This is a genomic window from Reyranella sp. (genome assembly GCF_965279625.1).
Lineage (GTDB): Bacteria > Pseudomonadota > Alphaproteobacteria > Reyranellales > Reyranellaceae > Reyranella.
Map to the genome: position 1 here is coordinate 2,410,301 of NZ_OZ257251.1, position 109,572 is coordinate 2,519,872.

The 109,572-nt window shown below is 67.4% G+C and carries 112 protein-coding genes, 1 tRNA gene, 1 pseudogene and 2 riboswitches (2 of these 116 only partly in view); of the genes and pseudogenes, 50 read left to right on the forward strand and 64 right to left on the reverse strand.

The window, feature by feature from the left end; all coding sequences use genetic code 11:
• Both ACQY78_RS11755 and ACQY78_RS11760 read right to left on the reverse strand, forming a co-directional pair.
• A protein-coding gene (locus ACQY78_RS11755) for an HWE histidine kinase domain-containing protein (protein WP_428685803.1) crosses the window boundary here: on the reverse strand, positions 1-825 show its start. It extends 1,710 nt beyond the left edge of the window; 825 of the gene's 2,535 nt are visible here — the first part of the coding sequence; it begins with the start codon at positions 823-825; its stop codon lies off the left edge, out of view.
• Entirely contained in the window at positions 818-1,399 is a 582-nt protein-coding gene (locus ACQY78_RS11760; protein WP_428685805.1) for a biliverdin-producing heme oxygenase, read from the reverse strand. The genes ACQY78_RS11755 and ACQY78_RS11760 overlap by 8 nt, the downstream gene beginning before the upstream one ends.
• Positions 1,400-1,496: 97 nt before the next feature.
• On the opposite strand from ACQY78_RS11760, the gene ACQY78_RS11765 reads away from it, so the two are divergent.
• Entirely contained in the window at positions 1,497-1,838 is a 342-nt protein-coding gene (locus ACQY78_RS11765; RefSeq protein ID WP_428685807.1) for a response regulator, read from the forward strand.
• 38 nt (positions 1,839-1,876) lie between these two features.
• Positions 1,877-3,037: a mandelate racemase/muconate lactonizing enzyme family protein gene (locus ACQY78_RS11770; protein WP_428685809.1), complete on the forward strand. Its 1,161-nt coding sequence runs from the start codon at positions 1,877-1,879 to the stop codon at positions 3,035-3,037.
• A 19-nt stretch (positions 3,038-3,056) separates the two neighbouring features.
• Here ACQY78_RS11770 and ACQY78_RS11775 read toward each other — a convergent pair whose 3' ends face one another.
• Together ACQY78_RS11775 and ACQY78_RS11780 are read right to left on the reverse strand one after the other, a co-directional pair.
• On the reverse strand, positions 3,057-3,200 hold the full coding sequence (locus ACQY78_RS11775) for a hypothetical protein (RefSeq protein ID WP_428685811.1): 144 nt from the start codon (positions 3,198-3,200) through the stop codon (positions 3,057-3,059).
• Between the two features lie 20 nt (positions 3,201-3,220).
• The gene (locus ACQY78_RS11780; protein WP_428685813.1) at positions 3,221-4,198 is read right to left on the reverse strand and encodes a Bug family tripartite tricarboxylate transporter substrate binding protein; all 978 of its coding nucleotides are present in this window, start codon (positions 4,196-4,198) and stop codon (positions 3,221-3,223) included.
• A gap of 92 nt (positions 4,199-4,290) precedes the next feature.
• Between ACQY78_RS11780 and ybaL the strand changes: the two genes are divergently transcribed.
• Together ybaL and ACQY78_RS11790 are read left to right on the forward strand one after the other, a co-directional pair.
• Positions 4,291-5,958 carry a YbaL family putative K(+) efflux transporter gene (ybaL, locus tag ACQY78_RS11785; RefSeq protein WP_428685815.1) on the forward strand — a complete coding sequence of 556 codons (1,668 nt, stop codon included), beginning with the start codon at positions 4,291-4,293 and terminating at the stop codon, positions 5,956-5,958.
• A 99-nt stretch (positions 5,959-6,057) separates the two neighbouring features.
• Positions 6,058-6,528, forward strand: coding sequence for a YHS domain-containing (seleno)protein (locus ACQY78_RS11790; RefSeq protein ID WP_428685817.1), 471 nt, complete (start codon positions 6,058-6,060; stop codon positions 6,526-6,528).
• A 16-nt stretch (positions 6,529-6,544) separates the two neighbouring features.
• Here the strand turns inward: ACQY78_RS11790 and ACQY78_RS11795 are convergent, their stop codons facing one another.
• Positions 6,545-8,422: an adenylate/guanylate cyclase domain-containing protein gene (locus ACQY78_RS11795; RefSeq protein WP_428685819.1), complete on the reverse strand. Its 1,878-nt coding sequence runs from the start codon at positions 8,420-8,422 to the stop codon at positions 6,545-6,547.
• A gap of 122 nt (positions 8,423-8,544) precedes the next feature.
• On the opposite strand from ACQY78_RS11795, the gene ACQY78_RS11800 reads away from it, so the two are divergent.
• Positions 8,545-9,180, forward strand: coding sequence for a hypothetical protein (locus ACQY78_RS11800; protein ID WP_428685821.1), 636 nt, complete (start codon positions 8,545-8,547; stop codon positions 9,178-9,180).
• Between the two features lie 11 nt (positions 9,181-9,191).
• On the opposite strand, the gene pncA is transcribed toward ACQY78_RS11800, so the two are convergent.
• From pncA to ACQY78_RS11825, 5 genes are all read right to left on the reverse strand, one after another.
• The gene (pncA, locus tag ACQY78_RS11805; RefSeq protein ID WP_428685823.1) at positions 9,192-9,923 is read right to left on the reverse strand and encodes a bifunctional nicotinamidase/pyrazinamidase; all 732 of its coding nucleotides are present in this window, start codon (positions 9,921-9,923) and stop codon (positions 9,192-9,194) included.
• A 64-nt stretch (positions 9,924-9,987) separates the two neighbouring features.
• Positions 9,988-10,836 (reverse strand): enoyl-CoA hydratase/isomerase family protein, encoded by an 849-nt coding sequence (locus tag ACQY78_RS11810; protein ID WP_428685825.1) that lies wholly within the window; start codon positions 10,834-10,836, stop codon positions 9,988-9,990.
• Between the two features lie 121 nt (positions 10,837-10,957).
• On the reverse strand, positions 10,958-11,824 hold the full coding sequence (locus ACQY78_RS11815) for a TauD/TfdA dioxygenase family protein (protein ID WP_428685827.1): 867 nt from the start codon (positions 11,822-11,824) through the stop codon (positions 10,958-10,960).
• A 126-nt stretch (positions 11,825-11,950) separates the two neighbouring features.
• Entirely contained in the window at positions 11,951-12,967 is a 1,017-nt protein-coding gene (locus tag ACQY78_RS11820) for a hypothetical protein (protein WP_428685829.1), read from the reverse strand.
• A 66-nt stretch (positions 12,968-13,033) separates the two neighbouring features.
• The gene (locus ACQY78_RS11825; protein ID WP_428685831.1) at positions 13,034-13,606 is read right to left on the reverse strand and encodes an NUDIX domain-containing protein; all 573 of its coding nucleotides are present in this window, start codon (positions 13,604-13,606) and stop codon (positions 13,034-13,036) included.
• Between the two features lie 280 nt (positions 13,607-13,886).
• Between ACQY78_RS11825 and ACQY78_RS11830 the strand changes: the two genes are divergently transcribed.
• On the forward strand, positions 13,887-14,390 hold the full coding sequence (locus ACQY78_RS11830) for a DUF2059 domain-containing protein (protein WP_428685833.1): 504 nt from the start codon (positions 13,887-13,889) through the stop codon (positions 14,388-14,390).
• A 472-nt stretch (positions 14,391-14,862) separates the two neighbouring features.
• Positions 14,863-16,764, forward strand: a complete 1,902-nt coding sequence (locus tag ACQY78_RS11835; protein WP_428685835.1) for an ABC transporter substrate-binding protein — start codon at positions 14,863-14,865, stop codon at positions 16,762-16,764.
• A gap of 55 nt (positions 16,765-16,819) precedes the next feature.
• Here the strand turns inward: ACQY78_RS11835 and ACQY78_RS11840 are convergent, their stop codons facing one another.
• The 3 genes from ACQY78_RS11840 to ACQY78_RS11850 form a co-directional block, all read right to left on the reverse strand.
• Positions 16,820-17,185 (reverse strand): hypothetical protein, encoded by a 366-nt coding sequence (locus ACQY78_RS11840; protein WP_428685837.1) that lies wholly within the window; start codon positions 17,183-17,185, stop codon positions 16,820-16,822.
• Between the two features lie 113 nt (positions 17,186-17,298).
• The gene (locus ACQY78_RS11845) at positions 17,299-17,514 is read right to left on the reverse strand and encodes a hypothetical protein (protein WP_428685839.1); all 216 of its coding nucleotides are present in this window, start codon (positions 17,512-17,514) and stop codon (positions 17,299-17,301) included.
• Between the two features lie 24 nt (positions 17,515-17,538).
• Positions 17,539-17,817: a hypothetical protein gene (locus ACQY78_RS11850; RefSeq protein ID WP_428685841.1), complete on the reverse strand. Its 279-nt coding sequence runs from the start codon at positions 17,815-17,817 to the stop codon at positions 17,539-17,541.
• A gap of 187 nt (positions 17,818-18,004) precedes the next feature.
• Here ACQY78_RS11850 and ACQY78_RS11855 point away from each other — a divergent pair, with 187 nt between their 5' ends.
• The 7 genes from ACQY78_RS11855 (at position 18,005) to ACQY78_RS11885 (ending at position 23,219) form a co-directional block, all read left to right on the forward strand.
• Positions 18,005-19,426 carry a DUF2252 domain-containing protein gene (locus tag ACQY78_RS11855; RefSeq protein ID WP_428685843.1) on the forward strand — a complete coding sequence of 474 codons (1,422 nt, stop codon included), beginning with the start codon at positions 18,005-18,007 and terminating at the stop codon, positions 19,424-19,426.
• A gap of 14 nt (positions 19,427-19,440) precedes the next feature.
• On the forward strand, positions 19,441-20,229 hold the full coding sequence (locus tag ACQY78_RS11860; protein ID WP_428685845.1) for a hypothetical protein: 789 nt from the start codon (positions 19,441-19,443) through the stop codon (positions 20,227-20,229).
• On the forward strand, positions 20,226-20,912 hold the full coding sequence (locus tag ACQY78_RS11865) for a hypothetical protein (RefSeq protein WP_428685847.1): 687 nt from the start codon (positions 20,226-20,228) through the stop codon (positions 20,910-20,912). Before ACQY78_RS11860 ends, ACQY78_RS11865 begins: the two co-directional genes overlap by 4 nt.
• A gap of 95 nt (positions 20,913-21,007) precedes the next feature.
• Positions 21,008-21,712, forward strand: coding sequence for a formylglycine-generating enzyme family protein (locus tag ACQY78_RS11870; protein ID WP_428685849.1), 705 nt, complete (start codon positions 21,008-21,010; stop codon positions 21,710-21,712).
• 324 nt (positions 21,713-22,036) lie between these two features.
• Complete coding sequence (locus ACQY78_RS11875) at positions 22,037-22,414, forward strand: VOC family protein (protein WP_428685851.1); 378 nt, start codon at positions 22,037-22,039, stop codon at positions 22,412-22,414.
• Positions 22,415-22,653: 239 nt separating this feature from the next.
• Complete coding sequence (locus tag ACQY78_RS11880; protein WP_428685853.1) at positions 22,654-22,962, forward strand: hypothetical protein; 309 nt, start codon at positions 22,654-22,656, stop codon at positions 22,960-22,962.
• Positions 22,963-22,967: 5 nt separating this feature from the next.
• Positions 22,968-23,219 (forward strand): helix-turn-helix domain-containing protein, encoded by a 252-nt coding sequence (locus ACQY78_RS11885; protein ID WP_428685855.1) that lies wholly within the window; start codon positions 22,968-22,970, stop codon positions 23,217-23,219.
• Positions 23,220-23,230: 11 nt separating this feature from the next.
• On the opposite strand, the gene ACQY78_RS11890 is transcribed toward ACQY78_RS11885, so the two are convergent.
• Positions 23,231-23,320, reverse strand: a tRNA-Ser gene (locus ACQY78_RS11890).
• 320 nt (positions 23,321-23,640) lie between these two features.
• On the opposite strand from ACQY78_RS11890, the pseudogene rplU reads away from it, so the two are divergent.
• From rplU to ACQY78_RS11950, 12 genes and pseudogenes are all read left to right on the forward strand, one after another.
• Positions 23,641-23,934: pseudogene (gene rplU, locus ACQY78_RS11895) on the forward strand (50S ribosomal protein L21); the annotation flags it as partial.
• 28 nt (positions 23,935-23,962) lie between these two features.
• Positions 23,963-24,235 carry a 50S ribosomal protein L27 gene (gene rpmA, locus ACQY78_RS11900; protein ID WP_425067879.1) on the forward strand — a complete coding sequence of 91 codons (273 nt, stop codon included), beginning with the start codon at positions 23,963-23,965 and terminating at the stop codon, positions 24,233-24,235.
• A 76-nt stretch (positions 24,236-24,311) separates the two neighbouring features.
• Positions 24,312-25,337, forward strand: coding sequence for a GTPase ObgE (gene obgE / locus ACQY78_RS11905; RefSeq protein WP_428685857.1), 1,026 nt, complete (start codon positions 24,312-24,314; stop codon positions 25,335-25,337).
• On the forward strand, positions 25,334-26,449 hold the full coding sequence (gene proB / locus ACQY78_RS11910) for a glutamate 5-kinase (protein WP_428685859.1): 1,116 nt from the start codon (positions 25,334-25,336) through the stop codon (positions 26,447-26,449). Before obgE ends, proB begins: the two co-directional genes overlap by 4 nt.
• A gap of 16 nt (positions 26,450-26,465) precedes the next feature.
• Positions 26,466-27,746, forward strand: coding sequence for a glutamate-5-semialdehyde dehydrogenase (locus tag ACQY78_RS11915; protein WP_428685861.1), 1,281 nt, complete (start codon positions 26,466-26,468; stop codon positions 27,744-27,746).
• Between the two features lie 10 nt (positions 27,747-27,756).
• Positions 27,757-28,845: a nicotinate-nucleotide adenylyltransferase gene (locus tag ACQY78_RS11920; protein WP_428685863.1), complete on the forward strand. Its 1,089-nt coding sequence runs from the start codon at positions 27,757-27,759 to the stop codon at positions 28,843-28,845.
• Positions 28,846-29,065: 220 nt separating this feature from the next.
• Positions 29,066-29,524 (forward strand): 23S rRNA (pseudouridine(1915)-N(3))-methyltransferase RlmH, encoded by a 459-nt coding sequence (rlmH, locus tag ACQY78_RS11925; protein ID WP_428685865.1) that lies wholly within the window; start codon positions 29,066-29,068, stop codon positions 29,522-29,524.
• Positions 29,525-29,647: 123 nt separating this feature from the next.
• Entirely contained in the window at positions 29,648-30,175 is a 528-nt protein-coding gene (locus tag ACQY78_RS11930; RefSeq protein WP_428685867.1) for a hypothetical protein, read from the forward strand.
• A complete protein-coding gene (gene gpmI / locus ACQY78_RS11935; protein ID WP_428685869.1) occupies positions 30,175-31,767 on the forward strand; it encodes a 2,3-bisphosphoglycerate-independent phosphoglycerate mutase in 1,593 nt (530 codons plus the stop codon). The genes ACQY78_RS11930 and gpmI overlap by 1 nt, the downstream gene beginning before the upstream one ends.
• A 129-nt stretch (positions 31,768-31,896) precedes the next feature.
• Positions 31,897-33,294, forward strand: a complete 1,398-nt coding sequence (locus ACQY78_RS11940; RefSeq protein ID WP_428685871.1) for a S41 family peptidase — start codon at positions 31,897-31,899, stop codon at positions 33,292-33,294.
• 27 nt (positions 33,295-33,321) lie between these two features.
• Positions 33,322-34,449, forward strand: a complete 1,128-nt coding sequence (locus tag ACQY78_RS11945) for a divergent polysaccharide deacetylase family protein (protein WP_428686363.1) — start codon at positions 33,322-33,324, stop codon at positions 34,447-34,449.
• A gap of 10 nt (positions 34,450-34,459) precedes the next feature.
• On the forward strand, positions 34,460-34,939 hold the full coding sequence (locus tag ACQY78_RS11950) for an RNA pyrophosphohydrolase (protein ID WP_428685873.1): 480 nt from the start codon (positions 34,460-34,462) through the stop codon (positions 34,937-34,939).
• Between the two features lie 148 nt (positions 34,940-35,087).
• On the opposite strand, the gene ACQY78_RS11955 is transcribed toward ACQY78_RS11950, so the two are convergent.
• The 7 genes from ACQY78_RS11955 to ACQY78_RS11985 form a co-directional block, all read right to left on the reverse strand.
• On the reverse strand, positions 35,088-35,906 hold the full coding sequence (locus ACQY78_RS11955; protein ID WP_428685875.1) for a ferritin-like domain-containing protein: 819 nt from the start codon (positions 35,904-35,906) through the stop codon (positions 35,088-35,090).
• Positions 35,907-36,018: 112 nt separating this feature from the next.
• Positions 36,019-36,432: an ATP synthase F1 subunit epsilon gene (gene atpC, locus ACQY78_RS11960; protein WP_425067890.1), complete on the reverse strand. Its 414-nt coding sequence runs from the start codon at positions 36,430-36,432 to the stop codon at positions 36,019-36,021.
• 4 nt (positions 36,433-36,436) lie between these two features.
• Entirely contained in the window at positions 36,437-37,861 is a 1,425-nt protein-coding gene (gene atpD / locus ACQY78_RS11965) for a F0F1 ATP synthase subunit beta (protein ID WP_324504425.1), read from the reverse strand.
• 36 nt (positions 37,862-37,897) lie between these two features.
• Positions 37,898-38,782, reverse strand: a complete 885-nt coding sequence (locus tag ACQY78_RS11970; protein ID WP_428685878.1) for a F0F1 ATP synthase subunit gamma — start codon at positions 38,780-38,782, stop codon at positions 37,898-37,900.
• A 17-nt stretch (positions 38,783-38,799) separates the two neighbouring features.
• Positions 38,800-40,326, reverse strand: a complete 1,527-nt coding sequence (gene atpA, locus ACQY78_RS11975) for a F0F1 ATP synthase subunit alpha (protein ID WP_428685880.1) — start codon at positions 40,324-40,326, stop codon at positions 38,800-38,802.
• Positions 40,326-40,880 carry a F0F1 ATP synthase subunit delta gene (locus ACQY78_RS11980; RefSeq protein WP_428685882.1) on the reverse strand — a complete coding sequence of 185 codons (555 nt, stop codon included), beginning with the start codon at positions 40,878-40,880 and terminating at the stop codon, positions 40,326-40,328. The genes atpA and ACQY78_RS11980 overlap by 1 nt, the downstream gene beginning before the upstream one ends.
• 187 nt (positions 40,881-41,067) lie before the next feature.
• The gene (locus ACQY78_RS11985) at positions 41,068-43,239 is read right to left on the reverse strand and encodes a primosomal protein N' (RefSeq protein ID WP_428685884.1); all 2,172 of its coding nucleotides are present in this window, start codon (positions 43,237-43,239) and stop codon (positions 41,068-41,070) included.
• 109 nt (positions 43,240-43,348) lie between these two features.
• Between ACQY78_RS11985 and fsa the strand changes: the two genes are divergently transcribed.
• The 4 genes from fsa to ACQY78_RS12005 are packed head-to-tail and all read left to right on the forward strand — an operon-like array spanning position 43,349 to position 46,399.
• Positions 43,349-44,005: a fructose-6-phosphate aldolase gene (gene fsa / locus ACQY78_RS11990; RefSeq protein WP_428685886.1), complete on the forward strand. Its 657-nt coding sequence runs from the start codon at positions 43,349-43,351 to the stop codon at positions 44,003-44,005.
• Positions 44,006-44,020: 15 nt separating this feature from the next.
• The gene (locus tag ACQY78_RS11995; RefSeq protein ID WP_428685888.1) at positions 44,021-44,752 is read left to right on the forward strand and encodes a DUF484 family protein; all 732 of its coding nucleotides are present in this window, start codon (positions 44,021-44,023) and stop codon (positions 44,750-44,752) included.
• A gap of 7 nt (positions 44,753-44,759) precedes the next feature.
• A complete protein-coding gene (locus ACQY78_RS12000; protein ID WP_428685890.1) occupies positions 44,760-45,692 on the forward strand; it encodes a tyrosine recombinase XerC in 933 nt (310 codons plus the stop codon).
• 2 nt (positions 45,693-45,694) lie between these two features.
• Positions 45,695-46,399, forward strand: a complete 705-nt coding sequence (locus ACQY78_RS12005; RefSeq protein ID WP_428685892.1) for an aspartate/glutamate racemase family protein — start codon at positions 45,695-45,697, stop codon at positions 46,397-46,399.
• Here the strand turns inward: ACQY78_RS12005 and ACQY78_RS12010 are convergent.
• From ACQY78_RS12010 to ACQY78_RS12025, 4 genes are read right to left on the reverse strand one after another with little or no spacing between them, the layout of a single operon-like run.
• Complete coding sequence (locus tag ACQY78_RS12010; RefSeq protein WP_428685894.1) at positions 46,377-46,793, reverse strand: GNAT family N-acetyltransferase; 417 nt, start codon at positions 46,791-46,793, stop codon at positions 46,377-46,379. The genes ACQY78_RS12005 and ACQY78_RS12010 overlap by 23 nt on opposite strands.
• Positions 46,790-47,332 (reverse strand): dihydrofolate reductase family protein, encoded by a 543-nt coding sequence (locus ACQY78_RS12015; RefSeq protein ID WP_428685896.1) that lies wholly within the window; start codon positions 47,330-47,332, stop codon positions 46,790-46,792. Before ACQY78_RS12015 ends, ACQY78_RS12010 begins: the two co-directional genes overlap by 4 nt.
• A 16-nt stretch (positions 47,333-47,348) precedes the next feature.
• Positions 47,349-48,611 carry a carbohydrate porin gene (locus tag ACQY78_RS12020; RefSeq protein ID WP_428685898.1) on the reverse strand — a complete coding sequence of 421 codons (1,263 nt, stop codon included), beginning with the start codon at positions 48,609-48,611 and terminating at the stop codon, positions 47,349-47,351.
• A 21-nt stretch (positions 48,612-48,632) separates the two neighbouring features.
• On the reverse strand, positions 48,633-49,469 hold the full coding sequence (locus ACQY78_RS12025; protein ID WP_428685900.1) for a dienelactone hydrolase family protein: 837 nt from the start codon (positions 49,467-49,469) through the stop codon (positions 48,633-48,635).
• A gap of 49 nt (positions 49,470-49,518) precedes the next feature.
• On the opposite strand from ACQY78_RS12025, the gene ACQY78_RS12030 reads away from it, so the two are divergent.
• Complete coding sequence (locus tag ACQY78_RS12030) at positions 49,519-50,199, forward strand: site-2 protease family protein (protein WP_428685902.1); 681 nt, start codon at positions 49,519-49,521, stop codon at positions 50,197-50,199.
• Between the two features lie 10 nt (positions 50,200-50,209).
• On the opposite strand, the gene ACQY78_RS12035 is transcribed toward ACQY78_RS12030, so the two are convergent.
• Complete coding sequence (locus tag ACQY78_RS12035) at positions 50,210-51,967, reverse strand: cation:proton antiporter (RefSeq protein ID WP_428685904.1); 1,758 nt, start codon at positions 51,965-51,967, stop codon at positions 50,210-50,212.
• A 192-nt stretch (positions 51,968-52,159) separates the two neighbouring features.
• Here ACQY78_RS12035 and ACQY78_RS12040 point away from each other — a divergent pair, with 192 nt between their 5' ends.
• The 3 genes from ACQY78_RS12040 to ACQY78_RS12050 are packed head-to-tail and all read left to right on the forward strand — an operon-like array spanning position 52,160 to position 53,895.
• Positions 52,160-52,546: a COG4315 family predicted lipoprotein gene (locus ACQY78_RS12040; RefSeq protein WP_428685906.1), complete on the forward strand. Its 387-nt coding sequence runs from the start codon at positions 52,160-52,162 to the stop codon at positions 52,544-52,546.
• 60 nt (positions 52,547-52,606) lie between these two features.
• Complete coding sequence (locus ACQY78_RS12045; RefSeq protein ID WP_428685908.1) at positions 52,607-53,113, forward strand: sigma-70 family RNA polymerase sigma factor; 507 nt, start codon at positions 52,607-52,609, stop codon at positions 53,111-53,113.
• A complete protein-coding gene (locus tag ACQY78_RS12050; protein ID WP_428685910.1) occupies positions 53,110-53,895 on the forward strand; it encodes an anti-sigma factor family protein in 786 nt (261 codons plus the stop codon). Before ACQY78_RS12045 ends, ACQY78_RS12050 begins: the two co-directional genes overlap by 4 nt.
• A gap of 186 nt (positions 53,896-54,081) precedes the next feature.
• Here ACQY78_RS12050 and ACQY78_RS12055 read toward each other — a convergent pair whose 3' ends face one another.
• The 10 genes from ACQY78_RS12055 to zapE form a co-directional block, all read right to left on the reverse strand.
• Entirely contained in the window at positions 54,082-54,348 is a 267-nt protein-coding gene (locus tag ACQY78_RS12055) for a hypothetical protein (RefSeq protein ID WP_428685912.1), read from the reverse strand.
• A gap of 6 nt (positions 54,349-54,354) precedes the next feature.
• Positions 54,355-55,767 (reverse strand): dihydrolipoyl dehydrogenase, encoded by a 1,413-nt coding sequence (lpdA, locus tag ACQY78_RS12060; RefSeq protein WP_428685914.1) that lies wholly within the window; start codon positions 55,765-55,767, stop codon positions 54,355-54,357.
• Positions 55,768-55,859: 92 nt separating this feature from the next.
• Positions 55,860-57,101 carry a 2-oxoglutarate dehydrogenase complex dihydrolipoyllysine-residue succinyltransferase gene (gene odhB / locus ACQY78_RS12065; protein ID WP_428685916.1) on the reverse strand — a complete coding sequence of 414 codons (1,242 nt, stop codon included), beginning with the start codon at positions 57,099-57,101 and terminating at the stop codon, positions 55,860-55,862.
• A gap of 26 nt (positions 57,102-57,127) precedes the next feature.
• Positions 57,128-60,040 (reverse strand): 2-oxoglutarate dehydrogenase E1 component, encoded by a 2,913-nt coding sequence (locus tag ACQY78_RS12070; protein ID WP_428685918.1) that lies wholly within the window; start codon positions 60,038-60,040, stop codon positions 57,128-57,130.
• A gap of 65 nt (positions 60,041-60,105) precedes the next feature.
• Positions 60,106-60,981 (reverse strand): succinate--CoA ligase subunit alpha, encoded by an 876-nt coding sequence (gene sucD, locus ACQY78_RS12075; RefSeq protein ID WP_425067912.1) that lies wholly within the window; start codon positions 60,979-60,981, stop codon positions 60,106-60,108.
• Entirely contained in the window at positions 60,981-62,177 is a 1,197-nt protein-coding gene (gene sucC / locus ACQY78_RS12080; protein WP_428685920.1) for an ADP-forming succinate--CoA ligase subunit beta, read from the reverse strand. Before sucC ends, sucD begins: the two co-directional genes overlap by 1 nt.
• A 160-nt stretch (positions 62,178-62,337) precedes the next feature.
• On the reverse strand, positions 62,338-63,300 hold the full coding sequence (mdh, locus tag ACQY78_RS12085; RefSeq protein ID WP_428685922.1) for a malate dehydrogenase: 963 nt from the start codon (positions 63,298-63,300) through the stop codon (positions 62,338-62,340).
• Between the two features lie 70 nt (positions 63,301-63,370).
• Entirely contained in the window at positions 63,371-64,231 is an 861-nt protein-coding gene (locus ACQY78_RS12090; protein WP_428685924.1) for an alpha/beta fold hydrolase, read from the reverse strand.
• Between the two features lie 7 nt (positions 64,232-64,238).
• Positions 64,239-65,129 (reverse strand): dienelactone hydrolase family protein, encoded by an 891-nt coding sequence (locus ACQY78_RS12095; RefSeq protein ID WP_428685926.1) that lies wholly within the window; start codon positions 65,127-65,129, stop codon positions 64,239-64,241.
• Positions 65,130-65,202: 73 nt separating this feature from the next.
• Complete coding sequence (gene zapE, locus ACQY78_RS12100; protein WP_428685928.1) at positions 65,203-66,363, reverse strand: cell division protein ZapE; 1,161 nt, start codon at positions 66,361-66,363, stop codon at positions 65,203-65,205.
• 51 nt (positions 66,364-66,414) lie between these two features.
• On the opposite strand from zapE, the gene fmt reads away from it, so the two are divergent.
• Positions 66,415-67,383: a methionyl-tRNA formyltransferase gene (gene fmt, locus ACQY78_RS12105; RefSeq protein WP_428685930.1), complete on the forward strand. Its 969-nt coding sequence runs from the start codon at positions 66,415-66,417 to the stop codon at positions 67,381-67,383.
• Between the two features lie 4 nt (positions 67,384-67,387).
• On the forward strand, positions 67,388-68,176 hold the full coding sequence (gene truA / locus ACQY78_RS12110; protein WP_428685932.1) for a tRNA pseudouridine(38-40) synthase TruA: 789 nt from the start codon (positions 67,388-67,390) through the stop codon (positions 68,174-68,176).
• On the opposite strand, the gene ACQY78_RS12115 is transcribed toward truA, so the two are convergent.
• The 5 genes from ACQY78_RS12115 to ACQY78_RS12135 form a co-directional block, all read right to left on the reverse strand.
• On the reverse strand, positions 68,126-68,710 hold the full coding sequence (locus ACQY78_RS12115; RefSeq protein WP_428685934.1) for a hypothetical protein: 585 nt from the start codon (positions 68,708-68,710) through the stop codon (positions 68,126-68,128). The two genes, truA and ACQY78_RS12115, sit on opposite strands and share 51 nt — an antisense overlap.
• A 7-nt stretch (positions 68,711-68,717) precedes the next feature.
• On the reverse strand, positions 68,718-69,905 hold the full coding sequence (gene dapE / locus ACQY78_RS12120) for a succinyl-diaminopimelate desuccinylase (RefSeq protein WP_428685936.1): 1,188 nt from the start codon (positions 69,903-69,905) through the stop codon (positions 68,718-68,720).
• Between the two features lie 133 nt (positions 69,906-70,038).
• Positions 70,039-73,695 (reverse strand): chromosome segregation SMC family protein, encoded by a 3,657-nt coding sequence (locus ACQY78_RS12125; RefSeq protein WP_428685938.1) that lies wholly within the window; start codon positions 73,693-73,695, stop codon positions 70,039-70,041.
• 35 nt (positions 73,696-73,730) lie between these two features.
• Positions 73,731-74,390, reverse strand: coding sequence for a DsbA family protein (locus ACQY78_RS12130; RefSeq protein WP_428685940.1), 660 nt, complete (start codon positions 74,388-74,390; stop codon positions 73,731-73,733).
• A gap of 55 nt (positions 74,391-74,445) precedes the next feature.
• A complete protein-coding gene (locus ACQY78_RS12135; protein WP_428685941.1) occupies positions 74,446-75,507 on the reverse strand; it encodes a DciA family protein in 1,062 nt (353 codons plus the stop codon).
• 52 nt (positions 75,508-75,559) lie between these two features.
• Here ACQY78_RS12135 and mutY point away from each other — a divergent pair, with 52 nt between their 5' ends.
• Positions 75,560-76,609 (forward strand): A/G-specific adenine glycosylase, encoded by a 1,050-nt coding sequence (mutY, locus tag ACQY78_RS12140; protein WP_428685942.1) that lies wholly within the window; start codon positions 75,560-75,562, stop codon positions 76,607-76,609.
• A gap of 175 nt (positions 76,610-76,784) precedes the next feature.
• On the opposite strand, the gene ACQY78_RS12145 is transcribed toward mutY, so the two are convergent.
• Both ACQY78_RS12145 and ACQY78_RS12150 read right to left on the reverse strand, forming a co-directional pair.
• Positions 76,785-77,897, reverse strand: a complete 1,113-nt coding sequence (locus ACQY78_RS12145; protein WP_428685943.1) for a site-specific DNA-methyltransferase — start codon at positions 77,895-77,897, stop codon at positions 76,785-76,787.
• Positions 77,898-78,029: 132 nt separating this feature from the next.
• Entirely contained in the window at positions 78,030-78,911 is an 882-nt protein-coding gene (locus ACQY78_RS12150) for an aldo/keto reductase family oxidoreductase (RefSeq protein ID WP_428685944.1), read from the reverse strand.
• A 95-nt stretch (positions 78,912-79,006) separates the two neighbouring features.
• On the opposite strand from ACQY78_RS12150, the gene ACQY78_RS12155 reads away from it, so the two are divergent.
• Positions 79,007-79,900 carry a LysR family transcriptional regulator gene (locus ACQY78_RS12155; protein ID WP_428685945.1) on the forward strand — a complete coding sequence of 298 codons (894 nt, stop codon included), beginning with the start codon at positions 79,007-79,009 and terminating at the stop codon, positions 79,898-79,900.
• A gap of 43 nt (positions 79,901-79,943) precedes the next feature.
• A complete protein-coding gene (locus ACQY78_RS12160; protein ID WP_428685946.1) occupies positions 79,944-81,602 on the forward strand; it encodes a GMC family oxidoreductase in 1,659 nt (552 codons plus the stop codon).
• A 21-nt stretch (positions 81,603-81,623) separates the two neighbouring features.
• On the opposite strand, the gene ACQY78_RS12165 is transcribed toward ACQY78_RS12160, so the two are convergent.
• From ACQY78_RS12165 to ACQY78_RS12180, 4 genes are all read right to left on the reverse strand, one after another.
• Positions 81,624-82,028 (reverse strand): hypothetical protein, encoded by a 405-nt coding sequence (locus ACQY78_RS12165; RefSeq protein WP_428685947.1) that lies wholly within the window; start codon positions 82,026-82,028, stop codon positions 81,624-81,626.
• Positions 82,029-82,185: 157 nt separating this feature from the next.
• A complete protein-coding gene (locus ACQY78_RS12170; protein ID WP_428685948.1) occupies positions 82,186-82,812 on the reverse strand; it encodes a glutathione S-transferase family protein in 627 nt (208 codons plus the stop codon).
• 16 nt (positions 82,813-82,828) lie between these two features.
• Positions 82,829-83,224 (reverse strand): VOC family protein, encoded by a 396-nt coding sequence (locus ACQY78_RS12175; protein WP_428685949.1) that lies wholly within the window; start codon positions 83,222-83,224, stop codon positions 82,829-82,831.
• 3 nt (positions 83,225-83,227) lie between these two features.
• Entirely contained in the window at positions 83,228-83,797 is a 570-nt protein-coding gene (locus tag ACQY78_RS12180; protein ID WP_428685950.1) for a ribonuclease HII, read from the reverse strand.
• 69 nt (positions 83,798-83,866) lie between these two features.
• Here ACQY78_RS12180 and ACQY78_RS12185 point away from each other — a divergent pair, with 69 nt between their 5' ends.
• Positions 83,867-84,409: a nucleotidyltransferase family protein gene (locus ACQY78_RS12185; protein WP_428685951.1), complete on the forward strand. Its 543-nt coding sequence runs from the start codon at positions 83,867-83,869 to the stop codon at positions 84,407-84,409.
• Between the two features lie 12 nt (positions 84,410-84,421).
• Positions 84,422-85,339 (forward strand): AEC family transporter, encoded by a 918-nt coding sequence (locus tag ACQY78_RS12190; RefSeq protein WP_428685952.1) that lies wholly within the window; start codon positions 84,422-84,424, stop codon positions 85,337-85,339.
• A gap of 15 nt (positions 85,340-85,354) precedes the next feature.
• On the opposite strand, the gene ACQY78_RS12195 is transcribed toward ACQY78_RS12190, so the two are convergent.
• Together ACQY78_RS12195 and ACQY78_RS12200 are read right to left on the reverse strand one after the other, a co-directional pair.
• The gene (locus tag ACQY78_RS12195) at positions 85,355-85,987 is read right to left on the reverse strand and encodes a glutathione S-transferase family protein (RefSeq protein ID WP_428685953.1); all 633 of its coding nucleotides are present in this window, start codon (positions 85,985-85,987) and stop codon (positions 85,355-85,357) included.
• A 12-nt stretch (positions 85,988-85,999) separates the two neighbouring features.
• Positions 86,000-87,133, reverse strand: a complete 1,134-nt coding sequence (locus ACQY78_RS12200; protein ID WP_428685954.1) for a PA0069 family radical SAM protein — start codon at positions 87,131-87,133, stop codon at positions 86,000-86,002.
• Positions 87,134-87,224: 91 nt separating this feature from the next.
• On the opposite strand from ACQY78_RS12200, the gene ACQY78_RS12205 reads away from it, so the two are divergent.
• Positions 87,225-87,692 carry an N-acetyltransferase family protein gene (locus ACQY78_RS12205; protein ID WP_428685955.1) on the forward strand — a complete coding sequence of 156 codons (468 nt, stop codon included), beginning with the start codon at positions 87,225-87,227 and terminating at the stop codon, positions 87,690-87,692.
• Here ACQY78_RS12205 and ACQY78_RS12210 read toward each other — a convergent pair.
• On the reverse strand, positions 87,687-88,673 hold the full coding sequence (locus ACQY78_RS12210) for a phosphotransferase (RefSeq protein WP_428685956.1): 987 nt from the start codon (positions 88,671-88,673) through the stop codon (positions 87,687-87,689). The genes ACQY78_RS12205 and ACQY78_RS12210 overlap by 6 nt on opposite strands.
• A gap of 126 nt (positions 88,674-88,799) precedes the next feature.
• Entirely contained in the window at positions 88,800-89,348 is a 549-nt protein-coding gene (gene moaB, locus ACQY78_RS12215; protein ID WP_428685957.1) for a molybdenum cofactor biosynthesis protein B, read from the reverse strand.
• A gap of 228 nt (positions 89,349-89,576) precedes the next feature.
• Between moaB and ACQY78_RS12220 the strand changes: the two genes are divergently transcribed.
• The gene (locus ACQY78_RS12220) at positions 89,577-90,050 is read left to right on the forward strand and encodes a cupin domain-containing protein (protein WP_428685958.1); all 474 of its coding nucleotides are present in this window, start codon (positions 89,577-89,579) and stop codon (positions 90,048-90,050) included.
• Between the two features lie 89 nt (positions 90,051-90,139).
• On the opposite strand, the gene ACQY78_RS12225 is transcribed toward ACQY78_RS12220, so the two are convergent.
• The 6 genes from ACQY78_RS12225 to ACQY78_RS12250 form a co-directional block, all read right to left on the reverse strand.
• Positions 90,140-91,624, reverse strand: coding sequence for a tripartite tricarboxylate transporter permease (locus ACQY78_RS12225; protein WP_428685959.1), 1,485 nt, complete (start codon positions 91,622-91,624; stop codon positions 90,140-90,142).
• A gap of 10 nt (positions 91,625-91,634) precedes the next feature.
• Positions 91,635-92,126 (reverse strand): tripartite tricarboxylate transporter TctB family protein, encoded by a 492-nt coding sequence (locus ACQY78_RS12230; protein ID WP_428685960.1) that lies wholly within the window; start codon positions 92,124-92,126, stop codon positions 91,635-91,637.
• Complete coding sequence (locus ACQY78_RS12235) at positions 92,123-93,088, reverse strand: Bug family tripartite tricarboxylate transporter substrate binding protein (RefSeq protein WP_428685961.1); 966 nt, start codon at positions 93,086-93,088, stop codon at positions 92,123-92,125. Before ACQY78_RS12235 ends, ACQY78_RS12230 begins: the two co-directional genes overlap by 4 nt.
• An 86-nt stretch (positions 93,089-93,174) precedes the next feature.
• A complete protein-coding gene (locus ACQY78_RS12240) occupies positions 93,175-93,798 on the reverse strand; it encodes a cysteine dioxygenase (protein WP_428685962.1) in 624 nt (207 codons plus the stop codon).
• Positions 93,795-94,946 (reverse strand): CaiB/BaiF CoA transferase family protein, encoded by a 1,152-nt coding sequence (locus ACQY78_RS12245; protein ID WP_428685963.1) that lies wholly within the window; start codon positions 94,944-94,946, stop codon positions 93,795-93,797. Before ACQY78_RS12245 ends, ACQY78_RS12240 begins: the two co-directional genes overlap by 4 nt.
• A 2-nt stretch (positions 94,947-94,948) precedes the next feature.
• Positions 94,949-96,799 (reverse strand): transglycosylase SLT domain-containing protein, encoded by a 1,851-nt coding sequence (locus ACQY78_RS12250; protein ID WP_428685964.1) that lies wholly within the window; start codon positions 96,797-96,799, stop codon positions 94,949-94,951.
• A gap of 87 nt (positions 96,800-96,886) precedes the next feature.
• Here ACQY78_RS12250 and ACQY78_RS12255 point away from each other — a divergent pair, with 87 nt between their 5' ends.
• From ACQY78_RS12255 to ACQY78_RS12280, 6 genes are all read left to right on the forward strand, one after another.
• Positions 96,887-99,076 (forward strand): rhodanese-like domain-containing protein, encoded by a 2,190-nt coding sequence (locus ACQY78_RS12255; RefSeq protein ID WP_428685965.1) that lies wholly within the window; start codon positions 96,887-96,889, stop codon positions 99,074-99,076.
• Positions 99,077-99,228: 152 nt separating this feature from the next.
• Positions 99,229-99,573, forward strand: a complete 345-nt coding sequence (locus tag ACQY78_RS12260) for an AtpZ/AtpI family protein (RefSeq protein WP_298317112.1) — start codon at positions 99,229-99,231, stop codon at positions 99,571-99,573.
• A gap of 17 nt (positions 99,574-99,590) precedes the next feature.
• Positions 99,591-100,319 (forward strand): F0F1 ATP synthase subunit A, encoded by a 729-nt coding sequence (locus ACQY78_RS12265; RefSeq protein WP_428685966.1) that lies wholly within the window; start codon positions 99,591-99,593, stop codon positions 100,317-100,319.
• 60 nt (positions 100,320-100,379) lie between these two features.
• The gene (locus tag ACQY78_RS12270; protein WP_020698011.1) at positions 100,380-100,604 is read left to right on the forward strand and encodes a F0F1 ATP synthase subunit C; all 225 of its coding nucleotides are present in this window, start codon (positions 100,380-100,382) and stop codon (positions 100,602-100,604) included.
• A gap of 8 nt (positions 100,605-100,612) precedes the next feature.
• The gene (locus ACQY78_RS12275; RefSeq protein ID WP_428685967.1) at positions 100,613-101,182 is read left to right on the forward strand and encodes a hypothetical protein; all 570 of its coding nucleotides are present in this window, start codon (positions 100,613-100,615) and stop codon (positions 101,180-101,182) included.
• Positions 101,179-101,709: an ATP F0F1 synthase subunit B gene (locus tag ACQY78_RS12280; RefSeq protein WP_428685968.1), complete on the forward strand. Its 531-nt coding sequence runs from the start codon at positions 101,179-101,181 to the stop codon at positions 101,707-101,709. The genes ACQY78_RS12275 and ACQY78_RS12280 overlap by 4 nt, the downstream gene beginning before the upstream one ends.
• A gap of 266 nt (positions 101,710-101,975) precedes the next feature.
• On the opposite strand, the gene gcvPB is transcribed toward ACQY78_RS12280, so the two are convergent.
• The 4 genes from gcvPB to gcvT form a co-directional block, all read right to left on the reverse strand.
• Positions 101,976-103,574, reverse strand: coding sequence for an aminomethyl-transferring glycine dehydrogenase subunit GcvPB (gene gcvPB, locus ACQY78_RS12285; protein WP_428685969.1), 1,599 nt, complete (start codon positions 103,572-103,574; stop codon positions 101,976-101,978).
• Entirely contained in the window at positions 103,574-104,920 is a 1,347-nt protein-coding gene (gene gcvPA / locus ACQY78_RS12290; RefSeq protein WP_428685970.1) for an aminomethyl-transferring glycine dehydrogenase subunit GcvPA, read from the reverse strand. The genes gcvPB and gcvPA overlap by 1 nt, the downstream gene beginning before the upstream one ends.
• A gap of 144 nt (positions 104,921-105,064) precedes the next feature.
• Complete coding sequence (gcvH, locus tag ACQY78_RS12295) at positions 105,065-105,442, reverse strand: glycine cleavage system protein GcvH (RefSeq protein ID WP_425067958.1); 378 nt, start codon at positions 105,440-105,442, stop codon at positions 105,065-105,067.
• Between the two features lie 9 nt (positions 105,443-105,451).
• A complete protein-coding gene (gene gcvT, locus ACQY78_RS12300; protein ID WP_428685971.1) occupies positions 105,452-106,573 on the reverse strand; it encodes a glycine cleavage system aminomethyltransferase GcvT in 1,122 nt (373 codons plus the stop codon).
• A 79-nt stretch (positions 106,574-106,652) separates the two neighbouring features.
• A riboswitch (glycine riboswitch) is annotated at positions 106,653-106,756 on the reverse strand.
• Between the two features lie 3 nt (positions 106,757-106,759).
• A riboswitch (glycine riboswitch) is annotated at positions 106,760-106,850 on the reverse strand.
• A gap of 308 nt (positions 106,851-107,158) precedes the next feature.
• Between gcvT and ACQY78_RS12305 the strand changes: the two genes are divergently transcribed.
• Positions 107,159-107,734 carry a TetR/AcrR family transcriptional regulator gene (locus ACQY78_RS12305; protein WP_428685972.1) on the forward strand — a complete coding sequence of 192 codons (576 nt, stop codon included), beginning with the start codon at positions 107,159-107,161 and terminating at the stop codon, positions 107,732-107,734.
• Positions 107,735-107,744: 10 nt separating this feature from the next.
• Here the strand turns inward: ACQY78_RS12305 and ACQY78_RS12310 are convergent, their stop codons facing one another.
• The 3 genes from ACQY78_RS12310 to ACQY78_RS12320 form a co-directional block, all read right to left on the reverse strand.
• Complete coding sequence (locus ACQY78_RS12310) at positions 107,745-108,083, reverse strand: gamma-glutamylcyclotransferase family protein (protein ID WP_428685973.1); 339 nt, start codon at positions 108,081-108,083, stop codon at positions 107,745-107,747.
• Between the two features lie 122 nt (positions 108,084-108,205).
• Positions 108,206-109,552: a (Fe-S)-binding protein gene (locus ACQY78_RS12315; RefSeq protein ID WP_428685974.1), complete on the reverse strand. Its 1,347-nt coding sequence runs from the start codon at positions 109,550-109,552 to the stop codon at positions 108,206-108,208.
• Positions 109,552-109,572, reverse strand: partial view of a hypothetical protein gene (locus ACQY78_RS12320; RefSeq protein WP_428685975.1) — the final stretch only. It continues 513 nt past the right edge of the window; the window shows 21 of its 534 coding nt (coding positions 514-534); its start codon lies beyond the right edge, outside the window — the gene reads right to left on this strand; its stop codon occupies positions 109,552-109,554. Before ACQY78_RS12320 ends, ACQY78_RS12315 begins: the two co-directional genes overlap by 1 nt.

Genomic DNA, 109,572 nt, shown 5'->3' on the forward strand with positions numbered 1-109,572 from the left:
CCACAATTTGCCATCGCGCAGGATCGATACCGACATCGAAGCGCCGACGCCCATGTTCTGCAGATACTCGATATGAATCGGCGAGACGCTGCGCAGCACGCTCATCGACAGGTCGAGCGGCCGGCCGCCGATCAGTCCGGGCTGGATGGCGACGGGCGTCGCGGAAACATCGGGAATGATACGCAGCCAGTTGCGCTCGTAGAGGATGCGCGCCTGCCGCGGTATATCCGAAGCTGGATAGTGCAGGCCGAGATAGCTTTCGAGGCCGCCGCGCGCCGACTCCGCGATCACCTCGCCCGAGCCGTCATGGTCGAAGCGATAGATCATCACGCGATCGAAGCCGGTGAGGCCGCGCATTTCACGGGCCGCGACCCGGTAGAAGGTCCGGAGATCGGGGGTCTGCTGCAGGCGCGCGATCATGGCGCGCACCAGCGCTCCCGAGTTGACCCCCTGCTCGTCGATGCAGGGTTCGGCCTCGATGACGATCGTGTCGCCGTTCACATGGACGGCGAGGTCGAAGCGCGAGCCGTCGGTCAGCAGCGCCACGGAGAAGGCCCGCGCCACGGTGTTGGTGAACACCGCGGTCTGGAGCTGGCCCCGGATCAGATGGATCGACTCGTGGGTGAACACGTCCTCGATCGGCCGGCCCACCAGTTCGGCCGGACCGGCCCCCAGCCAGGCAACGGCGTTGCTCGACAGGCGCGTGATGATCCACTGCGTGCTGTCGAGCGCGATCAGGAAGCCGAAGGGCTGAACCGCCCCGAGGAGATGAATGGGCTCGCGGTCGCAGTTGGTGAGGTCGACGGGAAACACCGGGTCAGGCATGCGCCGGTTCCATCATGAACAAGCCGAAGGCCTCGCGTGCGCCCAGCATCGTCCGTTCGGGCGACGCGGCAACCGCCTCGGAGTTCTCCAGCCGTTGCAGGAAGCTGCGCCAGAAATCGGCGCCCGCCCCATGCGCCAGGTAGTTCGTCGCCGCCCGGACCTCCACCTCGGCATTCTCCCGGGCGCGCTTGACGAGGAGCTTGGCTCCGAGGCGCGAGCCCTCCAGCACATAGAGGCGACCGAACAGGCGCGCCTCATCGCGCGTCACGTCGACGGCAATCGCTGTCGGCTTGGAAACGCCGAGTATGTCGAGGTCGCGCTCAAGCGCGTCGGCACGACGCCGCAACGGCCAATCCGGAAGGAGCCGCTGCACACCGCCCTCCTCCAGCGCGCGCTCGAGCGGCGGGACTGCGCGGGCGAGCATCACCAGAAACGCCGAATAGGCATTCTTGTCCGTGTCGAAAGGACCGGAAAAGCGCCCGTCGACCTCCCCATGGAGCGCCGAAGTTGCTGAAAGCAACATCTGGCGGGCGGAGGACCGTGCGGGCGCAGCGATGGAAAACGCTCGCTGCATTCGACCTATACTACGCAACAGCCCGTCCAAGGTTCGACGAACTGATTTGTGTTTTTCGCGGCAACCCGCTCAACGAGACGGCGTTTCCCAAGTCGCCATGGGCAAGCACGTTCTCATTGTCGAAGACGACGAACTGGTGGCGGACCACTTGGCGGCCCTCGTTCGCGACCAGCTCGACTGCACGCCGTTCGTCGCCGGCAATACCGGGGACGCGATGGTGCTGGCATCCCAGCGGGTCGACTTCGGTTTTCTGGACATCAAGTTGTTGGACGGACTGACCTTCTCTCTCGCCAAGCACCTGCGCGAACGGGGCGTCCCTTTCGTCTTCGTTTCGGCGAGCGATCCGGGCAAGGTTCCGGCCGACCTTTCGGACGCGCTCTTCCTGCGCAAGCCGGTGCCGCCGCCGCGTCTACTGGCCGTCGCCCGCGCGCACCTGTAGAAGGTCCGGACCCGGCACTCCAAGACACGGACGCCCCCATGCGCATCGTCGCCATCCGCGACATCGTCTCGCCCATCCGCTCCAAGATCGCCAACGCCTATATCGACTTCAGCCAGATGACCGCTTCGGTCGTGGCGGTGGTCACCGACGTGATGGTCGACGGCAGGCCGGTGGTGGGGTTCGGCTTCAATTCGAACGGCCGTTACGCGCAGCACGGGCTGCTGGGCGAACGCTTCATTCCGCGGCTCAGCGAGGCCAAGCCCGAGTCGCTGCTCGATGCCGAGGGGCTGCTCGATCCCGCGAAATGCTGGGCCGTCATGATGGCGAACGAAAAGCCCGGCGGCCATGGCGAGCGCTCCGTCGCGGTCGGCGTGCTCGACATGGCGATCTGGGACGCCGTCGCCAAGGCCAAGAGGGTGCCGCTGTGGAAGCTGCTGGCCGATCGCTACAACGGCGGCCAGGCCGACGAGAAGGCGTGGGTCTATGCCGCCGGCGGCTACTACTATCCAGGCAAGGGGCTGGACGGGCTCAAGGACGAGATGAAGCACTATCTCGGCCTCGGCTATTCCTGCGTGAAGATGAAGGTGGGCGGCGTGCCGCTGGCCGAGGACCTGAAGCGCATCGAGGCGGTGCTGGACATCGTCGGCGCCGGCGAGCGTCTGGCAGTCGACGTCAACGGCAAATTCGACCTCACCACCGCGATCGAATTCGGCCGCGCCATCCAGGGCTTCGGCCTGCGCTGGTACGAGGAGCCGCTCGACCCGCTCGACTATCTGGCGCATGCCGCGCTCGCTACCGAGTACGCTCCGCCGCTCGCCACAGGCGAGAACCTCTTCTCGATGCAGGATGCGCGGAACCTGATCCGCCACGGCGGGCTACGGCCCGACCGCGACATCCTGCAATACGATCCCGCTCTGTCCTACGGCCTGGTCGAGTATCTGCGCACGCTCGAGATGCTCAAGGCACACGGATGGTCGCCGCGGCGCTGCGTGCCGCATGGCGGGCATCAGTTCGCGCTCAACATCGCCGTCGGCCTGCAATGCGGCGGCAACGAATCCTATCCTCAGGTTTTCGCGCCGTTCGGTGGCTTCGCCGACGACTGTGCGGTGGTTGACGGCCGTGTGTCGCTGCCCGACGCGCCGGGCATTGGCTTCGAACGCAAAGCCGACCTGTGGTCGGTGATGAAGGAGATCGCCTGAGGGCTTTCCTTCTCCCCGGTCAGCCGCGCCAGTTGTCCCAGCTGCCGTTGCGGTGGGTCTGATACCGGTCGTCCTGCGGGATGCCTGAGCCCGAGCAGCCCGCCAAGGCACCGGCTACGGCAAAGGCCAAGACCAGCGTGATCGTTCTGAAAAGAATTGTCATGCCGCCCACATGGCACCCGCTCATTCGGGTTTCAATAAACCTGACTTCACAAGTGCGCTAACGCCTGCTTCCTGGTCCTTCATATAAGCTGCGAACTCCGCCATCGTCGAAGGGCGTGGCACGGCGCCGAGTTCGGCGAGCTTCGCGGCGATTGCCGGGTCCTTCAGGGCCGTGACAACGGCGCCGTTCAGGGTTTCGAGGATGGGCCGGGGCGTCTCGACGCGCGCCAGCACGCCGGCCGTCGTGCCGCCGTCGAACGGCTTGCTGCCGATGTCGGTGAGCGACGGCATGTCGGGCAACTGCGCGATGCGATCGGGACTCATCGCCAGCAGGCCCTTCAGTTTGCCCGACTTGATGTGCGGCAGCGATGTCGTGAGCTGGTCCATGTAGAGATCGATCTGGCCGGCCATCAGGTCGGTCAGGCCGGGCCCCGATCCCTTGTAGGGGATGATGTTGAACTTCACGCCTTCGTTCACTTCGAGGCGCAGGATGGCGATGTGGTTGGTCGTGCCGTTGCCGGCATGACCGATCGTGACCGTGCCGGGCTTGGCCTTCGCTTCGGCAAGGGCGGCGCGCATGTCGGCGAAGCGACCGTCAGGCTTGCCGACGAGGATCATGGGCACGGTCGACAGCAGGCTGATCGGCGCGAACAGCGGCACCAGCGACGGCTTGCCCGCGAGATAGGGCGAAACGAACAGTACGCTGAAGCTGCCCATGACGACGGTGTAGCCGTCGGCCGGCGCATTGGCCGCCGCTTCCGCTCCCACCAGGCCGCCGGCGCCGGGCCGGTTGTCGACCAGCACGGTCTGGCCGAGGGCGCGCGACATGCCCTCGCCGACCAGCCGCGAGGTCAGGTCGTAGTTGCCGCCGGCGGCGAAGGGCGCGATCCAGCGGATCGGCTTGCTGGGATAGGCCTGCGCCCATGCCGGTGCGGCTGCGGCACCGGCCGTCGACAAGGCGAGGCCGCTGCCCAGCACTGTGCGTCGCGATATCTTCATTTCGAGCCTCCCCAATTCCGTTCAGACTGATTGCAATTTCCGATGAGGCGCGCCACACCGGAATGCGCCCACTCATCGCCGGGAGAAACCGGATGCCGGAGCATCAGACCCCGCTCATTGCGACGATCGCTGCGGGATTGATGCTCGCCTTCGTGCTCGGTCTGATCGCCCAGAGGCTGCGGGTGCAGCCGCTGGTCGGCTACCTGCTGGCCGGCGTCCTGGTCGGTCCCTATACGCCGGGCTTTACGGCCGATCCCGCGCTCGCCACCGAACTCGCCGAGATCGGCGTCATCCTGCTGATGTTCGGCGTGGGCCTCCACTTCTCTCTGAAGGACCTGCTCTCGGTCGCGCGCATCGCCATCCCCGGCGCCATCGGGCAGATCGCCGTCGCGACCCTGATGGGTGCCACCCTTTCCTGGGCGCTCGGCTGGCCGCCCCTTGCCGGCTTTGTTTTCGGCCTGGCGCTCTCCGTTGCCAGCACCGTCGTCCTGATCCGCGCCCTGCAGGAGCGGCATATCCTCGAGACGCATCGCGGCCGCATCGCCGTCGGCTGGCTGGTGGTCGAGGATCTCGCGATGGTGCTCGCGCTGGTCCTGCTGCCGGCGCTCGCGGTCGCGACGGCGGGCAACGGCGTGCCCGCCACCCGCATCCTGTTCACCCTTCTGATCACGCTGGCCAAGGTCTCGATCTTCGTGGCGATCATGCTGATCGTCGGCCGGCGCGTCATTCCCTGGCTGATGCACTTCACCGCGCATACCGGCTCTCGCGAACTGTTCCGACTCGCCGTCTATGCGATCGCCCTCGGGGTGGCCTATGGCGCGGCCCACCTTTTCGGCGTCTCCTTCGCCCTTGGTGCCTTCTTCGCCGGCATGGTGCTGGGCGAAAGCGACCTCAGCCAGCGCGCCGCCGAGGAAGCCATCCCGCTGCGCGACGCCTTCGCCGTGTTGTTCTTCGTCTCGGTCGGCATGCTGCTGGACCCGGCCGTATTCGTCGAGCACCCACTCGCGGTGATCGCCACCATCGCCATCATCATCGTCGGCAAGTCGGTGGCCGCCTACGTCATCGTACGGGCATTCGGGCACAGCCGGTCGACCGCCTTCACCGTCTCGGCGAGCCTGGCACAGATCGGCGAGTTCTCGTTCATCCTGATCGGGATCGGCATCGGCCTGGGCATGGTGCCCAGGGAGTCGCGCGACCTCATCCTGGCCGGGGCCATCGTGTCGATCATGCTCAATCCGCTGATCTTCACGTTGCTCGAGCGCCTGGGCCAGGAAAAGTCCGCCGAACCGGCCGCCCGGCACGACGAACCCGAGACCGCCCTCACGCCAACGACCCTGACCGGCCATGACATCGTCGTGGGCTACGGCCGCGTCGGTTCGCTGGTCGGCGCCGGCCTCCGGGGCGATGGCGCCAGGATGATCGTCGTCGAGGCGAGCGATGCCGGCGTCGCGCGCGCCCGCAGCGACGGTGCCGAGGTCTTCACCGGCAACGCCGCCGAACCGGCGATCATCGCGGCGCTCAACCTCGCCGGCGCGCGGCGCCTCTACGTCACCATCCCGGAGGCCTTCGAGGCCGGCCAGATCGTCCAGCAGGCCCGCGCCGCCAATCCCGGGCTCGATATCCTGGCCCGGGCCCATTCGAGCGCGACGGTGGAACATTTCGAGAAGCTCGGCGCCAATCTCATCGTCCTCGGCGAGACCGAGATTGCCCACCGCATGCTGGAGCGCGGCCGGGCCGACACGTCCACGACTCAGGTCTGACACGGGTTGAACGACCGTTCACAGGCCGCCCCCATCGCGCCCAAATTGAAGCCCATCTCGCAGGGTACGGCTCGTTTGCAATCATACCTGGAGACTGAAATGTCCACGCGCCGTGCATTCCTGTGGGGAATGGCCGCTGCGACCCTCGCAGTCGGCATGGCCGCAGCACCTCTGTCCTTCGCGCAACCGAGACCGGCTGTTGCCGAGCGTCTCGGTCTCAAGGGCTACGATCCGGTCGCCTATTTCACCCTGGGCGTGGCCACACTCGGCGTCGCCGATCACGAGCTGGTCTGGGACGGCGTGCGCTACCGCTTCGCGAATGCCTGGCACCGCGACCTGTTCAGGGCCGATCCCGACAAGTACGCGCCCCAGTTCGGCGGCCAGTGCGCCATGAACATGGCCAACGGCAACCTGCGCGAATCCGATCCGACAATCTGGACCATCTCCGACGGCCGTCTCTATGTCTTTGCCAGCGCCGCGGGTTCCGAGCGGTTTCGCCAGGACTCCGGGACGAACGCGACGAAGGCCAGCGGAAACTGGCAGAACCTGAAGAGGTCGCCCGGTCCGTGAGCCGGCCGCCGTTGCGTCAGTCCAGCCCGGCCTTGCGCAGGCTCGCCGCGAGCCGCTGCTGCAGGGCCGGATCCTGGAAGCGCGAACCGAAGCTCGCGGCGTCGAGATGCGGGTTCTTGCGCCGGCCCTCTGCCATAGCGTCCTTCGCTTCGGGCGTGCGGCCCATCTCGGCATAGGCGCCGGCCAGCGGCAGGTCGAGCAGCGGATAGGCCGGGAAGCGGGCGCGCACGGTCTCGAGCAGGCGCACCGCATCGGCATAGCGGCCGCTCAGAAGATAGGCGATGCCGAGATTGAGCGCGGCTTCGGGGCCGATATTGGGGTTGAGACGGTTGGCAATCTCCGCGGTCGCGATCGATTCCTCGATGCGGCCGGTCCACAGCAGCACCGCAGCGCGGGCCCGCAGCACCTCGGCGTCGCTGGGATTGATCTCGAGCGCGCGCTCCGATTCGGCCATGGCGAGGTCGTACTTGCGGGTCGCGGCATAGGCACGGGCGAGCAGGCCGTGCGCCAGCACGCTCTCCTCGTCGAGGTCGATCGCCTTCTGCGCGTAGCGGATCGCGGTGTCGATGTCTTGCTGGGGAAATTCCGACCAGCCGAAGGTGGCGCGCTCGAAATGGACGCCGGCCAGTTCGGCATAGGCATCGGCATAGTTCGGCGCCATCACCATCGCCTTCTCCAGCATCTCGCGCGCCGCCCGGTTGCCCGACGGTGTCGTCTCCGCCGCCCTCGTGCGGCCGCGCAGCAGCATGTCGTAGGCATCGAGATTGTCGGTGGGCTTGCGCAGGGATTGCTGCACGGCGAGCTGCTGCAGGTTGGTCGCCAGGGTGCCGGCGATCCGGCGGGCGATGCGGTCCTGCACGGCGAAGATGTCGCCCAGATCGTCGTCGTAGTGCTCCGACCAGAGCTGCGTGCCGGTCATCGCGTCGCTCAACTGTACGGTGACGCGCACCCGTGGCCCCATGCGACGCACCGTGCCACCCACGATGTAACGCGCCCGCAGCGCGCGGCCGATCTCCTGCGGCGGCAGGTTCTTCCCGCGGAACGGCAGCACCGCCCCGTAGGACAGGACCGTGAGCTGCTTGAAGCGGCCCAGCGCGCGCGTGATGTCCTCGGTCAGCCCGTCGGAGAAATAGTCCTGGCCGGGATCGCCGCTCTGGTTGGCGAACACCAGCACCGCCACCGACAGGCCGGTCTCGACCGGCACCGGCGCGGCCGCCACCGCCTCCTCCGCCGGCAGGAAGTGGCCGGAGAAATAGGCCAGGGTGCCGGCACCCGCGAGCAGGACCACCGCAACGGATGAAACGGCCGTGACGAGGCGCTTGCGCACCCGTGGAAGCGGCCGGGACGGTGCGCCCTCGGCGAGCGACGCGGAGTCCAGCGCATAGACGCGGACCGGCCGGTCGATGTTCTTCACCGAGCGGTTGCCGAGGTCACGGAACGGCAAAGCCAGCTTGTCGCGGACCTGCTCGTAGACGGCGGCCGACAGGACGACCGACCCCGGCTCGGCCACGCCCTGCAGGCGGGCGGCGACGTTCACCGTGTCGCCGAACACATCGTCCTCGGAGGCAATGACGTCGCCGAGGTGCATGCCGATGCGGAAGGTCTGCCGCCGTTCCATCGGCACGCCGTCGTTGCGCGCCGCCATGCCGCGCTGCAGGTCGACGGCGCACCGCACCGCTTCGACCGCGCTGCCGAACTCGACCATCACACCGTCACCCACCGTCTTCACGATGCGGCCGCCGAACCGTTCGATCACCAGCGCCACCAGCTCGGCCAGATGCGCACGCAGGTCGACGAGGGTGCGTTCCTCGTCTGCGCGCATCATGCGGCTGTAGCCGGAGACGTCGGCGAACAGGATCGTCGCCAGCCTGCGGGTGGTGATCGGGGACGTCATCGGTCTCGCGTCAGCGCCGGGTGTGATAAAAGACGAATTCCACGGTCATGCTGCTGCTCCCTTGCAGCGGCCACAATATGGCGCTCGGACGGCCTTTGCCGCCAGAGCGGTTCGAGAGCGAGATGTCACCGTCCCTGTTCCTGTCCGGGCGCCTTGCCTGTCTCCTTTGTGTCACCCTTGCGACACCGGCGCTCGCCCAGAGCGAGGCCCCGACCGTGCTCGACTGCACCGGTCCCTTCGCCCGCACCGCCGACGAGCGCACGCTGGCGCGCGTGTTCGGCGCCGCCAACGTCGAACGGGCCGCCATTCCCGTCGGCGAGGGCAATACGGAACCGGGAACCGTCGTCTTCGCCAGGGATCCCGCCAAGCGTATCGACATCCTGTGGCACGATTCCTATTCGCGCCCCAACGTCGTCATCATCCGAAACGGCTCGACCTGGCCGGTTGCCGTCACCGGCCTCGACAAGCCGGTGACGAACGGCGCCACCTTGGCGGAGATCGAGGCGATGAACGGCAAGCCCTTCACCCTGACCGGCTTCGGCTGGGACCTCGGCGGCTACACCAACGGCTGGGACGGCGGCCGCCTCGACAAACCGGTCGGCGGCTGCAACCTCTCGGTCCGCTTCGACCCGCCGACCGATGCGCCGGGCGATGCGCTCGACAAGGTGAACGGCGACGTCGAGTTTTCCTCGACCGATTCCGCGATGCGTCAGGTCAAGCCCGTCGTCATCGAGATCGAGCTGGGCTGGCCGCAGTAGCGGTGTGAACGCTAGGAAATGTCGCTCGCCTGGATGCGCTTGACGCCGGCCGCCGTCATTTCCTTCCAGGAAGCGGCCAGCGAGCCATTGAGGTCGATGGCGCGGGTGGCGTCCTCGATCACGTAGGTGGTGAAGCCGAGCTTGCGGGCGTCCAGCGCCGTCCAGGCGACGCAGAAATCGGTGGCGAGGCCGGTCAGGAAGACGGTGTCGATGCCGCGCGCCTTGAGATAGGCCGCGAGCCCCGTCGTGGTCTTGCGATCCGCCTCCTCGAACGCCGAGTAGCTGTCGACGCCCTTGTTGAAGCCCTTGCGGATGACGAGCTGCGCCGTCGGCAGCTTTAGGTCCTTGTGCAGCGCCGCGTCGTCGGAGCCCTGGACGCAATGGTCGGGCCACAGGACCTGCGTGCCGTAGGGGAGCCCGACCGTCTCGAATGGCTTCTTGGCCGTATGCGCACTGGCGAACGAGGCGTGGCCCGGCGTGTGCCAGTCCTGCGTCACGACGACGTTCTGGAACGCGCCGGCCAGCTTGTTGATGATCGGCACGACCTCGGCGCCGCCCTTCACCGGCAACGTGCCGCCGTCGATGAAGCAGTTCTGGACGTCGATGACGATGAGGGCGCTGTTGGCGCCGGGCTTGATCGGATCAGCGGCGAGGAGCGGCGAGATCGTTCCGCCGACCACGCCGAGAGCGACTGCCGACCGCACGAAGCCGCGGCGCGACAGGCGAGTCATGTTCGATGTCATGGCCATCCTCCGATGCTGGATGATGCAGCAGTCTAGCGCCTCCGAGCCGAAGAGGCGACCGGCATCACTGGCCCTTGAAGGCCGGCGGGCGCTTCTCGGCGAAGGCGCGGCGCGCTTCCTTGGCATCCTCGGAGCCGTTCAGGATGCCGCCGGCATTCGAGGTGAGGACCATGGTGGTCTCCATCGTGCTGTCGAGGGCCGCGCGCATGATGCGCTTGCCGACCCACTGCACCAGCGGCGGCACCTTGATGATGCGGTCGCACAACGCCCGCGTGGTCTCCTCAAGCTTGTCCGACGCCACGAGGTGATTGAGCATACCCCAGTTATAGGCGCGGTCCGCGTCGAGCTCGCCGGTGTAGGCGAATTCGAGCGCCCGGCCGAGGCCGACCATCTTCGGCAGATAGTAGGAGCCGCCATTCTCAATGATCTGGCCGGCATTCTGGTAGCCGATGAAGCGGGTCTTCTCGCAGCCGATGCGGATGTCGCAGTGAAGCGCCATGTCCATGCCCGAGCCGACCGCCGGGCCGTTGATCATCGCGATGGTCGGCTTGCGGATCAGCGAGATGTCGCGGTGGAGCTTGGTGAAGCCGTGAAAGAAGTGCTGACGCGCGGCATCGGGCCCCTCGTGCGAGCCGCGGTTGCCGGGGAACTCCTCGCCCGTCACCTCCACCGGCATCTTCGAGCGCAGGTCGGCGCCGGCACAGAATACGCGGCCGACGCCGGTGAGCACGATCACGCGGATCTTCGGATCGTCGTCGCCGGCACGCATGTACTCGCCGACCTTGGCGACGGTGCCGTTCTCCTCCGCCGTCCCGACGAGCGCGTTGAGCCGGTCCGGGCGGTTGAACCTGATCCAGAGGATTCCGTTCTCCTCGGGCTCATAGGACAGGTAGTCGACAAGCTTCGGCGCCATGCGTGTTTCCTCCACTGCTGATCGGGCGAACGCGGAGTATCGACCGGCGCAAGTCCACCGTCATGGGTGCAGTTTCGCAGCGTCTTTCAGATGACGCCTGCCCTTGCCCGGCGAGGCGCGTTCAGGCGGCCTCGTCCAGTGATGAGCAGGTGCCGCTGACGCGGGTCTGGCGCATGTAGCGGCGGTGGCGGTCGGCGTCGTAGCCGCTGCCGGCGTGCAGCAGGCAGCGATTGTCCCAGAACACGACATCGCCCGGCTGCCAGGCGTGATGGTAGACATGCTCGGGCCGGATCGCCTCGTCGGTCAGCGCATCGATCAGGGCACGGCCGGCGGCCGGGTCCATGCCCTCGATCTCGCGCACGTGGCTGCCGAGGAACAGGTTCTTCGCTCCCGTCGCCGGGTTGGTCCGGACCAGCCGTTGGCGCACCGGCGGCAGCGAGGCCGCCAGTTCGGGCGACACCGCATCGGGCGCAACCTTGGAACGCGAATGGACGTAGTCGTGGATCGCGATCAGCGGCTCGAGCTCCGCTTTGCGCTCGGGCGAGAGGCGGTCGTAAGCGGCGCGCAGGGAGACGAACATGGTGATGCCGCCCTCGGCCGGCGTCTCGTAAGCGCACATCACCGAGAGGAAAGCCGGCACCGGTTTGAACGAGGCATCGGAGTGCCACATGTTGTTGCCGGTCAGGAAGATCGTCTTCTTGTGAGAATTGCCCAGCACCGTGCCGTCCTTCTGCACGTTGCCGATGGTGCCGAAATACTCGACCTTGCCGACGCTGGTATGGCTGGGCTCCGGCTTGCCGAGTTGCCGCGTCAGCGCGAGCTGGCGTTCGTCGTCCATTGACTGACCGGGAAAGCAGACGAACGAGTAGCGATCGATCGCCGCGTTGATCTCCGCGACCAGATCAGTTGAAAGCGGCGTGCCGACATCGACGCCGCGCAAGCGGACGCCGAACTCGGGATGGAGCGCTTCGTAAGAGAGCTGGGACATGGCGCGCGAGCCTCCGGGGTTTCGCCCGACCATAGGATCACCGCGCCGAGCCCCGCAACGAGCGATGCGAGCAACGTTCGCACCTCGGCTCCAGGGGCGGTTAAGCGCGGGCGCGGCCCTCAGCGGTCAGCGGGCGGCGTTGTCGACGATGCAGGCCAGGGCCTGCTGGAGCTGGGGCAGGTTCTCTTCCAGCATGAGCGTGCCGCCGAAACGCGGGTTGATCTCGAACACCGCGATCGCGCCGTCGGGCCGGAGTGTGTAGTCGACACTGCAGGGGCCGTCATAGCCAAGGGGCAGGAGCAGGCGCTCGATCGCCGTCCCCGCGCCGGAGGGGCAAGCGACCGCGGTCATCGACCGGAAGTCGACGCCGCGCCGGATCTCCTGCCCGTCCTCGGTCTCGAAGGCGAAGGTCGCGGACCACAAGGGGCGGCCGGCCTTGCATACGCAGTGGGTCGAATATTCGAGCGGGCCCTCGACGACCTGCTGGACGACGAACCTGCCGCCGTCCCACGGTTCGCTGCGCAGGAAGTCGTCGAGCTCGCGGTCCGAGCGCAGGATCCGGCTGCCGAAGCCGAAGGCCGCCGTCACGTATTTCACGATGCAGGGAAAGGCGACCTGCCCGCGCGTCGCATAGGTGGCGGGGCAGAGGTCGCCCAGCCCCTCCGCCTCGACATAGGCGGCGAAGCACGCCTTGTTGCGCAAGGTGGCGACCGCGCGGTCGTCGGGCGCCAGTGCCGCGAGGCTGCGCGGACGGTTGACGATATTGTCCTCCGACAGGGGAATGACGAGGGTACGGATGTCGGCGGGCAGAGGCTCCGGACACGGCCGCGCCGGATCGTCGGGCCACAGCACGACCTCCCCCACCGCCGGACAGGCCCGCCAGGCCCGTGGCTCGGACAGGCGGTCCAGCCAGTTGTCGGCGAAGGCGCCGAAGACGACGACCCGCACCGGCGTCGCCCGCCCCTGCCCCGGCGGCAGCGGCAGGACGATGCGCAGCGGGATGCGGGCGACCGACTTGCGGGCACGGTGAAGGATCGTGCGCAGCGGGCGCGGCAGCAACGCCCGCACCCGTCGGGCGGTGTCGCCGGCGCCCCAGCGCCGCAGGGCGATGATCGGGCGGTTCAGAGGTCCCATAAGTGGCAAAGGATGTGAGAAATTCTCCCCATCCTGTCAACGTCGCCGGCCGCGGCGTCGTCACGCTTCGAGCGCTCACGCCGACAGGTCGAGCTTTCCTTCGATCTGCAGGATGCGGACGGCCTGCAGCGACAGCACGCTCAGCGCATCGCGGATCTCGCCGGCCTCGACCATGCGGAACGCCTCGGCGAGCGGCACGCGCTTCACCGCCAGCTCCTCGGTGGCTTCCGGCTCGGCCTCGCCCTGCACCAGGCCCCACGCGAGATAGGCCACGGCGCGCTCGTCGGAGACCGAGTTGGAGAGATCGGCCTCGAGCAGCTTGCGCCAGTGCCGCGCCGTGAGCCCGGTCTCCTCGCGCAGCTCGCGCGCCGCCGAGTCCAGCGGATCGACGCCGTGCGCTCCGCCGCCCTCGGGAATCTCCCAGCTGTAGGCATCGAGCGGAAAGCGATACTGGCCGACCAGATAGGTGTGGCCCTCGGCATCGACCGGCACGACCCCGATGGCGAGGTTCCTGTAGTGCAGCAGCCCGTAGATCCCGGGCGTCTGCGACGGCGTCAGCACCTCGTGATGGGTGACCCGGATCCACGGGTTCTCGTAGACGTCCTCGGCGGACAGGATGGTCCAGGGGCCTTTTTTGGTGGGCGTCATGGGTGGCCTCTACTCTCGGGAGACCCATCGTAGGCCCGTTCGAGCGGCGCGCAGCAACTATCCCGGACCCAATCTGGCCTCCCGTTCGGCGCGCTGGTTTCGCCACGTCCCGAGCCCCCTGCTCGACCCTGCCCCACTCCCATGCTGACGAGCCGAAGATGCTCGACCGTCATCCATTCTTCTCGGGAACCACGACGGTCCGGCGGGCATTGCCTTTGGCCTTCCCGCCTGTCGCGGCGGAGGCGGCTTCCAGATCGCTCACGAGAAATGAAGGAAAACCATGCGTCTTCCCACCCTGTTGTTTGCTCTAGCCCTCGCCGTCGCCACCCCCGCATTGGCCCAGGCGCCGAAGCCCGTCGATTCCGCCGCGCTCGCCCAGGCCAAGGTCTTCCTGGAGAAGTCCGGCTCGGCCGCGATCGGCCAGCAGATGGCGACCGCCATTCTGAATGCGCAGAGGGCCGGCCTCGAACAGGCCAATCCCGGCAAGACGGCGGAGATCAATGAAGTGATCGGTCTCATGCAAGCCGAGTTCACCAAGCAGCTCCCGCCCCTGATCGATGCCATGGCCGCCGTCTATGCGCAGCACTTCACCAAGGACGAGCTGACCGAGGTCACCGCCTTCTACGACTCGCCGGTGGGCCGCAAGATGGTCAAGGAGATGCCCCAGATCGTCTCCGAGAGCATGACGGTGGCCCAGACCTTCGGCCAGAAGATCGCGATGGAGGTCATGATCAAGCTCCAGCCCGAGCTGGAGAAGCGCAAGCTGAAGACGAACAAGAGCTAATCCTTGCCCAGGATCGACGTGAAGCCGTTCGAGGCCTACAGCCTCGAGCGGCGGTGCGAGCGATTACGTGGGGGAGAACAACGCCAGGAGATAGGGGGCGAGGCCTGTGCTCGCGACCAGGAATCCCAATCCGGCCAGCATGACGACGAGGTCGCCGCTCCAGAACCGGGGCTCGGCTCGGCCTTGGGGCGCTCGACCTTCGCCTCAGCCCGGCAGGACAAGGCAATCTCGGGGTTGCCGCCCCATGCACACGCTACCGCGTGTGCCTGCCCCTCGCGGAACCACAATTCCAGCGCTTTGGCTGGAAGCCATGCAGGAACCGCGGTGCGCAGGGCACAGAGGGCCGGGCGATGGCCGACGTGCGTCTATTCTTCCCGGCCCGATTCTTCAGAAAGTCGACGATTTCTGCCTTAGTTGTGCATCATACTGTGCGCGGGAGCATTGGGTGGATGGGCAAACAATGGGGCTGGCGATGAAGAGACGTGTTCTGACGCAGGCGCTGTTGATGGGGCTGGTGGCGCGCAGCGTCCCGGCCTTTGCCGCGAATCTGCCGCCCCTGCAGGAAACGCCGGGTCTGCGCGAGAAGGTCAAGTCGGGTGGCCTGCCGCCGGTGGCCGAGCGCCTGCCGAAGCAGCCACGCGTTCTCGAGAGCTTCTCGGGCGCCGACGGCATCGGCAAACACGGCGGCCAGCTCAACATGCTGGTCGCGGCCACGCGCGACACCCGTTTGATGACGATCTACAGCTACACACGGCTGATCGTGTACGACGACAAGTTCAAGCTGCATCCCGACATCCTCGAAAGCTACGAGGTCAAGGACGGCCGCGAGTTCACCCTGAAGCTGCGCGCCGGGCACAAATGGTCGGACGGCCATCCCTTCACTACCGAGGACTTCCGCTTCTTCTGGGAGGACATCGCCAACAACAAGGATCTGTCGCCCAACGGTCCCTCGGTCGAGCTGCTGGTCGAGGGCAAGCCGCCCAAGGTCGAGATCCTCGACGAGGTGACGATCCGCTACAGCTGGGACAAGCCCAACCCCGACTTCATCGAGAGCCAGGCGCGCGCCGCCCCGCTGTTCCTGTTCCGCCCGGCCCACTACCTGAAGAAGCTCCACGGCAAGTACACGGCCGAGGAGGACATCCTCAAGCTCTACAAGGGCAGCCGCTGGTCCAACGTGTTCAAGCGCCAGGACGCGATGTACGGCAACAGCAACGTCGACCTGCCGACGCTCAACCCATGGGTCCTCACCACGGTGCCGCCAGCCCAGCGCTTCGTGTTCGTGCGCAATCCCTACTTCCACCGCATCGACAGCAAGGGCCAGCAGCTGCCCTACATCGACGACGTGATCATGACCGTGGTGGCGGCCAACCTGATTCCGGCCAAGGCGGGACTCGGCGAATCCGACCTGCAACCGCGCTATCTCGGCCTGCGCGACTACACCTTCCTGCGCGACGCCGCCAAGACCTCCGGCATCAAGGCGCTGTTGTGGGAGAAGGGCTCGGGCTCGGAGGTCGCCTTCTATCCCAACATGAACGCCAACGACGAGACCTGGCGCAAGCTCAACCGCGACGTCCGCTTCCGCCGCGCGCTGTCACTGGCGATCGACCGGCACGAGCTGAGCGAGGTCGTCTATGGCGGCATGGCCAAGCCCTCGGCCAACACGATCATGCCGCGCTCGCCGCTGTTCAAGCCGGAGTACGCCACCAAGTGGGCGGGCCACGACGTCAAGGCGGCCAACAAGCTGCTCGACGAGATCGGGCTCGCCAAGAAGGGCGGCGACGGCATCCGCCTGCTGCCCAACGGCCAGCCGGCGATGTTCGTGATCGAGCATTCCAGCGAGAAATCCGACGAGGTCGACACGATGACCCTGGTCGTCGACCAATGGAAGAAGGTCGGGATCAAGGCGCTGCTGAAGCCGCAGACCACCGACAATTTCCGGCTGCGCACCACCTCCGGCGAGGCGATCATGACCGCCTATGCCGGCATGACCACGGCCGCGCCGACCGCCGACACCAGCCCGCGCGAGTTCACGCCGGTGATGCAGGGCGGGCTGCAATGGCCGAAATGGGGTCTCTACATCGAGTCGAAGGGCAAGCAGGGCGAGCCCTGCGACATGGAAGTCGGCAAGCACCTGCTCGAGCTGCTGCACAAGTGGGAGCAGTCGGTCGACGCCGCCGAACGGCGCAAGGCGTGGGAGGAGATCCTGGCGGTGAATGCCGAGGAGGTCTTCTCGATCGGGACGGTGAACGAAGTGCGCCAGCCGGTTACGGTGGCCAAGAAGGTGCGCAACGTGCCGGAGAAGGGCTACTGGGCCTGGGATCCGGGCGGCTATATCGGCCTCTATGAGCCCGACACGTTCTGGATCGCCAGCTAGCGATCCAGAGGCCGGTCGGAGAGAACGATCGCGGGGTCCATCACTTTGGGCTTGGTCACTGGGGCTTGAGCGGGCCCTCGAACAGGCAGTAGCCGTCGAGCATGATGGTCGAGGCGCCGGGCTTCAGAGAGCCCACCACGTCCATCTTGTTGCCGCCGCCGACGACGGCCGTCGACTTGAACTTCATGTCGGGCCCGAGCGTCGCCTTGAAGCCGCGCTCGGGGCGGCCTTCCTGCTGGAACCAGCCATCGATGTCGGTGCCGACGACCGTCACCTTGATCGTCATCTTGTAGGTCGGGCACTTGCCGCTGCCGGGCACGTTCAGCCCGTAGCCCGTCCAGGTGAAGATGGCCGGCTCCGCGAGAGCAGGCGCGGCGGGAAGAAGAGCGATCAGGGCGGCCACAGCAAATTTCTTCAGCATCGGACTTTCCCTCACCGGAAGGTGGCACAAACACGCGAACTTACGCTGAATTCTAACCATTTTCGGTGTCGAAATCGCGCCGTTTCGAAGGCAGATCCCCTTTCGACGGGCGTTCATCTGGCGCGCTTCTTCCGCGGCGTCCCCGCCTTGGCGGCCTTGCGCACCGGGCCGATCTTGGAGGCGAGCGCGGTCTGCAGCGCCTTCTCCGCCTCCCGGATCTTGGCGTCCCGGTTAGCGTCGCCGTCCGGCAGGTTGCGGGCGAAGGCCAGCCGCGCTTCGGCGCGCTGCAGGAAGATCGCCTTCTTGGCTTCGGAAATCGGCTTGCCCATGAACTCTCCTGCCGAAAAGCGGCATCATTTGCGGTCCGGCACCTTATCCACTTTCCGGTCCGCCGGGGGCACCTCCGTCTCGGAACTGCCCTCGTCGCGCTCCGGGCGTTCCACGGTGCGTTCCTGCCCGTAGCGGCCGCCTTTCTCCGCGTCCTCGCGTTTGTAGCCCGGCCCCTCGTCCGCCTCGGCGCCATAGACGCCCGTCTTCTGCTTCTCCTCGCGACGCGCGTACTTGGCTTGTTCGGTGCCGCTGTAACTGGCCGAGGCCTCGTTCGGGTCGGGCTTTTTGGGCGTCTGCGCCATGAAATCCTCCAGGGGGCTGATGGTTCGGCCCCGGTGAACGCGCCCGCCCCGACAACGGATGCACGACAAGGGAGGCAGCCGGCCGAACGGCACCGGCCAGCCCTTGACATGTGTCAAGAACGGCCGTGCGGGCCGGCCTTATTCTGCGGCGGCGGCGCGGACCCTCGCGTCTCGAAGGATGCCGTCCATGACCAACGTGACCAAGCTGCGCGCCCGGCCGACCGTTCCCGAACTCGAGCGTCCCGTGCACTCGGTGCCGGCCGACGACCTCGTTACCGCCGGAAAGCGGCTGCGCGACTCGGTTCCGCGCACCAGCCAGGGCGAATGGAAGCGTTCCCGGGACCGCCGCGACCCGCTGGAGATTCTCAGGGCCTCCGACGAGGGGCGCCAGACCGACCTGCTGCCGATCCGCTACGGCCGCATGCTGCAATCGCCGTTCACCTTCTATCGAGGGGCGGCCTCGGTGATGGCCGCCGACCTTGCGGCCACGCCCTCGACAGGCGTTCACGTGCAGGCCTGCGGCGACTGTCACCTGCTGAACTTCGGTGGCTTCGCCACGCCCGAGCGCAGCATCAACTTCGACATCAACGATTTCGACGAGACCCTGCCGGCGCCCTGGGAATGGGACCTCAAGCGGCTGGTCGCCTCGTTCGTGCTGGCGGCGCGGTCGAACGGCCTGTCGGAAGCGGCGGGGCGTGACGCGGCCAGGGCCGCCGCCCGCAGCTACCGCGAGCGCCTGCGCGACGTCGCCGAGATGAGTCCACTGGAGGCCTGGTACACAAGGATCGGACCGGAGGAGTTGTACGGCCTGACCGACGATCCGCAGTTCAGGAAGCGCGTGCAGCGCCGGGTCGAGGCGGCGCAGGAAGAGCGGGCCTCGGACATCGATTTCCCCAAGCTGGCGGAAATGGTCGGCGGCCAGATCCAGATCAAGGATCAGCCACCGCTGATCTTCCACCCGGAGTTCACGCGCGCCGAAGGTTTCCGGGAGGCGGTGGACAAGGCCTTTGCCAGCTACCGCGACACGCTGTCCGACGATCGCAAGGCGCTGCTCGACCGCTATCGCCTGGTCGACGTCGCCATGAAGGTGGTCGGCATCGGCAGCGTCGGCCGCTACTGCTCGATCGGCCTGCTGATGTCATCGTCGAACCAGCCGCTGTTCCTCCAGTTCAAGGAGGCCGTGCCCTCGGTGCTGGAGCCCTATGCCGGCAAGAGCGGCTACGGCCATGCCGGACAGCGCGTGGTCCAGGGCCAGCGCCTGATGCAGTCGTCGTCGGACATCTTCCTGGGCTGGGCGACCGGCCTGCGCGGCAACGACCTCTACGTCCGCCAGCTGCGCGACGCCAAGATCAAGCCCCTGGTCGAGACCTTCGACCGCAAGATGCTGCTGCTTTTCGGCAAGGCCTGCGGCTGGGCGCTGGCGCGGGCGCACGGGCGCGCCAGCCATCCCTGGCTGATCGCGGGCTACCTCGGCACGAGCGAGGCGTTCGACGAGGCCATGGTGAAGTTCGCGGTGGCCTATGCCGACCAGACCGAGCGCGACCATGCCCTGCTGAAAGCGGCGGTCGCCGCCGGCCGGATCAAGGTCCATCTCGAGGAAGACCGCTAGCGCGGGCGCCGACGATGCCGTTCGACATCGACGCCCACTCCCTGCTCGCGATCTTCGCCGTCAGCCTGGTGCTGATCGTAGGTGCAGGTGAAGCGGGGCACTGGCTCGGGGTGCGGGCTGCCCGGCAGGGCGCGTCGGCGGTGTCGACCCTGGAAGGCGCCATCCTGGGCCTGCTGGCGCTCATGATCGGGTTCACCTTCTCGATGGCCCTGGCGCGCTTCGAAGCCCGGCGCGACGGGGCCGTGACCGAGGCCGCCGCGATCGGCACGACGGCGCTGCGGGCCCGCCTGCTGCCGGCGCCGCATGACCGCGAGTCCGTGAAACTGCTGCGCGACTACGTCCAGATCCGCCTCGATCTCGCCCGCGGCCCGATCGGCCGCGCCGAGTTCGATGGGGCGATCGCGCCGTCCAACCTTCTGCAGGAGGCGCTCTGGCGGCAGGCCCAGGCGGTGGCGGCGAAAGACAATGCGATGGTGCCGACGGGGCTCTTCATCCAGTCGCTGAACGAGATGATCGACGACCAGGAGAAGCGCCTGTCGGCGATGACCAACCGCCTGCCCCTCATCGTCATCGCCGCCCTCTACGCCATGTGCGTCATGGGCATCGGCTTCGCCGGCTACGGCAGCGGCGTCGAATCGAAGCGAACGCGCGTGCCCGTCCACATCACCGGCCTGCTCGTGGCGACGATGGTGCTGCTGATCCAGGACATCGACCGGCCGGGCAGCGGCTTCATCCGGGTGAGTCAGCAGCCGCTCGTCAACGCGGCGGCCACGATCGACGCCTTCCCCGCCGGCCGGCCATGACACCGCCGGTGCCGTTGACGCGCGGCAGGCTGCGCACGCCGCGGGCCGCGGCGGTCGCCGGCATCCTGTTCTCCGGCCTGCTGACCCTCGCGTTCCTGCTGTTGCTGTCGGCGGTCCCGCGGGACTCAGCGGAGCACGGCACGTGGCTGGCCAACGGCCTCGATCGGGTCGTGCTCGCGATCAACCTGATCCCGTTCGCCGGTGTCGCCTTCCTGTGGTTCATCGGCGTGGTGCGCGACCGCCTGGCCGAGGCCGAGGACCGCCTGTTCGCCACGGTCTTCCTGGGCAGCGGGCTTCTCTTCCTCGTCCTGATGTTCGTGGCAAGCGCCGTGTTCGGGGCCATCGTCCTGGTCCATGTCGCCCATCCGGGAGCGCTCGGCGACTCGCCCGCCTTCGCCCTGGCGCGCGCCTTCGCCTACACGCTGGTCAACGTCTATGCGATCCGGATGGCGGGCATGTTCATGCTGATCACCTCGACGATCGCGCTCCGCACCGCCTTCATCGCACGCTGGCTGGCGGCGCCCGGCTTCGCGATGGGACTGTTCCTGCTGTTCGCCAGCCCGTGGATCGACTGGACCTTCATCGTCTTCCCGCTCTGGGCGCTGTTGATCAGCGTCTACCTGCTGGTCACGAGCCTGAAGAAGGAAGGCGACGGACGGCAGACGGAGAGAAGCGTGCCGTAGCCCGCGACCGCGCCATCTTGCGGCCGGCCGGCGGCACGACCTACGCTCCGGCGCGGCAGGTCCGCTGCCCTTCAAACGCACGAAACACGACGCCCATGATCCGTTCGCGCCTTACGATCGTTATCGCTTCCGTTGCGGCCGCGATCGCCACTGCCGTCCCCTGTCTCGCACAACGGCCGGAGCCCGTGCGCATCGGTGGAATGGGCATCGATGCGACCGAAGTGACGATCGGCCAGTTTCGGGCCTTCGCCCGCGCCACGTCGTTACGAACGGCGGCCGAGCGCGAGGGCGGTGGCTTCGAATACACCGGCGGATGGACGCGGCGGCAGGGCTGGACCTACGAGCATCCGCAGGGCCAGCCCGGCCAGGACTCCGAGCCCGCCGTGCACGTGACCTGGGCCGAGGCCGAGGCCTTCTGCCGGCATGTCGGCGGCCGTCTGCCGACCCTCGCGGAGTGGCGAAGCGCCGCCTACACCGAGCAACGCGAACGCCCGACCGACGGCTACGTGCGCGGGCAGACCTACCCGTATCCGGTGGGCGACGCCCCCGACGGCATGAACAACAACCGCCGGGCGCATGTTGCGGTCGCGACCACCAGACGCGGCGTCAACGGGCTCTACGACATGGGCGCCAACGTCTGGGAGTGGCTGGCGGACCGGCGCGGGGACGAGGCCCTCACCGCCGGCGGATCCTGGTGGTACGGTCCGGCACAGGCCCGCGCCGACGGCGCCCAGTGGAAGGCCGCCAGCTTCTACGCCCTCTATATAGGGTTTCGCTGCGCTTACGACCCCAAGGGTTGAGGCCAGTCCCCCGGAATCGCGACCGGGCAGAGTCGTTTCGACTGTTTCGTTTATTTCGTTCATTTCGTTTATACACGGCTTGACGATGTCGCCGGGCGACGAGCACACGCGTCTTGCGTCACCCCCCACATCAGCCTCGCCCTACGAGCGCCCGCCGTCCTCGTCTGCCTCCTTGGGCTTCTTCTATCGCTCAGCAGTTTGAATGGTCGTCCAGTCCTTGGTTTGGGCAACCCGGATATGCGAGTGATCGGTCGTGTGGAACGTTCGGCACCGAGGCCAGTCAGGTCCTCGGGAGTACCGATCGGATAAGGGAGAGGTTTGGAGATGTTCTCGCATATTTTCGTCGGCGCGGACGACGTTGCTGTTTCGAAAAAGTTCTATGATGCTGTGCTCGGAGCGATCGGCGTGCCGGAAGGCAAGATCGATCCCAAGGGCAGAGTCTTCTATCGCACCCCCACCGGCACCTTGGGACTCAGCAAGCCCATCGACGGCAACGCGGCCACCCATGCCAACGGCGGCACAATCGGTTTCACCTGCGACAGCCCCGAAAAAGTGAAAGCCTTCCACGATGCGGGCGTCGCGAACGGTGGCAAGACCATCGAGGACCCGCCCGGCTGGCGCGAGGGCGGAGCGACGAGACTCTATCTCTGCTATCTGCGCGATCCATACGGCAACAAGATTTGCGCTTTGCACCGCGGCTAACCCGCTCGACAAGGACGGCCCTCAGCCGCAGCAGCCTGGCCAGGATCATGCGGCTTTCGGCTGAGGGCCTCGCAACAGGATCGGTCGGCCTATTGAGCCGGCTGGTCACAAATTCGACGGCCTGCCCGCCGATAACGCGAGCCCCAATTCTTCTATCTCGGGCTTGGTTAGCGGCACGCGGCCGCCAGCTTCTACGCCCTCTATATTAGGTTTCGCTGCGCTTACGACGCTAAGGGTAGATGCCGCCCCCGGAAGCGCGTCCAGGGCATGTGCGTTTCAGTTGTTTCGTTTATTTCGGTTGCGGCTGCCCGAAGACGTCCGGGCTGCGCGATTTCGCTCTGGGCGCCGGGTTGAGCCCATTGACGAAGCCCTTGGCGGGCATGCTCTTCATGCTGGCGCTCAGCTGGAACGGCGATCCGAAGCAGATCGCGATCGAGATCAGCTCCGACGTGATGATCCTGGCGCTGTTTGCAGGCGTGGTGGCGGCGTTGGCCTGGGCCATGGGAAAGGCGGCCGCCCTCGCCGAAGAAAACAGCCAGTTCGTCTGATCGCCATGCCCATCAAGGTGAGCCTTGCGGTCATACTGGCGCGGCGCAATGTGAAGTCGAAGGAACTGGCCGAATATATCGGCATCACCGAGGCCAATCTCAGCCTGCTCAGGCAGGGCAAGGTCAAAGGCATACGCTTCAACACATTGGACGCGATCTGCCGCTACCTCGATTGTCAGCCGGGGGACATTCTGGCGTTCGAGCCAGACGACGAAACGACGCTGCCTCCGGGCGCGATAGCGGGAGATGGAGCGTAATCGGCGATATATGGCGGAGGGGGTGGGATTCGAACCCACGGTACGCTTGCACGCACAACAGTTTTCGAGACTGTCCTAATCGACCACTCTAGCACCCCTCCGGGCGCGCGGGTTTATAGGCGGGCGTCTTTGGAGGAGCAACAGCTTCCCGCGAGGAACAGCGGGGCTGCGGGAAAAAAGGCCCCCGAACGCGTCCCTGTTGGCGCCGCAGCAAGGCGATCCCGGCCGAGCGCCCTGAAAACATTGACTTTCCGGCCTCAGGGACGTTCCGTGAGCCCGGCATCGGCCCGCCCGTCTCCGACATTGACTCAAGGGCCGGCGTGCGTATATTCCGCGCTTCTTCGGCGGGCCCTGCGGGTCCGCCGCGTTCTTTCGTGTTTTTCGGCATTTTGCGCCGGGAAACCTCAAGCCGGGTGTCATCATGATCGCCGTTATCCGCACGGGTGGTAAGCAATACACGGTCGCCGCCGACGACCAGCTGACGGTCGAGAAGATCGACGGCGAGGCCGGCACCAAGGTCGAATTCACCGACGTGCTGATGGTCGGCGACAAGATCGGCGCGCCGGTCGTCGAGGGCGCCAAGGTCGTTGGCTCGATCGTCAAGCAGGCCCGCGGCGAGCACGTGATCATCTTCAAGAAGCGCCGTCGCCAGAACTCGCGGCGCAAGAACGGTCACCGTCAGGACCTGACGGTGGTCAAGATCGAACAGATCGTCGCCTGAGCAGAGCGACCGGAGTAGGACGATGGCACATAAGAAAGCAGGCGGCTCCTCGCGTAACGGCCGCGATTCCGACGGCAAGCGCCTGGGCGTGAAGCGTTTCGGCGGCGAGAAGGTCATCTCGGGCAACATCCTGGTCCGCCAGCGCGGCACCAAGATGAACCCGGGCGAGAATGTCGGCCTCGGCCGCGACCACACGCTGTTCGCCACCGCCGACGGCGTCGTGTCGTTCCGCACCCGCTCGGGCGGCAAGGTCGAAGTGAACGTTCTCCCGGCGCCGGCACTGGCCGCCGAATAACGCCGTTTCATCCCATTGGATTTTTGAAGGGGGAGCGGCTCGCCGTTCCCCCTTTTTCGTTTCTGGACCCCATCTCATGAAGTTCCTCGACCAGGCCAAGATCTACGTCCGCTCCGGCAACGGCGGTGCCGGCTGCGCGGGCTTCCGCCGCGAGAAGTTCATCGAGTTCGGCGGACCGGACGGCGGCGACGGCGGGCGCGGCGGCGACGTGATCGCCGAATGCGTCGACGGCCTCAACACGCTGATCGACTATCGCTACGCCCAGCACTTCAAGGCCGAGACCGGCCATCACGGCATGGGCAGCCAGCGCACCGGCGGCGCCGGCAAGGACATCGTGCTGCGCCTGCCCCGCGGCACGCAGATCTTCGCTGAGGACAACGAGACCCTTCTGGCCGACATGACCGAGATCGGCCAGCGCGTGACCATCGCCAAGGGCGGCGACGGCGGCTACGGCAACCTGCACTACAAGACTTCGACCAACCGTGCGCCGCGCCGCGCCGATGCCGGCTGGCCGGGCGTGGAGCTCGCGCTGTGGCTGCGCCTCAAGCTGATCGCCGACATCGGCCTGGTCGGGCTGCCCAACGCCGGCAAGTCGACGTTCCTCTCCACCAACACCAACGCGCGGCCCAAGATCGCCGACTATCCGTTCACGACGCTCCATCCCGGCCTCGGCGTGGTGAAAGTGGGCGACGGCTCCGACGCGCGCGAGTTCGTGATGGCCGACATTCCGGGCCTGATCGAGGGCGCCCATGAAGGCGCCGGCCTCGGCACGCGCTTCCTGGGCCATGTCGAGCGCTGCCGCGCGCTCCTGCATCTGGTCGACGGCACGCAGGACGACGTCGCCGGCGCCTATCGCACCGTGCGGACCGAGCTCAAGGCCTATGGCGGCAACCTGGCGCGCAAGAAGGAAATCCTGGCGCTGAACAAGACCGACGCCATGACGGCCGAAGACATCGAGGCCAAGCGCGCCCAGCTTGCCAAGGTCAGCCGCAAGACGGTGCACGTCATCTCCGCGGTCTCCCGCCAGGGTGTGACGCCGCTGCTGCACGAGCTGATGAAGCTGGTCGACAAGCAGCGCTCGCCCTCCCGGGACGCGGCATGACACCCCTTGCCGGCGCGCGGCGGCTGGTCGTCAAGATCGGCTCCTCGATCCTGGTCGACGAGACGAAGGGCGAGGTCCGGCGCGATTGGCTCGAGGCGCTGACCGGTGACGTCGCGCGCCTGCACAAAGGCGGCTGCGAGGTCGTACTGGTTTCGTCCGGCGCCATTCGGCTGGGCCGCACGCATCTCAAGCTCGCCGCCGGGCCGCTGCGTCTCGAGGAGAGCCAGGCCGCCGCCGCCACCGGACAGATCCGCCTCGCCCAGGCCTATCAGGAGGCGCTGGCGCGGCACGGCATCACGGTCGCGCAGATCCTGCTCACCCTGAACGATTCGGAAGAGCGCCGCCGCTACCTCAACGCGCGCCAGACCATGGCGACCTTGCTGGGGCTGGGCGCCATCCCGGTGATCAACGAGAACGACACGGTCGCCACCGACGAGATCCGCTTCGGCGACAACGATCGTCTGGGCGCGCGCGTCGCCGAGATGATCTCGGCCGACACGCTGGTGCTGCTGTCCGACATCGACGGTCTCTATACCGGCGACCCGCGCAGCGACGCCTCGGCGACCTTCATCCCCGAGATCCGCGAGATCACGCCCGAGATCGAGGCGATGGCGGGCGTCGCGGCATCCGAGATGTCCAACGGCGGCATGGTGACCAAGCTGATGGCGGGCCGCATCGCCATGGCCGCGGGCTGCCGCATGGCCATCGCCGACGGCCGCACCGTCGGCGCGCTGGGCGCGCTGATCGACGGCACCGCGCGCTGCAGCTGGTTCCTGCCCGAGGGCTCGCCTTTGTCCGCGCGCAAGAAGTGGATCAAGGGCTCGCTGAAGCCCGCCGGCACACTGGTCGTCGACGACGGCGCCGTGCGCGCACTGTCGACCGGCAAGAGCCTGCTGCCGGCCGGCGTCACCGCGGTGGCCGGCGAGTTCCGCCGCGGCGACGTGGTTGACGTGAAGGATCGCGGCGGCCGCGTGCTGGCGCGCGGCCTGGTCGCCTATGCCGCCGAGGATGCGCGCCGCATCGCCGGCCGCAAGAGCGTCGAGATCGAACATTTGCTGGGTTTCCGCGGCCGCGACGAGATCGTCCACCGCGACGACCTCGTGGTCGAGTGAAGCGACGGAGCCTCCCATGAACGTCCAGACCAAGCCGGCCGAAGACGTCGTCGCCCTCGTGGCCGACCTCGGCCGCCGCGCCAAGGCCGCCGCCGCCGCGCTGCGCAACGCCTCGACCACGGCCAAGAACGCGGCCCTGCTCGAAGCCGCGCGTCTCATCCGCGCCGAGAAGGACGCGATCCTGGCCGCCAATGCACGCGACATCGAGGCGGCAAAGGCCGCCGGCATGACCAGCGCGCTGCAGGACCGGCTGCTGCTGAACGAGGCGCGCATTGAAGCGATGGCCAAGGGCCTCGACGACATCGCCGCCCTGCCCGACCCGGTCGGCGCGGTCATCGAGGAATGGCGGCGGCCGAGCGGCCTCGCCTTCAGCCGCGTGCGCGTGCCGATCGGCATCATCGGCGTGATCTACGAGGCACGGCCCAACGTCACCGCCGATGCCGGCGCGCTGTGCATCAAGTCGGGCAACGTCGTGGTGCTGCGCGGCGGCTCCGACAGCTTCCATTCCTCGCGCACCATCGTCGAGCTGCTGCGCCGCGCGCTGGCCGGCGCCGGCCTGCCCGAGGATTGCGTGGCCCTGGTACCGACCACCGACCGCGCCGCCGTGGGCGAGATGCTGCGCGCCATGGACTGGCTCGACCTCATCGTGCCGCGCGGCGGACGCTCGCTGATCGACCGCGTGACGCAGGAGAGCCGCGTGCCGGTGCTGCGCCACTATGACGGGATCTGCCACGTCTATGTCGACCGCGATGCCGACGTCGCGATGGCGCGCGACCTCGTGGCCAACGCCAAGATGCGCCGGGTCAGCGTCTGCGGCGCCGCCGAGACCCTGCTGATCGACCGCGCCGCGCTCGACACGCATCTGAAGCCGGTACTCGACAGGCTGCACGAGCTGGGCTGCGAAGTACGCGGCGACGACGAGGTGCAGAAGCGCGATCCCAGGGCGCTGGCCGCCACCGAGAAGGACTGGCGCACGGAATATCTCGAACCGATCATCTCGGTCGCCACGGTCGACGGCGTCGCCGGCGCGATCGGCCACATCGCGCGCTACGGCAGCCAGCACACCGAATCGATCGTCACCGACAACGAGGCGACGGCGCAGCGCTTCCTGGGCGAGGTCGACAGCGCCATCGTGATGCACAATGCCAGCACCCAGTTCGCCGACGGCGGTGAGTTCGGCCTGGGCGCGGAGATCGGCATCTCGACCAACCGCATGCACGCGCGCGGCCCCGTCGGACTGGTCGAGCTGACGACCTACAAGAACATCGTGCGCGGCAAGGGCACGCTGCGCCCGTGAGCATCGTCCTATGAGCCTGCACCCGATGCCGGGCGTGTCGCGCGCCACGACGCGGCGCATCGGCCTTCTGGGCGGCTCGTTCAATCCGGCGCATGCCGGCCACCGGCATATCAGCCTGGAGGCCCTGAAGCGTCTCGGCCTCGACGAAGTCTGGTGGCTGGTCTCGCCGCAGAACCCGCTGAAGAGCGGCGACGGCATGGAGCCGCTGCCCACCCGCGTGGCCCGTGCCCGCCAGGTCGCCCGTCACCCCCGCATCCGCGTCGAGGCGCCCGAGCTGATGCTCGGCACGCGCTATACGCTCGACACGGTGCAGGCGCTGCAGCACGTCTATCCCCATGCGAAGTTCGTGTGGCTGATGGGTGCCGACATCCTGCCCCAGCTCGTCGACTGGGCGGGCTGGCGCACCCTGTTCGGCACGGTGCCGATCGCCGCCTTCGCGCGCCCCGGCTGGGGCTACACCGCGCTGGCCGCCCCGGCGCCGCGCACCTTCGAGCGTTTCCGGCTGCAAGCCACCGAGGCTCGCCGGCTCGCCACTTGCGAGCCGCCGGCCTGGTGCTTTATCCCGAGCAGGTTGGACAACCATTCCGCGACGGCCCTTCGCGCCGTGCGCCCCCAACGGACCAGAGCGAAAGGAAAGACCATCCCCGACCAGACCCGCACGCTTCCCGATCGAAGCAAAGATTCCGACGCGCTCCTCAAGCTGGTGCGCGAGTCCCTGGACGACAACAAGGCCGAGGGCGTCGTCGTCATCGACCTAAAGGGCAAGTCGGCCTTCGCCGATTACATGGTGATCGCCTCGGGCCGCTCGACCCGCCAGGTCGTGGCCATCGCCGAGAACCTCGCCGACAAGCTCAAACAGTCCGGACGCGGCTACATTCCCGTCGAAGGCAAGCAGACCGGCGACTGGGTGCTGGTCGATGCCGGCGACGTGATCGTCCACGTCTTCCGCCCCGAAGCGCGCTCCTTCTATGCGCTGGAAAAGATGTGGGCGCTCGAAGACGAGGCCGCCGCCAAGCCGGTCAAGAAAGCCGCCGTGAAGAAGGCCGCGGTCAAGAAAGCGGCCCCCAAGGCAGCCGCCCGGCGCAAGCGCGCGTCGTGAACGTTGAGTCTTTCCGACCAGGAAAGAACATCATCGGCCTTCCCGACAATGCCCTCACCCTGAGGAGCGGTCCGCCGGACCGCGTCTCGAAGGGTGGGCACGAGCACCATGCCTGTTACCCATACTTCGAGACGCGCCGTGGAGTTTACCCCGAGGTACTCGAGGGGCGGCCTCCTCAGGATGAGGAAGGTGGGTCAACTGGAAGCGGAAAGCCTCCGATTTGAAGATCACCATCGCCGCCATCGGCCGCGCCTCGCGCGGGCCGGAGCGGGATCTCTACGACCATTATGCCGGCCGCATCCGCTGGCCGCTGGTGCTGCGCGAGCTCGAGGAGAAGCGGAAGCTTCCGGCGCCGCAGCTCATGCAGCGCGAGGGCGAATTGCTGCTCGAAGCGGCCCCCGCCGGCGCGACGCTGGTCATGCTGGACCGCCGCGGCAAGGTCCTCGACAGCGAGGGCTTTGCGGCCCGCCTGGGGAGCTGGCGCGACACGTCGGTGTCGGACGTGGCCTTCCTGATCGGCGGCGCCGACGGCCACACCGAGGCGATGCTGAAAAAAGCCACGCTCATCCTGTCATTTGGCGCCATGACCTGGCCTCACCAGCTGGCGCGCGGGATGCTGGCCGAGCAGATCTACCGCGCCCAGCAACTTCTCGCCGGCCATCCGTATCATCGCGCCTGAAAAGGCGATTTTGCCTCTGTTCTGACGAAAAACCGGGGCTACATTGGCGCCATGCACCCATTCCCCCGGTGGCTCCTGGCCACTTCGTCCGCCCTCCTCCTGGCAGCCGCTTCGAGCGCCGCAATGGCGCAGTCGACGGCCCCGGCCACTCCGGTCGAGAAGCCGGGCGTGAAGTCCGTGCGCAGCATCCCGTACGTGTCGATCACGGGGGAAGACGGCAAGCAGCGCCACTACGAGACCAACGCCATCCCGCTGCTGTTCCACCGTGCCTGCTTCGGCTGGCGCATGTATCTCGGCGGCCCCAACCGGGTGGTGTCGCTGAAGGAGGTTCTGACGACCTCACAACCGGCCGAGCAGGTGATCGCCGGCCCCGAGACCGAAGTCAGCGCCGACAAGACCAAGGCCACGACGCGCATGCTCGAGACAGTGCAGGACGGCGTGCTGCAGCGCTCCTGGTGCATCATTCCGGGCGATCCGGCCGGCACCTACACCTACGACGTCAGCATCGACGGCGAGCCGCGCGGCGAGTTCGTGTTCTGCGCCATCGAGGTGCCGGACCAGAATCCCAACACCGATCCGCGCGAGTTGAGCTGCCCCAACAAATTCAACGCCGTCGAGCGCCCCCAGCCGCAGCCCCGGAAGGCCTCGTGATGACCGCCAAAGCACCGCGTCCCGCCCTGCTCTGCATCCTCGACGGCTGGGGCCATCGCACCGATCCGCTGAACAATGCGATCCTCGACGCCCGCACGCCCAACTACGACCGGTTGGTCGCGACCTGCCCGCAGGGCCTGGTCGATGCCTCCGAAAGCTTCGTGGGCCTGCCCAAGGGCCAGATGGGCAATTCCGAAGTCGGCCACATGAATCTCGGCGCCGGCCGTGTCGCCGTGCCCGACCTGCCGCGCATCGACAATGCCATCGAGGACGGCTCTCTTGCGCAGAACCCGATCCTTGGCGAGACGATCGCCCGGCTGAAGCAGAGCGGCGCGGCGCTGCATCTCATGGGCCTGGCCTCGCCGGGCGGCGTGCACGCCCACCAGGATCATCTGGTCTTCCTCGCCAACCTGGTCGCGGGCCACGGCGTGCCGGTCTGGATCCATGCTTTCCTCGACGGGCGGGACATGCCGCCGCGCAGCGCGCTGGAATGCCTCGACCATATCCAGGCGGGCCTGAAGACCGGCCTGCCGATCCGCTTCGCCACCGTGTCAGGCCGCTTCTATCCGATGGACCGCGACAAGCGCTGGGAGCGCGTGACGCTGGCCTATGACGCGATGGTCGACGCGAAGGGTGAGCGTGCGACGACGGCGAAGGAAGCCGTCGACAAGGCCTATGCCACCAAGCTCGACGACGAGTTCGTCCTGCCGACCGCGATCGACGGCTACACCGGCATGAAGGACGGCGACGGCCTCCTGATGTTCAATTACCGCTCCGACCGGGCGCGCGAGATCCTAACCGCGCTGCTCGATCCGCGGTTCGACGGCTTCAACCGCAACCGGGTCGTCGCCTTCGCCGAGACGGTCGGCATGGTCGAGTATTCGGCCGCGCTCAATCCGTTCCTCAAGACGCTGTTCCCGCCCGCGATCATCAGGATGGGTCTCGGCGAGACGGTGTCGCGCGCCGGCCTCAAGCAGCTGCGCATCGCCGAGACCGAGAAGTACGCGCACGTCACGTTCTTCTTCAACGGCGGCGAGGAGCGCGTGTTCGAGGGCGAGGAGCGCATTCTCGTGCCGTCGCCCAAGGTGGCGACCTACGACATGAAGCCGGAGATGAGCAGCGGCGAAGTGACCGATCGGCTCGTCGGGGCGATCGCATCGGGCACGTTCGACCTGATCGTGGTCAACTATGCCAACACCGACATGGTGGGCCATACCGGTGACCTCGGCGCCGCCATCAAGGCCGTGGAAGCCGTCGATGGCTGCCTCGGCCGCCTCATGCAGGCCATTCACGCTGCCGGCGGCGTCATGTTCGTCACCGCCGACCACGGCAATGCCGAGCAGATGTTCGACGAGCATTCGCACCAGAAGCACACCCAGCACACGCTCAATCGCGTCCCCGCGCTGCTGTTCAACGCGCCGGCCGCGGTCCATTCGCTGGCCGACGGCAAGCTGGCCGATGTCGCGCCGACGATGCTGGCGCTGATGGGCCTGCCGCAGCCCGCCGAAATGACCGGCCGATCGATGCTCTCGACGGCCTCCCGACCGGCGGTCCTGGCCGCGCCGCGCCCAGCGGCCGCAGCCTCTGCCTGATTTGTGAAGCGGCGCCGGACCCCGACGCCTTGATCCTGCCAAAGACGCCCCTGTATCCTCCCTCCCACGCTGAAACTCCGGATCGCCGGGCCTCAAAGCCCCTGGCGACTCCCTCCTGAAGGCACCCAAATGACCTTTCTGCGCTTCGCCTCTCTCGCCACGGCCGTGGCTTTCCTAGCTGCCCCTGCGCTTGCGCAGGACAAGGCCGATCCGAAGGCCGCCGGTGGCGACAAGAGCGAGCTCTACCAGCAGCTCAACCTGTTCGGCGACGTGCTGGAGCGCATCCGCCGCGACTATGTCGAGCCGGTCGAGGAAAAGCAGCTCATCGAGAACGCCATCAACGGCATGCTGAGCGCGCTCGACCCGCATTCCAGCTACATGAACCCCAAGTCGTACAAGGACATGCAGGTCCAGACGAAGGGTGAGTTCGGCGGCCTCGGCATCGAGGTCACGATGGACAACGGCGTCATCAAGGTCGTGTCGCCGATCGACGACACGCCGGCCTCCAAGGCCGGCATCCAGCCGGGCGACCTGATCTTTGCGCTGGACGGCGAGCCGGTGCAGGGCCTCACCCTGCAGGAAGCCGTCGAGAAGATGCGCGGCAAGGTCGGTGCGCCGATCAAGGTCTCGATCCGCCGCGGCGCCAAGGATCCGTTCGACGTCACCCTGACCCGCGAAACCATCAAGGTGAAGCCGGTCAAGTTCCGCCTCGAAGGCGGCGACATCGGCTACATCCGCGTCACATCCTTCACCGAGCAGACCACGCCGGGCGTCCTCGACGCCGTCGAGAAGCTCAAGAAGGAAGCGGGCAACAAGCTCAAGGGCTACATCATCGACCTGCGCAACAATCCGGGCGGCCTGCTCGACCAGGCCATCGCGATGTCGGATGCCTTCCTCGACAAGGGCGAGATCGTCTCGGTCAAGGCGCGCAAGAACGACGACGTCCAGCGCTGGAACGCCAAGCCCGGCGACGTCGCGGGCGGTCTGCCGATCGTCGTGCTGATGAACGGCGGCTCGGCCTCGGCCTCGGAAATCGTGGCCGGCGCGCTGCAGGATCATCGCCGGGCGATCATTCTCGGCACACGCTCCTTCGGCAAGGGTTCGGTCCAGACCATCATGCAGGTGACCGGCGGCGGCGCGATCCGCCTGACCACGGCGCTCTACTTCACGCCGTCGGGCCGCTCGATCCAGAAGGAAGGCATCAAGCCGGACATCGAGGTCGAGCCCGCGAAGATCGAGAACATCCAGCAGCGGTCGAGCTTCCGCGAGGAGAACCTGCGCCGCTCGATCACCAACCCGAACGACAAGCCGGTGGTCCCGCCGCCGCCGGCGAAGCCCGCCGACGGCAAGCCGGAAGCCGGCAAGCCCGGCGACAAGACCGACGACAAGGCTGCCGGCCAGACCACTCCGCCGGCAGCGCCCGTCGATCCGGACGAGCCGCCGAAGGAGCAGGCGGCCGACTATCAGCTGCTGCGCGCTGCCGACCTGATCCGCGGCATCTCGCTCTACAGCAGCAAGGCCAACTGACCGGCCTGCGAGGATGACGGCGTGGCCATGCCCGGCGAACAATCGAGCCGGCGCGTCGCTCTGGTCGCGAAGCCGCGGCCGGACCGGCGTGGCCTCGTCGCGGCCTATCTGCTGGTCGTCGGCCTGATCGCAGGCACCGCCGGCATCGCCTTCGGCGACTTCCCGGGAGCCACGCCTCAGATCGTCGACAGCGCCGTCGCCGCCTCGCCATCGGAATCGGCAGCGGCAGCGCCTGAAATTCAAGCGCTGCCGTTGCCCAGCCGCCCGGCGGCGTCATCGGCATTCCGCAAGCTGCCGGACGAAGAGCGGGCCGGCATGGTCGACATCACCGCCGACGGACTACGTCTGCCGCGCATCTCGCCGGCCGGCTGGATGCCGTGGATCATCAATTCGCGACGCTTCGATCCGGCCGGCGCTGCGGCGCGGCTCGGCCTGCTCGTCATCAATGTCGGGATCGACGAAGCCGCGATGCGCCGCGCGATCGAAGGCCTGCCGCCCGAGGTCAGCCTGGCCTTCCTGCCCGGCACGCCCGACCTGCCGCGCTGGCTCACCCAAGCGCGCGCCTTCGGCCATGAAAGCTACCTGATGGTGCCGACGGACGATCCGGTCGTCGCCGAGCGTGGCGTCCGCTCGATCGAAGCGGGCGTCGACGGAGCCGAGAACCTGCGTCGTCTGCGCGCTACCCTGGCGCGCGGCGAAGGCTATGCCGGCCTGGTGATCTCCGCGACCGACCGAGTGGCGCAATCGGAGGCCGTGATGAGGCCGCTGGTCGCCGAGCTCGCCGAGCGCGGCCTCGCGCTGATCGAGATCAATCCGGCCCAGGGAGCGACTCCGATCCAGCGCCTGACGGCGGAGCTGGGCGTGGGCTACGCCCGCAGCAGCGACGTGCTCGACTACAAGCTCGCGGGCGACGGGGTGGCCGGCAACATCGACCGGCTGAGCGCCTGGGTTGCCGAAACCGCCCCCGACCGGGCACCCCGCCACGCCTTCGGCGTCATGCAGCCCGACGACGAGGCAATCACCGCCATCGCCGCCTGGTTCAAGGGCCGGCAAGGCAAGACCGCGCTCTCCTTCGTGCCCATCATCGGACATTTCGAATGCCGCGCCGCCTGCATGGCCCGCCTGCGGGCCCACCCCGCGCAACTCCGCCCGTGAGGAGCCCCCGATGACCTCCACCATGACCGGCCGCCCCGAAGAGTATCGCCGCAACGTCGGGATGATGATGATCGGCCCGGACCGCCGCGTCTTCGTCGGCTGCCGCGCCAACCAGCCGGACTCCTGGCAGATGCCCCAGGGCGGCATCGACAAGGGCGAGACACCGGTCGAGGCCGCCTGTCGCGAACTTCACGAGGAGGTCGGCACGACCCGGGCGCTGCTGCTGCGCGAGAGCGCCGGCTGGATTTCGTACGAGGTGCCGGAGGACCGCCGGCCGGCCTACTGGAAGGGCCGCTGGCGCGGCCAGGCGCAGAAATGGTTCGCCCTGGCCTTCACCGGCACGGACGCCGATATCGACATCCATGCCCACGACCAGGAGTTCGTGGCCTGGCGCTGGATCGCACCCGGCGAACTCGCGTCGCTGATCGTGCCCTTCAAGCGGGCCGTCTACGACGCGGTGTTCGAGGAATTCGCCGACCTGATTTCCTGAGACTCACGAGAGCCTCAGGCTTGTCATCGCGGGCGGGGTAGCCCCCGTCCTGGAGCGCAGCGAAACATCTCGCATCCGCTACGGCGTGCTTCGGTCGATCCGTCAGGTCCTTCGCTTCGCTCAGGACGGCAAATCGTAGTCAGCCGCTCTACGCCCCCTGCGCGGCCAGCTTGGCGGCGTTTCGGCGGAGGAACCAGAGGCCCGCGCGGGTCATCAGGTTGTTGAGCCGGCCCTGCGGTTCGAGCCCGACCGCCTTCAGCACCATCGCCATGGCACGCTGCACATGGGTCTGCCGGTAGAGCGGATAGGCGCGCCGGGCATAGGCCTGCATGTTGCGCTTGCGATCGTAGACCGCGTCCGCCGGCTCGTTGGCGGCGAAGTAGGCGTAGGCGAGCTCGTCGTCCTCGCTCTCGGCGAGACGTCCCCAGCCGATGCGCAGGCGCGACCAGCGGTTCAGCCGGTCGCGCTTCAGGCAGCGATTGAGATGTTCGTAGAACAGCTTGTAGTGCCGGAACTCGTCGGCCGCGATCTTCTGGCAGACCTGCTTGAGCACAGGCTCCTCGGTCGCATCCTTGAGAGCGCTGTAATAGGAGCTGGTGCCGGTCTCCACGATGCAGCGGGCGATCATCTCGCCGGCCTGGCTGCCGCGCACAGATTCGCTGACGTGAAGCGGCAGCTTGTAGCCGGTGCGGAAGCGCTCGAAGGCGGCGTCGAAATCCCAGGACGGGTCGGCAAGCTTTGCCCAGCGGCCCAGCGCCATGCCGTGCTGGACTTCCTCGACCACCCAGTTCTGCACGGCGTCCATGAACACGGCATCGCCGGCGAAGACCCGGCCGAGATAGATGCCGTAGTCGCCACCGTTCCGCTCCACCAGGGCCGCGGCCTTGATGTTGCGAAGGATCTCCGGATCCACCTTCGACGCGTCGAAGCGATCCCATGCGATCGACTCGAGTGTCCAGTTACCCATGAACGAGCACCCTCGGGGTGTTGTCTTACCAGCGTAATAAAGCCAGCTCCGGCCCGCCTTTCAATGGCAGACCGGAGCACTTTTCGACTGAAATTGTGCAGTAGCGCTGAAATCAGCGGCTGGCGTAGAAAGCCTGTGCGCGCTTCAGATCCTGGGTAATCGCCAGATTCTTCTCAGCGGTAGCCTTCTCGGCGGGCGTATCGGCGTCGGCAATGTCGCTACGGGCCGCGCGCTCACGCTCGTCGAGCTGCGCGACAGTCATCTGTTCGAACGGCACCGCCTCGTCGGCCAGCACCGTGCAGCGCTCCGGCGTGACCTCGGCGAAGCCGCCGGCCACCAGGAAACGCTGCTGGACCTTGCCGCCCTGGTAGACCTCGAGGACGCCGGGGCGAACCGTCGAGATCAGCGGGGCGTGGCCCGGCAGGACACCGAAGTCGCCTTCGCTGCCCGGAACGACCACCATGTCGGCCTCGGTCGCGATCAGCTCGCGCTCGGGCATCACCAGACGGAAGGAGACCTTGGCCATCTGCTTAGGCCGCCTCGGCCGCGAGCTTCTTGGCCTTGGCGACGGCTTCCTCGATCGTGCCGACCATGTAGAAGGCCGGTTCCGGCAGCTCGTCGTACTCGCCGGCGAGGATGCCCTTGAACGCCTTGATCGTGTCCTCGAGCTTCACGAACACGCCCGGCGTGCCGGTGAACACTTCGGCCACGTGGAACGGCTGGCTGAGGAAGCGCTGCATCTTGCGGGCGCGGCTCACGACCAGCTTGTCCTCTTCCGAGAGCTCGTCCATGCCCAGAATGGCGATGATGTCCTGCAGCGACTTGTACTGCTGCAGCACGCGCTGAACCGAACGGGCGATGTCGTAGTGCTCCTGGCCGACGACGCGCGGGTCGAGCATGCGCGAGGTCGAGTCGAGCGGATCGACGGCCGGGAAGATCGCCTGCTCGGCGATCGAGCGGCTGAGCACGGTCGTCGCATCCAAGTGGGCGAACGAGGCGGCAGGCGCCGGGTCGGTCAAGTCGTCGGCGGGCACGTAGATGGCCTGCACCGAGGTGATCGAGCCCTTCTTGGTCGAGGTGATGCGCTCCTGCAGGCCGCCCATGTCGGTGGCCAGGGTCGGCTGATAACCCACCGCCGACGGGATACGGCCCAGCAGCGCCGACACTTCCGAGCCGGCCTGGGTGAAGCGGAAGATGTTGTCGACGAAGAACAGCACGTCCTGGCCTTCGGCGTCGCGGAAGTATTCGGCGACGGTGAGGCCCGACAGCGCCACACGGGCGCGGGCGCCCGGCGGCTCGTTCATCTGGCCGTACACCAGAGCCACCTTCGAACCCGGACCGTCGAGCTTGATGACGCCGCCCTCGATCATCTCGTGATACAGGTCGTTGCCCTCGCGGGTGCGCTCACCGACGCCGGCGAACACCGACACGCCGCCATGCGCCTTCGCGACGTTGTTGATCAGCTCCATGATCGTCACGGTCTTGCCGACGCCGGCGCCGCCGAACAGGCCGATCTTGCCGCCCTTGGCGTAGGGCGCGAGCAGGTCGATGACCTTGATGCCCGTGACCAGGATCTGCGCTTCGGTCGACTGCTCGACGAACTCGGGCGCGCTGCGATGGATCGGCAGGGTGGTCTTGTTGCCGACCGGACCGCGCTCGTCGATCGGCTCGCCGATGACGTTCAGGATGCGGCCGAGCGTCTCCGGACCCACCCGCATCTGGATCGGCGCGCCGGTATCGACGGCCTTCTCGCCGCGGACCAGACCGTCGGTCGTATCCATCGCGATGGTGCGAACCTCGGATTCACCGAGATGCTGGGCGACTTCCAGCACGATCAGGCGTCCGTCGGCATTCACGTGCAGCGCGTTCAGGATGTTCGGCAGATCGGCGTCGAAACGCACGTCCACGACCGCGCCCGTGATCTGGGTGATCGTGCCGATGTTGTTGGTAGCCATAGCGGATCCCTTTCCTTCGATTGCGTGGCAGCCGGCCTAGACGGCCTCGGCGCCCGAGATGATCTCGATGAGTTCCTTGGTGATCGAGGCCTGGCGCGAGCGGTTCATCTGCAGCGTCAGTTTCTTGATCACGTCGCCTGCGTTGCGCGAGGCGTTGTCCATGGCCGTCATCTGCGAGCCGTAGAAGCTCGCTGCGTTCTCCAGCAGGATGCGGAAGATCTGGACGGTGAGATTGCGCGGCAGCAGGTCGGCGAGGATCTCGCCCTCGTCCGGCTCGAACTCGTAGATCGCGCCGCCGGCGGCGACCGGTGCGGCCGACGCTTCCGGCATCGGCGGCGGGATGAGCTGCTGCACGGTAACAACCTGGGTCATCGCCGACTTGAAGTGATTGAAGATCACCTTGGCGACGTCGAATTCGCCCGCCTCGTACATTTCCATGACGCGCGCGGCGACCTTCTGGGCGTCCGCGAAAGACAGGCGCGGCCGGCCAAGATCGGTCATCGTCTCGATGATCATGGAACCGAAGTCACGACGCAGCTGCTCGCGGCCCTTGCGGCCGACGCAGAAGATCTTGACCGTCTTGCCTTCGGCCAGCAGCGCGCGGATCTGACGGCGCGCCTCGCGCACGATCGTGCTGTTGAAGCCGCCGCACAGGCCACGGTCGCCGGTGGCGACGATGACGAGATGCACCTGGTCGGAACCCGTGCCCACCAGCAGTCGCGGACCGCCGGAAGCGCCCTGGAAGCTCGCGCCGAGCGACGCCAGGATCTTGTCCATGGACTCCGCATAGGGACGGGCCGCGGCGGCCTGCTCCTGCGCGCGCCGCAGCTTGGCGGCTGCAACCATCTTCATGGCCTTGGTGATCTTCTGCGTCGACTGGACGCTTCGGATCCGCAGCCGGTAGGTCTTGAGACTGGGCATCTAAACCTGCGAGCGCCTTAGGCGAACTTCTTGACGAAATCGCCGAGGAACGCCTTCAGCTTGTCGTCGGTCTCCTTGACGATCTCGCGCTTCTCGCGGATCGAGGCGAGGATCGAACCTTCGGCGCGGATGGCGTCGAGCATCTGCCGCTCGAACTCGTTGACGCGACCGACGGGCAGCGTGTCGAGGAAGCCGCGGGTGCCGGCATAGAGCGAGATCACCTGCTCTTCGACCGGCATCGGCACGAACTGGCCCTGCTTCAGCAGCTCGGTGAGGCGCTGACCACGCGCCAGGAGGCGCTGGGTCGAGGCGTCGAGGTCCGAGGCGAACTGGGCGAAGGCCGCCATTTCGCGATACTGCGCCAGCTCCAGCTTGATGGTGCCGGCGACCTGCTTCATCGCCTTGATCTGCGCGGCCGAGCCGACGCGGCTGACCGACAGACCGACGTTAATGGCCGGACGGATGCCCTGATAGAACAGCTCGGTCTCGAGGAAGATCTGGCCGTCGGTGATCGAGATCACGTTGGTCGGGATGTAGGCCGAGACGTCGCCGGCCTGCGTCTCGATGATCGGCAGTGCCGTGAGCGAGCCCGAACCGTTCTTCTCGTTCAGCTTGGCAGCGCGCTCGAGCAGGCGCGAATGGAGATAGAACACGTCGCCGGGATAGGCTTCGCGGCCCGGCGGGCGGCGCAGCAGCAGCGACATCTGGCGATAGGCGACGGCTTGCTTGGAAAGATCGTCATACACGATCACGGCGTGCATGCCGTTGTCGCGGAAGTATTCGCCCATGGCGCAGCCGGTGTAGGGCGCCAGGAACTGCATGGGGGCCGGGTCGGACGCGGTGGCGGCGACGACAATGGAGTATTCCAGCGCGCCGTTGTCCTCGAGCGTCTTCACGATCTGGGCGACGGTCGAGCGCTTCTGGCCGATGGCGACGTAGACGCAGTAGAGCTTGCGGCTCTCGTCGGTGCCCTTGTTGATGCCCTTCTGGTTGAGGAAGGTGTCGATGGCGACGGCGGTCTTGCCGGTCTGGCGGTCACCGATGATCAGTTCGCGCTGGCCGCGGCCGACGGGAACCAGCGAGTCGACGGCCTTGAGGCCGGTCTGCATCGGCTCGTTCACCGACTTGCGCGGGATGATGCCCGGCGCCTTCACTTCGACGAGCTTGCGCTCGGCCGCCACGATCGGGCCCTTGCCGTCGATCGGGTTGCCGAGACCGTCGACCACGCGGCCGAGCAGGCCCTTGCCGACCGGAACGTCGACGATGGTGCCGGTACGCTTGACCGTATCGCCTTCGCGGATCGTGCGATCCTCACCGAAGATAACGACGCCGACATTGTCGCTCTCGAGGTTCAGCGCCATGCCCTTGATGCCGCCGGGGAACTCGACCATCTCGCCGGCCTTGACGCTGTCGAGGCCGTAGACGCGCGCGATGCCGTCACCGACGGACAGAACCTGGCCGACCTCGGCCACTTCGGCCTCGGTGCCGAAGTTGGCGATCTGCTGCTTCAGAATGGCCGAGATTTCGGCGGCACGGATATCCATTAGGCAACTCCCTTCATGGCAAGCTGCAAGCGCTGCAGCTTGCTTCGGACGGATGAATCGAACAGGCGCGAACCGACCTTCACGACGAGACCGCCGAGAATGTCGGGTTCGACGCGTGCGTCGATGGAAACCTTGTTACTGCCCAGCACGGAGCGCAGCGACTCGCTGAGCTGCTGCAGCTGGGCGGGGGAAAGCGGAACGGCCGAGGTGACCGTCGCGGTGGTCTCGCCGCGGCGAGAAGCCAGCTCGGCCAGGAAGGCCGTGGCCATCGCCGGCAGGTCGCGGGCGCGACCGTTGGCGGCCACAGTACCGACGAAATTGCGGGTCAGACCGGAAATCCCGGCGGCGTCCAGCACGGCCAGCAGCGCCTTGCCCTGCAGGGCGCGCGGAATGACCGGGCTGGAGATCAGCCGGGCGAGGTCCGTGCTCTCGGCGACGAGCTTGCGGAACGTGGCGAGGTCCTGCGCGACCTGATCCAGGGACTTCGCGCTGTCCGCGAGGTCAAAAAGGGCGCTGGCGTAGCGTCCGGCAACGCCGGTGGTTGCGGTGGTCACGTCGAGAGCCTCTCCCCTGCCGCGGAACGCGGCCGGCAAGCCATTGAAATTACACGCTTTTCTTCAGCAGAACGCCCCGCGTCGCTTGCCGCCCCACCCCGGAAAAGCGCGCGTTGCTACCATGCTGCATTTCCCGGCGCAACGTCGGCAAAGCACTGTTCTACAGCGGTTTTTCGGCGCGGGGGTCTCAGAGGAAGGAATAGGGGTCGACATCGACCTGCAGGCGGACCGAACCCGGAAGCCCGATCCTCTCAAGCCAGGCGTGCAGCAAGGGCTGTACGGCGGTGTCGCGGCCGGCCTTCAAAAGGAAGCGCCTCCGGTGCCGTCCGCGCAGCAAAGCCATCGGTGCGACCGACGGCCCCAGGACGGTGACGCCCTCCTGCTGGGGGGCATGGCGGGCGAGCGCGGTGCAGACATTGTCGACCGCCACGGGGTCCGGCCCCGAGATGATCAGCGAGGCCAGCCGTCCATAGGGCGGCATGCCGGCCAAAGCGCGGTCCTGGAGCTCTACATCGACGAAACGGTCGCGATCGCCCGACACCAGCGCCTGCATCACGGGATGCTCCGGATTGTGGGTCTGGATCAGCGCCCGGCCCGGCCGCCCGTCGCGGCCGGCACGGCCCGCGACCTGATAGAGGAGCTGGAAGGTCCGTTCGGCCGCCCGCAGATCGCCGCCGTTCAGGCCGAGATCGGCATCGATCACGGCCACCAGGGTCAGGTTCGGGAAATGATGGCCCTTCGCCGCCATCTGCGTGCCGATCAGGATGTCGATCTCGCCCTTCTCCATCCGGTCGACCGCCGCCGACGCCTCGTCGCGGCTCATCAGACTGTCCGAGGTGAAGAGCTCCAGACGCGCCTCGGGAAAAAGCTCCAGCGCTTCCTCGGCCAGCCGTTCGACACCGGGACCGCAGGCGACGAACTGGTCGACCGCGCCGCAGTGCCGGCAGGTCTGGGCCGGCGGCTCGGAGTAGCCGCAATGATGGCAGACCAGGGTGCGGCGAAACCGATGCTCGACCAGCCAGGCCGAGCATTGCGGACATTCGAGACCCGAGCCGCAGGCCCGGCAGAGCGTGATCGGCGCATAGCCGCGGCGATTGAGGAACAGCAACGTCTGCTCCCCGGCCGCCAGCGTCTCCTTCATCGCCTCGACGACCGGCGGCGACAGCCAGCGACCGCGCGACGGCGCATCGCGCCGCAGGTCGATCGCCGACAGGGCCGCGAGCCGGTGCCCGCCGTGACGGCCCGGCAGATGGACCTCGCCGTAGCGGCCGGTCTTCACGTTGACGACGCTTTCGAGCGACGGCGTCGCCGATGCCAGCACGATCGGTGCGGACGCGAGGCGCGCGCGTACCACGGCCATGTCGCGCGCATTGTAGACGACGCCTTCGTCCTGCTTGAACGAACTGTCGTGCTCCTCGTCGACCACGATGAGGCCGAGATCGGCGAAGGGCAGGAACAGCGCGGACCGTGCACCGACCACCACGCCCACCCGCCCCTCGGCAATCGCACGCCAGGTTTCGCGGCGTTCCAGACTGGTGAGGCCGGAATGCCAGGGCGAAGGCTGCGCGCCGAACCGGTCCTCGAAGCGCTTCAGCCACTGCGCGGTCAGCGCAATCTCCGGCAGCAGCACCAGCACCTGCCGCCCCGCGGCCAGACAGGCGGCAATCGCTTCGAAATAGACCTCCGTCTTGCCCGCACCCGGCACGCCGTCGAGCAGGGTGGCCGAGAAGGCATGGGCCTTCACCCTTGCGACGAGCCCGTCGGCGGCGATCTTCTGGGCCGGCGACAAGGTCGGCCCCGCATGCAAACCGTCCGGCTGAGGAAAGGACCGACGCACGATCCGTTCCTCTGTCTGAAGCAGTCCGAGCAGCGCCATGCTCTTCACGACCGAGGTACCGACGCCCGCGAGATGCGCCAGTTCCGCGGCCGCCATCGCCGGCCCGTCCTTCAATTGCTCCAGCACGCGACGGCGCGCGGCGGTGAGCTTCAGAGCCGTGTCGTCGGTCGCCGCGGCCGGGCGATAGATGAGTTCGGTCTTGGGGGCCTCGAGTGCCGAGGGCACGCTCATCGCCATGCGCAGCACGGCCCCTGCAGGCATCAGCGTGTAGGCCGACACCCAGTCGACGAAGCGGCGCATCCCATCGGCCATGGGCAAGGCGGGAAGGACTGCGATCACATCGCGCAACTTCTCTGGCGCGACATTGCCGGTGCCCGCGCCCCAGACGACGCCGACGCATTCGCGCTTGCCCAGCGGCACGACGACGAAATGCCCCGGCACCACCGCCATCCCGTCCGGAACGCGATAGTCGTAGGCATCGCCGAGCGGCAGCGGCAGCAGGACCTTGATGGTGTTTTCCACCGGTTCGAGACGCGACGACGCGGTCCCCTTGGCTTGTGGCTCCGAAGGGGAATCGCTAGAAATTGTGGTAACAGGCGAGTCCGAACCACCGGCCATTGGGGTAGTTTATATGAAGTTCTTCGTCGATACCGCCGATGTCGCCGATATCACGGATCTCGCGGCCTCCGGCCTGCTCGACGGCGTGACGACCAACCCCTCGCTGATCGCCAAGTCGGGCCGCCAGATGCTCGACGTCATCAAGGAGATCTGCGCCATCGTCCCGGGCCCGGTCAGCGCCGAAACGGTCGCGACCGACCACAAGACGATGCTCGAGGAAGGCCGCAAGCTCGCCAAGCTCGCGAAGAACGTCACGGTGAAGGTGCCGCTGACGCCGGACGGCCTCAAGACCTGCAAGGTGCTGACTTCGGAAGGCACCATGGTGAACGTCACCCTGTGCTTCTCGGCGGCGCAGGCCCTGCTCGCCGCCAAGGCGGGCGCCACCTTCGTCTCGCCGTTCGTCGGCCGGCTCGACGATATTGGCCAGGACGGCATGCATCTCATCGCCGAGATCATGACGATCTACCGCCAGTATCCGCACTTCAAGACCGAGGTTCTCGTCGCCTCGATCCGCCATACCCAGCATGTGATCGCCGCCGCCAAGCTCGGCGCCCATGTCGGCACCCTGCCGCCCAACGTGCTGCGCCAGCTCTTCAAGCACACCCTGACGGACAACGGTCTCAAGGCCTTCCTCGACGACTGGGCCAAGACCGGCCAGTCGATCCTCTGACCCGGAGACGGGCGCATGGCCAATGACGGTACGATTCCGGCGCCCGACGGCTCCGGCCGGCAGGTGAAGCTGATCACCGCCGACGACGTCGTGGCCTATCTCAAGGCCCATCTCGATTTCTTCGACAAGCATGGCGAGCTGGCGACCGAAATGGGCGTCACGCCGAGGGTCCAGGGCCCCGGTGTCATCGACATGCAGCAGGCGATCCTGAAGCGCCTGCGCGGCGAGATCGAGAAGCTCAAGGTCGAGCGCACCGAGATCATCGCCAACTCCAAGCAGAACCAGATCGTCCAGAACCGCATCCAGGCGGCGGTCATCAGCATCATCCAGGCGACGACCTTCGAGAAGATGATCCATGTCGTGACGCACGAGCTGCCCGAGCTGCTCGACGTCGACTTCATCACGCTCGCGATCGAAGCCAATGCCGACGCCCCCAAGCGCGTGCCGGTGCGCGGCGTCTACGTGCTGGCGCCGGGCGCCATCGATGCGGCCATCGGGCCGGACAAGCATGCCCGCCTGCGTTCCAGCATCGTGGGCGAGGAAGCGTTCTTCGGCGACGTGGCGCGCTTCGTGAAGTCCGACGTGCTGATGCGCCTGCAGGTCTCGTCGGGCTCGCCCGACGGCGTCATGTGCTTCGGCGCCCGCGACCCCGAAGCCTTCGGGCCGGAGATGGCGACCGAGCTCCTGTTCTTCCTGTCGAAGGTGCTGGAGAACACGATTCGCGCCTGGCTCGACCTGCCCGAGTGACAGCGACGTGAGGGTCGCCGACGCACTGGCGGCCTGGCGCGACTGGCTGAAGAGCGAGCGCCGGCTCGCCGACCACACGCTCATCGCCTACGAACACGACGTCGCGACCTTCCTCGGTTTCATGGCGACCTATCTCGGCGAGACGCCGACGCTCGAGGCGCTCGCCCGGCTGAAGCCCGCCGAGTTCCGCGCCTGGCTGGCCGAGCGTTCGCGCCAGGGCATGGCGCGCTCCTCGACGGCGCGCGCCTTCTCCTCGGTGCGCTCCTTCTTCCGCTTCCTCGACAAGAACAAGCTCGCCCACAATGCGAGCATCGCCACCATCCAGACGCCCAAGCTGCCACGCTCCGTGCCGAAGGCGCTGAGCGAGCGCGACATGGAGGATCTGCTCGCGGCCGAGCCCGACCGCGAGCGCGCGCCGTGGATCGACCTGCGCGACGCCGCCGTGCTGATCCTGCTCTACGGCGCGGGCCTGCGCATCGGCGAGGCCCTGGCGCTGTCCAAGGCCGAGGTCGAAGACCTGCTGAAGAGCGGCCGCGACACGCTCGCCGTGACCGGCAAGGGCAACAAGACGCGGCTGGTGCCGCTGCTGCCGCAGGCGCTGCAGGCGCTCAAAGCCTATCGCGACGCCTGCCCCTGGCTCGCGGCGGCAAAGCCCTCCGACCGCGTCTTCATGGGCGCGCGCGGCGGTGCACTCGATCCCGCCATCGTGCAGAAGCGGGTGCGCGAGATCCGTCGCGACCTCGGCCTTGCCGAAAGCGTGACGCCGCACGCGCTGCGCCACTCCTTCGCCACCCACCTGCTGGGCGCCGGCGGCGACCTGCGCACCATTCAGGAACTGCTGGGGCACGCCTCGCTGTCGACGACCCAGCGCTACACCGACGTGGACGCGGCACGTCTCGCCGCCGTCTATCGCGCCGCCCATCCGCGCGCCAAGGGATGACCATGACCCAGCATATCGGCATCGTCGCCTGCTCCGCCGAGGGCGCCGCGCTCTGCTACAAGACCATCTGCGTCGAAGGCGCGGCCCTCATGGGTCCGCACGCCCATCCCGAAGTCTCGCTGCACACCCATTCGCTGGCCGACTATGTCGAACGCCTCGATCGCGGCGACCGCGCCGGCGTGGCCGAGCTGATGCTGTCATCCGCCAACAAGCTCGCACGAGCGGGCGCGGACTTCCTGATCTGTCCCGACAACACGATCCATCAGGCGATGTCGTTCGTGCTGCCGCACTCGCCCTTGCCCTGGCTGCACATTGCCGAAGTCGTCGCCGCCGAAGCGAGGACGCGGGGCTACCGCAAGCTTGGCATCACCGGCACGCGCTGGCTGGTCGACAGCGAGGTCTATCCGGAGAAGATCGAAGCCGAAGGACTTGCGTGGCTGCGGCCGACCGAGACTGAGCGCGACGAAACCAGCCGCATCATCATGGACGAGCTGGTGCAGAGCCGCTTTACGCCGCAAGGTATCGCCACCTTCCAGCGCGTGATGGGCCGTATGAAGGAACAGGGCTGCGACGCCGTCGTGCTGGGGTGCACCGAGATTCCGCTGATCATGAACGACGGCAACTCCCCGCTGCCGACGCTCGATTCGACGCGGCTGCTCGCACGCGCGGCCCTGAAGCGTTCGGTTACAGCGGCTTCCGGAAGATGATCTCACCGTCGTCCTGTCGGCCTGTCTCCTCCCAACCGTTTTCCCGGTAGAAGCGCTCGGCCCGTGTGCCGGGTCCGGTGGTCAACGTCGCCACGGTAAACCCTGCGGCCCGCAGATCCTCGCAGGCCCGCGGCAGCAGCGCGCGAGCGAGGCCGCGGCCCTCGTAGTCCGGATGGACGAACAGGCCGAAGATCGTGCCGTCGCGCGGATCGGCGACGGAAAAGCCCTGCACGGCCCCCGCCTCTTCCCAGACCCAGAAGGTCGCGTTGTCGAAGATCCAGTCGGCGGTCGTCTCGACCTTGCCCGCGGAGGCCGCACTGAGCTGATTCTCGCGGACGGCGAGGCGCACTTCGGAAATGCGGGGACGGTCGGCACTCATCGCTTTGCGGATCATGAAGGCTCCATCGTGGAAGCCGCTTCGTAGACGACGTGCAGCGCACCGCCGCTGCGCGGCTCACAGGATTTCAATGTCAGTTTCAGTTCCGGCGTCCCCGGCGCGATGAGCGGAATACCGTCTCCCAGCACGATCGGCACGATGGCCATCTCCAGCACGTCGAGCTTTCCCGCCGCGATCATGCCGCGGATCACCTGTGCGCCGCCTTCGACCCACACCCGGCCATAGCTGCGCGCTTCCAGCTCGGCCGCTACGGTCGCGAGATCGCCGGAACGCGCCTCGACGGCGCCTGGCGCATCGACCAGCGGACGATTCGTCATCACGATCGTCGGCTTGTCGCCATACGGCCACTCGCCGAAGCCGCGCATGACCTCGTAGGTGTCGCGTCCCATCAGGATCGCATCGATGCTCGCCATCAGCGCGTCGAAGCCAAATTCCTGCGGCGGGTAACTCTCCAGCCAGTCGAACGAGCCGTCGGCGCGCGCGATCTTGCCGTCGAGCGACATCGCGATGTGACAGTGCCAGATCGTCTTTTCCATCCGCCTCTCGTCAAAGCTAGAACAAGACCGTCGCACGCAGCGAGAAGACCGCCGCCACCTGCTGTGTCGGCGTCAGCGCCGGCTGGAAGTAGAGCTGAACGTCCGGCGTGATCAAGAGGTGCCGGATCGACCACGACCAGTAGAGCTCGACCATCGTCTCACTGGGCCGAGCGTAGGTGTCCGCATAGAGCGCCTGGTTGGTCCTGTTCCACGCGAACCCCAGGCCGATCTGGTCGAGCGGTGCGCGGCCCAGCGGGTTGTTGTAGACCGCACCGCCCGCGATCGACGACTGGACGTACTGGCTGGAATTCCAGGCGGTGTTGGCGCGCAGGAACAGGCCCCATTTGTCGCCGAACGGCTGGGAGGCGTTGAACGAGAGGCCAGAGCTCGCCTGCGGCTGAATCTCGACGCTGGGCAAGTTGTAGTAGAGCAGCGAATAGCTGCCGTTGCGGAGTTTCCCGGACGCGGGCGACCACGCGCCGTAGAGGAACCAGGAATACTGGCCCTGACGCGCCGTGTTGAACTGGATGTAGTTGCTGGCCGCGACATTGTTGGCGTCCTGGAAGCCCGCAGCGAAGGCCAGTTCCTTGGTTGGGCTGAGCTGGACATAGGCGCCGAGGCTGCCCTGCGAATAGTTCTGGCTGCCGTTCTGCGCCAGCGAATAGCCGATGAAGTTGACCTGCTCGTTATTCGAGTAGGCGTTGCTGTCGAAGTTCGAGAAGGGAAATTGCCCGAGGGTGATCGATACGAAGTGCCCGGGAAAGTCGTGCGTGTAGCTCACCTGCGCGAAGGTGAGCTGATTGACCGAATAGTCGTTGACCGGACTGTTGAGGTCGAGCCGGTTCTGCAGGCTGGCGCCCGTATTTCCCGACCAGTATTGCGTCGCGAGATAGGCGAACTGGAAGGAGCCGGCGCCAATCTCGGGATCGTCGAAAACTTTCCAGTTCATCGCCGGCGAGAACTGGGCCTGCACCGCGCCATAGTCGCTGCCGGGCGCGCCCCATTGGCTGAGCACCGACGAGGTCATCGTATAGAAGATGCCCGTCGTGTCCTGGATCTGCTGCTTGGCCCGCGCGTAACGTCGCGAGGCGTCGTCGAAGGGTTGTTCCAGGAAGTACTGCTGGCGCGCCTCGGCGGCGCGCAGCCTGTTGTGCACCTTGCCGACATGGCGAACGCCGTCCCGGTCGGCCGCCTCCTGGACGTCGGCCGCTTCCTGGGCCTCGGCCGCAAGCGGCAGGAACAGGGCCACCAGTCCGCCAACCCATACCGTCGAACGCATGACGCTCCCGCCGGCCCGCGTCTAAGGCTTCAGCGCCTTGTCGAGGAACGCCTTCACGTCGACCACGAACTGCTTCCATGCAGGCTCGTGGGCGCCGTAATGCGCCCCGCAGCATCCGCCGGGCTTGCTGCGGTTGCCAACCCCGTCGAGATAGCGCACCGGCAGGCCCAGTGCATCGAAGCTGTGATGAGCGTTTTCGTAAACTTTCGTGTCAACCAGTTCGCGGCCGCGCACGACACGCTCCAGCACCGCACGACACTGAGAGACCGGCGTCCAGTCGTCGAGCGCGCCCAGGGCGAAAAAGGTGGGCTGGCGCACCGCCAGACGCGGCCCCAGCGCATCGGCCAACGCGCAGTCGGGATAGAGCAGCACGACGGCGCGCGCGACAGGCGCAGTCCGATCCTCCGGCCGGCCCGACAGCGCACGCAGCATCGCCACGCCGCCGCCGTAGGAATAGCCCATGTAGCCAAGCCGCTGCGGATCGATCCCCGGCTGCTTCGCGAGCCAGGCGAGCGTCGCATCGATGTCGCCGGCCCGCGCCTCTGCCGCAGCCTGCGTCGGCCAGTTGCGGCCGCAGACATCCTTGAGGCCGCGCGCCGAGAAACTGTCGACCACCAGCGCGGCATAGCCCCAGGAGGCGAGCAGCCCGGCCATACGCGCCGTGTTCTGGCCGGGCCCGCCGCAGCCATGGAACAGCGCGACCGCAGGGAGAGCCGTCGTCGCCTTGGCCGGACGGAAGAGCTGGGCGGCAAGCTGGACCGTACGCCCCCCTTGCTCTACGGGAACGCGGACGTTCTGCTGGGCCCAGACGGGCGTCGCGCACAGTAAGGCAAGCAGGACTATCAGCCTTGCGATCATCGACCGGACCGTAAACCAAGCAAGATCGGACACAACAGGTGGATTGCACGTGAGCGAGACGATCTACACCATCTCCACCTGGGTGATCCCGGCCCTCCTGGCCATCACGCTGCACGAGGCAGCGCACGGGTTCGTCGCCCTGCGCTTCGGCGACAAGACCGCCTGGCAGCTCGGTCGCGTCACCCTCAACCCCTTCAAGCATATCGACCCGGTTGGCACGATCCTCCTGCCGGGCCTGCTGATCTTCCTGCGCGCGCCCTTCCTGTTCGGCTATGCCAAGCCGGTGCCGGTGAATTTCCGGGCACTGAACAATCCCAAGCGCGACATGGTGTGGGTCGCCGCGGCCGGGCCAGCCACGAACGTAGCCATGGCGTTGGCGGCGGGGCTGCTGGCGCATCTCGCCGTCCTGCTGCCGCCGGACGCCGCGGCCTGGGCGATCCGCAACATCGAGAATGCGATCCTGATCAACGTGCTGCTCGCCGTGTTCAACATGGTGCCGCTGCCGCCGCTGGACGGCGGACGTGTCGCCGTGGGGCTGCTGCCCGACAGTCTCGCGCTGCCCCTCGCACGGCTCGAGCCCTACGGCATGCCGATCCTGCTCGGCCTGATCTTCATCCTGCCGCTGATCGGCAATCAGCTCGGCGTCGACCTCAACGTCATCGGCTGGGTGCTCAGCGAGCCGGTGGGCTGGCTGGTCGACTTCGTGATCCGCGTCACCGGCAACGGCTGAGCGCGCGGTCTCAGGTCCGCACGTCGCCCGCCCCGTTGGGAATATCCCGTCCGTCGGCCTGAGGCGGCGCGAGGTTCATCGCCTGGCGTTCCTCGGCGATGCTGGCGACGGCGGCGCGGACGCCGGGATGACGCGCCATGAACTGGTTGAAGTCGCGCCTGTCGAGCACCAGGAACTGGCAGAAGTCGACGGCGATCACATCGGCCGTACGCCGCTCACCGGTCAGCAGCGCCATCTCGCCGAAATAGGCGCCGGCCTCGAGGCGGATCACCCGGTGGGCGACGTGCACTTCGACCGCGCCCGACGAGATGAAGTACATGCCGTCGGCACGGTCGCCGGCGCGGATCACGCGGTCGCCCGGCGAGGCCGATTTCGGGCGGAACATCAGCAGCAGCGATTCCTGGTCCTGCCGCTCGACGAGCTGCAGCATCGGAAACAGTTCGAGCAGGCTGTTCAGCTTCAGGTCATGGGCCCTCGAGCGCTCTTCCTGGCGGGCCTTGATGATGGCGAGCTGGCGGCCCAGCGCCTCGTAATGCCGCTGGCCATAGAAGGCCGTTCCGGCCGGCTGGGCGACGCGCTTCTGCAGCAGACCGACCGCGTAGAAGACCAGCGGGTTAAGCATGATTGAGAACAGCGCGCCGCCCACCACCAGGTCGCGGCCCTCGTTGGGCACGAGCCCGGCCGAGATGCCGAGCGCGATCAGGATGAAGGAGAATTCGCCGATCTGCGCCAGACTGGCCGACACGACGAGGCCCGTGCCGATCGGGTAGCGCAGCAGCATGATGATGGCGAAGGCGATCAGCGACTTGCCGAAGATGATCAGCGCCAGCACCGACAGGACGGCGCCGGGCGAGCGGTAGAGGATGGTCGGATCGAACAGCATGCCGACCGAGACGAAGAACAGCACCGAGAAGGCATCCTGCAGCGGCAGCGAATCGGCGGCCGCCTTGTGGCTGAACGAGGATTCGCTCAGCACCACGCCCGCGAAGAAGGCGCCCAGTGCAAACGAGACGCCGAAGATGTGGGCCGAGCCGTAGGCGATGCCCAGCGCCACGGCGAGGACCGAGAGCGTGAACAGTTCGCGCGAGCCGGTGCGGGCAACGCGCCCCAGCATCCACGGCACGACCTTGGGCCCGATCAGGATGGCGATGACGGCGAAGGCCGCGACCTTGGACAGGGTGACGGCGAGTTCCAGCGCGATCGGCATGTCGGACGGGGCATGGCCCTGGATCGGCTTGCCACCCAGCACCTCGGCGAAGGCCGGCAGCAGCACCAGCGCCAGCACCATCGCGAGATCCTCGACGATCAGCCAGCCTACCGCGACGCGGCCATTGGGGCTGTCGACCATGTTGCGCTCCTCCAGCGCCTTCAGCAGCACCACCGTGCTGGCGACCGACAGGCTCAGGCCGATCACCAGGCCGGTGCCGAAGCTCCAGCCCCACAGCGAGCACATGCCGATGCCGAGCAGGGTCGCCAGCACGATCTGGCCGATCGCGCCCGGTATCGCGATGCCTCTGACGGCCAGGAGATCGGACGCGGAGAAATGCAGGCCGACACCGAACATCAGCAGGATGACGCCCACTTCGGCGAGTTGCGACGAGAGCCCGGCATCGGCCACGAAGCCCGGCGTGTAGGGACCGATCAGGACACCCGCCACGAGATAGCCGACCAGCGGCGGCAGGCGCAGCCTGTCCGCGACGTAGCCGAAGCCGAACGCGAGCACGAAGGCGATGGCGATGGTGGCAATCAACGTTGCTTCGTGATGCACGTTCGAGGTCCGTCGGCTGTTGCGGGAAGGCGCTCATTTTAGGCAGCCGGACGGGGAATTGCACTCTTTGTGCATCCGCCCCCTCCGAACCGTCCGGCGGGTTGGCGGAAATATTCGGACTCCGCCGGGAATAATCGTGCCGTCCAAGGCGTCTCTCTCCTGCAGACCAACAGCTGCATGGGAGTCACCGAAATGCTGAAGTCGATCTTCGCCGCCACCGCCGCCCTGGCGCTTCTCGCCGCCGGCACCGCTTTCGCCGCCGATCCTGCCTCGGCCAAGCCGCCCGCCCTGAAGGATGGCATGTTCGTCACAGCGAGCGGCATGACGCTCTATACGTTCGACAAGGACGCCACGCCGGGCAAGTCGGTGTGCAACGGCCCGTGTGCCACCAACTGGCCCCCGGCTCTCGTGGCCGACGGCGCCAAGGCCACCGGCGACTGGACGATCATCACCCGCGACGACGGGCTGAAGCAGTGGGCCTACAAGGGCAAGCCGCTCTATGCCTTCGCCAAGGACACCAAGGCCGGCGATAAGACGGGCGACGGCTTCCTGAACGGCGCCTGGCACGTCGCCAAGTAATGACGGAGGCATGGCGCCGGTCCCGGTCCGGCCGGCGCCCTCCTGCTGTAGAGTGATCAGATGGCCGATGCGGAAGCCCTGCTCGAACCGCTGATCCCGGCGTTGCGGCGCTACGCCTATGCGCTGGTCCGCGACCACGATGCGGCCGACGACCTGGTGCAGGACACGCTGGAGCGGGCGCTGTCGCGTTGGACGCTGCGGCGGAGCGAAGGCGACCTCAGGGCCTGGCTGTTCACCATCCAGCGCAACCTTCACGTTTCGGCGCTGCGGCAAGGCCAGCGGCGCGGCGTGCATGTCGAACTCGACGAGGCGACGACGCCATCGAGTGCCGCGCAGCAGGAAAGCGGCATTGAGGTCCAGGATATCCTGGCAACGCTCGACCAGCTGCCGGAGGAACAGAAGTCGCTGCTGCTGCTGGTCGGGGTCGAGGATCTTTCCTACGACGACGCGGCGAAAATCATGGGCGTGCCCCTGGGCACGGTGATGTCGCGTCTGTCGCGCGGCCGCCAGCGGCTGCGCGCGCTGCTGGAGACGGGGCGGACGACGCTCCTGCGGAGAGTGAAATGACGGACAGGGAGTTTCCGATCGGCGAGGACGAGGTGCAGGCCTTCGTCGACGAGCGGCTGGACGGCGGGCGCCGCGCCGCCGTCGAAGCGCATCTGGCCTTCCATCCCGAACTCGCCGAGCGCGTGGCGCTGGAGCGCCGGCAGCGCGCGATGTTGCAGAGCCGCCTCGACGCCAAGTTCGCCGAGCCCATTCCGGCCCGCCTGCGGATCGCCCACCTGCGCGCCGCGCGGCGCACCTTCTGGGCACGTAGCTGGGCCAGCGCCGCCGCCGCGGTCGCCCTGTTCGTGTCCGGCGCGACGGCCGGCTGGTTCGCCAATGACATCGCGCCGGCACCGCTGGCGGTCGCCCCGACCGCCAGCGTGGCGCAGGGCGCGCAGGCCGCCTACCGCACCTTCGTGGTCGAGGTCGCGCATCCGGTGGAAGTCGGCGTGCAGCAGGAGACGCATCTGCTGCAGTGGCTGTCCAAGCGGCTCGGCCGCAAGCTCGCCGCGCCCGATCTCTCGCCCTTCGGCTACAAATTGATGGGCGGTCGCCTGCTGCCGGGCGGCAGCGGCGCGGCGGCCCAGCTCATGTACGACGATGCGAGCGGCAGGCGGCTCACCATCTACGTGCGCGCGGCCGAGGGCACCGAAACGGCCTTCCGCTTCCAGAAGGAGGGCGAGGCTGCGACCTTCGCCTGGATCGACCAGGGCTTCGGCTTCGCCGTGACCGCGACCGCCTCTCGCGAAGAGCTGCTGCCGATCGCCGAGGCGGTCTATCGCGGCTTCGAAGGGAAGAGCTGAAGCCTTTGCCGCTGGCGAAGTCTCACGCTGAACTTCAGCAAGACTCATCCTGAGGAGCGAACGCAGTGAGCCTCTCGAAGGATGGGCACGAGCACCAAGTCTGTCGCCATCCTTCGAGACGGTCGCTTCGCGACCTCTTCCGGATGAGGTGGCGTAGTTCAACTCAAGAAGAAAAAATCCTGTCCCCTACTTCGTCGGGTCCGTGTGATCTTCGAACTTCTTGAGGTGGCTCGGCGCCCATTTATGGTCGCGGGCCTTCACGATCCATTCGTCGAGCTTGGGCCAGCGCCGGCGCGCCGATGTTACCCACCGGCGGCCGGTCTCGAATTCGGTGGCCAGCAGGTAGAGGGCGAACACGAAGAAGATCCACCCCTGAAGAAGCGGGATGAATCCGCCCACCACAGACATGATGAGGCAGGCGACGATCGCAAGCGCCATCAGGGGCTTGCGCATGCGGACCTACAGATGGATCGGCTTGTCCCAGGCGGCGAGCGCGGCTTCCTTGAGCGCCTCGTTGACCGTGGGATGGGCGTGGCAGACACGGCCGATATCCTCGGCCGAAGCGGAGAACTCCATCGCCATCGCGGCTTCCGCGATCATCGTCCCGGCCTCGGCGCCAAAGATGTGGACGCCCAGCACCTTGTCGCTCGCCTTGTCGGCCAGAACCTTCACGAAACCCTCCGTGGCGCCGTTCGCACGGCTGCGCGGGTCGGCGGTGAACGGATACTTGCCGACCTTGTAGGCAACGCCGGCCGACTTCAGTTGTTCCTCGGTCTTGCCGACCCAGGCCACCTCGGGCTGGGTGTAGATGATCGAGGGCACGAGATCCCAGTTCACGTGGCCCTTCTGGCCCGCGAGCGTCTCGACGCAGGCCACGCCGTCCTCGCTCGCCTTGTGCGCGAGCATCGGCCCGTCGATCACATCGCCGATGGCATAGATGCCGGGTACCGAAGTCTGGAAATGACCGTCGACGGCGATGCGGCCGCGCTCGGTCATCTTGACGCCGACCTTGTCGAGGCCAAGGCCCGCGACATAGGGCCGGCGGCCGATCGAGACCAGCACCACGTCGGCCTCGAGCGTCTCGGCATCACCACCCTTCGCGGGTTCGACGGTCAGCGTCACGCCGGCGTCGGTGGTCTCGGCCTTGGTGACCTTGGCGCCCAGCTTGAACTTGAGGCCCTGCTTGGCCAGCGTACGCTGGAGGAACTTGGTGACCTCGTCATCGACGCCGGGCGTGATGCGGTCGAGGAACTCGACCACCGTCACCTCGGCCCCGAGCCGACGCCATACCGATCCGAGTTCGAGCCCGATGATGCCGGCGCCGACCACGACCAGGCGCTTGGGCACCTCGTTGAGTTCCAGCGCGCCGGTCGAGGAGACGATCTTCTTCTCGTCGATCGTGACGCCCGGCAGCGGCGTCACTTCGGAGCCGCTGGCGATCAGGATGTTCTTCGCCGACAGCGTTTCCTTGACCGCGCCATCGTCGCCCAGCACCGCCACCGACCCCGGCGCCTCGATGCGGCCCGCGCCGGTGTAGGAGGCGATCTTGTTCTTCTTGAACAGGAAGGCGACGCCCTTGGTGGTGGCCTCGACGACCTCGCCCTTGCGCTTCATGAGCTGGGCGAAGTCGAGCGTCGGCGCCGCCACGACGACGCCGTGGACGGCGAGATCGTGGCCGGCTTCCTCGAAAAGGTGCGAGGATTGCAGCAGCGCCTTGGAGGGAATGCAGCCGACGTTGAGGCAGGTGCCGCCCAGGGTCGCGCGCTTCTCAACCACGGCGACCTTCAGGCCGAGCTGCGAGGCGCGGATCGCCGCCACATACCCGCCCGGGCCCGCACCGATCACGACCAGATCGAAGGATTCGTTTGCCATGTCACTACCCCTCATCGCCGGAGGCGCGCCACTCCGGTGGCGCGATCATGACGCGCGACCGCAGTCGCGCGCCCCCAGCAATACTCTTCCAATCAAACGCCGAGCAGCAGACGCTCGGGATCCTCGATGCCTTCCTTGACCTTGACCAGGAACAGCACCGCCTCGCGGCCGTCGATGATGCGATGGTCGTAGGACAAAGCGAGGTACATCATCGGGCGCGCCTTGATCTCGCCGCCGACCACCATGGGCCGCTGCTGGATCTTGTGCATGCCGAGGATGGCCGACTGCGGCGGGTTCAGGATCGGCGTCGACATCAGCGAGCCGTAGACGCCACCGTTGGAGATGGTGAAGGTGCCGCCCGTGAGGTCGGCGATCGACAGCTTGCCGTCGCGCGCCTTGCGGCCGAGATCGCCGATGCCCTTCTCGATGCCCGCGAAGTCCAGCGTGTCGGCGTCTCGCAGCACCGGCACGACGAGGCCCTGCGGCGAGCCCACGGCGACACCGATGTCGTAGTAGTTCTTGTAGACGATCTCCTCGCCTTCGATCTCGGCATTGACCGCCGGCAGCTCCTTGAGCCCCGCGATGCAGGCCTTCACGAAGAACGACATGAAGCCCAGCCGTGCGCCGTGCTTCTTCTCGAAATCGTCCTTCAGGCGCTCGCGCAGCCCCATCACCGCGGTCATGTCCACCTCGTTGAAGGTGGTGAGCATGGCGGCGGTGTTCTGCGCCTCCTTGAGGCGGTTGGCGATGGTGCGGCGGAGCCGCGTCATCTTCACCCGCTCCTCGCGGTCGGCCTTCAGGCGCGGGCCAGCCGGCGCGGCGGGCTTGGCGGCCGGAGCGGCGCCCGCGGCAGCGCTCGGGATCGACGAGAGTGCGGCGAGTACGTCTTCCTTGGTGGCGCGGCCGTCCTTGCCCGTGGGCTGGATGGCGGCGGCCGATACGCCCTTCTCCTCGGCAAGCTTGCGCGCCGCCGGACCGGAGGCGGCGAGGTTGGCGCCGGACGGCGCAGCAGCAGCAGCAGCAGCGGGTGCAGGCTTCGGCGCTGCCGGGGCGGGTGCGGCGGCGGGCTTCGGCGCGGGCGCGCTGGCGGCCCCTGCGCCGGCCTCGATGTGGCAGAGGATGCCCCCCACCTGGACGGAAGCGCCTTCTTCCACGGCGAGGTCGGCGATCGTGCCGGCAACGCTCGCATTCACTTCGACGGTGACCTTGTCGGTCTCGAGCTCGCAAAGCGGCTGGTCGACGGCAACCTTGTCGCCCGCCTTCACCAGCCACTTGGCAACGGTCGCCTCGGTGACCGATTCGCCCAGAGCCGGAACCTTGATCTCGACGGCCATGACTAAAATCCCTCCTCTAGCCGCGCTCAACCAACGGTGAGAGCGCGGTCGACCAGATCGGCCTGTTCCTTGACATGGGTGCGTGCGGAGCCCGTGGCGGGCGACGCCGCTTCGGGGCGGCCGATGTAGAGCGGCCGCTTCGCCTTCGTCTCGATGCCGGCCAGCGCGCGCTCGATGCGGCGGTCGACGAAGTGCCAGGCGCCCATGTTCTCGGGCTCCTCCTGGCACCAGACGACGTCGGCATTCGGATACTGCGAAAGCCGCACGCCCAGCCGCGTGAACGGGAACGGATAGAGCTGTTCGATTCGCAGAATGGCGATGTCGTCGATCTTGCGCTTGCGGCGCTCGGCCACGAGATCGAAATAGACCTTGCCCGAGCAGAGAACGACCCGGCGCACCTTGGCGCCGTCCACGAGCTGATCGGTTTCGGCAAGGATGCGGCGGAACGAGCTGCCCGGTCCGAACTCGGCCAGGGTCGAGACGCAATCCTTGTGGCGCAGCAGCGACTTCGGCGTCATCACCACCAGCGGCTTGCGGAAGGTGCGGCGCATCTGCCGGCGCAGCGCGTGAAAGTAGTTGGCCGGGGTCGTCGGATTGATGACCTGCCAGTTGTCCTCGGCGGAGAGCTGCAGGTAGCGTTCGAGGCGCGCGGAACTGTGTTCCGGTCCCTGGCCCTCGTAGCCGTGCGGCAGCAGCATGACGAGGCCCGACATGCGCAGCCACTTGCTCTCGCCCGAGCAGATGAACTGGTCGATGATGACCTGCGCGCCGTTGGCGAAGTCGCCGAACTGCGCTTCCCACAGCACGAGGGCGTTCGGCTCGGCCAGCGAGTAGCCGTATTCGAAGCCCAGCACGCCCGCCTCGTTCAGCGGGCTGTCGATCACTTCGAAACGGGCCTGGCCCTCGGCCACGTGGTTGAGCGGGATGTACTTGGCTTCGCTTGCCTGGTCGACCAGCACCGAGTGGCGCTGGGAGAAGGTGCCGCGGCCGGAATCCTGGCCACTGAGACGCACCGGCGTGCCTTCCGCCAGGAGCGTGCCGAAGGCCAGCGCCTCGCCGGTCGACCAGTCGATGTTCTCGCCTGTATCGATCGTCTTCCGCTTCTCCTGGAGCTGGCGCACGATCTTGCGGTTGAGCTCGAAGCTCTTCGGCGCCTCCGAGATCGCCTGTCCGACCGACTTCAGCCGGTCGAGCTCGACGGCGGTGACGCCCTTGCGATCCTCCTCGCCCGGCGCGACCGTGAAGCCCGCCCACTTGCCCTCGAGCCAGTCGGCCTTGTTGGGCTTGTAGTTGGTCGCGGCCTCGAGCGCCTTGTCGAGCTTCTCGCGCAGCGCCGCATCCATGGCGGCGACTTCCTCGGCCGTCACCACGCCCTCGGCTTCGAGGGCCGCGGCGTAGACTTCCTTCACCGAGCGGTGCGCGCCGATCTTCTGGTACATCAGCGGCTGGGTGAACATCGGCTCGTCACCCTCGTTGTGACCGTGCCGGCGGTAGCAGAACATGTCGATGACGATGTCGCGCTTGAAGTGCTGGCGGAACTCCGTCGCGATACGCGCGACGTGGACCACGGCCTCGGGATCGTCGCCGTTCACGTGCAGGATCGGCGCCTGCACGATCTTGGCGACTTCCGTGCAATAGGGGCCGGAGCGCGATTCGGTCGGCAGCGTGGTGAAGCCGATCTGGTTGTTCACGATGAAATGGATAGTGCCGCCGATGCGGTAGCCCGCGAGATCGGAGAGATCGAGACCTTCCGCCACCAGCCCCTGGCCCGCGAAGGCCGCGTCGCCGTGCATCAGGATGCACATGACCTGGCTGCGCTCGGTGTCGCCGCGCTGATCTTCCTTGGCGCGCGCCTTGCCCAGCACGACCGGGTTCACCGCCTCGAGATGCGACGGGTTGGGCGACAGCGAGAGATGGATCACGTTGCCGTCGAACTCGCGATCGGCCGAGGCGCCGAGGTGATACTTCACGTCGCCCGAGCCGCGCATTTCCTCGGGCTGCGAGGAGCGGCCCTGGAATTCGGAGAACAGTGCCGTGTAGCTCTTGTGCATGACGTGCACGAGCGTGTTGAGGCGGCCGCGATGCGGCATGCCGAGCATCACTTCCTTGACGCCGAGCTGGCCGCCGCGCTTCAGAATCTGCTCGATGCCGGGGATCAGCGATTCGCCGCCATCGAGGCCGAAGCGCTTGGTGCCGACGAACTTCACGTGCAGGTAGCGCTCAAGACCCTCGGCCTCGCCCACCCGCTCCAGAATCATCTTTCGGCCGGTGACCGTGAACTCGGTGTGGTTCTCGATATGCTCGATGCGCTCCTGGATCCACGCCTTCTGGTCAGGATCGGAGATGTGCATGAACTCGACGCCGATCTTGCCGCAATAGGTCTTGCGCAGGCGTTCCATGATCTGGCGCAGCGTCGCCGCTTCGCCCAGCGCCAGCGAGCCGAAGATCAGGATCGGACGGTCCCAGTCGGCCTCGGCGAAACCATAGGTCGCGGGATCGAGTTCGCGGTGCGGCGCCTGGCGCACCAGGCCCAGCGGATCGAGATCGGCTTCGAGATGGCCCCGGATGCGGTAGGCGCGGATCAGCATCAGCGCGCGTGCCGTGTCCTGCGCGGCGCTGCGGATCTCCTCCTCGGTCTTGCCGGAGATCGCGGGAGCGGCGGCCGCCGCGCCGTTGGCGGCCTTGCCGCCCTTCACGTTGCGATTGGCCGGGGCCGGAACGGCGTCGGGATCGACCGCGCCGATCACCCGCGCGCCGTTGGGCGCCCAGGAGGCACCGCGCACCTCGGCCAGCACGTCACCCGCCTGCTCGGCCAAGGCGGCGAAGAAGGTCTGCCACTCACCGTCGACCGACGAAGGGTCCGCGAGGTAGCGCGCGTACAGCTCTTCGATGAATGGCGCGTTTGCGCCGAACAGGAACGATGTCTGTTCTGCTCTCATGGCCCGATACTCCTTGGCCTGTATTTGCTGGCCGCCTGGCAGAGGCTGGGCGGCGATCCGGCTTGTCAGCCCTGCATGGCCTTAAGCATTTCCTGGCCCAGCGCCGCGGGCGAATCCGCGACCCTGATGCCAGCCGCGCGCATGGCGTCGACCTTGAACTCGGCGGTGTCGTTGCCGCCCGAGATCACCGCGCCGGCATGGCCCATGCGCCGGCCCGGAGGAGCGGTGCGACCGGCGATGAAACCGACGACCGGCTTCTTCGTTCCAGACGCCTTGAGGAATTCCGCGCCCTTGACCTCGGCGTCGCCGCCGATCTCGCCGATCATCACGATGCCCTCGGTTTCGGGATCGCGGAGGAACATGTCGAGGCACTCGATGAAGTTGGTGCCGTTCACCGGATCGCCGCCGATGCCGATGCAGGTCGTCTGGCCGAGGCCCACCGCCGTGGTCTGCGCCACCGCCTCGTAGGTCAGCGTGCCCGACCGCGAGACGATGCCGATCTTGCCACGCTTGTGGATGTGGCCCGGCATGATGCCGATCTTGCACTCGCCCGGCGTGATGACGCCGGGGCAGTTCGGGCCGATCAGCCGCGACTTCGACGCCGTGAGCGCGCGCTTCACCTTCACCATGTCGTTCACCGGGATGCCTTCGGTGATGCAGACGACCAGCGGGATCTCGGCGTCGATCGCCTCGAGGATCGAGTCGGCGGCGAACGGCGGCGGGACATAGATCACCGTGGCGTTGCAGCCGGTCTTGGCGACCGCTTCCGCGACGGTGTCGAACACCGGCAGGTCGAGATGCTTGGTGCCGCCCTTACCGGGCGTCACGCCGCCGACCATCTTGGTGCCGTAGGCGATCGCCTGCTCGGAGTGGAAGGTGCCCTGCGAGCCGGTGATGCCCTGGCAGATGACCTTGGTGTTCTTGTCGACCAGGACGGCCATCAGTTGTTCTCCTTGACGGCCTTGACGATCTTCTCCGCGGCGTCCGCGAGGTTCTCCGCCGAAGTGATCTTGAGGCCAGATTCCTTGAGGATCTTCTTGCCGAGGTCGACGTTCGTGCCTTCCAGCCGGACGACCAGCGGCACGTGCAGGTTGACCTCGCGCGCCGCGGCGACGACGCCTTCGGCGATCACGTCGCAGCGCATGATGCCGCCGAAGATGTTGACCAGGATGCCCTCGACGTTGGGATCCTTGAGGATGATCTTGAACGCTGCCGTCACGCGCTCCTTGGTGGCGCCGCCGCCGACGTCGAGGAAGTTGGCGGGCTCCGATCCGTAGAGCTTGATGATGTCCATGGTGGCCATCGCGAGGCCCGCGCCGTTCACCATGCAGCCGATCTGGCCGTCGAGCTTCACATAGTTCAGCGCGTACTTGGCGGCCTCGGTCTCGGCCGGGTCCTCCTCGTCGACGTCGCGCAGCTCCTCGATGTCCTTGTGACGGTAGAGGGCGTTGTCGTCGAAGTTCATCTTGGCATCGAGGGCCACGATGTCGCCGGCGCCGGTGACGACCAGCGGGTTGATCTCGATCAGCGAGGCGTCGAGGTCGACATAGGCGCGATAGAGATTGCCGAGCAGGGTCGTGAAGGCGCCGACCTGCTTGCCGGTGAGGCCCAGCGCGAACGCGATCGTGCGGCCCTGATAAGGCTGATAGCCGGCGGCCGGGTCGATCGCCTGCGTGACGATCTTCTCAGGCGTCTCGTGCGCCACGGTCTCGATGTCCATGCCGCCTTCGGTCGAGGCGACGACGGAGATGCGGCCGACAGCGCGGTCCACCAGCATCGAGAGATACAGCTCGCGTTTGATGTCGCAGCCGTCCTCGATATAGAGCCGCTGCACGGTCCGGCCGGTCGGGCCGGTCTGCTTGGTCACGAGATCCTGGCCCAGCATCGCGGCCGCCTGCGCACCGACGTCGTCGACCGACTTCGAGATGCGAACGCCGCCCTTGCCGTTCGGCTCGTTCTTGAAGTGACCCTTGCCGCGTCCGCCGGCATGGATCTGGGCCTTCACGACCGTGACGGGGCTGCCCAGCTTGCGCGCGACATCCATCGCCTCGTCTTTGGTGTACGCAACACCACCCTTCAGAAGAGGGATCGCGAATTTGGCCAGAAGTGCCTTGGCCTGATACTCGTGGATATTCATGGTGTCCTATCGTTTGGGACTGCGCAGGAAACGCCGCCCCTCAGTTTTCAAACGCAACTGACCAAGGGATGCGGCACTTTATGAGCGCCGCAGGCCCTTGGCAACGATGGACTGATGAACGTTTGGGGTCGCTCGACTAAAGTCGAAAGACCCTACTTTTCTAACGGCCAACGATCTTGTTGGTGGCGTCGATCAGCGACTGAACGGCAGCGACGGACTTGTCGAACATCGCCTTTTCCTCGGCGTTGAACTCGACTTCGACAATGCGCTCGACACCCTTCGAGCCGATCACGACGGGAACGCCGATGTAGAGGCCCTTCACGCCGTACTCGCCATTCAGCTTGGCGGCGCACGGGATCACGCGCTTCTTGTCGCGGAGGTAGGACTCGGCCATCGCGATGGCCGAAGCGGCCGGGGCGTAGAAGGCAGAGCCGGTCTTGAGGTGGGCCACGATCTCGGCGCCGCCGTCACGGGTGCGCTGGACGATCTGCTCGAGGCGCTCCTTGGTGGTCCAGCCCATGTCGACCAGATCGTGCAGCGAAATGCCGCCGACCGTCGAGTAGCGCAGCAGCGGCACCATGGTGTCGCCGTGGCCGCCCAGCACGAAGGCCGTGACGTCCTCGACCGAGACGTTGAACTCCTCGGCGAGGAACAGGCGGAAGCGGGCGCTGTCGAGCACGCCGGCCATGCCGACGACCTTCTCCGGCGCGAAGCCGGTGACTTCCTGCATCAGGCCGACCATGGCGTCGAGCGGGTTGGTGATGACGATGACGAAGGCGTTCGGCGCATGCTGCTTGATGCCCTTGCCGACCGAATCGATGACCTTGGCGTTGATGCCGACCAGGTCGTCGCGGGTCATGCCGGGCTTGCGCGGCACGCCGGCCGTGACGATCACGACGTCCGCGCCCTCGATGTCCTTGTAGTCCGAAGAGCCGGTGTACTTGGCGTCGAAGCCCTCGACCGGGCTGAGCTGGGCGATGTCGAGGGCCTTGCCCTTGGCAGTGCCCTCGGCGGCGGGAATGTCGAACAGGACGATGTCGCCCAGTTCCTTTTGGCCGGCGAGCAGCGCGAGCGTGCCGCCAATCTGTCCGGCGCCGATCAGCGCGATCTTCTTGCGAGCCATGCGAAAAACTCCCGTTCTTAAAGGCGCCGCGTGGTAGCGCGATTCGACCGGGGCAGCAAGACAGACGGGTTCAGACCGGGTGTTTCGCCAGGTGCGCCAGCAGGAGGTCGGTCGTTTTGGCCGGTGCCTGATCCATCACGAAATGGCCGACGCCGGGCAGCACTTCCATCGCGAAGGAGGGCTTAACGAACTCCGCTGTGCCGTAGGCCGCGTCGGGGCCGACCGTCGCATCGGCATCGCCCCAGACATAGAGCGTCGGCACCGCGATGGTCCCGATATCGGCGGCCAGCCCCTTGTTGGAGCGATACCAGGCGAGCGCCGCCTCGAGCGCCTGAGGCGTGCCCAAGACGGAAAGATGATCTTCGAGCGCCTCGGACGGCACGCCCTGGCCGAACAGCCCGTCGCGCAGGCGCTTGGCATCGTCGGCCAGCAGGAGCTTGCCGGTCTCGGGTTCGAGGAAGGCGCGATGGTGGCGGGAGCGATGCTTCTGGTCGCCGCTTTCGTTCAAGAGCGCCTGCCGGAACGACTGCGGATGCGGCCGCGACAGGATCGTGAGCGACGCGAGGCGATCGGGATGGGCGCCGGCGACGCCCCACGAGACCTGCCCGCCCCAATCGTGGCCGACCAGATGGAAACGCTTGCCCTCGTAGCCCGCCGCCGCCGCGATCTCGATCGCATCGCCGATCAGCCGGTCGAAGGCATAGTTCGAAAGGTCCGCCGGATCGGGTCGGGCACCGGCCGAATAGCCGCGCTGGTCCGGCGCGACGGCGCGATAGCCGTGCGCCGCCAGTACGGGCAGGGCGGCCCGCCAGCTATGCCGCGATTCGGGAAAGCCGTGCAGCATCAGCACCAGCGGTCCGCCGACCGGGCCATCGACATCCGTGGTGAATGCGAGGCCCGACCGGGTCTTGAGGTTTATCGTCTCGGCCATGAGCCGATCAGACACCGTTGGCTTTGAACCAGGCAAGCGCCTTCTTCCACGCATCCTCCGCCTGCTCCTTGCGGAAGGACGGGCGGTAGTCGGCGTTGAAGCCGTGCGGCGTGTCCGGATAGGTATCGATCTGCGACTTCTGGGCGGCCGGGCTGCCGGCCTTCAGCGCCGCGCGCATCTTGTCGACGCTTTCGTTCGGGATGCCGGTGTCGGCGCCGCCGTAGAGGCCGAGCACCGGCGCCTTGAGATCCTTGGCGATGTCGATCGGATGCTTGGGGGTCATCGGCGTCGCATCGCCGACAACGCGGCCGTACCACGCCACGCCCGCCTTGAGCGCCGCGTTCTGAGCCGCATACAGCCAGACGATGCGGCCGCCCCAGCAGAAACCGGTGATGCCGAGCTTGGCGGTGTCGGCCTTGCCCTCACCCTTGGCGAAGGCGACGGTCGCGTCGAGGTCGCCCATGACCTGCTCGTCCGGCACCTTCGAGACGATCTCGCGCAGCAGCGCCTGCATGTCGCTGACGGCCTTGGCGTCGCCCTGGCGGAAATAGAGTTCCGGCGCGATGGCGTAGTAGCCGGCCTTGGCGAAGCGGCGGCACAGGTCGGCGATGTGCGCGTGCACGCCGAAGATCTCCTGCACGACCAGGATGGTGCCGAAGCCCTGGCCAGAGGCCGGCATGGCGCGGTAGGCGTCCATCTCCTTGCCGTCCTTGGTCTTCACCTTGACGACGCCGGCGGTCAGCCCGTCGGCCGGGGTGGTGATCATGGTCTGCGCCTGGATCGGCTGCACCGACAGCGCGAAGGTGGCACCGAGCGCCGCGCCGGTCGCCGTGGCCTTGATGGCACCGCGCCGCGACACGCCGCCTTCATTCAGGGTAATCATGCGATCGCCGTCCATGTCCTGCCTCCCGGTAAGTCTCTGAAAAACGCCGCAGAGCCTATGCTGCAGGGGAACGGGCCCACAATCACAATTAGGCGATGTGCTCCAGGTTCAGATATTCGGGGCTCTGCATTTCCATGAGCCTCGACACGGTGCGCTGGAACTCGAACGAACCGTCGCCTTCAGGGTAGAGGTTCCCCGGATTTGCCGCCGCCGAACAGATGAACTTCACCTTCTTCTCGTAGAACGTGTCGATCATCGTCACGAAGCGAACGGCCTTGTCCTGGCTGTCCGGTCCCATCTTGGGAATCTCCGCCACGATGACCGTGTGGAAACTGTCGGCGATGCACAGGAAGTCCGCCGCGCCCATCGGCTTGGCGCACCAGTCCATGAAATGCGCCATGGCGACACCGGGCGCCGCGCGCGGCACCTCGACATCGCGCCCCTGCGTGCGCAGCACGCGCGGCTCGCCATCGGCGCCGTTGCTCAACGCGCGGAACGCCTCGTCGAGCTTCTTGGTCGCCCAGCCGCCGAGCGGGGTCAGGTAGAGGTCGAGTTCGCGCAGCCGGCCCATCCGGTAGTCCTGGGCACCGCCCAGTTCGAGCACTTCGAGGCGCTGCTTCACCAGTTCGATGAAGGGCAGGAAGCGGTCGCGCTGCAGGCCGTTCTTGTAGAGATCGTCGGGCGCGCGGTTGGAGGTCGCGATCACAGTGATGCCCTCCTCGAACAGCGTCTCGAACAGGCGGCCGAGGATCATCGCGTCGGCGATGTTGGTCACCTGGAACTCGTCGAAGCAGAGCAAGCGCGTCTCGGCCGCGATCTCCCTGGCGATCGGCACGATCGTGTCCGATTCGGGCGGGGCGCCCTTGGCCGCCAGTTCCTCGCGGCGGCGATGCAGCCGGGCCTGCACTTCGAGCATGAATTCGTGGAAGTGCACGCGGCGCTTCTTCGCGACGGGGGCATCGGCAAAGAACAGGTCCATCAGCATCGACTTGCCGCGACCGACCGAGCCCCAGATATAAAGTCCGTGCGGTCCTTCCGGCGGTTTCGGCGCGTGACCGAAGCCGAGCCGGGCGAGGAAGCCGGTCTTGACCGGCTGTGCCGCCGCCAGGGCGCCCAGCTGGTCGTGGATCGCCTGCAATCGCAGAACGATCTTTTCCTGCACGGGATCGGCGTGGATCTCGCCCGCGGCGCGGCGGGCGGCGAGGTTGGCGAGCGGACCCTTGCCGGTCGAGGGGGTACTGGACTCCATTGCGGCGGCATACCTAGCTCACCGTCGCGCGGCTGCCTATAAGGTGCGGCGATGAAGATTGCGTTCCTGGGCACTTCCGCCTTCGCCGTGCCGGCGCTCGCCGCGCTGGTCGAAGCCGGTCACGACGTCGCCTGCGTCTATACGAGAGCCCCCAAGCCCGCAGGACGCGGCCAGCAGGAGCGCAAGACGCCCGTGCACGAGCTCGCCGACAAGCTCGGCCTCCCGGTCCGCACGCCCCGCACCCTGAAGACCGACGAGGCGGCCGAGGCCTTCAAGGCGCTCGATCTCGATGCCGCCGTGGTCGTGTCCTATGGGCACATCCTGCCCAAAAGCTTCCTCGACGCGCCGGTGCTGGGCTGCATCAACATCCACGGGTCCCTTCTGCCGCGCTGGCGCGGCGCCGCGCCCATCCATCGCGCCATCCTCGCCGGCGATGCCGAGACCGGCGTCACCATCATGCGCATGGACGAGGGCCTCGACACCGGGCCGATGCTTCTGGCCGAAGGCACGCCCATCTCCGCGGCCGATACCGCGGAAAGCGTGCATGACCGGCTGGCCGATCTCGGCGGCCGCCTGATCGTATCGACCCTCGACGGGTTGCTGCGGCGGAGCATCGAGCCGGTCGACCAACCGGTGGAGGGCGTCACCTATGCCCACAAGCTCGGCAAGGAGGAAGGCGTGCTCGACTGGCGCCGGCCGGCCGCCGAGCTGGAGCGCAAGGTGCGTGCCTTCCATCCCTGGCCCGGCACCTGGTTCGAGGCGCCCAAGGCGGGCGGGGTCGAGCGCATCAAGGTGCTGGCGGCCGCACTCACCCTGGCCGGGGGAACGCCGGGCAGCGTGACCATCGCCCGCGACGGCTTTCCGGTCGTGACCTGCGGCGTCGGCGGATTGAAGCTCCTGAAGCTGCAGCGGCCCGGCAAGTCGGCGCAGTCGGCCGATGCCTTCCTGCGCGGCTTCGCGCTCGACGCCGGCACGGTGCTCAGCCCTCCTGCTGTCTTGACGATACCGCAGCCGACCTGACGCCGTGCCGCGGTACAAGCTCACGATCGAATATGACGGCGCGCCGTTCGTCGGATGGCAGCGCCAGCCGAACGGGCCGTCCGTCCAGGCCGCGCTCGAAGAGGCGGTGTTCGCCTTCACCGGCGAGCGCCCGCCCGTCCAGGCGGCCGGCCGCACCGACACCGGCGTCCATGCGCGCGGCCAGGTCGTGCATCTCGATCTTTCCAGCGAGCGGCCGGTCGAGACTATCCGCTCGGCGATCAACTTCCACCTGAAGCCGCAGCCGGTCTCCGTCCTGGTCGCGGAGCTCGCCCCGCCCGGCTTCCATGCCCGCTTCTCCGGGACGTGGCGGCGCTACCGCTATCGCATCATCAACCGACGCGCGCCGCCGGCGCTCGATCGCGGCCAGCTCTGGCACGTGCCGGGCGCGCTCGACGTCGCGCTGATGGCGGATGCGGCCACGGTGCTGGTCGGACGACACGACTTCAACAGCTTCCGCTCGACCTCCTGCCAGTCGCCCTCGGCGCTGAAGACGCTCGACCTGCTCGAGGTCACACGCCACGGCGAGGAGATCCATGTCGACGTCGGCTCGCGCTCCTTCCTGCACAACCAGGTGCGCATTCTGGTGGGCACCCTGCATCTCGTCGGACGCGGCCAGTGGAGCCGCAGCGACGTCGAAGCAGCCCTCGCCGCCCGCGATCGCGCCCGTGCCGGCCCGACGGCGCCGCCGCACGGCCTGTGCCTGATGGAAGTACGCTACGAGCTAGGCGCCGGCCACGAGGGCGATGCCGAGGAAGCGGTCGACGATCAGTGACATGAAGAGCGAGGGGACCCAGTTGACGACCAGCAGGAGCGTCGCGACCGGCCAGCCCACACCGAGCATCGTCCGCGTCGTCACCAGGAACCAGTAGAAGAAGAGAGCCTGCAGGCCGATCCGGATGAGTTCGGCCGGCAGCGGCGGCATCAGGGTCGCCAGCACCAAGCCGATCACGGCCACGATCATTGCCGGCAGGTTGACCCAGTTCAGCGCCGAAACGTAGCGCGGGTAATTGCCGAGCCAGTTGCGCCGCCGCGCGATCTCGTAGAACAGCACCGGGAACAGCAACCAGTCGACGATGTAGCGCAGCGCCTCGACCAGCACGATCTCGAGATCGTCGGCGGTCGAAGTGATGCTCGCGTACCGCAGCAGCATGAGCGTGACGTGGAGCGGCGCGACCAGGATCATCACCTGGAACGAACGCACGCAGGCTTCCAGCGTATTGTCGAAGTAGGACGGCGCCGCCGGGTCGCGCTTCAGGAGTGCGAGCGCGCCCTGCATGCCGCGGGCGATTTCACCAGTGCTGATCACGCGCGTCTCAGGGCGCGAAGTAACGGTCGAGTACCGTTTCGTAGACGCGAGCCAGCAGCTTCAGGTCGGCGACCGCGCTCTTCTCGTCGATCTTGTGCATGCTCTCGCCGACCAGTCCGAATTCGAGGACCGGGCAGTAGCTGCGGATGAACCGCGCGTCGGACGTGCCGCCCGTGGTCGACAGTTCGGTCTGCACTCCCGCGACGTCGCGGACCGCGCCGGCGACGAGGTCGCTGAGCGGCCCCGGCGGCGTGTAGAACGACTCGCCCGAGACCTGGACGCTGTAGTCGACGGTGCCGTTGCCGCCCAATGCCTCGTTGGCGCGCTCGATCCTCTCCTTGAGGTGGGCCAGCAGGGTCTGCGAGGTCCAGAGATCGTTGAACCGCGTGTTGAAGCGCGCCTTGGCAACGCCCGGCGCGATGTTGGTCGCCGGATTGCCGACATCGACGGTCGTGAACTGCAGCGACGTCGGCCCGAAATGCGTGCTGCCCGCGTCGATCGGCGCGCGCACCAGCGCCTCGATGATCGCCGACAGGCGATGGACCGCATTGTCGAGCCGCTCAGGGTAAGCCACGTGCCCCTGGACGCCGCGCACGACCAGGTCGACCGTCATGCTGCCGCGCCGGCCGATCTTCATCATGTCGCCGAAGCGCTTCGAGCTCGTCGGCTCGCCAACGATGCAGGCATCGATCGTCTCGCCGCGCGCCGCCAGCCGCTGCAGCATCTTGACCGTTCCGTTGACCGCCGGCCCCTCTTCGTCGCCGGTGATCAGCAGGCTGATCGAGCCGCCGAAATCCCGCCCGCGACGGCCGAGGAAACGCGACGCGGCGTCGGTGAACGCGGCGATCGCCCCCTTCATGTCGGCGGCGCCGCGCCCGAACAGGTAGCCACCGGACAGTTCGGCAGCGAACGGCCCGATCGTCCACGACGAGAGATCGCCCACGGGCACCACGTCGGAATGTCCGGCGAAGCAGAAATGCTTCCCCCCGCTGCCGATGCGGGCATAGAGGTTGGCCACGTCGTCGGTGCCGGCCTCGGTGAAATCCATGCGCTCGCACGTGAAGCCCAGCGGCGCCAGCGTCTGTTCCAGCAGCTGCAAGGCGCCGGCTTCGCGCGGCGTCACGCTTTCGCAGCGCACGAGCGTGCGCGTCAGTTCGATGACATCGGTAACGTTGGAGCTGAGCGAATCGGGCATGGCCGGGACACTACAGGTCCACCCCCGCCGTGAGAAGGGCGGCAAAGAAAAGGGCGCCGTCAGGCCAGCCGGCGCCCAGTTTTTTTGAGAGGAAGATAGTCTTGCTTGTTTAGGCTGACGCCGTCGTAAGGGACTAGGCCACCATGCGGTCGGCCTCCTGCAGGTTGACCGAGACGAGCTGGGACACGCCCCGCTCGGCCATGGTCACGCCGTAGAGCCGATCCATGCGCGCCATGGTCACGCGATGGTGGGTGATGATCAGGAAGCGCGTGTCGGTGCGGCCGGCGATGTCGTTCACCAGGCCGCAGAAACGCTCCACGTTGAGGTCGTCCAGCGGCGCGTCCACTTCGTCCAGCACGCAGATCGGCGCCGGGTTGGTCATGAACACCGCGAACAGCAGCGACAGCGCCGTCAGGGCCTGCTCGCCGCCCGAGAGCAGCGACATGACCTGGAGCTTCTTGCCCGGCGGGCTGGCATGGATTTCCAGGCCGGCCTCCAGCGGGTCCTCCGACTCGGTGAGCCGCAGCTCGGCCTTGCCGCCGCCGAACAGCTTGGTGAAGAGCTGCTGGAAGTGGCCGCTGACCTGCTCGAAGGCGGCGAGGAAGCGTTCGCGGCCCTCGCGGTTGAGGCTCTGGATGCCCTGGCGCAGGCGGCCGATGGCGGCGACCAGGTCGTCGCGCTCGGCCGTCATGGCGGTGAGCTGCTGCTCGAGTTCGTTGGCCTCTTCCTCGGCCCGCAGGTTCACGGCGCCCATCGTCTCGCGCTCGTGCACCAGACGCTCGAGCTTGTGCTCGGCCTTGTCGAGTTCCGGCAGCTCCTCGATCGACTGGACCTCGGCCAGGGCGAGAACGCCGTCGGGCTCGCAGCGCAGCCGCTCGAGAATGCGCTCGACCACGGTCTCGCGATCCTTCGTCGCCTGCTCGACCTGGCCTTCGCGGCGGACCCAGGTCTCGCGCGCCTGGGCCATCTCGGTCTCGGCCTGCCGCAGCGCCTTGTCGGACTCCGACTGACGCGTCTCGCCGATTGCCAGCCGGTCGGCGGCTTCCTGGCGGTTGAACTCGGCCTTCTCGATCTCCTCGGCGAGGACGAAGCGCTTCTCCTCGATCTCGAACGGCTTGGCCGCCAGTTCGGCGATCGCCTCGGCGGTCTGCTCGCGCCGTGCGTCGAGTTCGAGGATCTGGCCGTCGGCCTCGCCCAGGCGCTTGCTCCAGCCGTGATGCTCCTGGGCAATCTGCGCCAGGCGCTCGACACGCATCTTCGAGTCGCGCGCGAGGCGGTCGCACTGGCTCTCGGCCTCGACCAGCGCGGCCCGCAATTCGGCGATGCGCACGCGCAAGGCGCCGGCTTCCGCCCGGTCGGCCTGCGTGTCGGAGATCGACGACAGGCGCGCCTCGCGGAAGGTGCGGCGCATCTCGATGTCGGCGATGTCGCCCAGCACTTCGGCGGCGGTCGTCTCGATGCCGGCGAGGCGGGTGCGGAGCTGGTCGGTGCGGCGGGCAACCTCGACGTGGCGGTCGCGCGCCTGGGTGGCGAAGCGCTCGGCGGTGCCGATGGCGGCCTGGGCGGCGCGCTCGGCGGCGCGAGTCGCCTCACCGGCATCCTGCGCCTTGCGGCGCGCGGCGTCGGCGACGCTGCGCTCGTGGGTGCGGGCCAGCTCGACGCAGATCTTCTCGGCCTCGCGGGCGGCAGCGAGCCAGGTCTTCTCGGCATCGACCCGAGCCTGCTCGATCTCCTGCTCGGCGACGACGCCATCGATCTGATGACGGATATCGGCCAGCCGGTTGCGCTGGCTCAGCCGCACCGCCGCGCTCGACGGCGCGCCGGCGCGCATCGTGTAGCCGTCCCAGCGCCAGACCGCGCCCTCGCGGGTGACGAGCTGCTGGCCGGGCTTCAGGGCGGCCTGCAGCGCCGCGCCGATCTCGTCGTTGGCCACGATGCCGATGAAGGCCAGGCGGCGGGCCAGCTCGGGAAGAGCGCCGACATGCGCCCCGAGCGGCGTCGCCCCTTCGGGAAGAGCCGGCGTCTCGGTCATTGCCTCGAGCGGCAGCCAGTGCACCGGCGCGCCGCGATCCGACGAGGCTTCGAGTTCGTCGCCGAAGGCCGCGCCCAGCGCCTTCTCGTAGCCGGGCTCGACGGAGAGGGCATCGAGCAGCGGCGGCCACAGCGAATTGGCGGCCGATTTCAGCGCGGCGGCGACGCCCGATTCCTCGGCCCGCAGCTTGGTCAGGCGGGCGTTCGTCTTCTGCAGGGTCTCGATCGCGACGGCGTGGCTGGCTTCCGCCGCCTGCCGTTCGGCCGCGCGGGCCCGCTCCATGTCGAGGCGCTCGGCCTCCGCCTTGGCAACGGCCAGACGCGCGGCGTCGGACTCGTAGCGCTCGGCCTCGCGCGCCGCCTCGATCGACTCCTGGCCGCCGAAGCGCGCTTCCTCGAGCGCGGTGCGGGCGGCTTCCAGTTCGGCCTCGACCTCCGGCAGCGCCGGCAGGTTCGACAGTTCGGTCTCGAGCTGACGCTGCTGGGCGGTGACTTCGTCACGGCGCGACGACAGGCGGCGCAGCCGGTCCTGAAGTTCGGCGATCTCGCGCGAGACGCTCTGGCGCAGGGCCTCGTCGTCAGCGATCTGGCGGGTCAGGCGGTCGAGTGCGGCCTCGGCCGAGTTGGTTTCGGTGCGCGCGGCGTCGCGGGCGTCCTGAGCGGCTTCGGCGCGCTCGTCCTCGCCCACGCGCTCCTCCTCGAGGCGGAGGCGCTGGCTGTCGAGATCACCAATCGCGGTCTCGGCGTCGCCCTTGCGTCCACGCTCGCGCGCGAGATCCTGCTCCGTCTGCTGAAGGCGCCGCTCGGCCTCGAGCTGGGCGGCCGCAACACGCCCGGCCTCGGCGGTCAGCGCATCGTGCGCCACGCGCAGGCGCTGGAGCGCGGCGGCCGCGGCGGCCTCGTCGTTGCGCAGCGGCGGCAGCGAGGTCGCCGCTTCGGCCTGCGCCGTGGTGGCGAGGCCGACCAGCCGCGTGAGATCGGAGACCTGGGCCTCCGCTTCCTTCAGGCGCTCGCTCGAATTCGCAAGGTCACGCTCGGCATTGGCCAGCTTCAGCGCCAGCACGGAGGCTTCGGCGCGACGGATATGGTCGGAGAGATTGCGATAGCGGCTGGCCTGGCGGGCCTGGCGCTTCAGCCCCTTGTGCTGCTCTTCCAGGGCGACCAGCACGTCCTGCACGCGGGCGAGGTTCTGCTCGGCGGCGCGCAGGCGCAGTTCGGCCTCGTGGCGGCGGGCGTAGAGGCCGGTGATGCCGGCCGCCTCGTCGATGACGCCGCGGCGGTCGACCGGCTTGGCGTTGATCAGCGTGCCGATTCGGCCCTGGCTGACCAGTGCGGTCGAGCGCGAGCCGGTGGCGGCGTCGGCAAACAGCGTCTGCACGTCGCGCGCGCGGATCTCGCGGCCATTCACCGAATAGGCCGAGCCGTGGCCGCGCTCGATGCGGCGCACGACGTCGAGCTGGTCGGTGTCGTTCACCATCGCCGGCGCGGTGCGGGTCTTGTTGTCCAGCGACAGCATCACCTCGGCGATGTTGCGCGCCGGCCGCTGGCCGGAGCCGGCGAAGATGACGTCCTCCATCTCGCTGCCGCGCATCTGCTTGGCGGAGGTCTCGCCCATCACCCACTTCAGCGCCTCGACCAGGTTCGACTTGCCGCAGCCATTGGGCCCGACGATCCCGGTCATGCCGGGCTCGATCGTAAGCTCCGTCGGATCGACGAAGGACTTGAAGCCGGCGAGCCGGAGCTTGTCGAACTGGACCATTACACCACGCCTGTCTGGTTACGTTCTTCGAGTGCCTACTTGGCCAGCTTGGCGAATACGCCGTCGAGTTCCTCGACGGAGCGCGCGCCGCGATAGAGCTGGCCGTTGATGAACAGGGTCGGCGTCGAGTTGACGCCCATCGCCTCGCCGCCCTGGTAGTCCTTGATCACGGCGTTGCTCATCGCCTCGTTGGCGAGGCAGGCCTTGATCTCGTTCTCGCCCATGCCGGCGATGCGCAGCGGCTTGGCGAGTTCGGCCAGCGGATCGGCCGCCGTCGCCCACTGCGGCTGGCCGCGGAAGATGATGTCGAGCACGCCGAAATATTTGTCGTTGCCGGCGCATTCCGCGATCTGGGCGGCCTTGGCCGCGATCTGGTCGAGCGGGAAGTCGCGGTAGACCAGCTTCACCTTGCCGGTATCGATCCACTTCTTCTTGATCTCGGGCAGGACCTGCGTGTGGAAATGCGCACAGTGCGAGCAGGTGAGCGAGGCGTACTCGATCACCGTGACCGGCGCATTGGGATCGCCCAGCACGTGATCGCCCGGCTGCACGGTCTCCAGACCGGCCTTGCTCGGGGCCGACGCCGCCGCGACGGGCGGCGGCCCGGACGCAGGCGCGCGGGTGCCGAAATAGACGGCGCCAGCAATCGCTGCCACCGCCACGACTCCGCCGGCGACGATCAAGATATTCCGCATTTTACTCTGCCCTCTCCACTACATCTTGGGAATTCCGCCTGTGGGGAGTCAAACGTTAACGGCCCACCTGACGTAAAATCGCTGCGATGGCGTCGATTCCACCCGGATTGCCGTAGCCCTGCTCATTTATGAACAGGGTCGGGGTGGAATTGACGCCCAGCGCCTGGCCGGACTGCACGTCGGCGATGACTTTGTCCAAAAGCCGGTCGTTGGCGACGCAGGCCTGCGCCTCGGCCTCGCTCACCCCCTGCTCCGCCAGCACGGTCATCAGTTCCGCGGCCGGGTCGGACGCGGTGAGCCACTGGACCTGGGTCCGGAATAGCGTGTCGACCGCCGCGAAGAACTTCTCGGGCCCGGCGCACTCGGCCAGCAGGCTGGCGCGCGTGGCGAGGGCATCAGAGGGGTAGTGGCGATGGACCAGCTTCAGCTTGCCGGTATCGATCCAGTCGCGCTTCAGCGCGGGCATGACCGCGGCATTGAAGGTGGCGCAGTGCGGACAGGTGAAGGAGGCGTAGTCGATCAGCACGTTGGGGGCGTCGGGATTGCCCAGCACGTGATCGCCGGGCTGCGCATCGAGGAACCGGGCCGGCGACTGGGCCTGCGCCCGCCTCTCGTCGCCGAGGCACAGCGCGCCCAGGCCACCCAGCAGGAAGCCCCGCCGCCCGGCAATGATGCGGGCCCCCAGCCGCGTCAGCACCGCCCGCAACTCGGGATCCTCGACCGACGCGGTGCGGCTGGCCACCTCCTGCTCGATCACGGGATCGGGACGCGGCGTCCGGGCGGTGGGTCGCGGTGCCGAAATCACGCCCTGCACGATCCGCACGTCGTCGATCATCTTGTGCCCGAAGTAGGCATTCACCCGTTCCACGATCTGGCCGCTCCTGTGCTGGACCTCGAGGGCGGCGGCGCCGGAGACCTTCAGCCGAAGCGCCTTCCCGGCCCGCGCGCCTCGCCCGGCCAGCAGCGCATCGGGCCGCGTGGTGCGCGCCAGCTCGGGCCCGACGACCGCAGGCCAGTCGGCCTTCAGTCGAATGAGGGAGGTGCTGCGGCCCTTGGCAAAGCCCGATGTGAGCTTCTGGGCCAGACCGCCGATCGCACGGAAGCCGTTTTCGCGCATGGACCCTTTCAAACTCCGCTCCTTATGGTAGGCCACACCCCACCGACTGACCATGACCCACGCCGACCGACTGCTCGCCTGGTATGATCGACATCGTCGCACCCTCCCCTGGCGCGCAGCCCCGGGGGAACGCACGGCGCCTTACCGTGTCTGGCTGTCGGAGATCATGCTCCAGCAGACCACCGTCGCCACGGTGGGCGAATATTTCCGCCGCTTCGTCGAGCGCTGGCCCACCGTCGAGGCCCTGGCCGCCGCGCCGCTCGACGACGTGCTCTCGGCCTGGGCGGGCCTCGGCTACTACGCCCGCGCCCGCAACCTGCATGCCTGCGCCCAGGCCGTCGCCAACGACCATGGCGGCCGGTTTCCCGAGGACGAGGCCGGCCTGCGCGCGCTGCCCGGTGTCGGCCCGTACACGGCGGCGGCGATCCAGGCCATCGCCTTCGACCGTCCGGCCTCGGCGGTCGACGGCAACGTCGAGCGGGTGATCGCTCGCCTCTACGCCATCGAGACTCCCCTGCCCGACGCCAAGCCGGACATCCAGGTCCGCGCGGCCCGCCTCGTGCCGCAGCAGCGCGCCGGCGACTACGCCCAGGCGATGATGGATCTCGGCGCCACCGTCTGCATCCCGCGCAACCCGCGCTGCGTCATCTGCCCGCTGATGCAGGGCTGCAAGGGCCGCCGGCAGGGCATCGCCGAGGAATTGCCGCGCCGCGCGGCCAAGGCCGAGAAGCCGACCCGCCGCGGTCTCGCCTTCGTGCTGCTGCGCAAGGACGGCGCCGTCCTGTTGCGCAAACGGGCCACGAAGGGACTGCTGGGTGGCATGGATGAGGTGCCGTCGAGCGCCTGGCGCGAGGGTCCGTTCGTCGCGGCGACGGCGCTCGCCGAAGCCCCGGTCCCGGCGCGCTGGGTGGTGATGGACGGGCTCGTCCGGCACACCTTCACGCACTTCCATCTGGAGCTCACCGTCAGCCGCGCCATCGCGACGACCGGCCGGCTCGCCGCGCTGGCACCCGGCACGAGCTGGTCCGCGCTCGACCGGCTGGACGAACGCGCTTTGCCCACGGTCATGCGCAAGGTGATCGAGCACGCGGTGAAGGGTTAGCAGCCTGTTGGAATAGGCTTTCTTGCAGGTACCGGCGGGCAACATCGACCCGTCAACGGTACCAGGATACCTAATTCAGGGGTGCGACTCTCGTTTCGACTGATTCGTTTATTTCGTTCGTTTCGTTTATTGCCAGGACTTGTCTTGCCAGGACCTGGCCTTTTTCAGCGGCCTGTTAGAGCCCGGCGCGGACCTGCTGGCGGAGATGGTCGATCGGCAGGCGGGCGCCGGCGACGTCGACATGCCAGAAGGTCCAGCCGTTGCAGGCCGGGGCGCCCTGCACCGCCGCGCCCACCTGGTGGATCGAGCCGCGATGATCGCCCCGCGCGTTGGAGGCGGACAGTGAGCCGTCGGCGCGCACACGGGCGTGCAACTGACCGCTGGGATCGCTCAGCACGGCGCCGGGCTGCAGCAGGCCCGATTCGATCAGGACGCCGAACGGGATGCGCGGCTCGGCCCGCTTGCTGGGCTTGGGCGTCACGTCCTCAGGCGCCAGCCGCGTGATCTCGGCGATGCGCTTGCGCGCGATGGCGGCATAGTCGGGATCGCGCTCGAGGCCGATGAAGCGCCGGCCGAGGCGCCGCGCGACGGCACCGGTCGTGCCGGTACCAAAGAACGGATCGAGGATGACGTCGCCCGGATTGGACGCCGACATGATGCAGCGGAACAGCAGCGCCTCGGGCTTCTGCGTCGGATGGGCCTTCTTGCCGTCCTCGCCCTTCAGACGCTCGCCGCCGGTGCACAGCGGCAGCAGCCAGTCGGAGCGCATCTGGACGCCCTCGTTCAGCTCCTTCATCGAATCGTAGTTGAAGGTGTACTTCTTGTTGGCACGATCGCGCGCCGCCCAGATCAGCGTCTCATGCGCGTTGGTGAAGCGCTTGCCGCGGAAGTTCGGCATCGGGTTCGACTTGCGCCAGACGATGTCGTTCAGCAGCCAGAAACCCTGGTCCTGCAGTGCCGTGCCGATGCGGAAGATGTTGTGGTAGCTGCCGATCACCCACAGCGTACCGCCCGGCTTCAGGGCGCGCCGCGCCGCCTTCAGCCAGGCGTTGGTGAATTGATCGTAAAGCGCGAAGCTTGCCCCGACCGAAGCGGAGGGATCTCCGAACTTGTCCCAGTCGTCGTCGACCGCGTCGACCTTGCTGTGGTCGGGCCGCAGCAGCTCGCCGCCCAGCTGCAGATTGTAGGGCGGGTCGGCGAAGACCATGTCGACGGACGCTTCGGGCAGGCTCTGCATCAGCTCGATGCAGTCACCAACGAGCACGCGATCAATTTTTTCCACAGGCATCTGTGGAAGATGAGTCCACAGACACCTCGCGGTCAAGAATCTAATTGAATCAAATGCTTAGACACCATATCGAGTCGGGATTCTCATCCCGACCCACAATAACTAGGGCGCCCGGAAAGCGCTGACCGTCCCTCAGCCCGCTTTCGTCCTGCCGATCGCGTCCAGGCGCCCGAACGCTTCGTCCGTGAACTCGAGTTCTGCCGCGCGCAGGTTCTCATGCAGGTGGGCAACCGAGGAGGTGCCCGGAATCAGCAGAATGTTGGGCGCGCGCCGCAGCAGCCAGGCGAGCGCCACCTGCATCGGCGTCGCCGACAGCTCAGCCGCGACCTCGGAGAGGGTCGAGGACTGCAGCGGCGTGAAGCCGCCCAGCGGGAAGAAGGGCACGTAGGCGATTCCAGCCCGTGACAACTCGTCGATCAGGGCATCGTCGGCGCGATGGGCGATGTTGTAGTGGTTCTGCACGCAGACGATCTCGGCGATGCCGCGCGCCTCGGCGACCTGCGCCGGGGTGGCGTTGCTGACGCCGAGATGACGGATCAGCCCCTGCCTCTGGAGCTCGGCCAGCGCCGTGAAGGGCGCCTCGATCGACCCTTCGGCCGGCCCGTGGTCGCTTCCCATGATGACCCGCAAATTGACGACGTCGAGCGCCGGGACGCCGAGGTTCCGGAGGTTGTCGTGGACCGCGCGCGTGAGATCGGCCGGCGTGAACGCCGGGTTCCACGAGGCGTCGTCGCCGCGTACGGCGCCGACCTTGGTCACGATCACCAGCCCGTCCGGGTAGGGGTGGAGCGCCTCGCGGATGAGCTGGTTGGTGACGTGGGGACCGTAGAAATCGCTGGTGTCGATGTGATCGACGCCGCGCGCCACGGCCTCGCGCAGCACGGCGAGCGCGGCGTCGCGATCCCGCGGCGGACCGAAGACGCCCGGCCCCGCGAGTTGCATCGCGCCATAGCCCAGGCGCTTCACGGGTCGGTCGCCGAGACGGAAGGTGTCGAAGGTATCGCTGTCGGTCATGGAATGGTCTCCTGAGGTGCAGCAGCAGATGTGGACCCTCGATCGGCGAACGATAATCCTGTCCAATCGCAACGGGTTGTGCAGAATTATGCACAATGACCATGGACCTGAACGATCTCTCCGCCTTTGCGGCGGTCGCGCGGGCCGGCGGCTTCCGGGAGGCCGCGCGGCTGGGCCGCGTGTCGGCGTCGAGCTTGAGCGAAGCCGTGCGGCGGCTGGAGGCCGGGCTGGGGGTGCGCCTTCTCAATCGGACGACGCGCAGCGTCGCCCCGACCGAAGCGGGCGCCCGCCTCCTCGAGCGGCTGGCGCCGGCGCTGGGCGAAGTCGAGGCGGCCCTGGACGTCGTGAACACCTTCCGCGACCGGCCGATCGGCACGCTGCGCCTCAACGTGCCGGGCGCCGCCGCGCATCTGGTGCTGCCCTCGATCGTGGCACCGTTCCTGAAAACCTATCCCGACATCCGGCTGGAGATCATCGTCGAGGAAAGCTTCGTCGATGTCCTGGCCGCGGGCTGCGATGCCGGGATCCGCTACGACGAAAGGCTCGAGCAGGACATGATCGCGGTCCCGATCGGCCCGCGCGTCCAGCGCTTGGCCACGGCCGCCTCGCCCGACTATCTGCAGGCGCGCGGCCGGCCGATGCATCCACGCGATCTGCTCGGGCACGCCTGCCTGCGCGGGCAGTTCGCCAGCGGCGCGATGCCGCCGTGGGAGTTCGAGCGCGACGGTGAGGTGGTACGGGTCGATCCGACCGGGCCGCTGGTGGTGCGCATCTCCGGGGCAGCGGACCTCGCGGTCAGTGCCGCCGTCGCCGGTCTCGGCATCGTCTACCACTTCGAAGAATGGCTGCGCCCCTATCTCGACAGCGGCGCCCTGGAGCCGGTGCTGATGCCCTGGTGGCAGAGCTTCCCGGGACCCTTCCTCTACTATCCCGGCCGCCGCCATCTGCCGGCGCCGCTTCGCGCCTTCGTCGATTTCATCAAGACTTGAACATAGGATTGCCACGACGCAGGGACTTTCGACCGGGGGCGGGATGAGCGGGACACGTTCCTTCGAGGAGACTGACGGCAGAGGGGGGCTGAAGCGCCGTGAGGCGATTGGCGCGGCGATGGCGGGCGGGATCGCGCTGTCGGGTCTTTCATCGCCGGCGAGGGCGGCCAGTGGCATCCGCACCCTGACGTCGCCCGAGCAGCTCCGCACGGCTTATCACCATGTCATCGTGGGCGCGGGATCGGCGGGGTGCGTTCTCGCGCATCGGCTCGGGCGGGCCGGGCGTCGGGTGCTCCTGATCGAGGCCGGCTTGCGCGCGGACCTACCGGCCGTCGCGGTCCCGCCGGCCTGGCCGACTCTTCAGGAGAGCGCGCTGGACTGGCGCTACGTGACGACGCCGCAGCCCGGACTGGGCGGCCGCGCGATCACCTGCCCGCGCGGCAAGGCGGTGGGCGGATCGAGCATCATCAATGCGCTGGCCTACCAGCGCGGTCATGCGGCGGCCTACGACCGCTGGCCGGCGGGCTGGCGTCACGCCGACCTGCTGCCCTACTTCAAGCGCGCCGAGACCTTCTCTGGCGGCGCCAATGCCTGGCGGGGCGGCAGCGGGCCGCTGCACGTCCTCTCTCTCGCCGACGTCACGGATCGCACGCAGGTCGCCGAGGCGTTCATGACGGCCGCGCAGCAAGCCGGCTTTCGGCTGACGCCCGATCTGGGCGGGGAAGTCACGACCGGCGTCGGCTGGAATCAGCTCAGCATCCAGGGCCACCGGCGCGACGATGCGGCGACCGCCTATCTCGACAGTCTGGAGAGCGCTTCGGGTGAGACGCAGGTCGATCTGCTCGCGGGCACCGAGGTGCTCGGCCTCGAGATCGAGCGCGGCCGCTGCCTCGGCGTGCGTCTGGCCGGACGGGTCGTGCGATCCGAGGGCGACGTGCTGCTCTGCGCCGGGGCGATCGATTCGCCGCGCTTGCTGATGCTGTCGGGCATCGGCCCGGCCGACGAGCTGCGCGCGCTGGGACTCGCCAGCGTCGCCGACCTGCCCGATGTCGGCCGCCATCTCGAAGATCACCTGCTGCTGGCCGGCGTGGCCTACCAGGCGCGTCGCCCGGTGCCCGCCTCGCACTACAATCACTGCGACTCGCTCCTCTACGTGCCGCATGCGACGCCAGGCGAGAGCCCCGAGATTCTCATCATGTGCCTGTCGGTGCCGTTCGTGCGACCAACCGTCGGACCTCTTTCCGCGCCGGCCTATGTCCTGGTGCCCTGCCACCTGCGCCCGCGCAGCCGCGGCAGCGTCAGGCTCGCCTCCAGCGATCCCCTGGCCGCGGCGATCATCGATCCGAACTATCTCGCCGAACCCGACGATCTCTCGGTGCTGGCGAAGGGCGTCGAGATCGCGCGCGAGATCGGCGCGGCAAAGGCGTTCGACGACTGGCGGGCAAGCGAGGTCTATCCCGGACCGGCCTGGACCAGCGAAGCCGGCCGCCACGACTTCATCCGCCGCGCGACGGATTCGTTCCACCATCCCACCGGCACCTGCCGCCTCGGCGATGTGGTCGACGAGGCACTGCGCGTGAAAGGCATCGCGGGATTGCGCGTCATCGACGCCTCGGTCCTGCCCAGCCCGCCCGCGGCAATGATCAACGCCGCCGTGACCGCGGTTGCCGAAAGAGCGAGCGACCTCGTGCTGGCGGGCTAGCGACGGTTGTCGCCCGCCGCCTCAGGCGCGATTGCGCCGGAACAGCAGCGCGACGATCACGCCGCCCAGCACCGAGGCCAGAACCATGAGCACGAACAAGCCACCCGCCGCCATCAGCGCGTAGCTGCGCGCCTTGGCTTCGGCTTCATCGACCCGCTTGTCGATGAGCTTCCGCACTTCGCCGACCTGCGCGGCCATCTCGTCCCGCAGTGCCTTCAGTTCCGGCCCAATCGCGCGGGCACGCTCCGCGGCCGACTCCTTGCTCTTCTCGATCGCTTCCCGCGCAGACGGCGGCGTCTGGACCTGCGCCTGCTGGGTGACGACCACGCCCGCATCGACGCCTTCCTGGCCGGACGGACGGGCCGACGCGGCACCCGCCGCCATGAGGCCGAAAACGAGGATCAGTGACGGGACAAATCTGGACATGGCGCGGCCTCATCGGGTGGTCCCTGCAAGAATGCAGGCTTGAAGACATCATCCAAGGGCACGCCGCGTGCAACAGTCTTCTATGGCGGCACAAAGGCCCACCCGGCGAGGCTGACCGTGCGCGGCGCTTATGACGTCAGGATCCGGTCCGCGCGGGTCAGGCGGTTTCCTCGGCGATCGCCTTCTTCACGCTCGGCCGCTCCGACATGCGGCGGCGGTGATCCACCACCCGCGGGATGCGTGCGAGGTCGACGCCGTCCTTCTCCAGCCACTGGGCCAGCGTGAACAGATAGGCGTCGCAGATCGTGTAGTGCTCGCCCATCACCCAAGGGCCCTTCAGCATCTCACGCTCGATCAGCTCGAAGCCGGCGCCGACCGATTCCGGCACCTTGCGCTGCATGGCGGCGATCGCCGCCTTGTCGTCGGCATCGACCCAGCGATGTCCGCGCATGCGATGGGCATGCGCCACGTGCACGTGCGAGCAGAGATAGGAATTGAACGACTGGATCTCGGCGAAGAAGAAGGGATCGTCCATCGGTGCAAGTCGCGCCTGCGGGAAGCTCTGCGCGACATAGACCAGCATCGCCGGCGTCTCGGTGAGGATGCCCTTGTCGGTCACCAGCGCCGGCACGCGGCCCTTGGGATTGACCTTGAGATACTCGGCCGACTTCTGCTGTTCCGTCGCGAAGTCGATGCGCACCGTCGAATAGTCGGCACCGACTTCCTCCAGCACGATGTGCGTGGCGAGCGAGCAGGTACTGGCGGTGTAGTAGAGCTTGAGCACGTTGATTCTCCTGCCGTCAGACTTCGGCGTAGATCTCGATGACGTTGCCGTCGGGGTCGCGGAAGAAGATCGCGCGATGGCCCCAGGCCGGGATGTCGCGCGGCGGGCCCATGAGGTCGACGCCGGCGGCTGCCAGCTCGGCCTGGATCTCGTCGATCTCGGGCGGCGCGACGCGGAAGGCGAGCTGAACCGAAGCCGAGCCCGAGGGCGCACCGGGCCCGTCCTGGAAGACGCCTTCGAGGCTGCGCGGCCTAAGGCAGAGCAGGCCCGAGCCGACATGGAAGCTCACCCAGCGCGGCGTCTCGCGCTCCAGGCGGAACTTCATCACGTCGAGATAGAACTGCCGCGCACGAGCGAGGTCCTCACAGAGCAGGACCACGTAGTCGAGATTGCGGATCGATCCGAGGCCCACGCCTTACACCAGGCGCGTGACCGGCGCGAAGCTGCGCCGGTGGTGCGGGGTCGGACCGAGCAGCGACAGCGCTTCGAGATGCTGCTGGCTGCCGTAGCCGCGATTGGTCTCCCAGCCGTAGCCCGGATAGGTCACCGCGAGCGCGTGCATGTAGCGGTCGCGCGTCACCTTGGCGAAGATCGAGGCGGCGGCGATCGAATAGGAATGCGCATCGCCGCCGACGATGGTTTCGGCACGGCAGCCCAGTTGCGGCGGCGCGCGATTGCCGTCGACCAGCACGACTTCCGGCTGCTCGACGAGCGCCTGCACGGCGCGGCGCATGGCGAGATAAGTCGCCTGCAGGATGTTGATGCGGTCGATCTCCTCGACACTCGCCTCGGCCACGGCAAACTGCACGACGCCCGAGGCGATCATCGCCTCATAGGCCTCCTCGCGCTGTTCGAGCGTCAGCTTCTTGGAATCGTCGATCATGCGCAGCAGCTTGCGCGCCGCGCGCGCCCGGTCGATGACTGCCGCCGCTGCATAGACCGGCCCGGCCAAGGGCCCGCGGCCGGCCTCGTCGATGCCGGCCACACGCCCCTCACAACGCAGTTCGAATCGAAAGCTTGGCATTATCCCCATCGAGGCCGGCTAGACTGGGCCATGTCCCCGGTCGCCCGCATCATCGCAGAAGACACCATCGCGATGGAACAGCTACGTGCGGTGCGCACACTCGAATTACCGGACTGGTGTATTGCCGCGGGATTCGTGCGCAATCGCGTCTGGGACCATCTGCATGCCATCGTGCCGGCGCGCCTGCCTGTGGATATCGACGTCATCTATTTCGATGCCGACGACGTTTCACGCGAGAGCGAGGCGGCGTTCGAACGCCAACTCGAAGCGCTGCTGCCGGGCCTACCCTGGCAGGTGCGAAACCAGGCGCGCATGCATGTCTGGAAGGAACTGCCGCCACATCGCGACACCGCCGACGCGATGACCTGCTGGCTGGAGACGGTGACCGGAATCGGCGTGCGCCTCGAAGCCGACGACGCGCTCACCGTCATCGCCCCGCTCGGCACCGACGATCTCCTGAACCTGCGCTGCCGCCCGACCCCGTACGGCCGAACCCGACGCCACGAGTACGATGCCCGGGTCGAGGCCAAGCGCTGGCGCGACCTGTGGCCGAAAGTGGAGTTCCTCGACTAGAGTTCGGCCCCGATGATCGCTGCCTTCCTGCCTCTCGCCGCCATCGCCCTCGTGGGCGCCCTGCTCCGCCACTTCATTCCCGGCATGGAGCAGACCCGCCAGTCGATGAACAAGCTGGTCCTCTACGTCTTCCTGCCGGCGCTGGTGTTCCGGACCGTCATGGACGGCACGATCAGCCGCCTGTTCCTCGAAATCCCCGCCCTGGCCGCGATCGGCACGCTGTCGTGCCTGGCGGTGGGTTTCGTGGTGTTCCACTTCCTGCCGATCCCCGGCCCGACCAAGGGCGCGATGATGCTGGGCGCGGCGTTCGGCAACGTCACCTATCTCGGCCTGCCCGTGCTGCTCGGCATCTTTCCCGGTCAGGCCGACCAGGTTTCCGAAGTCTCGGTCCTGTTCGAGGTCACCAAGTCGTCGCTCAACCTCACGATCGGCGCCATGATCGCCATCGCCTATGGCAGCCAAGAACCGATCACCTTCCGCCGGACCGCACTGGAGGCCCTGAAGCTGCCGCCGATCTGGGCGCTGGTCGCTGCCATCCTCTGGAAGGTTTCGGGCGTGCCCTGCCCGGCCGTTGTCATGGATGCCGCGTCGATCCTCGCCGTGGCGGTCAGCGGCATCATGATGCTGTCGCTCGGAATGGCGCTGCGCTTCTCGGCCACCAAGCTGATGGCGCTGGCCCTCCCCGTCTCGGCGATCAAGCTGGCCTTCGCGCCGTTCGTCGTCGCGAGCGCCGTGGGCCCCCTCGGGCTCTCGGGCGTCTACGCCAACGCCGCCATCCTGGAAGCCGCGATGCCGAGCCAGCTCCTGTCCTTCATCATTGCCGGCAAGTTCAAGCTCGACGAAGAGACGCTGGCCTTCGTCATCATGGTCGACACCGTCCTCGCCTTCGTGACCCTGCCGCTGGTGAGGACGCTCCTGCTCGCGACCTGATCGGCGCCCGCGCCGTCAGCTCGACGTGGCCATGGAGGCCATGAGCTTTGCCCCCTGCTCCTGCGCGCGCAGGGCTGCCGGCCGCCCGACATGGCGCTCGGCATAGTCCTCGAACACCGGCCGCTTCTCGATGCCGCCGAACATCATGCCCCAGTGCAGGAACGACGCCATGTAGAGGTCGGCCGCGGTGAAATGGTCGGCAGCGATGGTGGTCCGCTCCGCAACCGCCTGGGCAACGGTCTCAAGGGTGCGCTCATACGAGCCGTAGCCGAACATCACCTGCAGCTCCGGCGTATCGGGACTCCAGCCGGCAGCCTTGTTGGCCAGGGCCGGCTCGCCGCAGCCGGAGACGAAGAACATCCAGCGGTAGTAGGCGCCGCGCTCGGCAGGCGGCGGCGCGAGCTTCGCCTCGGGAAAGAGGTCGGCGAGGTAGCAGAGGATGGCACCGCTCTCCGTGACGACCGTGTTGCCGTGGCGGAGCGCCGGCACCTTGCCCATCGGATTGATGGCGAGATACTCGGGTGACTTCATGTCGGGCCCGAACTGCTTCACCTCGAGCCGGTAGGGACAGCCAATCTCCTCCAGCATCCAATGGACCATCGCTCCGCGCGACTGCGGATGCGTAAACAGGATCAGTTCGTCGGCCATGACGTCACTCCTCTAAAACAATCTCATCTGCCTTGCGTCGCGCTTGGCGTCGACCAACGCCGTGCGGGCGGCGGCGGGCACCGCGAAGCGCATCGTGTCGAGGCGGTAGCGGACGCGGTTGAGGTCGAGGCGCTTGACCGCGGCGGCGAACCGCTTGCTCAAGAGCTGCGCGATCGGGCCCTCGCCCTTCATGCGCGTGCCGAACTCCGCCTTGTAGAGTTCGCCACCGCGGATCTGGCGGATCAGCGACAGGACGCGGTCGGCACGGCCGGGCCGGTTGGCGCGCAGCCACTCCTCGAACAGCTCCTTGATCTCGAGCGGCAGGCGCAGCGCCGTATAGCCCGCGCGCGTGGCGCCGGCCGCCGCCGACGCATCGAGAATCGATTCCATTTCGTGATCGTTGAGGCCGGGGATCATCGGCGCCGTCATCACGCCCACCGGAATGCCGGCCGCCGCGAGTTCGCGGATCGCATCGAGCCTTCGATGCGGGGCCGAGGCGCGCGGCTCCATGGTGCGTGCGAGGTCGCGATCGAGGGTGGTCACCGAGAGGAACACCTCGGCCAGGTTGCGCTTGGCCATGTCACCCAGAATGTCGATGTCGCGGGTGATCAGATGGTTCTTGGTGACGATGCCGACGGGATTGTTGAAGTCGCTGAGCACGCGCAGGATCTGGCGTGTGATCTTGAGGTCGCGCTCGACCGGCTGGTAGGGGTCGGTGTTGGTACCCATCGCCACCACGTCGCAGCGATATTTCGGCGAAGCCAACTCGGCGGTCAGCAGCGCCGCCGCCTCGGGCTTGAACAGGATTTTCGTCTCGAAATCGAGGCCGGGCGACAGGCCGAGATAGGCATGGGTCGGCCGCGCGAAGCAGTAGATGCAGCCATGCTCGCAGCCGCGATAGGGATTGATCGAGCGGTCGAAGGGAATGTCGGGCGAGCTGTTGCGCGCGATGATGGTGCGGGTGGCATCCTTCGTCAGCGTGGTGCGCAGCGGCGGCAGCTCGTCCTCGATGTCCCAGCCGTCGTTGGTGCGGATACGCTTCTCGTCGTCATAGCGGCTGGTCGCGTTGCTGAGCGCCCCGCGCCCGTTGTGCTGCGGCTCGGCGATCTGATCGTCCGGATAGAGCGGCGTGACGGGCTCTTTCATATGCCGAGTCATAGAACAAAAAGAGAACGAGTCAAGCCACTGTCTCTAGGGGTTCATTGTCTCCGCATAGGACCACCCCTAGAGAGGAATCATGACTGCCATCGAGTTACGCCCCGCCCGCCCCGAGGATCGAGACTTCCTGCACAGCCTCTCGCCGCGCCTGTCGGGCGTGCCCGGCCCCGCCTGGCACGACCAGGCCGCCATGGACGGCTTCCAGGACCGTTACATGACCTCGACCTTCGCCACCGTCGACCCGGCGGCACAAACGCTCATCGCCTGGTCGGCCGACGGAAAGCGCCTGGGCTACATCCACATGCGCCCGTTCAAGGACGGGGTGACGGACGAGCCCTGCGGCTATGTCTCGTTGCTGGCGCTCACCGAGGAGGCCGAGGGCCAGGGCATTGCGCACCTGATGATGCAGGCGGCCGAGACCTGGGCGCGCGCAAAGGGTTACCGATTCCTCTGCCTCGACGTGTTCGCCGACAATCTCCACGCCGTGGAGTTCTACGAGCGCCGCGGCTTCCAGACCGAGACGCTGCGCATGGTGAAGCCGCTATAGCCACTCCGCACGGATCGAGCGGATCGTCTCGCGCTCGAACGACAGGGCGATCCGCGAGCGCAGATGGTCCCTCATTGCGGGCGACAGGCCGGCGTCGCTCCATTGCGAAGGATCGGACGGATCGCGCGGCGCCTCGGTCTGCACCTTCCAGCGCGCCATGAACAGGGTGGTGCGCAGCCAAGTGAGCCGGCGCATCGGCTGCAGCCAGGGGCGCAATTCGGCGGCACGAGTCTCGCCGATCTGCGCGAGGTAGGTTTCGCAAAAGTGCCCCACCTCGGCAAGGGAGAGAACTTTTCCGACAGCGGGATGCCACACGGTCGAGGTCGGCAGCGTCGCGTGCGCGAGATCGATCGCCGGCGAACCGACATGGACCTTTTCCAGATCGACGAACCAGGCGAGGCCGTCGCCATCGACGATGAAGTTGCCGGGATGCGTGTCGGCCAGGGCGATCGACAGAGGTTGCGGTCGGCTTGCCATCGTTGTCGCCATGTCCCGCATCAGTTCGATTTCTTCGGCGATCTCCGCTCGTGCGACCACGTCAGTGACCGCCTTGTCGAGAAAACGCTGGGCGCCCTGCTCCACGACATCGAGCGTCGTACGGAACGGATTGTCCTGGCGCGGGATCGGCGAGCCCGCTGTGGGCAGCGGCAGCGAATGAAGCCGCGCCAGCGTATCGGCCATCGCGTCGAGTTCGTCCGGCAGGCGTGGCGCCCGGCCCTCGATGAAATCGACGATCAAGGCCCCGCCGGGCCGTCCGGGCCGCGGCTCGATCACCTCGTGGAGCTTCGGCGTGCGCTCCGCCGGCGCGAGATGACGAAAGGCTTCCGCTTGCAGGTGCAATCGCACAGCCGCCGTCGGATCGTCTTCGTAGGCATAGGCAATCCGCGCGAGCCGTCCGTCCTTCAGCCGTACGTGACCATGCGCCGTCCCAGTCGCCGGCAGCACCTCGCCCTCGCGAATCGCGGCGAGGACGTCAGTCATGATCCCTCACCCTGAGGTGGGCGCGAAGCGCCCGTCTCGAAGGGTGGGAACAAGCACCTTGTGTGTGGCCCATCCTTCGAGACGCGCGCCTCCGGCGCGCCCCTCAGGATGAGGGGGATTCGGATGTCAGCCACTGCGTGGCAGCTTGCCTTCGTTGAGGCGCGGCATCAGTTCGGCGAAGTTGCAGGGGCGGAAGCGGATGTCGAGCTGCTGGCGCAGGATGTCGTCCCAGCCGTCCTTGCAGGCGCCGGTCGAGCCCGGCAAGGCGAAAATGTACGTCGCGTTGGCGACGCCCGCCGTGGCGCGGCTCTGCATGGTCGAGGTGCCGATCTTCTGGAAGCTGATCCAGCGGAAGGTTTCGCCGAAGCCCTCGATCTTCTTCTCGAACAGGGCCTCCAGCGCCTCCGGCGTGACGTCGCGCCCGGTGACGCCGGTGCCGCCGGTCGAGATCACGACCTCGATGCTTGGATCGTCGATCCACTTCTGCACCTGCGCGCGGATCAGCGCGATGTCGTCGGTGACGATGGCGCGGTCGGCCAGGACATGGCCGTCGCGCGCGATGCGCTCGACCAGCGTGTCGCCCGACTTGTCGGTCTCGAGCGTGCGCGTGTCGGAAACCGTGAGAACGGCGATGTTCACCGGCTTGAAGGGCTTGGTTTCGTCGATGCGATTCATGGGTTCACTATACTCCAGGACTCGGCATCCTTCGATGTTCGCCATCGCAGAGCCGATAGACGCCACCGAAGGATTTTTCCTCGCGCCGCCCGAAAGCCATCAGGACTTTCCATTGACTCTCCGGAGCGGCGTTTTAGTGATTGCCGGCTGTAAATTCGCCCCACAATCCCCTTCATTGCTTCCGAAAACACCGCCTAGAGAAGCTGACACTCAAAGCTCGGAGATATCATGACCGGCCCCACCGACTGGAAGCATGACGGCGTGCGGGTCATCCCCGCCGGATCGCTCGACACCAACACCGCCCAGACCCCGGGCATGAACCGGGCCGCGGCCATCAACTTCGCCCGCGTCGGCGCCCAGAAGCTGTGGGCCGGCACGGTGACCATCCATGCCCACGCCAAGACCGGCGCCCACCATCACGGGCACCTGGAGAGCGTGATCTACGTCGTGAAGGGCCGCGCCCGCATGCGCTGGGGCGACGAGCTCCAGTTCGTCGCCGAGGCCGGTCCCGGCGACTTCATCTACGTGCCGCCCTACGTGCCGCACCAGGAGATCAACGCCTCGGACACCGAGCCGCTGGAATGCGTGCTCGTGCGCTCCGACAACGAGGCGGTCGCGATCAACATCGACATCACACCGGCCGAGAAGGTCGAGGAAGTCTACTGGGTCGATCCCACGCATCCCCATCCTCACAAGCATTAGCTTGTGAGGATGGGCGGGCGGCAGCGCTTGTCATCAAGCGCGAGAGCCCGCTCCGTGCAGAATGGATAAGAAGTCTTCCGAAGGCGGCCCTAACCGGCCGCCTTCTTCTTTTTCGGCCACAACCCCGCCAGCAGCAGCAGCACGGCCACGATCGCGAAGCCCGCCGACAGATAGCTGTGCAGGAAGATCGTCGGGTCGCCGTCGGAGATCGCCAGGGACTGGCGCACCGAGCGCTCGAAGATCGGGCCCAGCACGTAGGCCAGGATGACGATACCGAGATCGAAGCCGTGGCGGCGCAGGCCGTAGCCCACGAAGCCGAAGATCACCGCGATCACCACGTCGGCGGGATTGCCGTTCGACGAATAGACGCCGATCAGGCAGACCGCGAGGATCATCGGCGTGAGATAGGCGCGCGGGATGTCGAGGATGCGCACGAACAGGCCGATCAGCGGCAGGTTCAGGATCAGCAGCATGATGTTGCCGATATACATGCTGGCCACGACGCCCCAGAAGATCTCGGGCTGGCGCTCCAGGATGGTCGGGCCCGGCGTGACGCCGTGGATGATGAAGGCGCCGAGCAGCAGCGCCGTCACCGCATTCGCGGGGATGCCCATGCAGAGCAGCGGCACGAAGGCGCCGGCGGTGCCGGCATTGTTGGCCGATTCCGGCCCGGCCAGTCCCTCGACGGCGCCCTTGCCGAATTCCTCGGGATTCTTCGAGAGCTTGCGCTCCATGCCGTAGGACAGGAACGAGGCCAGCACCGCGCCGCCGCCGGGCAGCAGGCCGACCAGGAAGCCCATGACGGTGCCGCGCACGACCGGGCCGACCGAGCGCCGCGCCTCCTCGCGCGAGGGCATGAAGCCCAGCAGGTGCGAGGGCGGCGGCAGGACCTTCATGTCGTCGGGCTTCTGTCGCGCCATGAACAGCACTTCGGAGAGGCCGAACAGGCCGATCGCCAGCGGCACGAGATTGACGCCATCGCCCAGCGCCAGGATGCCGAAGGTGAGCCGCGGCGTCATGTTGAGGGGATCGCTGCCGATCGTGCCGAGCAGCAGGCCGAAGGCCGCCATCAGCAGCGCCCGTGGCAGCGAGCCGCTCGACATGTAGGTGACCATGGTGAGGCCCGCGAGCATCAGCATGGCGTATTCGGCGGGACCGAACTTGATGACGAGCTCGGCAAGCGGCGGCGACAGGAAGGTGATGCCGATGACGCCGACCGTGCCGGCGAAGAACGAGCCGATGCCCGCGATGCCCAGCGCCGCGCCGGCGCGTCCCTTGCGTGCCATCTCGTAGCCGTCGAGACAGGTCACGACCGAGGAGGCCTCGCCCGGGATGCGCATCAGCACCGAGGTCACGGTGCCGCCATAGGCCACGCCGTAATAGATGCCCGACAGCATGATGATGGCCGAGGTCACGTCCATCTTGAACGTGATCGGCAGCAGGATGGCGATGGTGGTGAGCGGCCCCAGTCCCGGCAGGATGCCGACGACGGTGCCAAGGAACGCGCCGACGAAACAGTAGAACAGGTTGTCGAGGGTCAGCGTGGTGGCGAAGCCACCCAGCAGCGCTTCCATGGGGCGGGCCTCAGCGAACGTAGGTGTAGAAGGTGCGCTCGATCGGGCCTTCCGGCAGATCGACGCGCAGCAGCCAGCCGAAGCACACGAGGCCGACGGCGGCGCAGGCGATGCCGTAGCCGATCGAGGGCAACCACGTCCGCCGTTCGGCGAAGCGCATGATGACGACGGTCACGGCGACGGTCGTGACGACGAAGCCGGCATACGTGGCGCCCAGCGCGAACACTGCGAAGGTGGCGATATAGATCGCGAAGGTCCGGTTCGATTCCTTCGTCGCCTCGACGTCGTCGGTGTCGCCGCCCTCGGTCTCGCCGGCCTGGCCCGGGAAGGCCAGGACGACGAGGGCGAGCGCCACGCAGATGCCGGCCATGAGCTGCGGGAAGAAGCCGGGGCCGGGGCCGTCGAAGCCCCAGCTCTCCAACTCTATCGCCTTCCACAGGCCGACCAGCGCCGCGGCCAGCAGGCCGAGCGTGGCGATCCGCGTGCCGCCCAACCTGATCATGCCTTCTTGGCCATGCCGGTTTCCTTGAGGATCGGCACGAGTTCCGTCTCGATCGTCTTCAACAGATCGCCGTACGCCTTGCCGTCGCGATAGACCGGCTGGATGCCGAGCTTGGCGATCTGGCTGGTCACGGACTCGTCCTTCATGACGTCGGCCAGCGCCTTGCTCATGCGCTCCTGGATGGCCGGATCGACGCCCTTGGGGAAGGCATAGCCGAACGGTCCGTTGCTGACCGCGTCGTAGCCCAGCTCGCGCAGCGTCTTCACGTCGGGATAGTCGGGCCAGCGCGCCTCGGCCGCGGAGGCGAGGAAACGCAGCTTGCCGGCCTCGATCTGCGGCCGCATCTCGGAGACGGTCTGGATCACGGCATCGACATGGCCGCCGATCGCCGCCGTCACCGATTCGACGCCGCCGGGGAACACGACCCAGCGGAACTTGGCGCCACTCAGCTTGGCGAGCTGGAACATCGCCACCACATTGGTGACGTTGTTGGAGCTGTAGGTGAGCTGCTTCTGCTTGCCCTGGTTGACGAGGTCCTCGATCGACTTGATCGGCCCGTCGGCGCGCGCGCCGATGCCGTAGCGCAGGGCCGCCACCTGGCCGATGATGTCGAACGCCTTCCACGGATCGTAGGCGACGTTCATCATGTTCGGCACCGCGACGTGGCTCGAGATCGCCACCAGGCCGATCGTGTGGCCGTCGGGCGTCGACTGGGCGAGCGTGGTCGGCCCGAGCGCGCCGGCGCCGCCCACCACGTTCTTCACGATGACCGTCGCGTTCAGCCGCTTCTCGAGCGCCTGGGCAATGATGCGGGCGGTGAGATCGGTCGAGGCGCCCGGCGCGTTGGGATTGATCAGCGAGATCTCGCGCGCCGGCCACTTGGCTGACTGGCCGATCGCGGGAGCGGCCACAGTCATGGCCGCGAGGGCGGTGCCGCCCTTCAATACGGTTCTACGATGCATCCTGTTTGCCTCCCTTTTTTTGTAGGGAAGGACAGTGCTTGCCGGGCCCGCTTCAGGTCAAGTGAGACGTGCCGTTACGCGAATTCTCAGGAGGCCGCGCGCACCTCGGCCGAGCGGTCCCAGATATTGGGCTGCTCGCGGTTGGTGTAGCCCGACACGAAGAGGTTGGGCTGTCCCGTCTTCACGTCGAACGTGTGCCGACGCACCGCGCCGATGTTGCCGCCATAGACATGGATGCTGATCGAGCCGCGATCGTCGAGCGCGTTGGTGACCTGGTGGATGTCGCCCTTGGGATTGCGTGGCGCCGGCACCAGCACCTCGACATCGCCGGGCTCGAGCTTGCTCAGCTCGCCCGGCACCAGCACGCCGGTCTCGGAATCGCGCGTGAAGGCCAGCGAGGTCTCCGAGCCGCGCAGCATGCCCACCAGGCCCCACATCTCATGATCGTGCACCGGCGTGTTGGCCTTCGGCGCCCACACGAAGCTCACGACGCAGAAGCGCTCGAACGGATCGCACCACAGCAGGTTCTGCGCATAGCCATGCGCCGGCACCTTGGCCGCCTGCTCGGGCAGCCAGTCGTCGTGCTTCACCAGCTCGCCCAGAAGCTTCGCGCCGACTTCGACGATCGCATTCTCGTCCTTGTCCTGCCAGGCGCCGCCCGTAAGCGAGGTCATGTCGCCGATGAAGCGACGCAGGCGGTCGATGCTCATAGCGCGGCCTTTCCCTTGAAGTTTGTTCCGAAGATCGTCTCGGTATCGGCACCGAGGCCCGGCGGATCGCGCCGCTTCGAGATGTCGGTGGCGGAGATCCGGACCGGGCTGCCGAAGGTCTTGGTCTTCACGCCCGAGGGTAGTTCCATCTCCTCGACCCATCCCATGTGCGCGACCTGCGGGTCGGCGAGGATCTGGCTGTAGGTATTGATGCGCCCCTGCGGCACGCCGGCCTTCTCGAAGGCCGCCAGCCAGTGATCGACGCCGTTCTTCGCGAACTCGACTTCGAGCAGGTCCTTGAGCGCCACCTGATTTGCGGCGCGCAACTGGGTCGTCGCGAAGCGCGGATCGGCGAGCAGGTCGGGACGGTCAACGACCCTGGTCACCGCTTCCCACAGTTTGTTGTTGCCGGCGGCGATCACGAAATGTCCGTCCGCCGCCTTGAAGGCCTGGTAGGGCGCGTTGCGCGGATGAGCCGAGCCCAGCTTCTTCGGATCGTTCCCGGTGCCGAAGAACTCGCTGGTCTGCAGCGCGGCCATGCCGAGGCTGCAGCCCAGCATCGAGGCGTCGATATGCGCGCCCGGTCCGCCGCCGGCGACCCGCCGGAGGATCGACGCGACGGTCAGCGCGGCATAGAGGCCGGTGCCCACATCGGAGACCGGCACGCCGCATTTCACCGGCGCGCCGTCGGGCTCGCCGGTCACGCTCATGATGCCGCTCATCGCCTGCACGGTGACGTCGAAGCCGCCCTCGCTCGAGCGGGGGCCGGACTGGCCGAAGGCCGAGATCGAGCAGTAGACGAGGCCGGGCTTCTCGGCGCGGAAGGATTCGTAGCCGAGACCGAGCCGGTCCATCACGCCGGGCCGGTTGTTCTCCAGCACGACGTCGGCCGACAGGATGAGCTGGCGCGCCGCCTGCTTCTGCGCCGGGTCCTTGAGATCGAGCACGACCGAGCGCTTGTTGCGGTTGATGGAAGCGAAGTTCTCGCTGTAGCCCTCACTGATCGGCGGCCACTGCCGCATCATGTCGCCTTCCGGCGGCTCGACCTTGATCACCTCGGCGCCGAGATCGGCCAGCAGCATTCCACAGTAGGGGCCGGCCAGGACCTGGCAGAATTCGACGACGCGTACGCCTGAAAGCGGCAACATGCTCAGCGGGTTCCATCCTGCGGGGTGTAACGGGGCCAGTCGTGCGAGGCGATCTGGTCGAGCGACGGCGTCGGCTGCCCCAGCCGGGCCTGATAGATCCAGTAGTTGGTCAGCACGCGCTGCACGAAGTCGCGCGTCTCGTGGAGCGGGATCAACTGGATGTAGAGCAGCGGATCCTGCGAGGCATTCAGGGAATTGTCCCAACGCATCACGTTGCCCGGCCCGCCATTGTAGCCGGCGGTGGTGCGCACGAGATTGCCGTCGGTCTCGTTCAGCAGCATCGAGATATAAGCCTCGCCGAGCGACATGTTGACCGACGGATCCCACGGGTTGGCGCCCGCCGTCTCCGGCGCATAGCGCGCCGAGACGGCGCGGGCCGTCGCCGGCATGAGCTGCATCAGCCCCATGGCGCCGACGACGGAGCGCGCCTTGGGATTGAAGGCCGATTCCTGGCGCATGAAGGCATAGACCAGCGCGCGGTCGACGATCGCCCCGCTCGACGGCTGCCACGGCGGAAGCGGATACATGCCGCCGTCATAACCCTTGATGTTGTGGCGCTGGTCCCAGTTGGCATTGCCGACCTTCACCGCGAGGGCCGGCAGCTGCGCCTTCAGCGCCAGCGCCATCACCGCCTCGACGTAGCGCGGATCGTTGTCGATCGACGCGGCGAACAGCTCGCGCTCCGCAGCCGTGGTGGCGCCGAGCTGCAGCAGCGCCAGCGCCCGGCGCGCCGCGCGGTCGTTGCGCAGCAGGTCGGCGCGGCGCCGGTCGAGCGGCGGCACGTCGAAGTCGGGCTGGATTTGCATGCCCAGCGCCTTCTGGGCGACCAGCCCGTAGAAGGTGCTGCCATGCAGCGCCGCCCGCTTCAGATAGGGCGCGTACTTCTGCGGATTGCCGGCCAGCAGGTTGGCGCGGGCGGCCCAGAACGAGCCGGCGGACAGGGTCCAGGACGAGGCCCGGTCGGGCGAGGCATCAGCGACCAGTTCGAAGCGGCGGGCGGCCTCGGCCATGTCGCCGCGCGTAAAGGCCGTCATGGCGGCGTTCCAGTTGGCGTCGGGCGGCATGCTGGCCTCGACGGGGATCTGCACGCCGCGCTGCGGATCGGCTTCGAGCTGGCGGGTGCGCAGGCGGCCGCGCCACAACTCGACCTCCTGGGGTCCGAGAATCTCGGTCGACGACTTGCGATCGAGCAGGACGAACGCGGCGTTGAAGCCGCCATCGTCGGCCATGCTCTGCAACCGCGAGCGCAGCTCGGCCGCGCGGCCGCCATCGGCGCCGTTGACGGTGCGGGCGGCCGCGAAGTTGGGCGAGCCCTGCGTGAAGCCGACGAACGTGGCGGGCGTCAGTTCCGCGCCACCCGGGGTGCGACGCGCCAGCGCCAGCCGGTAGATCGCCGGCGCGTCTGGATTGTCGTTGTAGTCCTGAAGCCAGGCGGCAAGCTGCTCGTAGCGGGCGGGATAGTTGGGGCTGAGCAGGCGCTGGGCGCCGACATATCCCATGAGGGTCTTGTCCGAGAGCTGCCGGATCTCGTCGTCGGCCTGCGCCCAGGCACCCGACTGCTGCGCTTGGAAAATGCGGCGGTAGCGGTCGCGCGTTTCGTTATCCAGAACGGTCGGCAGGTCGGCAACGACTGCAGCCTCGTCGAGTTCGAGGACGGGCGGCGGCGGCACATAGACCGCGGCGCGCGGCGCCGGGCGTGCCGATGGCCGCGCCGCCGGCCGGGTGGCGGCGGCCTTGGTGGTCGCAGGCTTGGTCGCCTGGGTCTGGACAGGCTTCTTGGCGGTCTGGGCCGAGGCGGAGGCCGCCATCAGGGCAGCCGCCCCGATCAGAAGGACGGAAACGGTCGTTCGCATGGCCCACCGTAGTTTGACTCCGGCCCATACGACAAGGGTGCGGCGATCAGGGTGGGTGCGGCTATACTGTCCGCAACGGAGGACCGAATGAACCTGCATCAAGAGCGTGCCGCAGCCGTGCGGCGCCTGATCGACGAGGCCCGCACCATCGAGAAGGACGGCGTGACCTACGCCAACCTCGAGAAGATCGGTGGACTTCTCTCGTCGCTGGCCAGCCGCGCCGACCTCTTCCCGCAGGAGGAATTCCCGTTGGGCGCCGAGGGCGGCATCTATCGTCTCAGCGAAGATCCCGACCATCGTTTCGCGCTCTATGCCTCGGCCGGTGGCGCCGGCAAGAAGGTCCCGCCGCACAATCACACGACCTGGGCGATCATCGCCGGCGTCCACGGCGCCGAGCGCAACGTGGTTTACGAACGCCTCGACAATGGCGCACAGGAAGGCGTGGTGCAGCTGCGCGAAGCCCCGTCGAAGGAAAAGACGCTGAAGCGCGGCGACGTGATCGCCTTCCTGCCCGACGACTTCCACCACATCGAGACACCGGTCGACTCAGGCAATGCCCTGCATCTTCATTTCTATGGCCTCAGCCTCGAACATCTGCCCGGTCGCCAGACCGTCGACCTGAAGACCGGCACCGCCAAGCGCTTCATGGCCAAGCCGAAGATCCTCACGCCGCTGCTCACGGTCCAGCAGGTCAAGGCGATGCTGAAGTCCGGCGAAGTCTTCGCTTTCTTCGACGTGCGCGAGGAAGGCGAGTTCTCGACCCAGGGCCATCCGCTGTTCGCGACGCCGCTCCCCCTCTCCCGCCTCGAGCCGCGGGCACTCGCCCTGCTGCCCGATCCGGACACGCGCATCGTGCTGATGGACGACGGCGAAGCGGGCCAGGCGGGCCGCGCCAACCGTGCCGCCGCGACGCTTTCGGGGCTCGGCTACACCAACCTCGCGGTCATGGCGGGTGGCCTGAAAGCCTGGCGCGACGCGGGTTTCGAGGTCTTCACCGGCGTCAACGTGCCCAGCAAGGCGTTCGGCGAGGTGGTCGAGCACGGCAACGACACGCCGCGCATCGATGCGGCCGACGTGCAGAAGATGATCGACGACAAGGCCGACATGGTGATCCTGGATTCGCGGCCGCTGCCGGAATTCACCAACATGTCGATCCCCGGCGGCATCGACTGCCCCGGCGCCGAGCTGGTCTATCGCGTGAAGGACTTCGTGACGCGGCCGGAGACGCTGGTCGTCGTCAACTGCGCGGGGCGCACGCGCTCGATCATCGGCGCGCAGTCGCTGATCAACGCCGGCCTGCCCAACAAGGTGATGGCGCTGAAGAACGGCACGATGGGCTGGCACCTGGCCGGCCTCCAGGTGGCGCGCGGCGAGACCAGGAGCTTCGGTCCCCAGGGACCGGAGGCCGCCAGGTTCGCCCAGGCCGCCGCGGCGAACGTCGCCACCAGAATGGGGATCCGCAGGATCGACAGAGCCGGCCTCGCCGCGCTCGAGCAGAAGGGCGGCCCGCTCTATCGCCTCGACGTGCGCGACCCCGCCGAATACGCAAAGGGCCATCTCCCGGGCTTCCGCCATGCCGCCGGCGGCCAGCTCGTGCAGGCCACCGACCAGTATGTCGGCGCCCGCAACGCCATGATCGTGCTGCACGACAATGACGGCGTGCGCGCCACCATGACGGCACACTGGCTGCTGCAGATGGGCTGGAACGAGACCTACGTGCTCGACCATACGCCCGCCGCGGCCGAACTCACGACGGAAGCCGAGCCGCGCTACCCGGCAGGCTTCGCGGTCCCGAAGGTCGCGACCGTGACCGCAGCCGAGCTGCAGAAGGCGCTGGCCACCACCCTGGTGGTCGATCTCGACACCAGCCTCAAATATCGCGACGGCCACGTGCCCGGCGCCTGGTTCGCCGTGCGTGCCAACTTGGGCCGCAGCCTAGCGGAGATGCTGGCCAGGCAGGCAGGCACCTCTCGGATCGTCCTGGTGGCGCCCGACGCCGAAATCGGCGCCCTCGCGGCGGCCGAAATCGCCAATCTGACGGCGGGTCTGCCTGTCGCCGTTTTGACAGGCGGTATGAACGCCTGGCGCGAGGCCGGCCTCGAGGTCGAGACCGGCCATGTCCGGATGGCCGATCCGCCGACCGACGTCTGGTACCGCCCCTACGACTTCAAGGAGGATGTCGAGGCGGCCATGCGGCAGTACCTGGACTGGGAGGTCGACCTCGTCCCGCAGGTCGAGCGCGACGGCGACGCCCGGTTCTCCGTCCTGAAGCGGTAGAACGGCGGAACGCTTGCATTTCAGGGCCTTGTCACATCGTCGCGTACGCTTGACACCCCGCGGGCCTGCCCATAGGTTCCGGCGCGTTTTTCATTGTGACCGCACCGTGTTGGTGGGGTGGCGGTGGAAAGCCCGGAGCGGAGCATCCGGTTATGGCTGAGGACGATCGGAAATCGACCCCTGACGAGCTGGATCGGCGCCTGAAAGGCGTGCGACAGGCTTACCAGAAGGGAACGGGCCAGTCGTCGAGACCCGCAACAGGCGGCGCCGGAGGCGAAAAGCTGGGCGTCGGCATGCGGATCGCAGTCGAACTGGTGGCGGGCGTCGTTGCGGGGGCCTTTCTGGGCCTGATGGCTGATCAGTGGTTGGGTACAAAGCCCTGGCTGCTGATCGTGGGGTTCATACTGGGATGCGGTGCGGCGTTCATGAACGTCTACCGGGTTGCGCAGGCTGAAGAGCGGCGCAGCAAAGCAGCCCAGGATGAGAAGAAGAGCTGAATTGGGGATAGAGTAACGTGGCCAGCCCGCTCGAGCAGTTTGCTATCCAGGACCTAACCGCCCCGCTGTTCAGCATCGGTGGCCATCACATCGCCGTCACCAACTCCGCCATCTTCATGATGGGCGCAGTGGTCCTCTCGTCGGGCCTCCTGCTCGCGGGCGCCGGCAAGGGAGCGATGATCCCGGGCCGCATCCAGGCGATGTCCGAACTCTTCTACGAGTTCATCGCCAACATGATCCGGGACAATGTCGGCAGCGGCGGCAAGAAATTCTTCCCGTTCATCTTCACGCTCTTCATCTTCACGCTGTTCGGCAACATCCTCGGGATGCTCCCCTACGGCTACACCTTCACGTCCCAGATCGCCGTCACCTTCTTCATGGCGATGGTGGTGTTCCTCGGCGTGACGCTGATCGGCCTGTTCAAGCACGGCCTGCACTTCTTCTCCCTGTTCTTCCCGCATGGCGCGCCGCTGTTCACGGCGCCCATCCTGATCCCGATCGAGCTGGTCTCCTATCTCAGCCGTCCGATCAGCCTGTCGGTCCGACTGTTCGCCAACATGACCGTCGGTCACGTGCTCCTGAAGGTGCTGGCCGGCTTCGTCGTGGCACTCGGCATCTTCGGTGTCGTCCCCCTCGTCGTGCTGGTGGCGATCACCGCGCTCGAGCTGCTGGTGGCGCTGCTGCAGGCCTACATCTTCACGATCCTCTGCTGCATCTACCTGAACGACGCGCTGCATCTGCACTAGTCGCCGCGCCCGTATCCATCGATCCATCACGTCAAAGCCAAGAGAAAACAGGAGATAGAAATGGACGCTTCAGCCGCCAAGTTCATCGGTGCAGGCCTCGCCGCCATCGGCATGATCGGCGCCGGCATCGGCGTGGGCAACGTCTGGGCGAGCTACATCACGGCTCTGTCGCGCAACCCGGCCTCGAAGGCCGAAATCGGCGCCAACATCTGGATCGGCTTCGCCGTCACCGAGGCCATCGCGCTGTTCGCGCTGATCGTCGCGCTGATCGCCCTCTTCGCCTGAGTTCGATCGTGCCCGTTCAGGCACTTCGGACTTCGGTCGCCGCGGCAGCCCTCATCGGGCTGCCGTTTGCTGCGCAGGCGGCCGGCATGCCGCAGTTCGACCTAACCAGATTCCCCACCCAGATCTTCTGGTTGGTGGTCTGTTTTGCCGTGCTTTATTTCCTCATGGCCAAGGCCGTCCTGCCGAAGATCGGCAAGACGATCGAAAGCCGCGAGCACAAGATCCAGGCAGACCTCGACGCGGCCCAGAAGGCCAACGATGCGGCCCGCGCCGCGGGTGTCGAGCAGGACAAGGCGCTCGCCGAAGCGCGCGGCCAGGCTTCCGGCCTGATCCGCGAGGCCTCGGAGGCCGCTGCGGCCCAGACCTCTGCCAAACTGCATGAAGTCAGCGACCGGCTGGGTGCCGACATCATCGCCGCCGAAAAGCGGATCGGCGAGCAGCGCACGCAGACCCTCGCGGGCCTCGGCAACATGTCGACGGAAATCGCCACGGCGGTGCTGGGCAAGCTGGTGGGATCTGCCGATCCCGCGCAGGTCGCCCGCGCCGTCGACGAAGCAGCAAAGGCAGGCAAGCCATGATCGGTACCGCATGGGCAGCCGATGCACACGGCGGCGGCGGAGGCTTGTTCTCCGATCCGACGTTCTGGGTTGCCGTTTCCTTCGTTATCTTCCTGGCGATTGCCGGCAAGCAGATCGTCAAGGGGCTGACCAAGCTCCTCGACGACCGCACCGCCCTCATCGCGCGCACGCTCGGCGAAGCCGAGAAGCTCCGCAACGAGGCACAGAAGTCGCGTGACGACGCTCAGAAGAACCTCGCCGACTCGGCCAAGCTGGCCCAGGACATCGTGGCGCAGGCCAAGCAGGAGGCCGTGCGCCTCACGCAGCACGCCGCCGAGGAGCGCGAAGCGCTGATCGCCCGCCGCGAGCAGCAGGCCAAGGACCGCATCGCCCAGGCGGAGGCCCAGGCCTCCCGGGAAGTGCGCAACATGGCCGTCGACGTGGCGCTCGCCGCCACGCGCACCCTGCTCAAGGACCAGGTCGGTGGCGGCCGCACACAGGCGATGATCGACGAGGCCATCACCGAACTGCCCCGCCGTCTGCACTGACTTTTCGAAAATAGGGATCGCCCGCAAAAAACAAAAGCGGGCAACCTGGTGCCCCCGCCGCAAGGCGGGGGCTTTTTCTTTGCGTCCCATTCTCGAAAAGAAAAACTCGTCACCTCCCCCGTCATACGGGGGAGGCTGAGAGGGGGAAGGCAACGCGATGACTTTGAGTTGGGGAGAGTTCAGACCTGTGGCCTTCCCCCTCCGGCCAAAGGCGCTGTAACAGCGCCGGGGCCACCTCCCCCGTAAGGCGGGGGAGGAAGTTCTGACTACTCCGCCGCCTGCTTCAGCGGATCGGTGCCCGGCGGGTTGTTCGACGGCTTCCAGCGCAGCACCGGCTTGCGTGCCGCCAGCGTCTCGTCGAGACGGCGGCGCGGCGCGTAGAGCGGTGCCGCCTTGAAGTCCTCGGCGGCGGTGCCGGTCTTGGCCTTCGCGGTGAGCGAACGCAGGGCGCCGATGAACTGGTCGAGATCTTCCTTGGCCACGCTCTCGGTCGGCTCGATTAGCATCGCGCCATGCACCACCAGCGGGAAGTACATGGTCATCGGGTGATAGCCCTCGTCGATCATCGCCTTGGCGAAGTCGAGCGTGCTGACGCCGGTGTCCTTGAGGAAGCTGTCGTCGAACAGCGCCTCGTGCATGCACGGTCCGTCGAAGGCCGGGCTCATCACGTCCTTGAGGGCCGCCATCACGTAGTTGGCGTTGAGCACCGCATCCTCGGCGACCTGCCGGAGACCGTCGGCGCCGTGGCTCATGATGTAGGCCAGCGCGCGCGTGAACATGCCCATCTGGCCGTGAAAGGCCTTCAGCCGGCCGAGCGGCGTGCCGTCGACTTTCGCGCCATCCTCGGCGACGCGCCACGTGTCGCCGTCCTTCACGATCCACGGATAAGGCGCATAGGGCGCCAGCGCCGCCGAAAGCACCACCGGACCTGCGCCCGGACCGCCGCCACCATGCGGCGTCGAGAAAGTCTTGTGCAGGTTGATGTGCATGCAGTCGATGCCTAGGTCGCCCGGACGCACCCTGCCGACGATGGCGTTGAAGTTGGCGCCGTCGCAGTAGAAGTAGGCGCCCGCCTCGTGCACGGCCTTGGAGATCTCGACGATCTCGCTCTCGAACAGGCCGCAGGTGTTGGGGTTGGTCAGCATGATCGCCGCCACGTCGGGACCCAGCGCCGCCTTCAGCGCCGCGAGGTCGACGCGGCCGCGATCGTTGGCCGGGATCGGCTTCACGACGAAGCCGAGCGCCGCCGCGGTCGCGGGATTGGTGCCGTGCGCCGATTCGGGCGCCAGCACGGTCTTGCGCTGCGCGCGTTCGCCCTTGGCCTCGAGGGCCGCGGCGATCGCCATCATGCCGCACATCTCGCCATGCGCGCCGGCGGCCGGCGACATCGCCACGGCCGGCATGCCGGTGAGCGTCTTGAGCCAGTGCGCCAGCCCGTCGATCAGCTCCAGCGCGCCCTGCACGGTCGAGACCGGCTGCAGCGGATGGAGATCGCCGATGCCCGGCAGGCGCGCCACCTTCTCGTTGATGCGGGGATTGTGCTTCATGGTGCACGAGCCCAGCGGGTAGACGCCCATGTCGATGGCGTAGTTCTTCTGGCTGAGGCGCGTGTAGTGCTGCACCACCTGCGGCTCGGAAAGACCGGGCAGGCCGATCTCGCCCTTGCGGCGCAGGCCGTTCAGACGTTCCTTGACCTTGGGAGGCTCGGGCAGGTCGACGCCGCAGCGTCCGGCCTGGCCCATCTCGAAGATCAGCGGCTCCTCGATCTGGAGCGCGCGGTTGCCGGTGTAGGTGCCGTGCGTGTTGACGGAACCGGCGGAGACACTGCCAGCACGTCCCTGGCTGCGGTCGAGCGACTGTACCATCACAGCACCTCCTTCAGGCCGGCGATCAGCGGATCCATGCCCGCGTCGGTCGCCGTTTCGGTCGCCGCCAGCAGCAGCAGGTTCGCGACCGAGGGATCGTTGGGGATCAGGCGCGACACCGGCAGGCCGCCCAGGATGCGCTTGGCCGCCAAGGCTTCGACGACCTCGGCCGCGGGCTTGGGCAGCTTCACCGTGAACTCGTTGAAGAAGCTGTCGTTCAGCACCGTCACGCCAGGAAGTGCCGCGATCCGGTCGGCGAGCTGCGAGGCCTTGGCATGGTTGAGCTCGGCCAGACGCGTGAAGCCCGCTTCGCCCAGAAGGGTGAGATGCACCGTGAAGGCCAGCGCGCAGAGGCCGGCATTGGTGCAGATGTTGGACGTCGCCTTCTCGCGGCGGATGTGCTGCTCGCGCGTCGAGAGGGTGAGCACGAAGCCGCGCTTGCCGTCGGCATCGACGGTCTCGCCGACGAGACGCCCCGGCATCTGGCGCATGTACTTGTCGCGGGTCGCGAACAGTCCGACATAGGGACCGCCGAAGCCGAGCCCGTTGCCGATCGACTGGCCCTCGCAGACCACGATGTCGGCGCCCATCTCGCCCGGCGGCATCAGCAGTCCCAGCGAGACCACTTCCGTCACTACGACGATCAGCAGCGCCCCGGCGGCGTGGCAGGCTTCCGCGAGCTTGGTGAAGTCGCGGACATGGCCGAAGAAGCTCGGGTTCTGCACGACCACGCAGGACGTGTCGCGGTCGACCGCGGCGATCAGGTCCTCGAGGCCCTCGGCGTCGGTCTTCGAGAAGTTCGCCGTGAAGCCTTCCCACTTGGCCGTGGTCTCGATGATGCTGCGATACTGCGGGTGCAGCCCGCCCGAGATCAGCGCCTTGTGGCGGCGCGTGACCCGGTTGGCCATCAGCACCGCCTCGGTCGTGCCGGTCGAGCCGTCGTACATCGAGGCATTGGCGACTTCCATGCCGGTGAGGAGGGTCACCTGGGTCTGGAACTCGAACAGGTAATGAAGCGTGCCCTGCGTGATCTCGGGTTGATACGGCGTGTAAGAGGTCAGGAATTCGCCGCGCTGGATCATGTAGTCGACGGTCGCCGGCACGTGATGGCGATAGGCCCCGGCGCCGATGAAGAACGGCGTCGCGGCCGGCGACAGGTTCTTCGCCGCAAAGCCCTGGAAGGCGCGTTCGACTTCGAGTTCGCCCTGGTGATCGGGCAGGCCGCCGACCTTGGCCGCCAGCCGCGCCGACGCCGGCACGTCACGGAACAGCTCGTCGACCGACTTGGCGCCGATCACGCTCAGCATCTCGCGGCGGTCGGCGTCGGTGAGAGGGAGATAACGCATCAGGCTCTTGCTCCTTGAGTAATGTCCTCATCCTGAGGAGCATCGCGCAGCGATGCGTCTCGAAGGATGGGAACGAGCACCTTGTCCCTGGCCCATCCTTCGAGACGTGCCCTGCGGGCACTCCTCAGGATGAGGTCTGGTCGGCTAGCCGAGGCTCTTCACGAAGGCTTCGTAGGCGGCCTCGTCCATCAGACCGTCGAGCTCGCCCTTGTCGGCGAGCTTCAGCTTGAAGAACCAGCCCTTGCCCGTCGGCTCGGCATTCACGTCGCCCGGCGTGTCGGCCAGCGCCGCATTGCTCTCGACGACTTCGCCGGAAGCCGGCGCATAGATGTCGGAAGCGGCCTTCACCGATTCGACGACGGCGCAGGCTTCGCCCTTGGCGACCTTGCGGCCGGCGGCGGGCACGTCGACGAACACCACGTCGCCGAGCTGCTCCTGGGCGTACTGCGTGATGCCGATCGTGCCGACATCGCCCTCGACGCGGATCCACTCATGCTCTTCGGTGTACTTGGTCTCGGCCATCTTGATCTCCTATCCGCGGTAGTAGGCGTGTTTGACGAAAGGCATGGGCACGATCTCGGCCGGCACGGGCTTGCCGCGCACCATCAGATCGACCTTGGTTCCGTTGGCTGACTGGCTGCGCTCGACGTAGCCCATGGCAATGGCGCGCCCCAGCGTGGGCGAGAAGCCGCCCGACGTGACGGTGCCGACGGTCTTGCCGCCGATCACGATCTCCGCGCCCTCGCGCGCGATCGCCTTGCCTTCGGGCAGCAGGCCGACCCGCTTGCGCGTCGAGCCCTCGGCGATCTGCTTCTGGACGACCGCGGCGCCGGGAAACCCGCCCTGCACGCGCCGCTCCTTGCCGACGCTCCACAACAGCACCGCTTCGACCGGCGTGGTGGTCGTGTCGATGTCGTGGCCGTAGAGGCAGAGCCCGCCCTCGAGCCTGAGCGAATCGCGGGCGCCGAGTCCGATCGGCTTGACCTCGGGATGGCTGAGCAGCTTGCGCGCGATGGCGTCGGTCTGCTCGGCCGGCGTCGAGATCTCGTAGCCGTCGCCGCCGGTGTAGCCCGAACGCGTGACGTAACAGCGAGCGCCGTCGATCACGACATAGGCGCCGGTCATGAACTTCATGGTGGCGACCTGCGGCACCAACCGCGACAGCACCGCCGACGCCTGCGGTCCCTGCAGTGCGAGAAGCCCGCGCGAAAACATCGGCTCGACCTCGCAGGTCGCCGAGAGATGCTTCTGCATGTGCGCCAGGTCGGCGTCCTTGCAGGCCGCATTGATGACCACCAGCAGGTGATCGCCCGTGCTGGTCACCATCAGATCGTCGAGGATGCCGCCGGCATCGTTGGTGAACTGGGTGTAGCGCTGCTGGCCCGGCTGCAGGCCGGCGATGTCGCCCGGCACCAGCGTCTCCATCGCCTTCGCGGCACTCTGGCCGGGCTTCGCGGTGAGACGCACCTGGCCCATGTGCGAGACGTCGAACAGGCCGCAGGCGGTGCGGGTATGAGTGTGCTCGACCAGGATGCCGGTCGGATACTGGACCGGCATCTCATAGCCGGCGAAGGGCACCAGGCGCGCGCCCAGCTCGCGATGAAGATCGTAAAGCGGCGTGCGCTTCAGGGGGCCGGCGGTGGGTTCGGTCAAAAGAGTCTCCGTCGAAGTCGCGTTGAACGCGACCGGAGTCGCGCCTTCACGACGCAAGGACTGCGCCGTTCGCGACCCCCTCTGTCCGGAGACCTGAAAGATTCGCCGGGAGTCCTCCCTGGGAGGGCCGGCTTACTTCGTCGGTGGGCGTGCGCCGAATGGGGCGCCCGCCACTTTCCAGAGACCCATCCTCCTGCGGTCCGTTTGCCTGAGAGTTTCCGGGGCCGGTTGCTCCTTCGGCGCCATCCTCGCGGATGGGCTCTCCCACAGGGATCGTCTGGGTGGACGGACCATAGGCAGGGCCCCGTTCGGCGTCCACGCACAAAGGCGCGCAGCACCATGAAATTGCGGGGAAAACGAATCTCCCCTTGTAATTGAGTGATTGCTCACTTATTTATGTGAGCGCTTACTCACTTGTGGAGGTTGCATGTTCATCCGCGGCTCGTTCGGCGAATTCCCCGAGCTTCACACCGACGCAGCTCCACAGGCTGCGCGACCCGATTGGGTGATCGACTGGCGCTGGCTGTCGACGGAGAGCGAGAGCCCCTCTTTTCCGAGTGAGCGCTCCCTCATAGGATGCGGAGTATGGGCAAAGCCGAAGAGACTAAAGCCCGCGTAGAGCGCGCGGCCCTCACCCTGTTCGTGGCGCGGGGCGTCGCGGCAACCACGACCCGCGAGATCGCTATGGCGGCGTCGATCGCCGAGGGCACGATCTACCGCTACTTCCCGAGCAAGGAGCAGCTCGCCCTCGACATCTTCCTCGGCCACCACCGCGCGCTGGCCGAGGCGCTGGCCGAGGCACAGCGGCCCGTCACGGATCTGCGGGACAAGATCGAGGCCATCGTCCGCTGCTACTGCGAATGGGCGGACAGGGACTGGTCCCTGTTCGCCTACCATCTGCTCACCCAGCACCTGTTCCTGGCGCTGGTCCCCAACGGCACGCCCAACCCGGTCGATGTCTTGCGCGAGGTCATCGTGAGCGCGATGACGGCCGGCGAGATCCCAACGCGAGACCCCGACCTCGCGGCCGCCTCCGCCATCGGCACCGTGATGCAGCCCGCGACCTACAAGGTCTACGGCCGCTTCGAAGGCCCCCTCTCCGACCATGTGGCCTTCTTCGCCAATGCCGCCTGGGCGGTTCTCGCCGTCCCCGACCGCTAGTTCGGCGGTGTCAGGCCGCGACGTAGACGAAGGCGTCGAGGCCGGACTTCAGGCGCACGGCGACGCGCTTGTAGTCCGACACTTCGTAGGTGTCGGCGGCGGCAAGCTCGGCGGCGGTAATCCTCAGCACCACGCCCGGCACTTCGTCTTCGGCACGGCCGGAGGGCAGAGCGATCAGGTGATGCGTCTTGCCGCTGGTCTTCACGACCTCAGCGTCGCGGATCTCGAGCAGCGACGTTGCATAGCCCGGCAGGGCATCGGCACGACCTTCGAGCCGCCGGCCGAAGGTCGCGAGCTGAACGTCTTCCTGCTGCAGCGTGCCGTAGGAGAAGAGCCAGACGTCGGTCACTGCGGTTCCCTACTCAATCCTTGTCATCCTGAGCGAAGCGAAGGATCTCACGCCAGCCACACAGTCCTTTGGCCGCTCCGCTAGGTCCTTCGCTGCGCTCAGGACGACAGCCCTGAGTTCCGTCAGCCCTCGCGGGCCAGCGCGCCGAAGGCTTCGACGAAGGCCTCGCGCGGGCCGCCGATGCCGGTTTCGTTGAAGATGTCGGCGGTGAGAGACTTCACGGCATTCTCGTCGATGCGCACGCCGTTGTTCTCCAGGAAGCCGCGCGCGGCCGTCACGGCCTCGTCCATCGCGCCGCCGCGCCTGTAGAGCTGGTAGTAGTCGGGATGGCCACCACGGCCCAGCGCCTCGGCCAGCACGTCGGTGAAGTTCACCACCTTCAGCGAAGGATAGATCGCCTCGGCGCCGGAAAGGGCGCGATGGCAGGAATGATACATCGTGACGATCGTGTCGGCGCCGGCATCGACCGCGCCCATGACGAGATCACGATGGATCGCCTGCTCGCGCGCCTTGAACTTCGCGGCCTGTCCGCCGCAGGCATAGGAGAAGCCCGAATCCTGCGGCAGCTCGACCAGCTCCAGGTTGGGCACGGCGCGCAGCAGGGTGCGGATGCTCTCGACCGTGGCGCCGATGCCCTGATGCTCGTGGATCACGACGCGGCGCTTCGGCTGGTCCGCCTTGAAGCGCGCCTTCAGCGCATCGAGGTTGGCGGCAAGGAACTCGCTCACGTGTCCCATGTCGAACGACGGTTCCTCGACGTCCTTCTCCAGCTCATCGAAATTCTTGGTGCAGGTCGGGCACCAGGTCAGCACCTTGGAGGCGCCGGACTGGCCGAAGCGCTGGAAGGTGCGATGGCCCATGCGCTCGTAGGTCGGCAGGTCGGCTTCCTGGAACTGGTAGACGCCGCAGCAATGGGCGGTGCCGCCGACCACGTCGAAGTCGAGCTCCAGCGCGTCGAGGATATCCATGACGTTCAGCACGATGTGTGGCGTACGCAACACGTTGCAGCCCGTGTAGAACAACACGTCGGCAGTCCGCCGCTCGGCCGGCGCCAGGATCTTCTTCAGCGTCTCGGACGGCAGCTGCATGCTGGCGAGCAGGCGCACGGCCTGCGCCATGTGGCGGAACCGGCCGGCGGCGTTGGCTGCACCTTCCTGCACCGGCCGCGCCGCCTGCAGCGACTTCATCTTGGCGATGGTCACCCACTGGCGGACGTTGATGCCCTCGGGACAGGCGGCGGTGCACTGGGCGCTGCCGTCACAGGCACCGAGCCACTGGTCGAGCAGCGGCGCCGCGGCCCCGCCCTCGCGCGTGAGCGACAGGAGTTCGCCGACACGCTGGGCCGCCCCGCCGGCGTCGAGCCCGCTTTCGCGTGCCGTCGGACAGGCCTCGAAGCACTTGCCGCAGCCCGTACAGCGATCGGCCGCCTCGGCGGCCAATGCTTCCAGCCTGTCGGCATAGGCACTCATCAGCGCTGGCCTTGCCGCCT

Excerpts from the sequence above, each read along its gene's own strand:
- ACQY78_RS11770 (WP_428685809.1), top strand. The coding sequence starts at position 1,877 with ATGCGCATCGTCGCCATCCGCGACATCGTCTCGCCCATCCGCTCCAAG.
- ACQY78_RS12255 (WP_428685965.1), top strand. The coding sequence starts at position 96,887 with ATGAACCTGCATCAAGAGCGTGCCGCAGCCGTGCGGCGCCTGATCGAC.
- ACQY78_RS12260 (WP_298317112.1), top strand. The coding sequence starts at position 99,229 with ATGGCTGAGGACGATCGGAAATCGACCCCTGACGAGCTGGATCGGCGC.
- ACQY78_RS11970 (WP_428685878.1), bottom strand. The coding sequence starts at position 38,782 with ATGCCCAGTCTCAAGACCTACCGGCTGCGGATCCGAAGCGTCCAGTCG.
- ACQY78_RS12245 (WP_428685963.1), bottom strand. The coding sequence starts at position 94,946 with ATGTTGCCGCTTTCAGGCGTACGCGTCGTCGAATTCTGCCAGGTCCTG.
- ACQY78_RS11765 (WP_428685807.1), top strand. The coding sequence starts at position 1,497 with ATGGGCAAGCACGTTCTCATTGTCGAAGACGACGAACTGGTGGCGGAC.
- ACQY78_RS11880 (WP_428685853.1), top strand. The coding sequence starts at position 22,654 with ATGCCGCCCCCGGAAGCGCGTCCAGGGCATGTGCGTTTCAGTTGTTTC.
- mdh (WP_428685922.1), bottom strand. The coding sequence starts at position 63,300 with ATGGCTCGCAAGAAGATCGCGCTGATCGGCGCCGGACAGATTGGCGGC.
- ACQY78_RS11795 (WP_428685819.1), bottom strand. The coding sequence starts at position 8,422 with ATGACGTCCCCGATCACCACCCGCAGGCTGGCGACGATCCTGTTCGCC.
- ACQY78_RS12010 (WP_428685894.1), bottom strand. The coding sequence starts at position 46,793 with ATGATCCGCAAAGCGATGAGTGCCGACCGTCCCCGCATTTCCGAAGTG.
- ACQY78_RS11840 (WP_428685837.1), bottom strand. The coding sequence starts at position 17,185 with ATGCTGAAGAAATTTGCTGTGGCCGCCCTGATCGCTCTTCTTCCCGCC.
- ACQY78_RS11875 (WP_428685851.1), top strand. The coding sequence starts at position 22,037 with ATGTTCTCGCATATTTTCGTCGGCGCGGACGACGTTGCTGTTTCGAAA.
- ACQY78_RS11830 (WP_428685833.1), top strand. The coding sequence starts at position 13,887 with ATGCGTCTTCCCACCCTGTTGTTTGCTCTAGCCCTCGCCGTCGCCACC.
- ACQY78_RS11850 (WP_428685841.1), bottom strand. The coding sequence starts at position 17,817 with ATGGCGCAGACGCCCAAAAAGCCCGACCCGAACGAGGCCTCGGCCAGT.
- odhB (WP_428685916.1), bottom strand. The coding sequence starts at position 57,101 with ATGGCCGTCGAGATCAAGGTTCCGGCTCTGGGCGAATCGGTCACCGAG.
- ACQY78_RS11815 (WP_428685827.1), bottom strand. The coding sequence starts at position 11,824 with ATGTCCCAGCTCTCTTACGAAGCGCTCCATCCCGAGTTCGGCGTCCGC.
- ACQY78_RS12050 (WP_428685910.1), top strand. The coding sequence starts at position 53,110 with ATGACGGACAGGGAGTTTCCGATCGGCGAGGACGAGGTGCAGGCCTTC.
- atpC (WP_425067890.1), bottom strand. The coding sequence starts at position 36,432 with ATGGCCAAGGTCTCCTTCCGTCTGGTGATGCCCGAGCGCGAGCTGATC.
- ACQY78_RS11860 (WP_428685845.1), top strand. The coding sequence starts at position 19,441 with ATGCCGTTCGACATCGACGCCCACTCCCTGCTCGCGATCTTCGCCGTC.
- ACQY78_RS11915 (WP_428685861.1), top strand. The coding sequence starts at position 26,466 with ATGAACGTCCAGACCAAGCCGGCCGAAGACGTCGTCGCCCTCGTGGCC.
- rpmA (WP_425067879.1), top strand. The coding sequence starts at position 23,963 with ATGGCACATAAGAAAGCAGGCGGCTCCTCGCGTAACGGCCGCGATTCC.
- ACQY78_RS11870 (WP_428685849.1), top strand. The coding sequence starts at position 21,008 with ATGATCCGTTCGCGCCTTACGATCGTTATCGCTTCCGTTGCGGCCGCG.
- ACQY78_RS11865 (WP_428685847.1), top strand. The coding sequence starts at position 20,226 with ATGACACCGCCGGTGCCGTTGACGCGCGGCAGGCTGCGCACGCCGCGG.
- ACQY78_RS11955 (WP_428685875.1), bottom strand. The coding sequence starts at position 35,906 with ATGGGTAACTGGACACTCGAGTCGATCGCATGGGATCGCTTCGACGCG.
- ACQY78_RS12190 (WP_428685952.1), top strand. The coding sequence starts at position 84,422 with ATGATCGCTGCCTTCCTGCCTCTCGCCGCCATCGCCCTCGTGGGCGCC.
- ACQY78_RS12005 (WP_428685892.1), top strand. The coding sequence starts at position 45,695 with ATGACCCAGCATATCGGCATCGTCGCCTGCTCCGCCGAGGGCGCCGCG.
- ACQY78_RS12205 (WP_428685955.1), top strand. The coding sequence starts at position 87,225 with ATGACTGCCATCGAGTTACGCCCCGCCCGCCCCGAGGATCGAGACTTC.
- ACQY78_RS12145 (WP_428685943.1), bottom strand. The coding sequence starts at position 77,897 with ATGCCTGTGGAAAAAATTGATCGCGTGCTCGTTGGTGACTGCATCGAG.
- ACQY78_RS11775 (WP_428685811.1), bottom strand. The coding sequence starts at position 3,200 with ATGACAATTCTTTTCAGAACGATCACGCTGGTCTTGGCCTTTGCCGTA.
- ACQY78_RS12225 (WP_428685959.1), bottom strand. The coding sequence starts at position 91,624 with ATGGAAGCGCTGCTGGGTGGCTTCGCCACCACGCTGACCCTCGACAAC.
- ACQY78_RS12185 (WP_428685951.1), top strand. The coding sequence starts at position 83,867 with ATGTCCCCGGTCGCCCGCATCATCGCAGAAGACACCATCGCGATGGAA.
- ACQY78_RS12160 (WP_428685946.1), top strand. The coding sequence starts at position 79,944 with ATGAGCGGGACACGTTCCTTCGAGGAGACTGACGGCAGAGGGGGGCTG.
- ybaL (WP_428685815.1), top strand. The coding sequence starts at position 4,291 with ATGCCGGAGCATCAGACCCCGCTCATTGCGACGATCGCTGCGGGATTG.
- ACQY78_RS12240 (WP_428685962.1), bottom strand. The coding sequence starts at position 93,798 with ATGAGCATCGACCGCCTGCGTCGCTTCATCGGCGACATGACCTCGCTT.
- ACQY78_RS12280 (WP_428685968.1), top strand. The coding sequence starts at position 101,179 with ATGATCGGTACCGCATGGGCAGCCGATGCACACGGCGGCGGCGGAGGC.
- ACQY78_RS12305 (WP_428685972.1), top strand. The coding sequence starts at position 107,159 with ATGGGCAAAGCCGAAGAGACTAAAGCCCGCGTAGAGCGCGCGGCCCTC.
- gpmI (WP_428685869.1), top strand. The coding sequence starts at position 30,175 with ATGACCGCCAAAGCACCGCGTCCCGCCCTGCTCTGCATCCTCGACGGC.
- ACQY78_RS11885 (WP_428685855.1), top strand. The coding sequence starts at position 22,968 with ATGCCCATCAAGGTGAGCCTTGCGGTCATACTGGCGCGGCGCAATGTG.
- ACQY78_RS12125 (WP_428685938.1), bottom strand. The coding sequence starts at position 73,695 with ATGGTCCAGTTCGACAAGCTCCGGCTCGCCGGCTTCAAGTCCTTCGTC.
- ACQY78_RS11835 (WP_428685835.1), top strand. The coding sequence starts at position 14,863 with ATGAAGAGACGTGTTCTGACGCAGGCGCTGTTGATGGGGCTGGTGGCG.
- lpdA (WP_428685914.1), bottom strand. The coding sequence starts at position 55,767 with ATGGCAAACGAATCCTTCGATCTGGTCGTGATCGGTGCGGGCCCGGGC.
- ACQY78_RS12220 (WP_428685958.1), top strand. The coding sequence starts at position 89,577 with ATGACCGGCCCCACCGACTGGAAGCATGACGGCGTGCGGGTCATCCCC.
- ACQY78_RS12015 (WP_428685896.1), bottom strand. The coding sequence starts at position 47,332 with ATGGAAAAGACGATCTGGCACTGTCACATCGCGATGTCGCTCGACGGC.
- ACQY78_RS12165 (WP_428685947.1), bottom strand. The coding sequence starts at position 82,028 with ATGTCCAGATTTGTCCCGTCACTGATCCTCGTTTTCGGCCTCATGGCG.
- ACQY78_RS12210 (WP_428685956.1), bottom strand. The coding sequence starts at position 88,673 with ATGACTGACGTCCTCGCCGCGATTCGCGAGGGCGAGGTGCTGCCGGCG.
- ACQY78_RS12155 (WP_428685945.1), top strand. The coding sequence starts at position 79,007 with ATGACCATGGACCTGAACGATCTCTCCGCCTTTGCGGCGGTCGCGCGG.
- gcvPA (WP_428685970.1), bottom strand. The coding sequence starts at position 104,920 with ATGCGTTATCTCCCTCTCACCGACGCCGACCGCCGCGAGATGCTGAGC.
- ACQY78_RS12135 (WP_428685941.1), bottom strand. The coding sequence starts at position 75,507 with ATGCGCGAAAACGGCTTCCGTGCGATCGGCGGTCTGGCCCAGAAGCTC.
- ACQY78_RS12200 (WP_428685954.1), bottom strand. The coding sequence starts at position 87,133 with ATGAAAGAGCCCGTCACGCCGCTCTATCCGGACGATCAGATCGCCGAG.
- atpA (WP_428685880.1), bottom strand. The coding sequence starts at position 40,326 with ATGGATATCCGTGCCGCCGAAATCTCGGCCATTCTGAAGCAGCAGATC.
- ACQY78_RS12150 (WP_428685944.1), bottom strand. The coding sequence starts at position 78,911 with ATGACCGACAGCGATACCTTCGACACCTTCCGTCTCGGCGACCGACCC.
- zapE (WP_428685928.1), bottom strand. The coding sequence starts at position 66,363 with ATGGAGTCCAGTACCCCCTCGACCGGCAAGGGTCCGCTCGCCAACCTC.
- ACQY78_RS12315 (WP_428685974.1), bottom strand. The coding sequence starts at position 109,552 with ATGAGTGCCTATGCCGACAGGCTGGAAGCATTGGCCGCCGAGGCGGCC.
- ACQY78_RS11945 (WP_428686363.1), top strand. The coding sequence starts at position 33,322 with ATGCCCGGCGAACAATCGAGCCGGCGCGTCGCTCTGGTCGCGAAGCCG.
- ACQY78_RS12020 (WP_428685898.1), bottom strand. The coding sequence starts at position 48,611 with ATGCGTTCGACGGTATGGGTTGGCGGACTGGTGGCCCTGTTCCTGCCG.
- ACQY78_RS11930 (WP_428685867.1), top strand. The coding sequence starts at position 29,648 with ATGGCGCAGTCGACGGCCCCGGCCACTCCGGTCGAGAAGCCGGGCGTG.
- ACQY78_RS12095 (WP_428685926.1), bottom strand. The coding sequence starts at position 65,129 with ATGGACGGCGATCGCATGATTACCCTGAATGAAGGCGGCGTGTCGCGG.
- fmt (WP_428685930.1), top strand. The coding sequence starts at position 66,415 with ATGAAGATTGCGTTCCTGGGCACTTCCGCCTTCGCCGTGCCGGCGCTC.
- ACQY78_RS12130 (WP_428685940.1), bottom strand. The coding sequence starts at position 74,390 with ATGCGGAATATCTTGATCGTCGCCGGCGGAGTCGTGGCGGTGGCAGCG.
- ACQY78_RS11845 (WP_428685839.1), bottom strand. The coding sequence starts at position 17,514 with ATGGGCAAGCCGATTTCCGAAGCCAAGAAGGCGATCTTCCTGCAGCGC.
- ACQY78_RS12090 (WP_428685924.1), bottom strand. The coding sequence starts at position 64,231 with ATGGCCGAGACGATAAACCTCAAGACCCGGTCGGGCCTCGCATTCACC.
- ACQY78_RS12250 (WP_428685964.1), bottom strand. The coding sequence starts at position 96,799 with ATGCGAACGACCGTTTCCGTCCTTCTGATCGGGGCGGCTGCCCTGATG.
- ACQY78_RS12195 (WP_428685953.1), bottom strand. The coding sequence starts at position 85,987 with ATGGCCGACGAACTGATCCTGTTTACGCATCCGCAGTCGCGCGGAGCG.
- mutY (WP_428685942.1), top strand. The coding sequence starts at position 75,560 with ATGACCCACGCCGACCGACTGCTCGCCTGGTATGATCGACATCGTCGC.
- gcvPB (WP_428685969.1), bottom strand. The coding sequence starts at position 103,574 with ATGGTACAGTCGCTCGACCGCAGCCAGGGACGTGCTGGCAGTGTCTCC.
- dapE (WP_428685936.1), bottom strand. The coding sequence starts at position 69,905 with ATGCCCGATTCGCTCAGCTCCAACGTTACCGATGTCATCGAACTGACG.
- ACQY78_RS12070 (WP_428685918.1), bottom strand. The coding sequence starts at position 60,040 with ATGAGAGCAGAACAGACATCGTTCCTGTTCGGCGCAAACGCGCCATTC.
- ACQY78_RS12235 (WP_428685961.1), bottom strand. The coding sequence starts at position 93,088 with ATGCATCGTAGAACCGTATTGAAGGGCGGCACCGCCCTCGCGGCCATG.
- atpD (WP_324504425.1), bottom strand. The coding sequence starts at position 37,861 with ATGGCTACCAACAACATCGGCACGATCACCCAGATCACGGGCGCGGTC.
- ACQY78_RS11825 (WP_428685831.1), bottom strand. The coding sequence starts at position 13,606 with ATGACGCCCACCAAAAAAGGCCCCTGGACCATCCTGTCCGCCGAGGAC.
- ACQY78_RS11800 (WP_428685821.1), top strand. The coding sequence starts at position 8,545 with ATGTCACCGTCCCTGTTCCTGTCCGGGCGCCTTGCCTGTCTCCTTTGT.
- pncA (WP_428685823.1), bottom strand. The coding sequence starts at position 9,923 with ATGACATCGAACATGACTCGCCTGTCGCGCCGCGGCTTCGTGCGGTCG.
- ACQY78_RS12230 (WP_428685960.1), bottom strand. The coding sequence starts at position 92,126 with ATGATCAGGTTGGGCGGCACGCGGATCGCCACGCTCGGCCTGCTGGCC.
- gcvH (WP_425067958.1), bottom strand. The coding sequence starts at position 105,442 with ATGGCCGAGACCAAGTACACCGAAGAGCATGAGTGGATCCGCGTCGAG.
- sucD (WP_425067912.1), bottom strand. The coding sequence starts at position 60,981 with ATGGCCGTCCTGGTCGACAAGAACACCAAGGTCATCTGCCAGGGCATC.
- ACQY78_RS11995 (WP_428685888.1), top strand. The coding sequence starts at position 44,021 with ATGGCCAATGACGGTACGATTCCGGCGCCCGACGGCTCCGGCCGGCAG.
- fsa (WP_428685886.1), top strand. The coding sequence starts at position 43,349 with ATGAAGTTCTTCGTCGATACCGCCGATGTCGCCGATATCACGGATCTC.
- ACQY78_RS11790 (WP_428685817.1), top strand. The coding sequence starts at position 6,058 with ATGTCCACGCGCCGTGCATTCCTGTGGGGAATGGCCGCTGCGACCCTC.
- proB (WP_428685859.1), top strand. The coding sequence starts at position 25,334 with ATGACACCCCTTGCCGGCGCGCGGCGGCTGGTCGTCAAGATCGGCTCC.
- ACQY78_RS11810 (WP_428685825.1), bottom strand. The coding sequence starts at position 10,836 with ATGGCGCCGAAGCTTGTCGACTACCTGTCCTATGAGCCCGAGGAGAAC.
- ACQY78_RS11950 (WP_428685873.1), top strand. The coding sequence starts at position 34,460 with ATGACCTCCACCATGACCGGCCGCCCCGAAGAGTATCGCCGCAACGTC.
- ACQY78_RS12025 (WP_428685900.1), bottom strand. The coding sequence starts at position 49,469 with ATGATCGCAAGGCTGATAGTCCTGCTTGCCTTACTGTGCGCGACGCCC.
- ACQY78_RS11760 (WP_428685805.1), bottom strand. The coding sequence starts at position 1,399 with ATGCAGCGAGCGTTTTCCATCGCTGCGCCCGCACGGTCCTCCGCCCGC.
- ACQY78_RS12040 (WP_428685906.1), top strand. The coding sequence starts at position 52,160 with ATGCTGAAGTCGATCTTCGCCGCCACCGCCGCCCTGGCGCTTCTCGCC.
- ACQY78_RS12055 (WP_428685912.1), bottom strand. The coding sequence starts at position 54,348 with ATGCGCAAGCCCCTGATGGCGCTTGCGATCGTCGCCTGCCTCATCATG.
- ACQY78_RS11920 (WP_428685863.1), top strand. The coding sequence starts at position 27,757 with ATGAGCCTGCACCCGATGCCGGGCGTGTCGCGCGCCACGACGCGGCGC.
- ACQY78_RS12045 (WP_428685908.1), top strand. The coding sequence starts at position 52,607 with ATGGCCGATGCGGAAGCCCTGCTCGAACCGCTGATCCCGGCGTTGCGG.
- ACQY78_RS11940 (WP_428685871.1), top strand. The coding sequence starts at position 31,897 with ATGACCTTTCTGCGCTTCGCCTCTCTCGCCACGGCCGTGGCTTTCCTA.
- obgE (WP_428685857.1), top strand. The coding sequence starts at position 24,312 with ATGAAGTTCCTCGACCAGGCCAAGATCTACGTCCGCTCCGGCAACGGC.
- moaB (WP_428685957.1), bottom strand. The coding sequence starts at position 89,348 with ATGAATCGCATCGACGAAACCAAGCCCTTCAAGCCGGTGAACATCGCC.
- ACQY78_RS11855 (WP_428685843.1), top strand. The coding sequence starts at position 18,005 with ATGACCAACGTGACCAAGCTGCGCGCCCGGCCGACCGTTCCCGAACTC.
- ACQY78_RS12270 (WP_020698011.1), top strand. The coding sequence starts at position 100,380 with ATGGACGCTTCAGCCGCCAAGTTCATCGGTGCAGGCCTCGCCGCCATC.
- ACQY78_RS11780 (WP_428685813.1), bottom strand. The coding sequence starts at position 4,198 with ATGAAGATATCGCGACGCACAGTGCTGGGCAGCGGCCTCGCCTTGTCG.
- sucC (WP_428685920.1), bottom strand. The coding sequence starts at position 62,177 with ATGAATATCCACGAGTATCAGGCCAAGGCACTTCTGGCCAAATTCGCG.